The following is a 115343-nucleotide window of genomic DNA, read 5'->3' as shown; positions in this document are numbered from 1 at the left end:
AATACACTCATCGGAGGAAATTTTCGGCTATTCGATCCTGAGCTTCGCGTGATCCATCCTGAGACTCCAACAGATGCTTATAATTTTACGACGCCAGCCGTGATCATATGGTTTGGCGACGCTCCCCCCGAGCAGTCGATACCGCAGATCTTGCAAGGCCTGCAATTAGAATTGCCGCAGTCGGATTATACCACCACCCAAGTTCATTACCGCACCGTGCCGGATCGTTTCATGACGGTCAGCTATATGTTAATAGACTGACCATCATGAACAAAACCGTTTAGAACCCGGTGGAACTCGTCATTGCACCGCATCCTCAACGGCATTAGCGGTGCTTTTGACGTCCTTTCCGACGCCCCGCACAGTATTCGCACAGGACACCAAAGCTAACGAACTAATGATAAGAGCAATTGGAACAAATCGAGATAGTTTCATAACTGTTCTCCCAATTATAAACGTTGCAACAGGTCATTCCACGCAGATTATGTAGCCAGCTTTTTCGCACAATTTCCATTCAGCTGTCATTTATGAAATTAGTGCACTACGCGTGACCGGCAAGGGAGCTAGTGATCGTTCCCCCACAATCCCAACAATGCGAACAGTCTCAAAACGTAGACTTCGCCAGTAGGTTTCGAAAACACGGCGCAAGAGATCTGCTACCACGAGATATGGTGACAAGCCTCCCGTTTGATCTGCATACCGACCTGATAGCGACCTGAGCCCGGCATCCATATTCCGCACCTGATAACCCTCCCCGCAATATTCTCAAAAAAGGAAATGGTGCTCCGAAAATATCCACGCCTTATTGGGATAGCCAATATTGCCAGCCAATTATCGATCACCATTTACCGATCATCAGCGCTGAACAGTCCGCCCTTCAACTATGGCTAAAATGATGCCAGCGCTCATTTTTACGACCTCATCTATCCATTAAGCGACAGGCATTTAGCCGCACTAGGCAAAATATGCGTTCTATGCATCAATAGAGTTCTGTTCTGTTTGCGTCATAAATGCCCAATCAAAATTCAGGCATTTTATACTAAAACAGTCAGCAATAAATAGGTGGAACTAAGAGATTCCGTATTTGACGGATGTTGAGGTGATACCGGTGCGGGAACTGCAACGGATGCCTCAAAAATGGGAACGATCAGGCTATGCAGCAGGCTTCATCGGTACGGCGATCTATTGTTTTCTTTCTCGTTCAAAACTTTTCGATGATCGCATTTGCGACAGCAATCGAGCCTCTACGGCTTGCCAATCGGATGTTGGGTTATGAAGCCTACCGTTGGCGACTGGCATCTGTGGATGGTAAACCGGTAAAGGCGTCTAATGGCGTTGAATGTGCAGTTGACACTTCGCTAGAGCAAGAGCGCCGCCCCCGCCAACGGGAAGACTATCTTCCCATGATATTCGTTTGCTCAGGCGTCTATGTCGAAGAATTTCGCAACAAATCCGTGTTTGCTTGGCTGCGAGAGGAATATAATCGCGGCGTGGCCATTGGCGGTCTTTGTACCGGCGCACATATACTCGCAGCCGCTGGTTTACTATCCGGAAAACGCTGTGCGATTCATTGGGAAAATCTGCCCGGTTTTTCAGAAGCATTTCCTAAAGCGGAAGTTTATGCCGATCTTTTTGAGGTCGATAGCAATCTTTATACTTGCGCGGGCGGCACCGCCTCACTCGATATGCTGCTTAAATTGATCGGGGACGATTTTGATAGCAATCTCGTTAATCGTATCTGTGAACAGGCCCTGACGGATCGCGTACGCAATCCCCATGACAGGCAACGCCTTCCCCTGCGCGCTCGATTAGGCGTTCAAAACTCCAAGATACTGACCATCATAGAGATGATGGAAGCCAACCTATCTGAGCCAGAAGCTCTGACTACCGTTGCCAATAATATTGGACTTTCCCGCCGACAGGTTGAGCGCCTTTTCCGTCAGGAAATGGGCCGTTCACCCGCGCGCTATTATCTTGAAATCCGCCTCGATAGAGCTCGACATTTATTACTTCAATCGTCAATGCCTATAGTCGAAGTTGCCGTCGCTTGCGGATTTGTTTCTGCATCGCATTTTTCCAAATGCTACAGAGAATTATACGGCCGCTCTCCCCAACAGGAACGCGCAGAACGCAGAACTTTATCCGCTGCTTAACGCCTAGAGCTGCAAAGTTGAGGCGAGATAAACGTAAAAATATTAATGACTTATTTCTTCTCCATGAGATGAACATTCCCATTGTACCAACGGTGGTTATTCCACATCGGCGTTTATCTTGCTCATCTTGATCGAACAAGCACGACCGGTCGCCACATGCTCTGATTATGTCGTAAAAAGACAAATATCATTTCATTCCAGCACCTATGGTTTGATCAAATCAGGTCCTTAACCAAGGTCGCACAAATGGCAGAGTTTCCCAAAAAAGCAAAAGTCGTCATTATAGGTGTTGGAGGCATCGTCGGCGCCTCTGTCGTTCATCATCTGGTTGAACGAGGCTGGGATGATATTGTTGGTCTCGATAAATCCGGCATTCCAACAGATATCGGTTCAACCGCTCACGCATCTGATTTCTGCTATGCGACAAGCCATGATTATTTAACCTGCTGGACGTCTCTTTATTCCATCAACTTTTTTGAGAAAATGGGCCATTATGCTCGCATTGGCGGCATTGAAGTTGCACGCGTGGGTGACGATGCCCGGATGGACGAACTCAAACGCAAGGTCGTATCCGGCAAAGCCTTCGGTACCCGCGCACGAATGATGGACCCGGCTGAGGTCAAAGAAAAATTCCCACTGATTGAGGAAAGTCTGGTCCAAGGTGGGTTGTGGGACCCAGACGCCGGACTGGTAATACCGCGCTCGCAAACCGTGGCCGGTAAACTTATCGATCAAGCGGAAACCACCGGCAAATTAACCTGCTTTGCCAATACTCCCGCACAATCCCTTGTCATTGAAAATGGCCGCATCAAAGGTGTGGTTACCCATCGCGGAACGATTGAAGCAGATTATGTCGTCGTGTGCGCTGGTCTTTGGGGGCGCTTGATTGCTGAAATGGCGGGTGAAGATCTGCCAGTCATACCGATCGACCACCCGCTGACCTTTTTTGGTCCTTACAATGAATTTGAAGGCACGGGCAAAGAGATTGGCTGGCCTTTGCTCAGAGATCAGGGCAATTCAGCCTATATGCGCGACACCGGTGATCCAAAGACTGCCGAGGGCGGACAGATTGAATGGGGCTATTACGAAGAGAAAAACCCACGCCTCTGCCATCCTCGCAATCTTCAGGAAAAAGAGGAAGCTCGTCTATCCCCTTCCCAGCGAGATCTGGAAATGGAGCAGATCTTGGAACCGCTCGAACGTGCGATTGAACTGACGCCAATTCTGGGCGAGCTTGGCTATAATGAAGCGCATTCTTTCAACGGCTTTCTTCAGGTCTCGACCGATGGCGGGCCCTCAATTGGTGAAAGCCAGAAAGTACGCGGCCTTTGGTATGCGGTCGCAATCTGGGTCAAAGACGCACCGGGCATGGGCAAACTGCTTGCCGACTGGATGACGGACGGTCGCACAGCGATTGACCATAACGCAATCGACTATTCTCGTTTTTATCCGCATCAGCTTGAGGAACAATATATTGAAGACCGATGCACAGAAACGGCAATGAAAGTCTATAATCCAGCTGTGCATCCGCGCGAGCCATACGTGAAGGGCCGCAATATTCGCCGCTCTCCTTTTTATGAGCGGGAGAAAGAGTTGGGCGGATATTTCATGGAGCTAGGCGGTTGGGAACGCGCCCATGGCTATGCCGCGAATGAACACCTGCTCGAAAAATATGGTGATCGCATTCCAGTGCGTGAGAATGAATGGGACAATCGCCATTTCTGGCGGGTGTCCAATGCTGAACATCTGGCAATGTCAGAGGATTGTGGGATTATCAATCTATCGCATTTTGCAATATATGACATTGAAGGTCCGGACCATGTCGAGCTGATGGAATGGCTGTGCGCAGCCAGAATCGGCGGCGATGCTAATATTGGCAAAGGCATTTATACCCATTTCCTTGATGATGAAGGGATGGTTCGCGCCGATTTTACAGCTATCCGCATGGCTGATCGTATTCGCATGATCAATGGTGCGGACGCTGGCCCTCGTGACTATCATTATATGCGCCGCATGGCTGAGGATAAGGGATTTAATGTCACCATCACGGACGTGACAGAAAAATTTGTGACGATTGGTATTTGGGGGCCGAACGCTAGGGAAAACCTAAAGAAAGTCGTCGAGGACCCTGAAGGTTTAAACCCAGAAAACTTCCCCTTTGCTGCCATTAAACCGATCCGTATCGCTGATAAAGAGGTAACCGCCTTCCGCATTTCCTATGTCGGTGAACAAGGCTGGGAATTGCATATGCGCTATGAAGACGGGCTTGCTGTCTGGGATGCATTGCGCTCAACCGGTGTAATTGCGGTAGGCGTGGAAACTTACGCCAACTCAAGGCGAATGGAAAAAAGCTTACGCCTGCAAAATGCCGACCTGCGGACCGAATATAATCTTCTAGAAGCGGATCTCGCCCGACCAAAGGTCAAGGACGCTGATTTCCGGGGCAAGGCAAAACACCTTGAATATAGATCTCGTGAGCATCAGCCAGCCATGCTGTGCACTTTGGTTATGACGGATAATATCGATCAACATGGGGTGGCTCGCTATCCGGTGGGTATTCTGCCTGTGCTCAACCCTGAGACCGGTGAAACTTTGGTAGACGAATTAGGCCGCCGCTCCTACACTTCTTCCATCGCTTACGGCCCAACCATCGGCAAAAATATTGCCCTTGCCTATTTGCCTTGGGACTTCTGCCAAGAAGGTCGCAAACTCCAAATTGAATATTTTGGCGAAACATACCCGGTTGAAGTCGCAGCAATTGGCTACAAACCACTTTATGATCCGGAAAATCTAAAGCCACGCAGCTAAAAAAAAGCCCGAAGCGAACAGCTCGGGCTTTTACTATTTGTTTCATAGGCCAATAATTAGCCTTTGGTTTTCGCTGGCTTTACCCGATCGGTTAATTTCTCCATCTCTGGAAGATCGAGCACTAAATTGCTGAATGTTGAAGCCAAATGGACGCCTTCTTCGTGGAATCGTTCCACGATCTGAAAACGCAACTCATTTTTGATCCCGCCAGTGGAGGTGATATCTGCAACAAACGCATAGATATCGAAAACCAACACCATCTCCGACATATTCTGAAATGCCACAAACGGTTCTGGATTTTTCAGGATTGATGGATGCGCCGCGATGATTTCAGTAAGAATTTGATGCACCCGCCGCGGATCTTCCGTGTAACCCGTCTGCACATTAATTTCGATACGTCCCAGCTTGTTACGCAATGTCCAATTGCCGACATTGCCATTGATCAAACTGGAATTGGGCACAACAATCGATTGCTTTTGAAAGGTTTCAACCTCCGTCGCCCGTACGCTGATCTTCTTCACCGTACCGCTGACACCACCTGCTTCCACCCAGTCACCGACCTTGAAGGGTCTTTCTACGAGTAGAATAAGCCCAGACACAAAATTCTGAACGATATTCTGTAGGCCAAAACCGATACCAAGCGATAAACCACCCGCAATCAGCGCAAGACTGGAAAGGTTAAATCCAGCGGCAGAGACCGCTATCAACGCCGCAAGAACCAATCCGACATAACCAATGACCGTCCGGATCGAGTTACGAACCCCCACATCCACACGACCACGGGCAAGAACCTTACTATCCAACCATCTTTGGAACCAGCGGGTAAGCAGAAAGCCCAGTATAAAGAATACGATACCGGTTAGCAGCCCCACCATAGAGATCGAGATACCGCCGATCTGAAACCCGGTCATCAGGCGGTAAAACGTGTTTTTAAGTTCTACCCACTGGAAACCAAATTGCATAAGTACGAGCGGTATGCCGATCAACGCTACCGCTAAGTTGATCAACATGCCCAAAACAAGACCAAGTTGGTCCAGTGAACTATCGTCAAGATGGAAGCGTTTTTGTAAAAGCTTGCCGATCCGGCTGTTCGGAAAACCACTCTCTTCCGAAATGGCACGCCCGGTCAGCAGCCCTAAATAAATAACCACAAGAAATGCACCGGTTACCACGATCTGCTGTGAGATAAATCGGGCCAGACCGATAAAACCTAACGACGCTATTATTATCGGTATCAGACCAAGCGCAATCAGGAACAGTTTAAACCAATGCGGCCACGGCTTTCTGGCCTCGCCATCTTCCACTGGCTTCACGAATGCAATGGTCAAGACCAATAGTCCAATCAACCATGTCAAAATAAAGCTCTTTGCCATGGTCAGTGAAACGGGTGCTGCCTGCACTTGATTCACGATACTCAGAAATGAGTCTATCCCATTGATAACAGCTATAAAACTTATAAGCCCCACCAGCACAGCACCGGGCTTGGGAGCGATCGGCAAAAGCCGCCACGATGGCGCGGTTGGGCTAATGCACACGAATGCCAGCCTAGATATGAAAAATACAGTTCCGATCACGATAAAAAGGCTTCTTGCCAAAATCGCGATCTCATCTTCGATCACCCCAAAAAATTGAAAAAGCGAAAATGTGATGACTAAAAAACTAGCAACTGCGCCCGAAGGAATAGAAGTCGACCAAAAAGCTACCGACAAACGATTTAGATAAGGGGGCGCACCAATTTTAGGATCTCTCCAATAGAGCGGCCCAAGTAATCTGCGTGCCCACAACTCGATAAAGAGCGCTATTGAGCTTGCCAGCAAGGTTGCGATCAGGAAGGCTCCAAGTTTGTTCGCCATAACAAAGCGCCACCAGTCCTGTATCCGATGGCCCAACTCGGAAAGCTGGCTCTGAGCCGCCCTAACCATGTGAAAACCGAACGCATTGTCAAAACTGACCCGGCGCGAAAGCGTCGTCTTGAACAAATCACGCCGAAGATCGGAAATTTGCGTGCTCATTTTTTTCAATTCGAGCGACGCATCGTCGGATTCACTCAAAAGCGCACTGATCCCGGCTTTCTCTACGCTCAGTCGCGCGCGTTCATCCGCTACGATCGCCGATTCTTCGCCCTGTTCTTCAGCAGGAGCACCCAACTGTTCCAGGCGACTGTTTACCTCCGTCAGCCGCACCCGCAGCGATTGATTATTTTCTGCAAGTTTTTTCTCAAGAGCATCAAGCTGCAACCGGAAACCAGCGAGAATTTCGTCATTATTGATTGGCTGCTGTAGTTGCTCACGGATCAGCTGAACTTCCTGTTCCGCCTCCGTGAGATAGGTTTTATGTTGCTCTATCAAATTTAGCGCATCCGGCGTGGTGTCCGGAGCTTTTGCTAGAGATGTTCCACTTACTATGGCCGCGGCCATAACCAGAACGTAAAAGAAAGCTTGTAATCTAATAAAATAGCGCAATTTAAATTCGATCCGTTTTTCGCCCAGGATTCATATAGAACAAGTGGACGACGGGGAAAGCCTTTTTTCAAACGACAGTATTTCCTTGTTACCAATGGCACAAATGGTTAATGAGGATTCTCAAGAGTGTTATAGTTGCTCTCAAATGTGGCAATCATAAAGGAAGTCCGGGCATTTTGACCAACGGTACCGACACACGCGACCGGCAAACAAGCCGTAACCGGCAGCATGGTTTTATGCTGTTCGTGAGCTGTGTATTTTCTGTTATGGCCATTATGTTTGCCGTGGATTTTTCCACCATTGGCAATAATAACCCACCCCGTGGATCTGAGCATAAGGCTGATCACCAGATTAATGATAGATCTGGTTTGCCAACCCGCCAGCAAACAGCAATAACATCTCAAACCATTCGGGCTATCCTTACTGAAGCCAATTGGATGAAATGCCAGTCCGTCTATCCATCCGGAGGCGGCAAAGCCTTATTGGGTAAGCTGGCACAACTCGAATTAAACAATATTAGCCAAGCGCCAATCGCTCCGGCTGTCTATATTATGACCGGTTCACACCTGAGTCATACAAATGTTCGAGCACCCCCGCATGTCATTTGAACATGCAAATTGATTGGCCGGGACCAATCTTGAATCATTTTAGACAAACTGCGCCGTAAACTATTGATATAATAAAGGAATACGGCTCCCAATCTCCGGAATCTGGATTCATGCGCACTTCAAAATGGGTCGCTGTGCTTTATGGGCTGATTGTACTGATCGGCGTCATTATTGCTTTACCCAACTTTTTCACCCAAAAACAACTGGAGGCGATGCCGTCCTGGTTTCCTAAGCGTCAGGTAACATTGGGCCTCGACCTTCGCGGCGGCTCGTATTTGGTACTTGAGATCGACGCGGCCGCGCTCAAAAAAGAGCGCATGCGGTCTCTGCTTGATGACGCTCGCAGCAAGTTGCGCGCCGAGCGTATCCAGCCGCAATCAATTCGTGCAGTTGGTGATTCAATTATCGTCACCATCCCCGATGCTGAGCAGCGCACCAAAGCGGATGCAGCACTTCGCACTTTGATTTCGCAGGTTAATACCAGTGGCTTCGGCACTGCGATCAATGACATTGATGTCACGAGCAATGACAACCAGATCCGACTAAGTCTGACAGAAGCTGGATTTAACTATCGGCTTGATGCAGCTCTCCAGCAAAGCCTTGAGATCATTCGGCAACGCGTTGATCAGGTTGGTGTAGCCGAACCATCAATCCAGCGCGTAGGGTCCGATCGTATCGTCGTGCAGCTCCCCGGCCTTCAAAATCCAGCTGAATTACGCCAGCTCTTGGGCAGCACCGCGAAAATGAGCTTCCATATGGTAGCGGATGTAAATCCCAACGACACACCTCCTCCCGGCGTGTCTATTCTGGAAGATTCTAACGATCCGAACATCAAATATCCAATTGAGGATCAGGTTGCGCTTTCCGGTGAACGCCTGACCGATTCTCGTGCTGGTTTCGATCAGCGCACCAACGAACCAATCGTGTCTTTCCGTTTTGATAGCCTTGGTGCCCGTCAATTTGCTGATATCACGACCAAGAATGTCAATCGACCATTTGCGATTGTACTGGATGACAAAGTGCTTAGCGCTCCGGTTATTCGTGAACCTATTACTGGTGGGTCTGGGCAGATCAGCGGTAGCTTTACCGTGCAGGATACCGTTGTTCTCTCAGCACTCTTGCGCGCAGGCGCGCTTCCTGCTCCGCTGACAGTCATTGAAGAACGCACCGTCGGTCCTGATCTTGGTGGCGATGCGATCAAGATGGGGCTGATCACGGGTATAATCGGCTTTGCGCTTGTTGCCGCATTCATTTTTGTTCTCTACGGCTTTTGGGGCCTTATCGCCAATCTTGCGCTATTGCTCCATACTTTGCTCACCTTTTCAGCACTCAGCCTAATAGGCGCAACCCTCACACTCCCCGGTATTGCGGGTATTATCCTTGGTATCGGTATTGCTGTTGACGCAAATATTCTCATCAACGAACGCATAAGAGAAGAGACCCGAAAAGGTCTAGGTGCGATGCCTGCCTTGGATAAAGGTTTCCACGCGGCGTTCTCGACCATTGTGGATGCGAACGTAACCGCGATGATCTCTACCATATTGCTGTTCATGTTCGGCACTGGCCCGGTCCGTGGATTTGCGATTACCATGATGCTCGGCATTGCAATTTCTATGTTCACTTGTGTGACGCTTGTGCGCATGGTGATGGCGTGGAGTGTGCGGCGCCGCAAACTCAAAGTACTGCATATTGAGCCATTGCTGAAATTCGTTCCAGAAAAGACGAATATTAGCTTCATGAATGCCCGCTTCTACGGGATTGGTATTTCGATTGTTCTTTCAATCGCATCTATCTTCCTGTTCTTTAAGCCGGGCCTTAATTACGGCATCGACTTCAAGGGCGGTATTCAGGCTGAAATTGTCACCTCTCAGCCTGCAGATCTTGCACAACTGCGCCAGAAACTAGGCACTCTCAATTTGGGCGAAGTAGCTCTTCAAAGCGCTGGCAGCCCCAATCATGTTCTGATCCGAATTCAACGGCAGGACGGTGGTGAGGAAGCACAAAGCGTTGCAGTCGCAAAAATGCGCGATGCAGTCACCGAACTTGATCCCGGCGTAAAAATTGAACGCACCGAGGTGGTTGGCCCGAAAGTTTCAGGTGAACTGGCCCGTTCTGGTTTTATCGCTGTAGTTCTCGCTGCACTTGGTATGCTGCTATATCTCTGGTGGCGTTTTGAATGGTTTTTCGCGATGGGTGCCATTGTCACGCTCATACTCGATACAACCAAAATGGTCGGTTTTTTCGCTCTATTGCAGTTAGATTTCAACCTTACCGCTATTGCAGCCCTTCTGACGAGTATTGGCTACTCAGTGAATGACAAAGTGGTGGTTTACGACCGCATGCGTGAAAATCTGCGGCTTTATAAGTCCAAGTCGCTGCGTGAAATCATCGACATGAGTATCAATCAGGTGCTCGTGCGCTGTATTTACACATCGATCACTACATTCCTCTGCATGCTCCCTATGGCTGTCTGGGGCGGAAGTGCGGTGAACAACTTCGCGGTACCGATGCTTTTCGGCATTGTCGTCGCAACCTCTTCTTCGATCTTCATCGCAGCCCCAATCCTGCTCGTATTGGGCGATTGGTGGCAGCATCGCAAAGATGCTCAGAAAGACGCAGAAGAAGAAACCGCATTACAAAAATAACAAACAAGCCGGGCAGAATATTTCTGCCCGGCTTTAAGTTAACTCTCTTACCTTTCGAAACCCCATAGGCCTCGACCGAATGAATTTTTCCGGAGCATTGTGCAAGGGGTTCGACTAAATATGTCAAAGTGAAAGATTTCGTCATTAAAAAGCTTGCAGCCACGGCAAGAGATGCGAAATTATCAAACAAACGAATCCATTGAGTGGAATTCATGCATATGAAACAGATGAAGGTGCGGTGGCCAATTTATGAAAGCTAAGGATTTTTTCTGGCCCGTAATTGGCGTTTGCGCTGTCGCTATATCTGCCTGGCTTCTTTATCGCGAACTACGCAGTATTTCCCTCGATGACGTTATGGACAGCCTATATGCAATTCGTATGCATCAATGGGTTCTGGCCTCCGCTGCTGCTATTCTCGCCTACTCATCGCTTGCTGGCTATGATCGCATTGCATTGCTGCATTTGCGTCGAAAAATTTCGTGGCTTTTCATCGCGCTATGTTCGTTTACCACCTATGCGCTTTCCCATAATATCGGCGCATCGGTCGTTTCTGGAGCCGTTGTGCGCTATCGTGCCTATTCCTCGCAAGGATTGCCCGGTAGCCAGATTGCAGTACTCATTGCCTTCTGCTCTTTCACCTTTGTTTTAGGCGTCGTAATCACGTCAAGCTTGGTCTTGTTACTGGAGCCGCAAATTCTGATGCGGTTTAATGAGGAACTGACCTCCACCGTCGCCATCAGCATTGCTCTGGTCATGCTGGCTTTCATTTTGCTGTATATTTTTGGAAGCTGGCTGCAACTAAAGCCCCTGCAAATCGGCAAGTTTCGCTTGGAATATCCACGTCTGAATGTTGTTTGGCAGCAGCTTATTGTTGCGCCTTTGGAGTTGGTCGGCGCCGCCGGCATCATCTATTTTGCCCTGCCAGAAGCAGGCAATCCGGGCTTCATTATCATCCTTGGAATATTCTTAATCTCATTCTCTGCGGCGCTTATTTCTCATGCACCCGGCGGACTAGGCGTTTTGGAACTGATATTTTTAACCGGACTTCCGGATATGGATCAGGCCGATGTGCTGGCAGCGCTTATAGTCTTTCGCCTTCTTTATCTCCTAATACCTTTTGCTATCTCATTGGTAGTGGTGCTGGTATTTGAAAAATCGCAATTCGTCCTACGCTGGAACAATAAGGAGAAAAGCAAAAAGCCGGAGATTTAAACTCCAGCTTTGCAAATATGCGCCAATTGGACATATCAACCAATAGCGCTAATCAATTCATTCTTAAATCAAATTACCAAAAACCGCGATGCTGCCAGCACCAAAGAAAATTGTGCTGCCCACGTTCACCCCTGCTCCGGCGTCGATTTGCGATTTCTTCGGCGTTCAGCTTCATCTCATTCCAGGGCCGTGCCAAACAAGCGGTCACAGCCAGGAGCGCCTTTTTCGCCCTATCACACACCAACTTCAATTTCCGCATAACATCTTCCCGTAAGTATCAAATCACTCGATTCGATCTCGATATTTGCTAATGATGAATAATAGTTAATTTTTGTAAAGCTTTGGCGTGAAAGTCAATATCCGACATCTGCGATCATAGATTTCAGAGCGAAATATTTTGCGAGCTTCCGCCATCCCACAGGATTTCTTCACAGACCTCACGGTCAGGAGTTGGTCTGATCCGGATTGAGAACAGGTTTGATCCGAACTTTTTCCACATGGCGACCATTCATTGACTCAATCGTGAAATCAAAACCATCAGCTGTAAAATGTTCGCCACCATTAGGTATGTGGCCAAGATGCCATAAGACATACCCGGCAAGGGTTGTATAGCGATCACCTTCATCAACAAGATCACGCTCCAACAGCCCGCTCAGCCGACGAATATCAACAAAACCATCGACCAGATAACCGCCCTCGCCGTCAGCTTCGGCGACCGATGCTACTTCATCCTCATCAGGAAATTCGCCAGCGATTGCCTCCAAAACATCCGTAGGTGTTACAATACCTTCGAAGGAGCCATGCTCATCTACCACAACAGCAAGCTGAATCGTTGAGACACGAAGCTGTTCCATCACCCGAAGAACATTCGCATTCTCATGGACGACCAATGGCTGTTTGATAACCCCATCCCAATCTATTGACTTATTTTCGCTCATGAAAAGAAGCAGATCCTTAACCGGTGCAACCCCCACAAATTCATCGACTTGACGCCGCGCAACAATGACGCGCGAATGGGTTAAGTTGCGAATTGTTTGCTGAATCTCAGCTTCATCTTCATCCAAATCCAACCATTCTATTTCGTTGCGGGGAGACATGATGGAGCGTACGGGGCGCTCTGCAAGATCCAGAACACCGCGGATCATTTCCTTTTCTTCGGGCAAGAAAACGTCAGTAGCGGCCGTTTGTTGAGCAATAACGTCGACCGTATCTGAGAGCGGAAGATCATCTCGACCACCACCAAGCAACCGAAGCACCGCGCCAGCAGTACGCTCGCGCAAATCATAGGTAGTGATCATCTTTTCGCGGTTGCGACGCGCTGTCTGGTTCGCTGCTTCGATAAGTACCGAAAAGCCAATAGCAGCGTAGAGATAGCCCTTAGGAATATGGAACCCAAAGCCTTCCACGATAAGGCTGAAACCAATCATCATAAGAAAGCCAAGGCAGAGAATGACAACGGTTGGATGTTTGTTGACGAAATCCATCAATGGCTTGGACGCCAACATCATCACGCCAATCGCAATAATAACGGCGATCATCATCACCGGCAGATGCTGCACCATTCCCACAGCTGTGATTACACTATCGAGCGAGAACACAGCATCAAGAACCACAATCTGAACGATAACTTGCCAGAAAACTGCATGAACCATCCGCGATCTTTTGGGACCGTGATCCCCCTCAAGCCGCTCATGGAGTTCCATCGTCCCTTTGGCCAAAAGGAATAAACCTCCCGCCAGCATGATGATGTCTCGACCAGAGAAGGAAAGCCCAGCTAATGTTATCAGCGGCTCCGTTAGCGTGACGATCCAGGAAATTGACGCCAAGAGTAGGAGGCGCATCACCAGTGCGAGCGCGAGACCGATAATGCGTGCCCGATTTCGTTGATGAGGTGGCAGCTTATCAGCCAAAATTGCAATGAAAACCAGATTGTCGATCCCCAGAACAATTTCCAGAACCACCAGCGTAACTAGGCCAATCCAGGCATTAGGGTCGGCAATCCAGTCCATGGACCAATCCATGATAAGAGCTCCTATCGAACCAACGAAAAATGCCGATAGCGGAAAGCGCATGAGCTTACGCCAGCGCGCCTCACAGCTGCACAGCTATACAATGTAACTAGCGGAAAAAACCAATAATCAACCGCGCCCAATGCCCCTTTACCGGGCGTGGGACTTCGGGAAGACGAATCGTCAGAATTATCGTCGGGCATAATGCCGATCAATCCTTTTAAAAAGCCGCGGTGGCTTCGTCGTTCACAAAGAATAGAATGCCTACGATGACATATTGAACTTATTATTTACAGAGACATAAGTTTCGCGCAAGCCTTCTATTCAGCAGGCGAAATATCGACGCGCCGTTTGCGTATTCTCCGTGGGCGAGCCTTAAAGTAGCGTATTCCAATCACTGTCGCGATAACGGTCACGACCATGATGCCGACCCCGATCCAGAACATGTGATCACCGTTCAGCTTAGAAAAACTGCCAACCCCGCGTCCTGCAAGCCATCCCGGTAGAAACATCACTGGCGCCCAAACCATGGCCGATAGAACATTTGCCGTTTGGAAACGGGTTTGATCCATCGACATCATCCCTGCAACCATAGGTACTGTGCAGCGAATGGGACCAAAAAAACGCCCGACAAAGACCGCCATAAAACCATAACGACGGAACAATAGACGCGCCCGCGCAACACCACTGCGGTGTTTATTGAGCGGCCATTTATGAATTATGTTGCGCCCCACCCACCAGCCGAGGAAATAGGAAACAATATCACCAATCACGGCACCAATAATTGCACCAATAATAACAGGGATAGGCTCAATAATGCCTGCGCCGATCAATCCACCGATGACGATCATAATTGGCGTAGCCGGAATAAACATTCCGATAATTGCAAGCGATTCGCCAAAAGATATAATGCCTACAATTGGCCCGGCCCATGCCCGATGATCAGAAATAAACTGACCAACATCGCTGATGATACTTTCCATTCCGTCCTCAAATACCGCAAACCGGATTTCGATATAGGCCATCTGGACCTATTCATTTCCAAAAAGGAATCCGATGCATGTTCCCTGTTCAGCCGCATTAAGCGCGTTCAAACACATACAGTATGAAAATATGTTTAGCGAAAAATAATGACCGATCTGGTCAATTCTATGCTCATTATTGCAATAGCTACTGACTGGCGGCGATGCTTAGATCCTGACAAACTGAAATTCAGGGTGCCGAATCGCCGAGCACCGCAAACAATAACGGCTTCAAGTTGACTTCCGCCACCTTCTTGCAATCGAAAGCCTGATCGACAATTGACATTTTCAACGCAATTTCATCGCAATGACTGCGCGTTTGCCAACACAAAAAATACGTCTATATTTTTTGATTTTTTTACGATTGTAGACTGGACAGGCGGGCATAGGACCGGTATAGAACCGCTCACTTCGCTGGGCATAGTTCTTGGTCTAGTAAGTGGGTGATTAGCTCAGTCGGTAGAGCAGCTGACTCTTAATCAGCGGGTCACAGGTTCGATCCCTGTATCACCCACCAACATTTTCAATAAGATACGCTAAATAACGCTGTACCGAAAAATCCATTAAATGCCGCATCGATCAACAAACACGACGCGGCATTAGGAGTTCACGTCAAACGCTAAATCAGTCTCGCCACCACATCGCGCAATGATATTTGCCAATGCGGTGCCGACCAGTTGAAGACTTGCTGGAATTTGGCTGTCGACAAGCACGAGTTCGCCGGGCGTGCGGCCTTAGTCGGATAGTCGGCTGTCGTAATATCCGTAACAACCGCTGTCGGTCCGCCAAGTTGGTTACTTTCACGAAATATGGCGCGTGCAAAGTCGCTCCAGTTCGTGTCGCCCGTACCAGCTAGATGATAGACGCCCCAGACTGAAAAGTCTGATGCTGCCGCCAAATGGTCCGCCACCCGAATAATCGCATCAGCGATATCAAGCGCACTGGTCGGATTGCCCTTCTGGTCAGAAACAACCGAGACAGCATCCCGCGTTTCTGCAAGCTTCAACATCGTCTTGACGAAATTTTTGCCAAAGGGACTATAGACCCACGCCGTCCGTAAGATAATGTGCCGGGCATTGGCTTGCCCCACCAAACGCTCACCTTCAAGCTTGGAACGCCCATAGACGCTATGGGGACCGGTTGCATCCGTTTCGACATAAGCGCCGCCTGCGTCGCCTGCAAAAACATAATCCGTCGAGAGATGGATAACGGGAGCACCACAAGCTTTCGCCGCTTGGGCAACTGCTTCGGCACCAGCGGCATTCACCGCAAAGGCTAGCTCAGGCTCATCCTCAGCCAAATCCACCGCCGTATAAGCGGCAGCGGAGACAACCAGGTCGGGCTTGATTGCTTCAATCGCTCTATGAACCGTTTCGGGCTTTGTCAAATCCAGCTCGGGACGACTCAACGCAATCGCTTCCAGATCGGGACGTTGAGATACTTTCTCAACAAGGCTTCGGACAACCTGCCCTTCCCGTCCTGTGATAACGATTTTCATGCCTTCATCTCTTCAGCTGGCATGCTTCCTAGACGCTCACCAGAATAAGTACCGCTGCGGATCGGCTCCCACCACCACGCATTATCGAGATACCATTGAATGGTTTTTTCCAATCCGGTCTCGAAAGTTTCTTGCGGTTTCCAACCAAGTTCCCGTTCAATCTTGGAAGCGTCAATCGCATAGCGACGGTCATGACCGGGACGATCAGTGACAAACGTGATCAGTTCGCTATAACTCTTACCGTTTGCGCGAGGCCGTTTCTTATCGAGAATAGCACAAATCGTTTCAACCACATTAAGGTTGGTACGCTCCGCACGCCCGCCGATATTATAGCTTTCACCCAATTTGCCCTTCGCCGCAACCAATGCCAATGCACGGGCATGATCCTCAACATAGAGCCAGTCACGCACATTCGCCCCTGCCCCATAAATCGGTAACGGCTTTTCTTCGAGCGCATTTAGAATAACGAGCGGGATCAGTTTTTCCGGGAAATGGAATGGTCCATAATTATTGGAACAATTCGAAAGTACGACTGGTAACCCATAGGTTTCATACCATGCGCGAACCAGATGATCAGAAGCCGCCTTTGAAGCCGAATAAGGCGAGGACGGCTGATAAGGGGTTTCTTCTGTGAAGATACCGCTATCGAAAGGCAAATCGCCGAACACTTCATCCGTCGAAACATGGTGGAAACGAAAAGCCGATTTGCGCGGCTCAGACAGTTCTCGCCAATAAGTGAGCGCCGCATTGAGCAAGCGGAATGTGCCGACAATATTCGTTTCAATAAATGCGCCCGGACCGTCAATCGAACGGTCGACATGACTTTCAGCAGCCAGATGCATGATGACATCTATTTCGTTAGCGCGCAGAGCTTCCAAAACACAAGCATCATCGCATATATCAGCGTGTAGAAAGCTGTAGTTAGCGTGGTTTTCGATTTGGCGAAGAGAAGCTAGATTGCCCGCATAAGTCAACTTATCGAGATTAATAACATTGATCTTCGGATCGGCGGCCAAATGGCGGCATACTGCAGAACCAATGAAACCCGCACCGCCGGTAACAAGAATGTTCATATTATCCCTCAATCAAAAACTTGTGCATCAGCAAAAAGCGGCGCCTTCTGATCCTTGTCAGAGAGCTGGACGCCTGAAGATGGAAAGGGCCAATCAATACCAATAGCAGGATCGTCAAATCGGATCGAACGATCATGTTCAGGAGAGTAATAATCTGTCACCTTATAGATAACTTCCGTATTCTCCTCGAGCGTCATGAAGCCGTGCGCGAAGCCCTTGGGGACCAGAATCTGGTTCCACTTATCGGCTGAGACTTCCAAAGAAACCCACTTCCCGAAACTAGGCGAATTTTTGCGGATATCGACAGCGACATCGAGAATTGCGCCGCGTGTGACGCGAACCAATTTGTCCTGCGCAAACGGAGGTAACTGATAATGAAGCCCGCGTACAACGCCCTTGGCCGCCGAATAAGAATGATTATCTTGAACGAAAGTCAGATCGATACCGGCTTCGCCGAATGCTTTCGCATTATAGGTCTCAGAAAAAAAGCCCCGTTCATCACCAAATTTACGTGGGCTGATTTCAAAAACACCATCTAAACCCAAAGACCGGACTTCCATTTATTCTTTTCCTAGCTCATCAACACGGCGACGAAGATATGCAGCATATTCAGTCTTACCAAGCTTGGCCGCACGTTCAAGCACTGCTTCACTGTCCAACCAGCCTTTATCTAAACCAATCTCTTCTGGGCAAGCTATCTTGATGCCCTGACGTTTTTCAATGGTTCGAACAAATGACGATGCTTCGTGAAGACTGTCATGTGTTCCGGTATCGAGCCAAGCATATCCGCGCCCAAAACGCTGAACGTTCAGTTCGCCACGTTCAAGATAGACATTATTGACCGTGGTAATTTCAAGCTCACCGCGAGCAGATGGTTTAATCGAACTTGCAATATCGACAACTTGATTGTCGTAAAAATAAAGGCCCGTGACAGCCCAATGTGATTTGGGCTTTACCGGCTTTTCTTCAATCGATATTGCCTGCCCTGTTTTGTTATCAAACTCAACAACGCCATAGCGCTGAGGATCGTCTACACGATAAGCAAAAACAGTACCACCTTTCATAGGTTTCGCAGAGAGCTGCGATAGTTCTGAAAGCCCGTCACCAAAATAAATATTATCACCAAGAATCATGGCCACGCTATCATCGCCAATGAACTCTTTTCCGATTATAAATGCTTCAGCCAGCCCGTTCGGATGCGCTTGCTCGGCATATGAGAAATTCACGCCAAAGTCACGTCCATCACCGAGCAGCTTCTGGAATAAAGGCAAATCGTGAGGTGTCGAGATAATTAAAATGTCTTGAATATCCGCGAGCATAAGAACGCTCAGAGGATAGTAGATCATCGGCTTATCGTAGATTGGGAGAATTTGTTTGGAAACAGCGATCGTAAGAGGATAGAGGCGTGTACCACTACCGCCTGCCAAGATTATTCCCTTCATCCAACATTCCTTAAAAAATTTCCAGATGGTAACTATGCCTTTGCATTTTGACCAACATTTGGCGACAATTACGATACTCGAACTTGCAGTGAGATATTATTCAACTAGCTGAACTGCGAACCGATTGTAAACATAGAAACGCAAATATCAGGAGTTCTGCCCCCTTGTGCGCAAACAAGACTGACGATCTTATGACGCCTAAAGTGAGCGGCATAGTCGTCACCTATAATCCAGAACGAAATGCACTGGCAAAACTCCTCAGAGCCATCCAGTCTCAACTCGATCATCTGATCGTAGTAGACAACAGTTCGTCCGATGACTTGTCGGCCTGGCTACACTCTAATTGGAATCAGGTGGAATACATTCCACTCCATGACAATCTCGGCATTGAGAAAGCACAAAATGTCGGCATAAGTCGCGCGCAGGAGCGCAACTCCGAATATGTTTTATTGCTGGACCAAGACAGTATCCCCAGCCCCAATATGGTAAGCGCCTTGCTGAAGGCAATCGAAACAGCTCGCACGGCGGGCGCAAAGATCGCCTGTGCCGGACCAAGATATGACGATCCCAGACAACAAAATCCCGTGCCCTTTATACAAATCAAAAATTTCCGCATTCAACGCCAAAGATGTTCGACTGATACGCCCGTTGTCAACGTCGATTATCTGATCGCTTCGGGTTGCCTGATCCCTCTTGATGTCATCGAGGCCGTGGGAGCTATGCAGGAAGAGCTTTTCATTGATTATGTCGATATCGAATGGGGATTGCGTGCACAGCAACAAGGCTTTAAATCCCTAGGCGTTTGCGCTGCCTTCATGCAACATCAACTCGGGGACAAGCCTATCTATTTCAGAGGTCGATATATACCCGTTCATAGCCCATTGCGGCATTATTATCATTTTAGAAATGCCGTTTGGCTTTACCGTCAATCTTGGCTTCGTAATGACTGGAAGATTGTCGATGGGTTTCGCCTGCTAAGAAAATTTGCCTTCTACAGCTTGATGACCACTCCCCGGCTGGAACATGCAAAGATGATGTCGCTGGGAGTTCTCCACGGACTAAAAGGGCAGATGGGAAAATTCCACGCGAAAAGGGATAATAGGGCGTAAAATCAGAATGAGTATAACACTTTCCATCTGCATTGTTCTTTATAAGCCCAACTCGGAATCCCTGACTAAAACTCTCGATTCTCTTTTGCTGGCTGCCGAAAGACTTCCTTCTGATAACCGAATACAACTATACATTGTAGATAATTCACCAGAACTATCTATTGACAAAGACGGACATTCTGTTTTCTCGGCTATCCCCACAAAAATCATTCACGGGCAAGGTAACGTCGGTTTCGGCCGGGCCAACAACATTGTTTTAGCGAACGCTATCGGCAGATATCATCTTGTCTTAAATCCCGACGTGGAATTAGCACCTTCGGCACTACAGGAAGCTATCAAATTTATGGAGCAGGAGGCACAGTGCGGCCTGCTCACACCGTCTGCGACATATCCCGATGGTCGCAAACAATTTTTGTACAAACAATATCCCAGTCTGCTCGATCTCTTCTTGCGAGGGTTTGCACCCGGTCCTGTGCGAGACTTATTCCACAAACGACTTGAGAAATATGAAATGCGTCAATTCACCGGCGCAGCAGTTTACTGGGATCCGCCCGTCGTCAGTGGCTGCTTCATGTTTTTCCGGGGAGATGTTTTTTCTAGACTAAAAGGCTTCGACCCGCGGTATTTCCTCTATTTTGAGGATTTCGATATTTCACTCAGGGCGGGCCATATTTGCAGCATTGCCTATGTGCCAACAGTTGAGATCGTTCACGAAGGAGGAAACGCAGCCCGTAAAGGCCTCAAACATATTCAACTATTCCTGAAGTCCGCCGGAATATTTTTCCTTACGCACGGGTTAAAGGTGTGGTAAACACGACTACCACACCGTTTTCGGGGCACCACAACCGTACGTCGTTTCGTACTGCCCTATTTCTTTGACAAGTCCATATTGAAGTAAGCTCCGATCCACTGAGAAGGCCAGCGGTGAAGCGCAACCGCTTCTTTAAGCTGGCCTATAAATAATAGTATCAATGCTTTAGCCATTTCAAAGAAATCTGACCTAAAATACTATCTTAAAGCCATATCAATGGCCTGGTCCCTGTGCCCTTTGTCCCTATGCTCTTTCACAAGACGAACTAGATCACTGGCGTTGCAACTAGCGCAGATGCTAATATCCGCCTAGCGTAAACGTTTTCTATGCCGTTCGGGAAAGCAGATCCTTCCGCAGTGCTTCAATTCTTTCAGCACAACGTCGATAGTCTTCATCTTTGAGTCTGCTGTTTCTCTCAGTATCGCACATCAATGCTAATGTATGTGCCCTATCGGTAGCATGAATATAATCACCAATATATTTATTGACCTTTAAGCTTTGCCAATCGGCATTCTCGCGTGTCAGCAATTGCAGCATAAGGTAATAATCTTCCATATACTTATGATCGTCAAAATACGTCACGTTCGATACGTCCACTCGATCCAAATCTATAATGAAACTATGAATTGGCGCGTGATTATCTCTAACAAACTCGTCGTACGAATAACCGTATTCGTAAACTTTTGCCCTATCGATAAAGACCTGTCTTTTTGTCTCGTAGCGCGTAACATAGACACGACCGAATGAAACCGCTTTTCTTGTTTGACGCAACCGATCGATCAACCATTTATAAGCACTCGGAAAAATAAGGTCATCATAATCCAGAAACGCAGCATACCCCGTTTTCAAAGATTTTAGCGCTTCGCTGAGCATCTTAGAGCGCATATCAGATATTCCGTCAGGCGACGTAAATTCCATCACTGTTGGCTGAGAATACGACCCCCAACAGAATTCCGACAAAAGGTCGTTTAGTTCAGCGCGCCGATCTGCGGTCAGATCCTGAGTTGCTATGAGCGGGGAAACATTGCAACCAACCATCGCCAACAAGCAATAGAGCGCATTTCTGAGTTCGTTGAAATCCGCCAAATTGTGAATACGGATAATCGTATTCACCCTAGGGCGTTTGTTCACTTTGGTGGAGCTTGGCCATGTTACAAAACAACGTGCGTCTGTCCTCATTCGGATATTGGAAAATCCGTCATTTAAAACAGAGCTTGGAATGGCAATCATCGGAGATAGATACAGGTTATCCCAATTTGTAGACCCGTTTTCAGTGACTTCCGCAAACGGTCCATCCATACCGTAAGTATTTGGAATTACCGCCGAATTTGATTTTACCGCTGTTCGGAGCATCTTCTCAAGAGTCGTGATCGCAAAAAGACATGGCGCACGGAATTCGATCGTATAATCAGGTTTTCCTTCCAGTGGAACACACTTGCCGACCAGCTTTGATAGACCCGGCGCTGTGGTGGACACAGCCGCTTTTTCAAAGAGAGTTGATTTATTCAGACAGCCAACGAATTTTTCAAAAAGTACTGGATCTGCATCAAGTTTATCGATGACTATTTCGGGTATCGACAGGAGAACCTTTACGTCCGGCCCCAAAGCGGCTTCTTCATTGAAGAGACTAGAATACGGCGTACCTGTAAGCGCACGACCAACTGAATTCAGATAAGCGTAACCATGTCGGGTATCTGGTTCTAAATGAGCGCCTTCCGCCCATTCGTTCCACGCATTGACCAGAACGAAGCGTTCGTCGGTCGACAGATGTTTACGGCTATAATCGATCAAGTTTTCCAACCAACGCTGGAAAACGACCGGTGTGCCGCCATGCAGCATTATACCTTCCACGCCATAGCGAGGGGTATTATCCCACATCGGAACAATAGACCGGAAGTAGGTGTAGTCCTTTGGATCCTTTTGAGCGCTATAAAATTCCGCTACTTCGGGATAAGACAACACGCTGCCCTTCATGAGTAGATATTGCTTCAACCTATCCTTAATGTCGGGGACGCATCCATTCGTCCAGTCATGTAGGACACGTTCAACACCAGCATCCATCCCAAACTCACGCGGATCCGTTGCACCACGTGTGAGGACCGCGACCACGTAAGGTTCTTTGAGACCGGCGGCCTTGCAAGCTTCCCGCCAGATCGCAACATAGTCCTGCGCTGTTTCGATATGAGATGGGCGATATACGAATAATAATGGTCTCCCGTTGCTTTTAATATACCTTTCATCTTTAAAAAATGGGATCAAATAATCGATGAAAGCCTTTGCGTCTTGAGGGGAATAGCTTTGTCCAAGCAATATTTCGCTTTCATTTCCGTCCCAACGTCGAGTCCAATTCTCATTGGCCCAGCAAAAGCAAAAGCGCATCGGAATATCTTTATTCTCTAACAACATCCGCGCCGGTTCTTCAAGGATCATGCGTCCCCCGAACCAGTAGTGATAGAAAACCTGCCCATAGACCCCGGATTTGCGCATTTGCTCGGCCTGCTTGCGCAGAATATCCGGATTATCGAGCATATAGTATCCGCTATCCCTATGCGGGATATGTTGCTGATAATGGCCCTCAAACAACGGATTGGTAGCCCTGACCTTGGTCCACTCCGTGAAGCCTGTCCCATGCCATTCATCATTTTCAGGCGTTGGGTGGAACTGAGGCAAATAATAAGAAAGTACTTTTACGTCAGAGTTTTCCAGTTCGGCAGCGTAGTCTTTCTGGTTCTCAAAATATCGATAATCCTTGATGGAATCCGTTTGATACAAACGAATAAATTCACCATCCGACTGCTCAGCAAATGGGAGAATTAGCCGTTCTAAAGCGTGAGCTATGGTCCCGTCGCTCGGAATTGGCTCCACGGGGAAGTCATCAAACGACAAGGGAAGATTTAAAAACTCGCGCAAGGCAGAACCGCGAGCCCAAAACATAAATCCTTCAGGAAAGGCGATCTGCAAATTTTCATCAAACGAAAACTTTGCATATTTCTCTACCAAATCGCGAGCAATATCAAAATTATCGCCCCATCCATTTGGCGTTTTTACTATTCGCGTCGATTCCTGCGGAAAGACAATCTTAGCACGCTGTTTGAGCAGATTGAGAATCTGTCCGACAGTATAAGTATCATCATCTTTCTTACCAAGCAGTATATTGAATAATTCGTCAGACCAACTTGATAATGAAACGTTATGCGGGCTTTTCTTTGTATGAAAATGACCGATTACATCATATTGGGACAGTCTTTCTCCAAACTGCACAATCATTGGAGCTATATCGCGCCCCCTATTAGGAACTCTCTCAATATAGATATTGCGTAGATTTCCGAGATAAGAAACGCAGTCAGAATGAATTTCCTTGTGATCCTTAAATGTATTAATTGAAATGTATAAATCAAAAGGAACAGGAATATTTTTTAGCCGCTCCAGAATAGTTTCCAGCATATCGATATAGTGCAGATGGACATGAACCGCCAATTGCATGTCTTTATCCACCACCGGCGCCTTTTGGTGTGGATTAGGATCAAGATAATAAGGAACGATATTTAGCCTGCTGCTAGAGCTCGCCTGAGATTGATGTCTCACGGCCCGATCTTTATATCGGCGTATCCTCACCAATAGCCCGCGAATCCCCTCCCGCTGTAACACCCCATAGGCAATGCGCGAGGCGGACCTCATACCTCCCGCGCGCTCAATGAACTGCAAAGGAATAGACAAGATATTGGTCGAGCGCTTCAGTTCGCCTTGTGATAGGGCGGCCTTCTGTGCCGCTCCTCGCGCGCGAATGCGCGCTGGCAATTGTCCCGAAACTGTCCACCAAATAGCCTTTAATCCTCTACGGCCAAACCGGGACGCCCTCGGCATCCGTGACAGGATTGCTCGCAAAGGGGAGGTAAGCCTCCAGCTAGTGCTCGAGACTATCGTATTATACGAGTGTTCAACATTCTTACGCGCCAGAACTTCGTCATTCAATTGCTGTTGAAAACTCTGAGTTCTGCGTCGCTGCATTGTGACATCGTTCCGAGCTTGTTGCAATTCGCTAGCGAGCAAATTGAGTTCGACATCAAGCTGTTCGTTTTTGGCTTGCGCATCGGCCAGCTTATTATGGGCCCGCTCCATTTCATCAGTCAGTTGCGCCAGCTGAGACTGAGCCTCATCGACCTGCGCTTGAAGAAGCTTGGCCTGCTCTAATTCCTCGGTCAGCTGCACAATCCGAGTCCGAGCTTCATCGACCTGTGTCTGCAGAAGCTGGGCTTGCTGCTCAGCCGCGTGGACATGTTGCGCAAAGCCTTCCCTCGTTTGCGAAAGAAGCAGTCGGTTCACCAACGCCGATCCCCGCGAAGAAAAGAGTGATCGGATACGAGCTTCTGCCTCCGGCTGCTTTGCAAACTTGAAAAGGGCTTCCACCTCAGCAGGCTGTTTTGCTCCCACCGCAATCACCCCAAGCCCATGACTATGTCGAAAGGCTATTGAGGGAAACTCTGCGCTCAGTTCCTCCCACAACCTCCACACACCGAAGTCACTGCGGCGCACTTCGATATCATGAAACAGCACAAGCCCACGATCAGACATTGCCGATTTCCAGTGCTGAAAATCATGTCGAACTGCGTCATAGGTATGCGTCCCATCAATATGGAGCAAATCGATCGAATGATCAGCGAAATAAGGCCTTGCCTCATCAAAAGTCGCTCGCAGCAAGGTCGAAAAACTGGAATATCTGGGATTATGGTAGGCTTGAATTTCCTCAAACAGTCCCTCTTCACGGGCCATATGGACATCGCCTTGCCAAGTGTCGACGGCTGTCCCGGTCGCAGCAATCTGCAAAGCAGCCACCGCCTGACACATCGCACAATAGGAGTTTCCCCTATGCGTTCCCAATTCAACAAAGCGTTCTGGCTTTGCCACTTTCACGAGCCAGAATATGAAAGGAATATGGCCGACCCAGTGCTCAAATGGCACTAGCCGGTCCGGCGTCCAAAAAAACTCATCTCCAATATTCAAACTGCTGACAATATCAACAATGAGTTCGTTATCAGTATTATAGCTTTCTTTATCGATTACACTTTTGTTCTCAGACGTGACCTTCATAATTTGGTCCTTATGATATTATTGGAGGTGCGATGACGCTATACGCGCCATCGACCCGTTCTGAGTTTCAAATTTTTAAATATATTATCAGTATTGGTACGATAGAAAAAAAATTCAGCCAAAATAAGCAGGCAAGACTACATCAGGTGAACCGTCCATTCTTACACGTCCGTGTTCAAGCCAAATGATCCTATTACAGTTCTTCTTCAGCAAATCCTTTGAATGACTGGCTAAAACCAGAATCTTGGTGGATTCAACCAGATCGCGCATACGGTTATTTGCTCGCTCCTTAAAGTCTTCATCCCCTGTTGAAAGCCATTCATCCATAATAAGAATCTCAGGACTAACCGAGGTCGATGTTGCGAAGGCCAGTCGCAATTGCATCCCTGACGAATAGGTTCTGAACGGCATATCCAGAAATTCCCCTAACCCGGAAAACTCTGCAATTTGCTCGAATTTTTCTGCTATCTCTTTAGGATGCATACCCATCATTGCCGAGCGAAGCAGAATATTCTCCCGTCCCGTCGCATCCGGATCAATGCCAAGACTGATATTGATCAACGAAACGCAAGCGCCATGTATTAAAGCTGTCCCCTGCGTTGGTGTATAAATACCCGACAACACGCGAAGCAATGTCGTTTTGCCGGAACCGTTATGCCCGATCAGCCCGATACGGTCCCCTTCTTCAAATCTCAAGGACACATCGTCCAGTCCGCGGACGATGACTAAACTATCGGTTCGCCGCTCGATTCTGCCTCCGGTCGCAATATTCAGAACACGGTTTTTCAGCGAACGATTAGAAGAATTATATATCGGAAATTCGACACCGACATTAGATAATTGAATAAGAGTCATTTTTTACAGCCAATAAGCTACGCGCCAGCGATATCTGCCAAAGAACAGGATGGTAAATGTCCATCCAATAACGGCAAGTACGAGAAGATAGATCCAATTTACAGCTTCAGGCATTTCGCCAAACAGTGGCGCTCGCACGAGCTGAATGAAATGATAAAATGGATTCAGATCAATAAAAACTCGTGACACATGTTCTGGCAGAGTTTTAACCATCCACATTATCGGGGTCGCGTAAAACAAGACCTGAAGTATATTTGTAATGACTTGGGTCATATCGCGAAATCTTGCACACAATATCGCCAAGGTCAGCATCATCCACGCCAAATTCAAACTAATCAAAAGGAAACCGGGAATTGACCACAACACATTGAGGTTAAACCCCTGCCCCATAAATAACATCACAACCGGAAAAATCAGAATATTATGTCCGAAAATGATCACATTTCTCCACAAGGCCCGCAAAATATGCGTAAATAACGGCATTCGAACCTGAAGAATAATACCATCAGAGGCGCTGAAGGCAGTGCAACCGTCCGAAAGCGATGTGGATATAAATCCCCACGTGACCATACCAGCGCACAAATATGGTAGGAAGACACGCATATCAGCCCCAAAAAGGGTGCCGAAAATCATTCCCAACGCACCGATCAGTACGGCCATATTCAGCGTCAGCCAGAATGCCCCTACTCGCGATCTCCGGTATCGCTGCGCTACATCCTGCCACCCAAACACTAATGCCAGACGATATTTGACTAAAGCCTCTGAAACATCCCGGAGCGCAGCTCTAGGGCCAGAGTTCGGATGAGAAACCACGCTGGCCTCGCCTTGTGCATCATGTTGCAATTGAACGCTCATCGACGCCTCTGATTAAGAATACTGCTTTGCACGTTTTGAGCTCCATGAGAGATTTTCGAACACATCTTGCCTTCTTGACGAACTCAAGTTTTAGAGTCAACGGTGCAATATAGGACCTAATGCGGTAAATCTGCGACAATCTTTATCCCATTGCCGATATTTCTCACTATCATCACTGATATACGCCACTAAAAGGCGCACACATCAAAATCTTCAGGACGGTAAAAATGCGCATATTATGCTCAATAAATTGAGCGCAGCACAGATTAGACCGACCCGCAGTCTTGACTTGGCCGTAGCTCAATTCCGGGTTCCCATAATCGAAGATGCTCGTCGTTTGATAGTTGAGCCAGCTGTACCCCTCTCTGGCACCCTGCCTTAATCAAGAACGTGAACCCGTTAGGCTCCTCCCAACAGGCAATCGACGCCATTAAAAAAACTTTTCCACACTGCTGAGATTATGGACCTAATATCTGACCAGCCATAAATGCTTATTAGATCCGGTAAGAAAAGTCGACGAATCGGCACGTGCATAATCCGTGCTACAGTTAAGTGCACATTTGGCGAATCAAAAAACGAAGATTACCGCTTTGAGAAAGGTGAAGTAAGATCAATAAGGTCTTTACTTGATAAGGCGTTACTTGACCTAAATGATGCTGGCTGGGGCGCCTGGATTCGAACCAGGGAATGGCGGTACCAAAAACCGCTGCCTTACCGCTTGGCTACGCCCCAAATCAGTAAGCGAGCGGCTTATAACCATTCGCAGAGGAATGTGCAATCAACAAAAACAAATTTACAGTGGATTGTTGATAACTTGTCATAAAATCAATCGTTTCTGCGCATTTCAGACGTCATATTTAGCGCTTGGGCAAGCTATTTCATTCGAAATAGCGTTTTTGTAACCGCTTAAATTGATATTAAAGTTGTGGGGAACAAATTAGCCATAGCCGAAGATCAAGAGCCCGGCTAAGTATGAGGCATGACTAAGTCCCGTGGCTACATCCTCACCCTTCTCGCTGCAACCATTTTTGCTGCACAAGACGGCGTTTCCAAATATCTTGGTACGCATTATCCGCCCATATTTATTACGATGATTCGTTATTGGGTTTTCACAGCGTTTGTCATCTTTTTGGCTATGCGGTCAGGAGGGATTTTAAAGGTCGCTGCTACAACTCGACCTTTCCTTCAACTTTTTCGAGGCGCATTGCTCGCAACAGAAATTGTTATTTTCATTTACGGGCTCACTCTGGTCGGGCTCGCCATGGCCCAATCCATCATTCAAATCGCTCCCTTGCTCATCACAATGCTTTCCGTACCTTTCCTCGGAGAAAAGATCGGCTGGCGCCGCTGGAGCGCCATCGTTGCTGGATTTTTGGGCGTCTTATTAATTATCAACCCCACGGGAGCGTCATTTGATCTCAACCTGCTCTTACCATTAACTGCGGCGGTAATGTTTTCCATCTATTCGGTCGCAACCAGAGCAGTGAGCAAGACTGACTCATCCGTCACGAGTCTGTTCTATACGGCCGTTGGCGGTGTCCTTGTACTTACGGTCGCCGGGCTTTTTCAGATGGTACCAATTGCACCAAAGGACTGGATCTGGGTCGCGGCCCTTTGCGCTTGCGGTATTTCAAGTCACTTTTGCCTCATCAAAGCCTATGAAGTACTGGAAGCCTCGGAAGTGCAGCCCCTCACCTATCTGCAACTAGTTTTTGGTGCTTTCATCGCCACTTTCATCTTCCACGAAACGCTGACCTGGAACATTATTCTGGGCGCAATCATCGTGGTGGGCGCTGGCCTCTTCTCAATTTTCCGACAACGCGTCGTCGCGCAAAAGCAATCCTCTTCATGATGGGTTTACATTACAAAATATTAATTGGCCTATTCATATCGGGTTCATTTAATATGCCTAATATTACAGCACGTCTTCGGACGATAATTTTTGTAGCGTAATGGAGTTTAATAAACATGCGATCGAAAATCTTTGTTATTACCGCAATCACCACTTCTTTTCTTTCGATCTCGGCCTTTGCGCAAGACAATAGTGCAAATAACGTCGAAAACTCTGTAGAAAAGTCCGAGATTACACAAGATGAAGGGAAATTCGGAAAGAGAACTCCGATTGATCTTAACAAATACTCGCGAATGGATGAACTTAAATCTGCCGATACCAATGGCGATGGACAACTATCGCGTGAGGAGATTGAAGCTTTAGCCCTTCAGCGCATCGTAAAAAGAGCGGCCGATCGGATGGAGCGCCGTCTGGATATTAATGGCGATGGCAAAGTTACGCTCGATGAAATTCAGAAGCAGCGTGAAAAGGAATTCGCCGTTCTCGACCGCAACGAAGATGGCACGCTGGATCGTAAGGAACTTCGCGCTGCCGGTAAATTTCACGGCAAAGGCGATCAACATTCAAAAAGACATCACGCCAAGGGAAACTTTGAGCGTGGACACCATAAAGCACCCGCACAATAAGCTGATTATGGAAAGCTAGCTATGAAGGCCCCAATAAAGGGGCCTTTTTCTTCGCTATAATTCAGCGCAAAACCGATTTCGGATGCACGATAAGCTTACCTCCGACATCTAAAAGATGAGCATTGATACCATATACAGACCGTAGCAACTCTTCGCTCAGCACTTTTGTTGGCGGCCCGTCCGCAACTACCTTCCCCTGATCCAAAACAATCAGACGGGTACAATATCCCGCTGCTAAACTTAGCTCATGCATCGACGCGATCACGGTGCGCCCCTCGGCAGCAAGGGAAGCAAAAACCTCCATCAACCCAAGCTGATGAGCAGGATCAAGCCCAGCCACCGGTTCATCTGCTAGGATAATGGGCGTATTTTGCGCTAGAACACGCGCAATCAACACTCGCGCTTTCTCTCCCCCCGATAATTCGCTGACCACCCGATCACAAAAGCGAATCACATCCATACGCCGCATCGCGGCTTCAACGAGTTTAATATCCTCATCATCCTGGCCTTCAAACATGGGCTTTAAGGCCGCACGGGCAAAAGAAACTAAGGTTTTGACGGCCACTGGCCAAGCCACCTCCCGTTCCTGCGGAAGATAAGCCAAATGCCGCGCCTTTTCCTGATTAGTCATGTTTCGCAAATCACGATTCTCAAGCGAAAGCTGGCCATCACTGGCGATCAACCCCAAAATAGCCTTGAGCAAGCTTGTTTTGCCTGCGCCATTGGGACCGATCAGACCAATGAATTCGCCCGGTTCCGCTTCAAATGACACTCCGGAAAGAACCGTTCTGTGGCCAAAAGACAATTGAAGCCCGTTGACAGAAAGTAAGCTCATACGATCTGCCTCCGATACTTAATCACGAGCCCAAGAAAGAAAGGTGCCCCTATAAGCGCTGTCAGCACGCCGAGTTTCAAATCGTGTCCCGGCATTAAAATACGTACCAGAATATCAGCCGCCAACACCAAAACTGCGCCGCCCAAAGTGCTAGCCGCAAGCAGCCGCGATGGGCGTGCGCCGACCAGTGGTCGTAGAAGATGCGGCACGACCAACCCCACAAAGCCGATCGCGCCCGCAACGGCGGTCGATGCCCCGACACAAAAAGCCGTGCCTAAAATTGCGATTAGCTGGAAGCGAGAAAGATTTACCCCCATGCTCGCCGCAGCATCCGCCCCAAATGTAAGGCTGTCTAAAGCCCGGCCAAGCGAAAAAAGCATGGTCCATCCCAACAAAATAAACGGTGCAGCGAGATAGACATGCATCATAGACCGATCCGCGAGCGAACCGAGCATCCAGAAAACGATTTCCATTGCAGCGAATGGATTGGGCGATAAATTTAGCGCCAAGGAAGTCAATGCCCCTGCAAAACTTGTCACAGCAACGCCAGCTAAAATTACGGTAAGCGATCCAGAATACCGCCCTGCCAGAGCTTTCACCAATAACACCGAAACCAGCGCTCCGATGAGCGCAAATAACGGAAGTGCCAGCGGAAACAACAAGGAAAGCCCGCTATAAATTGCAATCACCGCTCCCAACGAGGCTGATGCACTAACTCCCAGCAAGCCGGGCTCGGCTAATGGATTGCGCAAATAGCCTTGCAATACCGCGCCTGAAAGCCCCAAAGAGCCGCCGATTAATAATGCCAGGAGCGCTCGCGGCAATCGGATATCGCGCATCACCACAACGAATGTGCCCCCTTCGCCGTTGAAAAGGGCCGTCATGCTTTCCGTTAGAGTTAGCTGTGCCGGACCGATCAAGAGTGATAGGGCGAAAAATACTGTTGTTAATGCTCCTAGCATTGCCAACAATGTTACATATCGAGCATTTTCACTCACGCGCCGCCCCTGCAAGCTGTTCGACTGCTTTCACGGTAAATGGCCCACCGCATACCGTCAGATTGTCATCGATGGAAACAATCCTGGCTTGATTTTCCAATGCGTGCATTGCCGGATGCTCAAAATTCTCAAATGCCAGCGCCGGGCCTCGCTCGCGCGAACTGCTTAGAATAATATCCGGTTTTTCCATGATCAGCATTTCCAGCGGCATTCGGGTTGATCCCCTGACACCTGCCCGTTCGGCGATGTTTTTCAAACCCGCCTGACGCACCACCGCGTCGATAAGTGTCCCCGGTCCGGATGTGTAACCATTCGCATAATAAAGCGCGACACTGAGATCGCTACTTGGTCGGTCAATTTCCGCAAGTGCCGCCTCCATAGATTCTATCTCTGCCTGCGCCCGTTCTGGTTGTCCCAGCAAATTACCCATCCGCGCGATCTGTAAACGAATATCCTCGAAATCCCGCGCTGGTTCGAACTCTTCTACCCTCACCCCCAGCTCATGCAATAGTTCAACCGTTGTTCGTGAAGAAAACGTGCTCGCCAGCACCAGATCAGGCTTCATAAGAATGACTTCTTCCACTTGCGCATCATTAAGAGGCAAGCGTGACGCCTGATCTGCCATAGTAGAAAGAAACGGATCAACGGCCATAAAAGAGACAGAGCGTAGCTGTGCCTCACTGGCCAGCAACATTGCCAGCTGATCGGTACACACATTAATAGAAACAACCCGCTGGGGAGTTGCTTGCGCATATGTAGCACTAGACCCAAAGAGGATCAGGGCCGCCGCAAGGCAGCCCCTTAACAGCTTTTTCTTAGACCGTTTATTCATTGCGCGGCCCAATTCAAAAATTCCGGGTAAGCCCAATGTTAAAGCTCCGCCCCGGCGCTATATAACCGGAGATGGTCTGGTATTTTTTATCAAACATATTCTCGACAGAAAATTTCAGCTGTGACTGCTTATCCAGTTGATAAAGCGCTACGAAATCCGCTGTGACATAATCTGCAAGCTTAATTGTATTAGCTGTATTGGTATAACGCGATCCGCCATAGTTGACGCGGGCAGTCAGATCGAGCTTCTCAACCGGCTGAAAATTGATCTCGCCGCTCATTTTGACCCGCTCCCGATAGGGAAGATCCGTGTCGGTATCCTTATCGAGCGGACGCTTGAGATCAATCATACCTTTCACACCCCAGCGATCATCAAACCGATGCGCAAGCGTCGCTTCAAGACCCGTTACTTCAGCGCGCGAAATATTATAGGGCCGACTCACACCATCCGAGCCTTTGGCGTTGATGATCGCATTTCGCAACCAATTTCGATAAACGGCCACGTCCAGTGTGGTTGCCGCGCTAAGCTGCCAGTTCATTCCAATCTCGAAAGACCGTGATTTTTCTGGCGCCAAGTTGGGATTTGCATATCCCGGATAATAAAGTTCGTTGAAAGTCGGAGCCCTAAATCCAGTACCGAAAGAAGTGCGTAACACCAAGTCTGGCAGGATTTCATAACTTCCGCCAAGATTATAAGTGACGACATCACCAAATTGCTCATTGTAATCATAGCGCACACCGCCATCAAAACGCAGAGCTTCGCCTTCCCATGAATATTGCGCAAAGGCAGCAGCAAGATCCCTGCTCGTCACGTCAAAATCGACAGACGAATTCAGCTTTTCGCGATAAACTTCACCGCCAAATGTCACACTATGCAATGCAGCTCCGCTTTGGATTTCCTTCGTGGTAGAAGCGAATATCCCAAAACGTTTCGTTTCAAAACGATCGACATCTGGCAGTGTTTTGCTGTAATCCCGCGCACTATCGATACCGCTGCTCAGTTCAATTGTCGTCGACCAATCAGCACTATGGTTAATTCGAGTTCCTAATTTTCCGGCAAAATTGGTGCTATAACTCTCATCCGTGGGATAGCCATCATATTCGGTATGATTTCGGCTGATCAGCCCATCTGCATATAATCTTCCCCACTCAAAATCTTTAGCCAAAGCTAGATTGAGCGATCCTTGCAGAAAACCATCATTGTCAGGGTGATGTCCCCAACTGTCTAAAGTCGTAAAATTATAGCCTTGAGTTCCAGTGATCGCGGCACCAATGGCAAATTCCACGCCATCAGCCGTTTTCCCTTGGATTGTCCCCGACGCATATCCTCCCCAAGGGTGAGTCACCCCAGTCGAAAAACTGCCGCACCAGGAACGTTCTTCGCAAGCGCCACCCTGTTTGGTGATAATATTGATAACACCACCAAGCGCATCAGAACCATATTGCGACGAATGAACGCCTTTGGCGATTTCGATACGTTCAATCGCACTTAATGGAATACCAAAAAGAGCAGTAGTGCCAGAACTAGCAGAAGCGGTACGCACCCCGTTCACCAAAACCAGCGTCTGCTGCGGCGACATACCCCGCATGTAGAGATTAGCACCCGAGCCCTGCCCGCCATAAGTTCCAAGGCTGATACCGCTAACGCGCTTGAGCAATGATTGCAGATCAGGCGCGGCTGATCGCTCTATTTCGTCTCTATCGATAACCGTTACCGATGATGTTGAATTCTGAAGCGAGGTCGCACGGCGCAGCGGCGTCACAACGATTGTATCAAGCACCACTCCGCTTTGTTGACCAGCGAAAGGCTGCGCCGACACCCTAACTGGCACTGTTGTGAGAACACTCACGATCAATAAAACAGAAAATTTAAAGCTTCGCATTTCCTCTCCTGCACGAGCTTATTCACCGCAGGTCAGAAATGGCTGTAGCCGTCTGCTCCGCGGTAACATTTATAAATGTCACCGCTACGGACGGCCGCGCCTGAACACACCCCGTGTCAGACATAGGTGACGAGATACGGCAGGTCTCCTGACTTCCGGGTCTTCATCTATCCTCCACCTTCCCGATAGTAACTATCAGTGGCTTTGATCGATTCACGATCATCAGAGGACGACTCTCCGGTCACAGTTGCGGGGGCAGTCACGGAGTCGATAGTGATCTCACCGTGTTCCCTTTTCATCCACATGAAGGTGGAACCGTTTCCTATAAAAACCGATAGCAAGCCCAGCTGGAATTAGCAACGTCTCTTAAAATGAAACCCCGAATTTGCATGCCGCGCGCCTTTTATCGGGCCATATCCCCTATTTTGCCCCTACTTTGCTCCACGACATTTACCCCAAGCCTGTTTGATATATTGAGATACCGATTTCATACGCGGATGGGTAAGGAAACTCTGGCGAAAAAGAATGCTACCTTTGACTTCTGGCACGGTTGCGTTGAATTCAAGCTGACGTTTGATCTCATCAACACCATCGCCCTCGGCCCAGCCTGGCTCCGATTGACTGGCGCTTCCGGCTCGATAAAGCGCCATACCAACATAAAGATCCGTCCCGGTTCCTCGCACTGTATCGGCCCACCATTTGACAATCGGACCATACGGAACTTGCTTGCGCCCGAACGACCAATAGACTTGCGGCGCGATATAATCGATCAGCCCATCCTTGATCCACCGGTGTGTGTCAGCGAAATCGCCATCATAATTTGTTTTTCCCGCTTGAGTTGGCGAGCCAAGCGGATCGTCGGCCATGTTCCGCCAAACGCCACCAGGACTAATGCCAAAACGAATATGCGGTTTTATCGAACGAATTTTTTCTGAAATACCTTGGACCAGCGCATAGGTATTATATCGCCGCCATTCATATCTGTCAGAAAAACGGGTGCCAAAACGAGCAAAGCTCTTCGCATCATTGAGCGGTGAGTTGGCCGTTTCATAATAGAAATAATCATCGAACTGGATGCCATCGACGTCGTATTTTTTCACAACCTCGGCAGTTATATCTGTAACCCATTCGCGCACCGCCGGAATCCCCGGATCAAGTACATATCGATTTGCCGATACTGCCACCCATTCTGGTCTGGTTTTGAAAATGCTGGGTGGTGAATCTTTAGCTGAGTTCTGCAAAGCTTTCGCGGTTGCCGCACTATCATCCATAGAAACACGATAAGGATTCAACCACGCATGCAGCTCCATACCGCGTTTTCGCGCTTCTTTTATGGCAAACTCAAGCGGATCAAATCCGGGATATTTGCCCAGTGTCCCGGTAAGATAAGAAGACCAAGGTAAAAATTCGGATTGGTAGAAAGCATCCGCACTGGGCGAAACCTGAAAAATAATCGCGTTAATTCCGTGCGATGCAGCGTTATCAAACATTCGCACCAATTCTTGTTTCTGACGCTTGGCGCGTTCCGCATCATCTTCGATAGTTCTTGATATTTCGGAAGGCCAGTCCAAATTGAGAACCGTCGCAACCCAGCTTGCTTGAAACGAATCACAATCCATGGGTTCTTACCTTCATCAAAATATTGCACTTTCGCGGAAAAAATGGCCTCAATCACGTCGTGAGGCCTTCAGAGCATAAACCAGCCTTCTAGGCGAGCCGTCCGACCTGCATATTTTGGATGACGTTGCGGATATCATATTCTGACAGATCTATAATAATCATCGCAGCCTCCATTAAGGGCGCATCCGCTCAAATGAAAAGACGCCCTTCGGCGACCTTCACCGTCCTGCCTCCAATACGTGCACCGGTCAATTTTTGCTTAGATATATCTAATTCGAGACGAATCCGCGATGGTCGCCCCATTTCCATGCCCTGCTCGATCCACCATTGCGAGCTGCCATCCAACGGCCTGTCATTTTGCTGAATAATCCCGGCAAATGCGGCCGCGGCAGAGCCCGTCGCTGGATCTTCATAAATATTCGATCCAGTAACAAACATCCTGGCATGATAATTACTGTCAAAAAGAATCGTATCCCGGCAATAGACATAGATCGGCAGCGGTCGCTCGCTCACATGCGGTAAGCTTTCACTGACATAAACTGGATCAATCGAAACTTTTGCCGCTGCAATGAGATTATGAACCGGGACGAGCAAATAGGGTGTGCCAGCGCTCCAAACTTCAGGCACGTGATTCTCAAACCCTATCTCATGCGCACCCAATCCTAGCGCCGCCGCTGCTTCTTCTTTTTCAATTTTAATAGACATTTTTTCAGGAAGGCGTGGCAGATCGAATTCACCAAAAGCCCCCTTTTCGCCCAAGATAACCCCGCAACGAACAATGCCTACTTTTTCTTCCAGAGTAACCAATCGGTCAGCATCATGGCCCGTCATGCGACGTTTTGCGAGAGAAACCGCAGTACCAATGGTCGGATGCCCAGCAAAAGGAAGCTCATAATCCGGCGTAAATATCCGCACCATAGCTTCGTGTACGGGGTTAGCCGGAGGAAAAACAAAAACCGTTTCTGAAAGATTAAACTCCCGCGCAATCGCCTGCATCTGAGAATCGTTTAAGCCTTCTCCGTCATGAACAACTGCCAGCGGGTTTCCGGCCAAGGGCCTATCGGCGAATACATCAAACACCTCATAGAACCGGCCAGGTGCACCAGCATCATTCATGTTTCACCTCTTCCTCGAAGCCGGTTTAATCTTGTCGGCATTTATCAGCATCTTCAACACATGCCCTCTCACAGTCAAACCGTATCAATCAGCATTATGAAAATGCCACTTCGCAAAAGCATGGATATAGGATGGAGATTTTTCGTCGAGATCATTTGATCCACTAATCGGAATTATTTGAGAAAGTTCTGACTGTTCCTGTTGCGCCAAATAATTTTCAATGCGCCCGACCAGTTCTGCCGTCGAAATATCAAAATAATATCGACGAAACAGCGCAATGCTCCGATTGACAGTCACAAGATAGGTCGAAGCTTCGGCTCGCGCTGCCGCAAGATCGATGCCCGTTTCTTCCAACACTTCGCGGCGCATATTCGTTTCGTAATTTACCTGCCCATCAAATATATCCGTGTCATCAATCGTGCCAGCAGGAAAATAGACCTTGCCGCCAAGAGCGCCGTGATTTGCTTGGCGTGCAGCGATCAAATGACCTTCTGCCGAAACCATCACGCCGGAGCCAAATATATGCCACGGTCGATCGACCGATTGATCCACCCGCCAAAACATCAATGTCGCAAAACTGCTACGCTGAAACTCCGCCGAGAACTTTCCATTTTCAATAATGGCACGGGGAGCCAGAAATATTTCACCGTCAAAGAGCGCTGGCTTAGCCGCAACCTGCTTTCGCCAATTCTCTTTAATTGCAATCTGGTTGCGCTCAGCATAGGCCAGCTTTCCCGGCACCACACGCACAGCCACCCTATTAACCGCGTAAACTTTATTTTCCTTCAATCCGTCCATTTTAGACTTTCGATTATCTTCCAATGTTTCACAAATCCGAAAAACAGCTTGTTAGCTTTTTGGAATTGTAATCACAAAAGGTTCATTGAGATCGCTATTGGACAATGATCACTGGCTTTTGGACGGTCCCACCCGGTGCGCGGATAACGGTCCACTTCCTGTCCGGGCGGAAAAATAGTGCGCCAAGGCTGTCCGCGCCGAATGATCTGCGGGACTGTATCTTTGTTTTTCTTAGCCAAAGATGGGGATGCTAAAATATAGTCGAGCTGGCACAGATGGCGCTCATTGGGACCGCGCGTATGATAAAGGGTCCACCGGTCCAACACCGGCCGGCGTTCAACAAAATTATATGCAAAACCGTCATTAAGCAGAATGTCGAGCGCACTGACTTCTTCGCGAGCGGGTGTGAATGTGTAACCGCTCAACGCATCGCCGCCGATGATCACTCGTTCCTGATAATCGTTGAAATCCCCGCAGATAAGCCAGCGCTTGCCTGCGGTGCGGCCCGCGCCAAATTTGTTCTCAATGATGCGGCGGATTGCACGTGCTTCCGCCTCACGCACCGGCAGTGATGCCGTCTTTCCATCCAGTCCGTTGCGTGCCCCGGTCATCGATTTGAGGTGTACTACGAATAAACTAAGCTCTTTGCCTGCGATCCGCAGATCAACCTCTAGGCAATCTCTCTTAAAGATCCGATGATGGGGCTCAATCCCAAGTTCGGCCAGCCCGGGTTCATATAATTGGAAATCACTATAGGTGATATGAGCGTTGCTAATAGCTTGGACCACCTCTATGGGTCGGCCATCCCGTGTTGTCTCTCGGGTCATCACCGCTACATCAATACCGCGGCCATCATTGCCTTCAATCAAATATTTATTGCGATAGCCATGGCCGATCATCTTAAACAAATAACCATATTCGAACGCATTTAGCGCCGCGAGATTGTCTACCTCCTGTAGACAGAGAATATCGGCGCCGCAATCGGCGATCGCAAGCGCTGTCATCTGCCGGGTGTCATCGGCAAAGGCTATCGCACGGGCTTGCTCCATCAATTGATATTGTGGCTCATCTCTGATCTCAAACAAGTTTAGCGTTCGGTCTCGACGTAATTCGTTGCGAAAGCCCGAATAATCGAATCGGCGCATCAGATTTTCGACATTGAAAGTGGCTAATCTAATCATTAGCCACAATCTCGCGGGTGGCGCTCCAATTGGCAAGAACTAGTTTTGAACTTTTCTCTGATAAGTTTGATCACGTGTTGACTACAGATTTGTGGCAACACTTCCTATATAGGTTGAGAAGGAGCCAGCACGAATGTGGAAAAAAACGGACCATTAGCAATCTGCACTTGCCTATTTGTGGGCATGTTTGCAGCGCATGCTTCGGCTGTGCAGTTGAATTCGACGCCCTATCTGCCGTCACTCCAATCACCATCGCCGACAATCCCCGGCGGTGACGCGAGAACCTATGGTCCCAAAGCAGGTTCCAGCAAATGTTATGGTTCGGTTGGCTGTAGTGACAGTGGAAATTACATCTCCAAAGAAGGTGTTCTGCGCTATAAAAGCGGTGAACCGCTGCAAGTCCGCCCTTCAAAGCGTTCACCCGCCACTAGATTCGGGCCAAGCAGCAACCACATCCGATGGTGTTCTGAGCGCTATCGCAGCTACCGTTCGACCGATAATACGTATCAACCTTATGTGGGACCGCGCACGAGCTGCAACTCGCCCTTTCAATAAAAGCCGGGCTAAACCCCGGCTTTTACATCAGACGAAATTTACTTATGCGTTCGAATCAAACGACCCAGACGCTTGATACCCTCATCAATCATTTCGTCATTTGCGCATGAATAGCTAAGACGAAGCGTATTGGCGCCGGTACCAACAGCAAAAAATGCTTTGCCGGGCACGAAAGCCACTTTTTCAGTATCAATGGAAGCCGCAAGCAAGCTGGCACCATCCATACCTTCTGGAAGGGTCACCCACACAAACATCCCGCCTTCTGGCTTCGTCCACTTAGTGCCCTCCGGCATATATTTGGCAAGGGCTTCCAGCATCTTGTCACGGCGATGCATATAGACCTTATGCAATTTAGCAATCTGCTGCTGGAAGAAATTCGCCGCAACGCGCTGAATGGCAAGTTGGTTGATAGTCGGCGAATGTAGATCTGCTGCCTGCTTAATAAGCACTAGTTTGCGAATAACATCCTGCGCTGCCACGACATAGCCCACACGCAGACCCGGAGCGAGTGTCTTTGAGAATGACCCGCAATAGATTGTTCGAGTCTTTTCAATATCACCACCGTGGCGCGCAATATCCAGCGCCAAAATTGGCGGAATAGCTTCTCCGTTAAAGCGTAAATACTGATATGCAGCATCTTCAATGATTGGCATATCAAGTTCATCTGCTTGGGCAAGCAATTTTTCACGACCAGCCAGATTGACGGTCTCCCCCGTCGGATTACTGAAATCCGGAGAAAGATAAGAGAATTTGACCTGGCCTCCGGCCTTTTCCGCTGCTTCCCTATAAGACTGCGGTGTCCGATTGCCATTCGGTGTCAGAATGTCATAGTTGGGCTCATAGGCATTGAAAGCCTGCAATGCACCAAGATAGGTGGGAGCCGTGACCAGCGCCGTATCATTGGGTGAAAGGAACAGCTTGCCCAGGTAATCAAGCGCCTGCTGCGAACCCGAAGTGATAAAGACATTGTCTTCCGTGCAGGGAATGCCAATCTTTGCCAGCTCCTCCACCAGCCAGCTCCGAAGCGGCTTATAGCCTTCAGATAACGAATATTGCAGCGCTGCATTCGCTTCTGAACCAGAGAGAATATCCTTGTACGCGCTCTGGAATTCCTCGTGCGGGAAAAGTGCGGGGTCAGGAATACCACCCGCAAATGAAATAATATCCGGGCGTTCAAGCAGCTTAAGCAGTTCACGAATTTCCGAAGCGCGCATGCGTTTCGAGCGCGTTGCAAATACACTTTCCCAGTCCAGCACGGGAAATCTCCTCAAACTTTATGACATAAGATGAAGCGATAGCGCAATTCCCGCTCCACGAGAACACCTCTTCCGATGCTTGTATGGAATAAAGATATTCGGAATTGTTCTAGAGCCTTTTTATCCAATTTTCAGGGGGAGCTATCCCCCTGAAGAACTCTCATTTAATAGAATGGTAGCGCTCACGAATTATGGTTTTCTCGTGAGCAAACCAAATTAGTTGCGGGCTTTGTCAACGAGCTTATTCTTGGCGATCCAAGGCATCATGCCACGCAGTTTTTCACCCACTTCTTCAATCTGGTGACTGTCGTTCATACGACGAATGCTCTTGAAGCGAGCTGCACCCGATTGCCATTCCTGCATCCACTCAGAGGTGAACTTGCCGGTCTGAATATCTTTCAGAACACGCTTCATCTCTTCCTTGGTTTCAGCAGTGATAATCCGTGGTCCGGTAGCGTATTCGCCCCATTCAGCGGTGTTCGAGATCGAGTAGTTCATGTTGGCGATGCCGCCTTCATAGATCAGGTCAACGATCAGCTTCACTTCGTGTAAGCACTCAAAATACGCCATTTCAGGTGCATAGCCCGCTTCGACCAGCGTTTCGAAGCCTGCGCGGATCAGCTCCACCAGACCACCGCAAAGAACTGCCTGCTCACCGAACAGGTCAGTTTCGCACTCTTCCTTAAAGGTGGTTTCAATAACGCCCGAACGACCGCCGCCAACACCCGAGGCATAAGACAGTGCGAGATCATGCGCATTACCCGAAGCATCCTGATGAATGGCGATAAGGCAAGGAACACCGCCGCCCTTCTGATATTCGCCACGAACCGTATGGCCAGGACCCTTTGGAGCGATCATAACAACGTCAATGGTCTTTTTCGGCTCGATAAGACCGAAATGAACGTTGAGACCATGTGCGAAAGCAATCGCAGCACCATCACGAAGATTGTCGTGGATATGGTCCTTATAGATGTCAGCCTGAAGTTCGTCGGGCGTCGCCATCATCATAAGATCGGCCCATTTAGCCGCATCAGCAACATTCATAACCTCAAAGCCATCTGCTTCGGCTTTAGCGATGGTGGCGGATCCTTCACGAAGAGCTACGCGAACATTCTTGGCGCCTGAATCTTTAAGGTTGAGCGCATGGGCACGGCCCTGGCTACCATAACCAACAATGACGACATTCTTGGATTTAATGAGGTTTACATCTGCATCGCTATCGTAATAAACGCGCATTCTTCAATTCCCTTCGTTGAGTTTACTCTGGCATCCTTATGTTCGCCAATTATTGTGCTCCATAGAGAGCGAAAAACTGTTTAGTGGCCCGCCGAGCGTCTCGAATTACCACCGCATCAGTCAATTCAAGCTGGTCGCCGAGCAGCAACCTTATCTGCATATCGCGGACCACAAGTCCGAAAAATGATCGAAATGCCTCATCAATATCGTCAAACGCTAAAAGCCCTGCTTCTTGTCCGATTTTTAATACAGGCTTAAGCCGTTCGGCCATCGCTACCGGGCCATTCGCCAACACAATGTTACCCAAAGCGGATTTGCCGGACGCTGAATGGCTGACCGCCAAACGATTAAGTGCAATGGACGTTGGACCAGAAAGAACCAGCAACCAATCGCGAGCGAAATGTTCAAGACTTGAGAACAGCGATTCCGCGTCTAGCTTCTGACGTGGAACAGGAACGACCCGAACTTTCGACGCCTGCCAGCGCACCATCGCTGTAAGCAATCCGTCGCGGTCACCAAACCATTTATAAAGGCTTTCTTTTGAACAATTGGCAGCGCGAGCGATCCCCGCCGTGGTCAGAGCTCGATCCCCTCCCTCGACAAGCAACCGCAAAGCCTGCTCCAGAACATCGTTCTGACGCGGCGAAAAAGCTGGCTGCTTTTGAGCCCGAATTTTCTCGCTTGTATCAGTCACCCCGCCTCCTTCTTGTACCGTACGGTACGGTTCTATTGAATAATCACAACTTTCGTTTTCGTCAAGAAGGATTTTGAGATTTATGAGATATTCATAACCGCGATTTTGCTCGTGCCCGGCTCCCCCCTAACCGACGGTAAAGTCTGTAATGTAGCTCCAAGATGATGATTGATCGGTCAGATATTAACTTGCGTGCCGATCTCGACAACGCGGCTGGTAGGAATATGGAAATATTCCGTCGCGTCAGTCGCTGTACGCGACAAGTTGATGAACAACCTATCCTGCCAGCGAGGCATTGATGACCGAGCAGCAACCTTCAGCGTGCGGCGCGAAAGAAAGAAAGACGTTCTCATCAAATCAAAGTTCCACCCCAGATGACGACACAATGAGAGCGACCGCGGAATGTTTGGCTGCTGCATATAGCCATAGGTTAACGTCACCTGCATAAAGCGCTCATTATATTGTGAGATACGCACACGATCAGAACTAGCCACCCTTGGACTGGATGCTGTTACGACTGTGAGTATCACATTATTTTCATGCAACACTTTGTAATGCTTCAGACTATGCATCAACGCCGTCGGCGCATTACTAGGATCACCCGTTAGAAAAACCGCAGTGCCTGGAACAATCACGGGCGGACTTTTCTGCATTTGGCTGATGATCATATCAAGCGGCACTTCCGCTTTGCGTGTCTTTTCAAAAAGCGCTCGCGATCCCCGCACCCAAGTCCACATAATGATAATGAGCACAAGCGCCAAGCCCATCGAGGCCCAACCTCCATCATGGATTTTAATTATATTGGCACTAAAAAACAGCAACTCAATCACGAGAAAGACACCAATAAGCGGCAGGGTTCGAACTACGCTCCATCCCCAGATCCGCGTCATGACGATATAAAGCAAAAAAGTCGTAACCAGCATATTACCGGTTACTGCGATGCCATAGGCGGCAGCTAGATTGTTGGATTTTTCAAAACCAAGCACAAGAATAATAACAATTGCCCCAAGAAGCATGTTGATACGTGGGATATAGATTTGGCCATGCAGCTTCTCGGACGTGTGGATGATTTCAAACCGGGGCAATATATTGAGCTGCACGGCCTGCCGGGCAACTGAAAAGGCTCCGCTAATAACCGCCTGACTGGCGATCACTGTTGCTGCTGTCGCCAAGAGCACCATCGGCCAAAGTGCAAAATCGGGCAACATCCGAAAAAACGGCAGCGCTGCGATCTGACCATGGGTGAGAACAAAAGCCGCCTGCCCATAATAATTCAGCAACAGGCACGGAAAAACCAGCCAGAGCCATGCCCTGACAATTGGTGTTCGACCAAAATGCCCCAAATCGGCATAAAGAGCTTCGGCCCCTGTCATTGCCAGAAAAACAGCGCCAATAGTTATAAAAGCCACACCGGGACTAACAGCCAAAAAGCGCGCTGCATAATAAGGATTGAGCGCGGCAAGCACCGTCGGATCATCAAAAATATGCCAAAGTCCAAAAGCACCAATGGCCAAAAACCACATTACCATAACCGGACCAAAAACCACAGCAACCTTTCCAGTGCCGTATTTTTGTACCGCGAAAAGTAGCACCAGAATGATGACCGTGATTGGAACCACCATCGGCGTCAACTGAGGCGCTACAATATGAAGTCCTTCAACCGCTGATAATACGGATATGGCCGGCGTAATGACCGCATCACCAAAAAACAGAGCAGCGCCAACAATGCCCATCGCAAGAATAATGACGGGACGACCTTTCAGAGCCGCCCGCACCAGCGCCATCATGGAAAGAATGCCGCCCTCGCCATTATTGTCGGCTCGCAACACAAACAGCACATATTTGATGGTCACAACCATCAGCAGCGCCCAGCTAATCAGCGATACAACGCCCAAAATATCGCTACGCTCAAGCACTCCGCCGACCGTCGCGGCATGCAGTGCCTCGCGAAAGGCATAAATCGGGCTGGTTCCAATATCGCCATAGACAACCCCGAGCGCGCCCAAAACAAGCATTTTCATACTTTCGCGGGGTTCATGACTATCATCATTAATAGGATAAAAGTCAGAGGCAATATCAGGGCGTGCACCCGCCCGCGCTGCAATCGAGGCTGACGCCTCATCTGCCTTTTTACGACCCATATATAAGACCTCAAAGATCTATTTGAAATATTTAAATATTTCCTGCAAGAATTTGAAAGTTAATTGCAAAAAATAACAATAATAAATACCCTCTCAATATTAAACAAAAATAGAGGGCAGAAGATAAGAATATCTATATTTTTTCGACCAGCAACAATTAACATTATAACATGCCTGCTACGCAAAGCATGCATAAAGAACATAACTAACGTTTCAATTATTCTGCCGCAAGCGCAGAAATGAAGCGGCTGACTGTAACGGGCATACCATACATCAGCGCATCCGCCGTTAATCCATGACCGATGGAAACCTCGCATAATTGCGGAATTCGTTTCACCAAGGCAGGCAAATTTTCAACGGTAAGATCATGTCCGGCATTCACCGCCAATCCAAGCCTCAGAGCTGCATCAGCGGCTTTGCCCAATCTGTCCAGTTCTCGATCCGCCGCGGCTGCATCATCAAAAGTTGCACCATAAGGCCCCGTATAAAGCTCGATCCGGTCCGCTCCTATGGCCTTTGCCTTCTCATATCCCAGCGGATCTGGATCAGCGAATAGTGAAACTCGCATTCCACCCGCTTTCAACCGAGCAATGATAGGCTCAAGAAAATCAGCCTTTGTCTCAAAATCCCAACCATGGTCGGAAGTAGCCTGAAGGGGATCATCAGGAACGAGTGTCACCTGTTCAGGCCGGTGCTTTTCAACCAGTTCAAGAAAGGCTTCGCTAGGAAAACCTTCAATGTTAAATTCGGCTTGAGGAAATTCTTTATCAATAAGCGCGCGAATATCGCCAAGATCGGAAAAACGAATATGACGCTGGTCCGGCCTGGGATGAACAGTAAGTCCGGTTGCACCGGCAGCAAGGGCAACGCGCCCAAGCCCGGTAACACTGGGCCAAGGAAGATCCCGACGGTTGCGCAACATAGCAACAGCATTCAGGTTCACGGACAATTTCGCAGGCATAAAGCGTCACTCCCAAATCACTTACATAACTTTATAGCGCCCGATTACTAAAAATGTCAGTGCTTTCCACATTCATCTTTAATCCAATTCCAAAATGCATGCTCATTTTGTCATTTCATACTATTTGCGCAACCATTGCGCGGCTATGGCGTTTTGTTTGTCCGGCCACAAACCGGAGGTAAATATGCGTAACGAGAATATCCCGGTCGTCCGTCGAATTCCTACAGACCGTGAAGATGTATTTGCATTTGCAATAGAAGGCCATCTTGATGACGCTTCGTTGGAAAATCTTTACGGCCTTTTGAATGCGGCCTATGCCGATCACGAAGAAATCGACCTGCTGATCCGGCTTTCAGGCTATGATGGCGTAGATTGGAGTTCTGCTTTTTCTCAAAGCATGGTCTCACTTCGAGAAAAATCACTCAGACAATTGCGTCGTTACGCCATCATAGGCGGACCAGTTTGGCTGCAAACCAGTGTAACCTTGCTACGGCCCTTCCTCACCATCGATATTCGCACATTCGAAATCGATGAAGAGGCAGAAGCGTGGCAATGGCTGGAAACTACGCCAATCGATCGGTAATTAGCGGACAATGGTGAGCTGCTCCGCCGCACGGGTAATCGCTGTATAAAGCCAACGCTCCCGCGTGTCGCGAAAAGCAAAGCTTTCATCAAAAAGAACGACATTGTCCCATTGCGAACCCTGTGCCTTGTGCACGGTCAGCGCATAACCATAATCAAAATCATCAAACCGCTTTTTCGTCTGCCACGGAATTTCCGCGTCAGGATTCTCAAACTGGGCCTTCAGCAGCTTGATCTTAGCAACTCCCCGATCCTCATCCTCAGGCGCAACCAAAAGATTAACGCCCGGCTTAACTGTCTCTTTTGAAGAAGTCATTACTTTCCATAAGGACCCATTCAACAGACCTTTTGCCGGATCGTTACGCAGACAAACAAGCTTGTCGCCGGCCTGCGGATATTCCGCATTAAAACCTTTCAGCTCCCGTAAGCGTTGATTATAGCGCTTACGTGTACGGTTGGTCCCAACCAAAACCTGATCCGCTGCAAGTACGAGTTCCTGCGTTACCTCATTGCGTGAAATTACGCGGGCACGACCTTCATCGCCATATTCCAGCGCCCGACCCTCACGCACATCCATAGCCATGCGAATGATCGGGTTATCCCGCGCCTGCCGGTGAATTTCTGTCAGCAGATAATCTGGCTCGTGCTCGGTAAAGAAACCGCCGCCAGAAATCGGCGGTAACTGACCCGGATCGCCAAGTACAAGAATCGGCGTACCAAAGGTCATCAAATCGCGCCCGAGCTGCTCATCTACCATTGAACATTCATCAACAACGATGAGCGCCGCCTTGGCTACAGGGCTCTGACGGTTCAACGAAAACGTCGGCGCGATTGATGTCTTGCCCGTAGCCTCGTCCTCAATGGCCTCTTCACCGCGCGGGCGGTATATCAGCGAATGTAGCGTACGAGCATTGCTCGCCCCTTTTGAACGCAGAACCTGTGCCGCTTTGCCCGTAAAGGCCGCGAATTGAACTTCGCCATCAACATGTTCTGCAAAATAACGCGCCAGCGTGGTCTTGCCTGTGCCAGCATAGCCAAACAACCTGAAGATAGGACTGCGCCCTTCCTTCAGCCATTTACCAACGGCTTTTAAAGCCTGATCTTGCTCCGGTGAAAATTGCATATCCTGTACAGACAGGATTCGGGCCATAAGAGCAAGAGCAGACGAGAACAAAATAGCACCATCGCTCCCGCCGCAACTAAAAAACCCCCATCAGAATTCAATCATATTACTGCAAGATAAACTCTCAAGTTCAAATATAATCATATATAAATATTGATTCACAATAAATTAATGCTGACTGTGCTTTACTTTTATAGAAAGGAGATAGGCCATGATGTTTTTCACGTTCGCCCTGCTTTCTATTGCATTATTATTATTACTGACAGAAAAGAAAACTGCATCTATTTTATGCATAATATTCTGCCTCATGTTTGCAATTAAAGAATTTCTCTGGGAGATCCACAGTCCGGATTATGGATATCGCATGCCTTGGATCCAGACAGAGCTACTCGATAATTCGTTGAAACTTTCGTCGATGAACAACGTATCAACACAGAATAGCGGGCAACAATTATGATAGATACTCATTTTAGAAATTTTTCTATTACACCTAAAACATCCGCCACTCTGCATCATATTTATATGCTCGGCATGCTGGCAGTCATCGCTGGGATTTTAACAGCAGCAATGCTGCTTCAATATGTGGACGGCCAGCTTCCCTGTCCGCTTTGCCTTTTGCAGCGCATGGCATTATTGGGCGTTTGTTTTGGCATTATGTTGCAATTGCGCTACGGCTTCTCTTATCGCCATATCGGCTTAAGCATGGTTTTCACTTTATTTCTGCTTATCGTTGCAGTTCGCCAAACCCTGCTAGATATTTATCCTCGGCCCGGACATGAATATATTGGCAGCGCCATTTTCGGCCTTCATATGCCAGTCTGGTCGGTACTGATCGCTGTCGCTTTGTTCTTTAGTTTCGCTATTCAACTGATAGCCTGGGGAAATAGCAGTAAATCAAAAATAAAGCCGACCAAACATTCACCGACGCTTAGATATCTTACCCCTTTGCTGTGCCTATATGTCATCGCAATCGGAGTGGTAAATTTTCTTTCGGTCGGCGTGCAGTGCGGCCTGGGACAATGCCATACCTATGGCTATGCCCTGCTAAAATAAGCTGCCAAGGGAACTGTGGAGCCTATGCGCTTTCATGCCATCATTGGCCATAGGCTCACAACCAGCAACAAAGCCATGCTAAGATTGAACCATTTAAGGCGTTTCGGATCAGATAGCCAGTTCCGCATGAGCATACCAAACCCGGCCCAGCTTGAAACGCTTGGTAAATTCACGATTGAATAGATAATGCTCACCAATAACAGTGATGTGAAATAATTCTCCGGGCTGGCATAAGTCGCAACACCAGTAACCGCCATCACCCAAGCTTTGGGATTGACCCATTGAAAGGCGGCAGCTTCACTAAAGCTCATGGGTCTTGATTTACCACCTTTGCTTTCGCCAATCGTGCGCGATGTCGCGATTTTCCACGCAAGATAGAGCATATAGCTGCCCCCAGCGAATTTTAGCGCAGTATAAAATACCGGCACAGTTTCGAGTAAAGCACCCAAACCTAAGCCCACGCCTAACAGAAGCGAAAAAAATCCGATCCCGATTCCCAGCATATGCGGAATTGTACGTCGAAATCCGAAATTCACTCCGGAAGCAAGCAACATCAAATTATTCGGGCCGGGTGTTATTGAAGAAACAAAAGCAAACACGACCAGCGCCGCAAAAATATCCAGCGACATTCAACATATGATCCAAATGATTAAGCCGATCCAGGCAAGTTGAATCGGCCCTGAACTTAAAGTCCTTGCGGTCCGCGGTTCATAGCTGCGACGCCGGTTCGGCAGACCTCGACCAAGCCAAGAGGCTTCATCAGATTGATGAACTGATCGATTTTTACTGTCTTACCGGTGAATTCGATGATGAAATGCTCAGTGGTCGCATCAACGATCTTCGCATTGAAAGCATCGGCAAGACGAAGAGTTTCGGCGCGTGCCTCGCCCTTGCCCGCAACTTTTATCAATGCAAGCTCCCGTTCGATAGGACGCTCATGCCCAAGCTCAATGGCTCGATGCGTCATATCCACAACCCGATGCACCGGAACAATCCGCTCAAGCTGATGTCGGATTTGATCCAACACGGTTGGCGTTCCCCGCGTTACAATCGTAATGCGTGACAAATGCCGCTCATGCTCGGTTTCAGAAACGGTAAGGCTTTCAATATTATATCCCCGCCCCGAAAACAGGCCAATCACTCTGGCGAGCACACCAGGCTCATTGTCAACCACAACTGATAGTGTGTGCGTTTCCGGAGTTTGGGTGTCGGCGGCGATGAAATAGGCCGAGCCGGATGCTAGATTTTGTGCGTTCATTGTATTTCTCCGGATCAAACGAGCGCGCGGCCCTTGGCGTCAATAGCATTTGCGACCGCTTCATCAGAAGCTTCATCGGGCAGCAGCATTTCATTATGCGCTTTACCGGATGGAATCATCGGGAAGCAATTGGCGAGATTGGCAACGCGGCAATCGAAGATTACAGGCTTATCCACCTCAATCATTTCCATGATAGCATCATCAAGATCTGCGGGCTTGTCACAGCGAATACCATGCGCGCCATAGGCTTCTGCAAGCTTGACGAAATCCGGCATTGCTTCCGTGTAAGAATGCGACAAACGATTGCCATGCAGCAATTGCTGCCACTGACGAACCATTCCCATATATTGATTGTTCAAGATGAATATCTTGATGGGGGCATTATACTGAATGGCAGCCGACATTTCCTGAATACACATCTGGATCGATGCGTCACCCGCAATATCAATAACCAGCGCTTCCGGATGCGCTATTTGAACGCCAAGAGCTGCTGGCAAACCATAGCCCATCGTTCCCAGCCCGCCGGAAGTCATCCAACGGTTCGGCGCTTCGAACTCTAAAAACTGTGCCGCCCACATCTGATGTTGGCCCACTTCCGTTGTGAAATAGGTATCACGCCCCTTCGTCAGCGCATTGAGCCTCTCCAAGGCATATTGCGGCATGATCACATCTTTATTGGGCTTATATGACAAAGATTTGCGTGCCCGCCAGCGATTGATCTGTTCCCACCATGCTTTGATTGCAGCCTTTTCCGGCTTCTTTTCAGCAGCACGGAACTGACGAACCAAATCTTCCAAAACATGAGCGACATCTCCGACAATCGGAACATCAACACAGACGTTTTTGTTGATCGAAGACGGATCAATATCAATGTGGATTTTGCGAGAATAAGGCGAAAACGCATCCAGACGTCCAGTGATGCGGTCGTCAAAACGCGCACCGATGCACAACATGACATCACAATCATGCATAGTCATATTGGCTTCGTAAGTACCGTGCATGCCAAGCATACCCAGCCAATTTTTACCCGACGCAGGATAAGCACCCAATCCCATCAAGGTTGAGGTAATTGGAAAATCACTGATTTCAACCAGATCCCGCAACAATTTGGTGGCAGCAGGCCCCGAATTGATAACGCCACCGCCCGTATAAATCACAGGCTTTTTGGCGGACAGCAGAAGTTTAACCGCTTCGGAAATTGCGCTTTTATCACCTTCAAGCGTCGGACGATAGCTGGTGCGCGGCGAGGTTTGCGGCGGCGTATAGATACCGGTCGCAAACTGAATATCCTTAGGGATATCAACCAAAACTGGGCCAGGCCGACCAGTCGATGCAATATGAAATGCCTCGTGCAAAATGCGCGAAAGATCGTCAATGTTCCGCACCAACCAATTGTGCTTGGTACACGGACGCGTGATCCCGACAGTGTCAGCTTCCTGAAAACCATCTGAGCCGATCAATGTGGTTGGCACCTGACCCGATATGCAGACAAGAGGAATCGAGTCCATCAATGCGTCTTGTAACGGTGTCACTGCATTGGTTGCGCCCGGTCCAGACGTAACCAGCATAACGCCAACTTTTCCAGTTGAGCGCGCATAACCTTCCGCGGCATGACCTGCGCCCTGTTCATGGCGAACCAGAATATGCTCAACCTTATCCTGCTGGAAAAGCTCGTCATAGATCGGCAGCACTGCTCCACCCGGATAGCCAAAAATATGCTCCACACCATGATCAATCATGGCTTGAACCACCATTTCCGCGCCAGTCATCTCGCGTTGCCCCGCGGACATCTTGCCCACTTCGCTTTTTGCTGCCGTCATCTTCGTTATTTCCCGTCTGCTTTTCTATTCAATGTCGCTAGCTATGATAACAAAAAAGGCCCCCGAGGGAGCCTGTCTTTCGCGCATGGGAGCTTTCGCCGGATGGTTACACCATCCTGCCCATGCGCGTACGTACCACAAGAATAAGAGCTGTTCTGTTCATGGTCGGCAGACTAATCACACTAAACCTTATCGTCAACGCATAAATGCGGCTAAAACGTTATTTTCTTAAACGCAGACCGACTTTTGTATAACTTTATTGCACTAAATCCTGTTAAACCCCGTGCACATCGGCTCCAGAGGCATAAGTTTTCCAACTATCATCCAATTGATTGCGAAACCACGTTGATTGACGTTTTGCATATTGTCTTGTTGCGATAACGGAAAGTTCTATTGCCTGATCCTTTGAGAGACGGCCTGAAAAATAATCTGTAATCTCACGCACGCCAATGGCTTTCATAGCAGGCAGAGAAGCATCAAGCTTGAGAGCCAATAAATTACGCACTTCATCAAGTGCACCATTTTCCCACATCAACTCGAAACGCTGGGCAATGCGCTTTCCAAGCCAAGCACGATCTGGCAGCAATATGATCTTGCGCGCACTAGTGGCATCAATAATGGGCCTGCCCTTTTCCTGTTGCCAATCCAGCAGTGACTTTCCGGTGCAATCCACCACTTCAAGCGCCCGAACAATGCGTTGACTATCAGTCGGGCGCAAAGTTTCTGCCATGGCTGGATCCCGCTCACTAAGAACAGCAAAAAGTGCCTGCGCACCTTCTTGATCCATGCGGTTACGCCAATATTGCCTCACCCCGGCCGTGACTGCTGGCATTTGTGACAACCCGCCCAACAAGGCGCGAAAATAAAGACCAGTTCCACCCACAAAGACCGGAACACGTCCAACAAGTTCTGGCCGTCTCAGCAGAGCCTCGACATCTTGCGCCCAGCGCCCAGTTGAATAGGAGACAGATGGCGAAACATGCCCGTAGAGATAATGTTCAGCACTCCGCAAATCATCGTCAGAAGGCCGAGCAGTCAAAAGATTCAACACATCATAAACCTGCATTGAATCCGCGTTGACAACAAAACCTCCGCTCGTCTTTGCCAAACGAAGTGCAAGTGCCGACTTGCCGCTAGCGGTCGGGCCAGCTATCAGGATCGCATCCTTTATTGCTCGCTCACTCATTGCAGGAACTGTTCCTCATGTCGCAATCCGTTTCGCTCATTGCCACTCTCATCGCCAATCCCGCCAAATCCGCCTTGATACCATCTTTAGGGATTAAAGCCTCTGCCTTGGTGAATGCAACCGGACTTTACTGGCTGGCAGACGGGATTGCCTGCGATATTCCCCTTCCCACAGGCATTTCTGAAGAAGAAGCTCTATCCTCACTGAAACAAATGCTTGATGGAGAACCGATTGACGTTGTCGTGCAGCCGCAAGACACAAGACGCAAGAAGATTCTCATCGCCGACATGGATTCAACCATGATCCAGCAAGAGTGCATCGACGAATTAGCCGAAGAAGCAGGACTGCGCGAACAAGTATCACTGATCACTGCACGGGCCATGAACGGTGAAATTGCTTTTGAACCCGCACTGCGTGAGCGTGTAGCACTGCTGAAAGGCTTGCCGCTTGGCGTGATTGATAAAGTTATTTCCACAAGAATTTCACTCATGCCCGGCGGTGTCGAACTGGTGCGTACCATGCGCAAACATGGCGCCTATACAGCACTTGTTTCCGGCGGCTTCACCTCCTTCACCCAACGCATCGCTGAAATGATCGGCTTTCAAGAAAATAGTGCGAATATATTGCACGATGATGGCGTTAACCTAACGGGTACCGTCGCCGAACCAATTTTGGGTCGCGAAGCCAAAGTCGAAAAACTGCTAGAAATTTCAGAGCGGCTCGGACTGACCCCAAATGATGCCATTGCGGTTGGGGATGGAGCAAATGATCTTGGCATGATCCAGCTAGCGGGAACCGGTGTGGCCTTGCATGCCAAGCCAGCTGTGGCAGCGCAAGCAAAAGTGCGGATTGATCATGGAGATCTGACAGCTCTTCTCTATATTCAGGGCTATCGCAAAGCCGATTTTGTCGAATGATCTATTTCACTGAATCAATTTAGCAACGAAATCCAGCAAACATTTAAAATCACAGGGAATATTGCGATTCCCTGTGATTATTTTCAATCAATTCGTATGGTTACGAAGCGCAGTTCTCCAGAGCGAGATGCCAGCATAAGCAGTGCATTTTTTCTGCCTTCACGACGAAGTGCATCAATCCGCTTTTTTACATCTTCTGATGACTTAACGATTGTCTGATCGATATCGACTATCACATCGCCGCTTTCGATCCGCTTTTCGTCGGCAGGAGAACCCGGCAATACATAAACCACTGCAACGCCTTCAACATCGTCGGCTATGCCAAATTCTGCGCGAAGATCATCATCCACCGCTGCCATACGCATTCCGAGCAAGGTTTCGGTGCCCTGAACATTTTGTTCGGTATCGGGTGCTGAATTTTGCTCCTGATCTTCATCACCTTCATCAAATTCAGGAACAGAATGCTCATCCGTCGCAGTTGCGTTACTTTCATCATCCACAAGACGACCAAGCGTAACTTTGACTGTTTTCTCCACCCCTTTACGGATAACAGTGATTTCTATCTCGGCTCCTACGGGGCTTTCAGCAACCAAACGCGGCAAATCCCGAGCTTTATCAATCGCCTTTCCATCGAAGCGAATAACGACATCCCCAGCTTCGAGCGCATTATTATCGACGCCGGAGTTTTCAATCAGCCCCGCAATCATCGCTCCCTTTGCTTCTTTAAGATCGAATGCCTGTGCCATATCTTCAGTAACGGGCTGAATGCGCACGCCGAGCCATCCGCGGCGAACCTCACCAAACTCCTTAAGCTGTTCAATAACGCTCACAGCCATTTCGGCAGGAATTGCAAAGCCAATCCCAATAGACCCGCCCGAAGGCGAGTAGATCGCCGTATTAATACCGATTACTTTTCCGTCCATATCAAAGAGCGGACCACCAGAATTGCCGCGGTTTATTGCAGCATCGGTCTGAATGAAATCATCATAAGGCCCGGAATTAATGTCGCGCTTACGTGCAGAAATAATCCCCGCTGTCACCGTACCGCCAAGTCCAAACGGATTACCAATAGCAAGTACCCAGTCCCCGATACGGGCTTTTTCCGAATCGCCAAATTCAACCTGCTTGAGCGGGTGTCCCTTCGGATCGACTTTAAGCAACGCAAGATCGGTTTTAATATCCTTACCAATGAGGGTCGCTTTTAGCTTTGAGCCATCAACAAAATTAACCTCAATCTCGTCAGCATCACTGATTACGTGATTATTGGTAACGATAATTCCGCTTGCTGCATCAATGACAAAACCAGAGCCAAGCGATTGAACCTTGCGGGATTCTCCCGAGGCGCTGCCGTCTTCATTATAAAACTCTTCAAAGAATTCCTGAAACGGCGATCCTTCCGGCACCTGTGGCACTTGTACCGGCCCTTCGTCGTCCTCTTCTTCTTTAATCGTCTGGGACGTGGAAATATTGACGACCGTATCAAGCAAGCTTTCTGCCAAATCTGCCACAGATGCGGGACCCTGTGGATGCGCTAAATTTGTCTGCGCCGCAGCTGAAATATCGAAGCTTAATGTGTCGGAATAATATATTGCCCCAAGAGCTACGGTGGCAAGTAACGCGCGAGCAAAACCCGACTTCAATGCACTAACCATATAGCTCCGCTCCAATCTGATTGCTGGTAAAACCGGACATCTGAATTGCTGTAAAATACGGCCTGTTTGCGGCCTTATCTTCCAGCATATCATTTTTCAGCAGAATAACGCTCTATCCACGAACGAGCCAGACAATACCAAAGCCAATAACAATTGCGGTAAGTCCTGCAATTCGTAACACATTTTCGGGGGCCTCACTGACATCCCGTGCAAGTTTTTTGGCAAAAAATGGAAAGCCGCCGTAGAGCAGCCCTTCGAATACGAAGAGAAGTCCTACGGCGGTGAGAAAATCGCTCATTGGCGATAATCCTATTGTTCTGGTGTAGCGAGTTCACCGCCCGCATCGCGGAAGAACCGGAAGAATTCCGAGTCGGGCGAAAGCACCAGCGTCGTGTCAGGCGTGTTAAGCGCCTCGCGATATGCACTCATGGAACGCTGGAATGCGAAGAATCCGGGATTTTTCGATGCAGCCTCGGCGAAGATCTCACTGCGCCGCGCCTCGCCCTCACCCCGCAGAACTTCTGCTTCCTTGCGTGCCTCAGCAAGCGTTTCTATCACCTGCCGGTCAGCAATAGCGCGAATACGCTGAGCCGCTTCACGGCCGCGAGCCCGCAAACGCTCAGCTTCGGCAAGACGTTCTGCCTTCATTCGATCATAGGTCTGCTGCGAAACTTCTGCCGTCAGATCGGTACGACGAATACGCACATCTTCGATCGTCAAGCCAAGCGAAGTTGCATCCGGACGCAACTGATCGCGCACTTCACGCATCATGTCGCCACGCTCTTCCGACAGAGCTGCTTCAAAACCGCGTTGACCGTAAACACTGCGCAAAGCAGCATCAAGACGCGTACGCAAACGCTGTTCTGCAAGAAGCGTGCTACCCGATACAGTCTGTCGGAATTTACGCGCATCGGTAATGCGATAAACGAGGAAAGCATCTACATCGTAGAATTTACCACCCGAAACCTGAACGCGAATATCATCAAGATCAAAACGCAGCAAACGATCGTCAATCATCTGCACCGTATCGGCTTCAAGAAAGCCAAATGGCAGTTTGAAATAGATGCCTGGTTCAGTTTTCACGTCAACGATCTGACCAAAGCGCAATACGATTGCCTGCTGGCGTTCATTGACAATGAAGATCGATGAGTAAATCAGAAGGAGTACAACGGCAATAATACCGCCAATGATTGGAAGTCTATTATGAGCCATTATTGGTTACCTCCGCCAGTGGTCGTCATTGCCGGAGCATTCGTTCCCGTGCGTGGTTGGTGGCGCATTAACTCGTTCAAAGGCAGATAAGGCACGACTTCCTTTCCTGGTTCCACGATAACCTTTTTGGTGCTTTTCAGCACATCTTCCATGGTTTCAAGGAACAGCCGGTTACGGGTAACTTCAGGCGCCTTCTCATACTCTGCGCGAACAGAGTCAAAACGCTGCGCCTCACCTTCAGCTTCCTGAACGACACGGTTTTTATAGGCCGCAGCTTCTTCACGAATCTGTGCCGCCTCACCGCGTGCCTGTCCAAGGCGCTGGTTAGAATACTGATTTGCCTCTTCCACGAAGCGATCTTCATCCTGTTCCGCACGCTGTACTTCATCAAAAGCATCAGCGACTTCACGCGGCGGAGCCGCATCTTCAATAGAGACCGCATTCACCTGTATGCCAGTCTGATAATTATCCAGCGTCGTCTGAATAATATCCCTGACGCTTTGCGCAATTGCGGCACGATTATCGCGGAAAATATCCTGTGCTGGTCGGCGACCAACAATCTCACGAATAGCGCTTTCCGAGATTTGCTGCACCATGGCATCCGGATTATCTACGTTGAAGAGATAGGCCCGTGGATCGGACACACGATAAAGCACAGAAAACTGGACGTTGACGATGTTTTGGTCACCGGTCAGCATCAGGCCCTGCGTGTCAGTTCTTGAGCCTTGGCCGCCAATATTAACCTGCTTTTCGACGATCTTCGCCTTTTCATAGGTTTCAATCGGCCACAAATGGAAATGCAATCCAGGCTCGGAAACCTCGGCTTTCGGCTTACCAAAACGAAGTTCTACAGCCAATTCATCCGGCTGTACGGTATAAATTGATTGGAAAAGCCAGAAGCCAAGAACGGCCGCACCAATTAAAAAATAGAAAGGGCGATTACTATTACCACCGCTTCCATTGCCACCGCCGGGAAACACTTTTTTAAGCCGGTCCTGACCTTTGCGGAGAATATCCTCCAGATCCGGTGGCGTGTTTTGACCTCCGCCGCGAGGCCCTTTCGGTCCTTGGCCCCAAGGGCCACCATTGTTATTATTGTCGCCGCCGCCGCCCCAAGGGCCGCCGCCGCCATTCTGATTACTCCAGGGCATCCTCACCTCTCGTCCGAAGACGGAAAGCTGGCCTACTCCCCGTCATCAATTAATATTTCCGTTTTATAAGCATCGCGAGAGTTGCTTTCAACGCAAGGCATCAATTTTAGTACAGATTAATTCGTCTCACGCCGCTCATAGAGCATATATCGTGTCGGGTGACTATCCTTTTCACCTGCAGCGACATCCTCGCTTGAAATAAGCCGCCACTCGCTCGAATCGATCTGCAGAAAAAACGTGTCCCCATCAATATTTGCCAGAACACGTGTTAAATGCAGTTTGTTGGCATAGGGAAGCGCCTGCTCATAGATTTTCCCGCCACCGATAATGCAAATTTCACCAACACCCAGATCATCCGCCATTAAACGTGCTTTGGCGATAGCTTCTTCCAACGAAAAAACGACACTCGCTCCCTCGGCAGTAAAACTTTTATCCTGTGTGAGAACGATATTTGGACGTCCGGGCAATGGCCTTCCGATCGATTGCCAAGTTTTACGCCCCATTATTATGGGTTTGCCAAGTGTGATTGATTTAAAACGCTTAAGATCCGTCGACAACCGCCAAGGCATGTCATTGTCGCGACCAATCACATTATTTTCTGATGCGGCAACAACGATTGAGATTGCTGTTTGTTCGTTAGACATGGTCATACCGCAATCGGAGCCTTGATTGTAGGATCGGCCTCATATCCTTGCAGTTCAAAATCTTCAAAACGAAAAGCAAAAAGATCCTTTACCTCTGGATTGATCCGCATGATTGGCAGTTTTTTAGGTGTCCGGGTTAACTGCAACCGTGCTTGCTCAAAATGATTGGAATATATGTGAGCATCACCCAACGTATGAATGAACTCGCCCGGCTTAAGCCCAGCTACTTGCGCAATCATCATGGTCAATAATGCATAAGAGGCAATATTGAACGGAACTCCGAGGAAGATATCCGCTGACCGCTGATAAAGCTGGCAGGATAATTTGCCTTTGGAAACATAAAACTGAAACAAGCAATGGCATGGTGGCAAAGCCATCTCATCAACCAGCGCAGGATTCCATGCCGAAACAATCAAACGTCGTGAGTTAGGATTGTCGCGTAACATATTCAAAAGATTCTGTATCTGGTCGATGTGCCTACCATCAGGCGCGGGCCATGATCGCCACTGATAACCATAAACCGGCCCCAGATCGCCATTCTCATCTGCCCACTCATCCCAGATCGAGACTCCATTATCTTTGAGATAGGCGATATTTGTATCGCCTTTCAAAAACCAAAGCAGCTCGTGAATGATGGAACGCAGATGCAGCTTTTTGGTGGTTAGTGCCGGAAACCCTTCGCCCAGATCAAAGCGCATCTGATAACCAAACACCGAACGAGTACCGGTTCCAGTCCTGTCATCACGGTCAACGCCCGTATCCAGCACATGCTGAAGAAGATCAAGATAGCTACGCATGGTTATTCCCGGTATCGATTCATTTAGGGGAGAAAACCCCAGCTGATAGCTGGGGTTCTTAACCGGCAATGGCCGACGGTGCAATTATGCACGTTGAATAGTCCAACACTATTAATAAATCAGAGATCGCCCAGTTTACCGAGCTGCTTTGCCACCAGATAGTAGAAAGTGACCCGGTGCTTATTGCGGTCACCTTTCATAACTTCAGCCACGTGGGATACAACTTCTTCTGCTTTCGCAGCATCGGAAACGCCGAGTTTCTTAGCAACCCATCCCTCACGTACGCGCTTCAATTCTTCCGGGTCGGATGCTGAGACGAGAGAGGAATCACGATTGCGTAATGCGATGCCGAGATGTTTGACAATCTTGTCCACAACAGCTTCATCAGCACCGGCATCATAACGACGAACGTCCGCGAGATAATCACTCATTAATCCACTCTCCTTCAATTAAGGGACTGCCCCGTTTAGCGTGCCCCGGCCGTACCTTCCCCTAGTCGACCGAGCGGTGACGAGGATTGACCAGCGCCAGCTGGCTGTCAATGATTAATACCCCCGCACTTGTCCTCAATAGTACGGACTGTAGTTGCTTAAATCGTATTTTTACCTCTTCCAATCGCATCAAAGGGCACCTATATAGGCAGTGCTAGCGCAAGCTGGCTATGGCGATAAATGGACGATGAAATAAGCCCATTGGACCCGGGGGCGGTACCCGGCGCCTCCACCCTAACGCAAGTCATGAAAGCGGCTTGCGTTGCGGTGGGGGCGAAACAGGATCGACAAGGGTGTAAAGATCGATCTTTCGCTCGGCATGATACCACCGTTATCGGGTCAATTGAGTAGTTGCAAATGACAACAAAGCTCAGGGTTACGCTCTCGCTGCCTAATGGCGGTGCGGGAAACCCACTCTAAGCCCTTAGGGTTAGCCCCCTAAGGCGGGGTTCGGAGGCACCTGGCAACAGAAGCCTCCACTTCTCCCTCAATTATGGTGTAACCGGTTTAATATTTGCTTTTTCACCGCTGACAAAGTCCAGCAGTGTTAGAAGATGCCATCATTGCACAGCCAGAAGCTACGCCCGCCATTGCGGCCCAGCTAGCACGTCTTGCCCTATCGGGCCATTTAGAAAATTAATGATCCAAATTTGGCCGCTCGTCATTATTGGGCGCTTATTCAGGCTGATATTCATAATGAGCGGCTAAAGGGTCACTCTATTACCGATGCCATTATTGAACAAAGCTCTATTAACGGCGTCCAAGCGTTCATGAGAGCATTTGGAAGATGTCAAACTGTGGCCAGATGAGGTCGGCCATTAAATTTTTTATAATATAATTGCCACTTCCGGTCAGAACCAACTTGACATTAACCTACGAATCCGTGGGATAAGCAAACCATGGTACAGGACCTTATCCGTTACGATATTCTCGCTCAGGAAGCGCTGCGCGGCGTCATTCGCAAAGTTCTTGTCGAAGTGGCGACGACCGGCCTACCGGGCAATCATCATTTTTTCATCACGTTCCTCACGGGAGCGCCTGGTGTAAGGATTTCATCGCGCTTAAAGGAAAAATATCCCGAGCAGATGACCATCGTGTTGCAACACCAATATTGGGACATGGTAGTCACTGACCAACTGTTTGAAGTTGGCCTGTCTTTTGGCGATATCCCTGAGAAGCTCACCATTCCTTTCTCGGCTATTCGTGGATTCTATGATCCATCGGTGAATTTCGAATTGGAATTCGATGTCACCGTACTTCAGCCAATAAGTGACAATGATGAAGGCGATGAAGTCGCGTCGATCGAATTGCTGCCTTCTGATGGAGCCGAAAATTCGCAAAAAAATAAGTCGACGAAGTCTGACAAAGACGGCTCTGTCGAAACAGAAGACGCTTCGACCGAAACTCCCAAAACCTCCGCAGATGTGGTGTCCTTGGACGCGTTTCGAAAGAAATAGTGCTGTTCATTGACCTATTTTCTGCGTGGACTACGGTGGTGCAATATGAGTGACATCATCAATCTTCGGCAGTTTAAAAAGAAGAAAATTCGCGCAGCTAAAGAGCAGCAAGCCGATCAAAACCGTATTCTTTTCGGGCGAACCAAAGTTGAAAAGGAGTTCGCCCGCAAAAAAGCTCAAAAAACCGAGCAGTTTCTTTCAAACAACCAGCTTGAACCTGGTGATAGAGAGGGTCAAAATAATTGACCTCTTCCGCCCGGTTGAAAAAACGCTCCGTTAGCATCCGCGGCCATGCGACGAGCTATACGCTTGAAGAGCCTTTTTACCAGATCATCCAAGACATCGCTCGCATGCGTGGATTATCTGTATCAGCTCTGATAAGCGAGATTGATGGACAGCGTGAGAAATCAATCAATCTTTCTTCAGCCCTTCGCCTTTATGCGTTGAACTGGGTTAAGTCCCAACTGGCTGATCAAGGCGAATAATATTTTTAACTGCTGATCCGCATCCCTCAGCCATTAAGCCTCAAGGTTCTATGCTAGGCGATAGCTGCTGTTGCTCTTCCAGATTGCGGATAAAATCCCCGATAGATTCCCCCAGCTGCTCGTTTTTTGTTGGATGCGCCGCATCATTTCGCGCTTTTGCTGCCGAACGACGCCGTTTCTCATCTTCCTTTATCCCACGCTCGCGCTCAGCGATCTCCGCTTGCAGCAGCTCAACCTGTCGCCGCAGATGCTGCTTTTCCATAATATTTGCCTGCATCGCTTCGACACGCTCTTGCTCGCGCTCCAGTGCGGATTGTGTCAGAAACTGAACTAGCGGTTCCTGATTAATTTCAATTCGAGGCTCGTTAATGCTCCCCATCAGCGTATAATTGATAAAGGGTTGAATGCCCTCGTTTTTGCCCGCCGATGAACGTTCATCATCTTTATAGGTAAAACTGCCACTTCCATTGACCGCAAGATGCGGAATATCCAACTGCAACTCACCCGCAAGCGCTGCCTTTGTACCATCCAAATCAAATGGCATCACTCGCACCACCCCGCCTACAATGTTAAAATCAAAGTTCGCCGCGCCCGCGCTAAACTCGCCTTTACCGCTTGCATTCTGCGCAATTTCCGCAAAATGCGCAGCATCGAGCGAGCTTGCGCCGTCAATTCTGTCCCCTAGCTGGTCGGCGGCGGTCAACATTGCATCAAACGCGTTTTGGTCCAGCCCCTTTACGACTAAATTTTCCACATCAACGCTACCCGAACCTGTAAGAGATGCCATTAGTTCCGCAACGTTCTTGCCCGCGCCATTCAGTGAGACCGTCGATTTAATTACACCTGTTAGAGGCGCGTTCCCTGTGGAAGGCTGGTAAATATTGGCAAGTTCTGCACCCTTCCACTTAAATTCGGAATTTACCAGCGCAGCCGAGTCCCGATTTTGCAGCGAAATATTTCCTATCAAATATCCGCCCGCCCAATTGCCAGTCATCTCATTAAGGCTAAGACTATCGATATTTTTGTTTAGCTGGGTTGAGAAACCCGATATCGTTCCAAAACCACCCATATCAACATCAGCCACATTCAATTTCATATTGATGAGTACGGGAAGTGATGGACGTGTAGCAAAGGGCGTAGTGGACCAAATCTGGTTTGAATCGGTCCTCATCTCGTTGAACGAATCCTGCCCCAGCATGATTGCTAAAACGCTGCTCATTTTCAAACTATCGAGCGTTGTTTCGCCTTTAATTTGCGGCAAACCGCTATCAGAAAAATTCGCCTCTATGCGAGCATTTACATCATCGCCGCCTAATTTGCCGCCAAAATTAGGCAAGCGAAGCAGTCCTTTCGCATATTGAAAATCGCTTGAAATATCAGCCGATAGGCCTTCTCCAAACCCCGGTAAAACATATCCCATCGTGGCGATAAAGGGTTGCAGGTCTAAAGCTTGAATTTGTGCCTTGCCACTCGCAGCGGCATCACCCCCCACGAGCGACAAAATTCCATCCGCAACCGCAGTCCCATCGGATGCAGTTAGTTTCAGTTGGGTGCGCATGCCTGCGCTTGGCGCTCCCTGCATGGTAACATCCGCGCTCAATTCTCCAGCAATCCCCAGCGGCAATGCGGGAAGCCCCAGCAAAGCGAGAACCTCTTCCCCATTTTTTGATGCTGCTGTCGCATTAAGCTGCATCTGCATGGGGTTGCTGTCGTCAAAGGCCCCGCTTGCCGTTCCCGCCAGATCAAGCTTCATAGTTCCGGTTTTTCCCGAAAGGCTAAAGGAAAACTCATCTCCCATTCGCGAAGCTTTATGGCTAGCATCAACGCGTGTGCTTTTCCCTTCCTTATTTTCCGCGCTTACCGGTGGCTCCAAATCATGACGCGGCGGCGCCTCACCTCGCGCGATAATGTTGATTTCGCTATCTTCAAACAGCCCCCGATAATTGTCGGCCCGTACCGCGAGCGAACGAAATACCGGCACTTCGGGATGCCGATGCGCCATCATCGTGATGAAGGGCTGAAGATCATTAGAAAGCAATGTCGCGTCCAACGTCGCCGACGGTATGGCCGCAAAAGGTTCGTAAGTACCCGTAGCTGTGAGCGTTACCCCCGCCACGTCACTGATCATCAGCCGATCAAAATCAAATCTTCCATTATTCAAGCGAACGGCCAGATCCACTTCCCCCGCCACTATGTCCTCATAATGGACCGGCCCAGATTTGAAATTCAACGCCAGAGATTGCCCCTCCAAATAGGAAACGCCTTGCTCACCTAAGAAAAAGCCAAGCAATGCCTGCAGCGCATCGCTTTCAATTTCGTCTCCTTCTAACTGAAGGGTAATTGCTGGCTCAGCATCTCCTGTTACCTGACGTAAAAATTGTCCCGTCAGGGTCGACTGGCCCAAACCAATCTCCAAATCGTCGATACGTTGTAGACCTTTTCGAAAATCGACCTTTCCAGAAAATCCGGCACCCGCAAGTTTGCGGATCGGCTCATCGACCGATTCATTTAACCATGATGCAAGACCTGATGGCTGCCTTGATGCCACCAGCATGTCGCCGACAAATCCAAATTCCTGCCCTACAACAAGCCTACCCTTGGCTTCAATTTTGGTGCGTCCCGGCAGATCAGCAGCAAATTGTCGAATGGACCACCCATTTCCGTCAGGTTCTGCGTGAATTGTAACCTCTCGCATAGTGGTTCCGCCCGCAACTATTGCAGGCAAACGCAAATCCACGCTTCCGGGCATATCCGGAATGGGCAATTGCTCAAGCATCTTTTGTACAAAGACCAGCCGATCCGAAAAGGGCTCAGAAGCGGCTGCCAGCTCGGCATTCAGGTTTTCAGCGGGTCCCCAATAAATCTGCTGGCCATCAGCACTGATTTGAAAATGCGGATTGTCACCAAAATCGATCAATGCCTTGCCATTGACCACATAGGGATTATCAGTTGGTCCCTGCTCCATGCGAAATTCGCTCGCATCAAACTTGTCTTTATCGGCGCTGAATTTCCCCGTCACCCGAACATCACTGAAAAATGGCTTTTCAGAAACCGGCTGCTGTTTATTATCTAGCAAATCTGCTGAACGAAGCGAAAAATCGCCAGAATAATGCAGCCGGCCATTATCCAATCGCATATCCCCGTCGGTCTCAAGCGTCGCGGGAATGTTTTCTGGCGAAAGGCGAATTCGAAAGCGCAAAGAACCGTCCGGTTTCAATTCTCCGCTGGTGATACCCAGCGCTATCGGGGTTCCGGCCAAATTTGCAGTACCATTGGCCTGCCAAGGACCCGAGAGCCGTGTAGCAGAAAGCACTGCATCAACGGCTTCTGCCGAATATATACGTCCGCTGGCTTCGTCGTGAATAGTTACCGAGCCATCATTGATCGAAAGTCGCTCGACTTTAATCTGCGCGGGATCAATCGGTGTTGATGGCCGAATAGCCCAGTCGACCATCCCATCTTTATCGATAAGAATATTTACGCGGGGCCGCTCAACGCGCATATCATAGATGAGCAATTGGCCCCGCAAAAATGGCATTAACTCCGCATCCATTGAGAATGCATCCACACTCATCGCTGGATGCGCCGTATCGGCTCCGACCCGCACGTTGGAAAACTGTAGCGACGGAAACGGCAGAAGCTGAACTCGGACATCCCCCAGAACCTCAACCGGCCGTCCGAGTATATGCCCTGCCTCACGCTCGAATTCGGCGCGATAGCCGCTCCAATCGACAAAAGGCGGCACTACCAACGCAGCGGTCAGCAGCAATACTAAAAGTCCGCCAATAAAGACGAATATGCGGCCCAAGGAAGAGCTCCAATGAATCAGTGTTGTTACAGCCAGTGATGAATCACGCCGTTTGCCCTAAGGCAACATAACGGCACTGGCTTGGCGACAACAAGATAAAAGACCGTTCCGCTAGCGTTTCACTACCAAGCTGAATCAATATCTCAATAATTTTAGTTAAATTATCGATTTGACTCATTAATTCGCTCGATGGCGCACACCTAGATCAAGTTTTTGCAAGCGCTAATTCACCCGGATCTTTCGATAAAAACTCGGCGATCGCCCTGACCACGAGATTATGATCTTCGCGTTGTGGCAAGCCTGAAACGATAATCGATCCGATAACGCCAGAATTTTTCACCCGAATAGGAAACCCTCCCCCCGCTAAAGCATAATCTGCGACATCCAGTGCTTTATGTGGGGCGAACATCTTATCCGCGCGTTCCTGTTCCAGAGCCAATCGGTAGGTAGAGGCGTGAAATCTCCGGACAACATTGAATTTACGGCGCAACCATTCCTGATTATCGAATGTTGCCCCTGCTGTTGCCGCATAAAAAAGCCGTCGATCCCAGAGCGAAATTTCAATTGCAATCGCCAAGCCTTCATTTTGCGCAAGTTCACGGATACGCCGCCCTATTGAAAACGCCGCATCCTCGTCGAATGCATAAAATATAAGTTCTTCTTCCTGCCGGATAATCTGTTTAATATCCTCATTTACAGACACGGAATTTCCTCCCCATATAAGTGATAGATCATGCAATCAGCTTGATTGATGACACACAAGCAGTTAGTTGAGCCATATGGCCCAGAAACCAAATATCGACATACCATTAAAAAATGCCTCCATTCCGGAATTTGTGGAAACCGCCGTATTCAAACGCGACGTGTTTTCAGAAACTCGGGCGGGCTATTTCGTAACTGATCCCAATACGCGCATCATTCGCCGTGTTGTGAGCGCAGCCCCTTGGTGGTCAAAACCATTGGCATGGATATTGGCGCGTCGAGAGATTCGCGGCCTTAAAAAAGTGCGCGGCATACAAGGCGTGCCGCAGCTACTTTATACAGACAAACATGGTCTTTATCGGTCATGGACCGAAGGAACGCCGCTCCATCTGGCGCGCCCAACGGATCCCAAATGGTACCGCAGCGCGCATCGCATATTGCGGGATATGCGGCGCTTAGGCATTACCCATAATGATTTGGCCAAGCCGCAAAACTGGCTCATGACACCGGAAGGCGAAGCAGCGGTAATCGATTTTCAGTTGGCAAGTGTTCACCATCGACGTGGCGCGCTATATCGGGTGATGGCATACGAAGATTTTCGTCATCTTATCAAACAAAAGCGTGCTTTCGCCAAACATCTGATGACACCAACAGAAAAGCGTATCTTGGCGCGGCGCTCTTTGCCCTCCCGCATCTGGTTGGCGACGGGTAAGAAAGTCTATAATTTCATCACACGCGGAATTTTCAACTGGTCGGATGGTGAAGGCACCGGAGACCGGATTGATAATGAAGGTCCGGCAATATTGGCTGCCCTCAAATCGGATCCCAATGTAACCGATGTCGCGTTGATGCTTTATTCACTCCCAGCCAAGGGTGTGGGCATTTATGCCTTTGTGGAAACACTCAATGCGGACGAAAAAAGCTTGCGTGCGCGCCTTAAGGGACAAAAGGTTGAGCTGATACAACCAGTGGCCCATCTGCCCCGCCGCGCTGATGGCACAATCCGCGATGATATATTACGTCTGATCGCCATGAACCAAATGACCGAGCTTGAAGACTTGCTTGATCGCGAGCCGGAAATGCGTGGATTGGTTGAAGCATTGGCGGCACATCGCCTCAATTTCACCGACCGTCGGGTCACACAGCTTGAATAATTCACCGGTTTCGCTGGTCTTTCCGCGGCGAATCACTACATTCGATAGATATGTCCGATTTCCCCGATGATATGCCGTTTTTCGGCGATGAAACACCGGCTGGCCGCCCTTCGGCAACTGGTGGCCTAGCCGCGCGTGCGATGGCAGCGCGCAACCAGCAACGTGGCGAGCCCGATTATTTGCAAGGGCTTAACCCAGAGCAAAGACAAGCAGTACTCACCACTGAAGGTCCGGTGCTTGTATTGGCAGGTGCCGGAACCGGAAAAACCCGCGTATTAACCACCCGCATTGCGCATATTTTATCAACTGGCCTAGCTTATCCTAGCCAAATTCTTGCCGTTACCTTTACCAATAAGGCTGCGCGCGAAATGAAAGAGCGTATCGGTCATCTGGTTGGCGGCGCAGTCGAAGGCATGCCATGGCTCGGTACGTTTCACTCAATCGGAGTGAAGCTACTTAGAAGACATGCCGAATTGGTAAATCTTACTTCCGATTTCACCATTCTTGATACCGATGATGTAATCCGTTTGATCAAACAACTCATCCAAGCCGAGGGTTTGGATGACAAGCGCTGGCCGGCCCGCAGCCTTGCGAATATGATTGACGGTTGGAAGAACAAAGGGTTTGCCCCTTCAGATATTCCAGAAGGCGATGCTCGTTCGTTCGGAAACGGGCGTGGACGTGAGCTTTATCAAGCCTATCAAGACCGGTTACGGACGTTGAACGCTTGTGACTTCGGCGATCTCCTGCTGCATCCAATCCGCATATTTCGAAATCACCCGGATATTTTGCGCGAATATCACGCTCGATTCCGCTATATTCTGGTGGACGAATATCAGGACACCAATACCGCGCAATATATGTGGCTAAGGCTGCTCGCACAGCGTCCCCAGCAACGAAGCGCTGCTCCCGGCGTCACGTCCGAGTTAGTGCGAGGCGATCTCCAAGCCAATAAGCATAGCGAAGCTGGCGTGAGCGAAAACAAAGTTAATCTCTGCTGCGTCGGCGATGACGATCAGTCCATTTATGGTTGGCGCGGCGCCGAAGTGGACAATATTCTGCGCTTCGACAAGGATTTTCCGGGCGCTGTGGTCATCAAGCTTGAGCGCAATTATCGTTCGACCGCGCATATTCTGGGTGCTGCTGCCCATCTTATCGCCCATAATGAAGGCCGGCTCGGCAAGACGCTTTTCACCGAAGCACCAAATCCTGAAGATCCGCGGGTGAAAGTTCATGCTGCCTGGGATTCAGAAGAAGAAGCACGTGCAGTTGGCGAAGCCATCGAACAAGCGCAGCGAAATGGCCACCTGCTCAACAATATGGCAATTCTCGTCCGCGCTTCGTTCCAGATGCGTGAATTTGAAGATCGCTTTGTTACACTTGGGCTTAATTACCGGGTCATTGGCGGCCCTCGCTTCTATGAGCGTCTCGAAATTCGTGATACCATGGCCTATCTCAGAGTGGTTGCTCAACCAGCCGATGATCTCGCCCTTGAGCGGATTATCAACACGCCAAAACGGGGCTTAGGCGAAGCAACTATCCGCCAGATACACGATTATGCGCGCGCACGCGATATTTCGATGTTTGCTGCCGCCTGCGACCTCGTAGTCACCGAAGAACTCAAACCCAAGCCGCGTTCTGCTCTGCGGGAAGTGGTTGAAAATTTCCGACGCTGGCAATCATTGCTTGAGACTACACCCCACACGGAATTGGCCGAAATCATCTTAGATGAATCCGGCTATACGGAAATGTGGCAGAATGATAAGTCAGCAGAAGCGCCAGGCCGCCTTGAAAACCTCAAAGAACTCATCCGCTCCATGGAAGAATATGAGAGCCTTCGAGGATTCCTTGAACATGTTGCTCTCGTCATGGATGCCGAAAAGAATGAGGACATGGATGCGGTCAATATTATGACGCTCCATTCCGCTAAGGGGCTTGAGTTCGAGACAGTGTTTTTACCTGGTTGGGAAGAAGGGCTTTTCCCCCACCAGCGCGCACTTGATGAAGGTGGTCGTTCTGGCTTGGAAGAAGAACGCCGCTTAGCCTATGTTGGTCTCACCCGCGCCAAGAAAAACCTTCATATTTGGTTTGTTTCCAACCGTCGTATTCACGGCTTGTGGCAATCAACTATTCCCTCGCGCTTTCTGGAAGAACTACCGGAAACCCATGTGGAAGTCGCGGAAATGGAAGGTAATTTCGGCAATTATGGTGGCGGCTACGGCCAGTCACGCTTTGATAAGACAGATCCGTTCCAGAATTCTTATTCGACACCCGGCTGGCAACGCGCCCAGCAAAACCGTTCCGACGCCACGCGCAACAATTGGGGTTCGCGCTCAGGCAGCCGTGTCGAACGGATTGGCTATGGCGAAACAGATTCGGGCTTTGGCGCTGGCCGTGGATCAATAAAAGGGCGCACCATTGATGGCGAGCTTATTGCCAAATCAGTGACGGAAAAAGCGTCAGAATTCAAAAATGGCGATCGCGTATTCCACATCAAATTTGGCAATGGCACGGTGTCGGGGGTAGATGGCAACAAGCTGACAATCGACTTCGACAAAGCCGGCCAAAAACGCGTACTCGATAGTTTTGTTAAATCCGTGTAGGTCGTGTAGGTCGCTTATTGCGGCCTACCATTCTCCCAGGTTACATCGCCTTTAAACAGCGGTACTGTAGACAGCGATGTCTTGGCCGAACCATCCTGCACCTGCGATGCATGGGCCAGATAAAGCAAAGTATCGTTCTTTTGGTCATAAATGCGTGTGATGACCAATTTCTTCCAGATCAAGCTCGTGCGATCTGAAAAAACCCTCTCGCCACCCTTGCCCAACTTTATATCACCAATGGTAATAGGGCCGGTTTGCTCGCATGAAATAGAGGCATTAGACGGATCTTCAAACCAGCCGCCCTTTTGCAGGCGGTCAATGATTCCGCGTGAAAACGACGCCAGATGACAGGTTACGCCCTGCACTTTCGGATCTGCGACTGCATCAATAACAATATCATTGCCTACCCAGTCGACCCCTACCTTACCGACCTCTTCAGCGACGGTGGTTGCGCCCGTGCCGATCAACATCACAGATGCGATCAACCATCCTTTTAAAGCCCTATGCTTAAACATGCAGTTTCTCCAGCAATCTGCCGATAAATTGGAGAAACCCGCCAAACTTTACAAGGCCATTGAACTCAAAGAGTTATTTCATCCGCCCCATTTTTCTAAAAAAGCCTCAATATCAAGGCTCTGAATATCCGGAATGACTTCATAAATTCGCTCTATCGGCCAATCCCACCAATTAAGCGCCAATAATCTCTCAATGATTTGATCGTCAAATCGCTTTCGCAAAACTTTTGCCGGGACACCAGCGACAATATGGTAGGGCGGCACATCCTTGCTCACGACCGCACCTGCGCCCACCACTGCGCCATGACCAATCGTGACCCCAGGCAAAATAACCGCGCCATGCCCAAGCCAAACATCGTTGCCAATCACAACGCGTTTTGCCTGCCGTCGTTTTCTAAAATCACCGTCTAGTCCGATATGGCGAAAATATTCATTAGGGCGATAGCTCACTTTGTGGGTTGTTAAACGCTCCACCGGATGTTCCAGCGCATTGATCCTCACATTCGCTGCAATAGAACAAAATTTGCCAATTTCCGCATAGATCCCCTCCCCGTTCCGCTCAAAATAGGTAAAATCTCCTGCCTCAACCTCACGCAAGATCACACGCTCACCAACTTCTACATAACGACCAAGCTTAGTGGATTTGAGTTGTGCGCTTGGATGAATGCGCGGTTGACTATTCCTGAAGAGAAGATCTTCATCCTGCGTCATTTCAAAACTTTCTGAAGTTTTTGCGCTTTGCTACAGTGATAAAATCGTTTCTATACTGTAGCGCTGGCAAACCGGGCTCCATATGCTATCAAAGGCAAGGGCCAAAAATCGAAACAGAAATTTGGCTGAACCGGCGAATAAAAACAAGCAGTTAGAATGCAATTGCACTAAGAATGCTCAATTGAGCGCTATCGGATCATAGTTCAGCCCGCCTTAGTGCCAATTATTGGTGCAAAATAGACCGAGGTTATCTAAGCATGCAAAAGTTTTTGCCCATCATCATTGTGGCTTTCGTGGTTGCCATTATCGGTGCCGCTGGCTTCAATCTTATCCGTGACCGTCAAGCCGCACACCAGCCCTTTGGTGGTTCTTTCAATCTGGTCTCGATGGATGGCGCACCTTTCACCGAGAAAGAACTGCGTGCAGCGCCGGCTGCTGTTTTTTTTGGCTTCACCCATTGCCCAGATGTCTGCCCGACCACGCTTTTTGAAATGGACGGTTGGTTAAAACAGCTTGGCCCGGAAGCTGAAAATATCAAAGCCTATTTCGTCTCTGTAGATCCCGAGCGCGACACACAGGAAATTATGAACACCTATGTAAGCAATGTTTCAGACCGGATTATCGGTGTTACGGGCAGCCCGGAAGCGATTGATGAGATGGTAAAATCCTACCATATCTACGCCAAAAAAGTTCCGACCGAAGATGGCGGATATACAGTTGACCACACTGCTTCGATATTTCTTCTCGATGAAGGCGGCAAATTCCGCGGTACAATAGCCTATGGTGAAAACCCAGAAACGGCTGTGCAGAAATTGAAGAATCTGGCCAAAGGCCGCGCGAACGGATAAGCACTTTATTCCACTGATCAGAAAGCTTTATCCTATGCCACAATCACGATTGTTCTTTTCAACCGACAAGACGGAAGCAGAACGCATTTTCGATATATTAGAACGTGCATTGGAAGATGACGGTCTACCGATTGCGCTTACCGAACTAGATGAAGATCGCCAGATTTTTGAAGTCTCTATCTATGCAGATGGCAGCGTTGAAGAGCTGGCAAAGCGCGTTGACGCGCTAGTGGGGCCTGGCAAGTTTGAAGTGGAAGAGCTGCCGGATATTGATTGGGTTACCCATTCTCTGGAGGGCCTAAAACCGGTGCGAGCTGGAAACTTTTTTGTCCACGGTTCTCACGATCGTGACAAAATCGCATCCGGTGAAATTCCCATCCTGATCGATGCCGGTCAGGCATTTGGCACAGGACACCATGGAACCACCGCCGGTTGCCTTGAAATGATCGAAGAAATTGTCAATTCCGAACATCCAACCAATGCGCTGGATTTAGGAACAGGCAGCGCTGTTCTTGCCATTGCAATCGCCAAACTCGCACCAATTCCTGTTCTCGCTACAGATATTGACCCTATCGCAATTACCGTTGCGGCAGAAAACACAGTGCTAAATGGGGTGAGCGAGCATGTTATTACGGCGACTGCGGAAGGCTTTAACCATCCGATTTTTCGCTCTTACACACCCTTTGATCTGATCGTGGCAAATATCCTTGCCAATCCTTTGATAGAATTGGCACCTGCGCTCAAATCTCACCTCGCCCCTAATGGTTCAATCATCCTCTCGGGCATTTTGGATACCCAGCATGATGCTGTTGTCGCGGCCTATCAGGCGCAAGGGCTAAAGCATATAAAAACCCTTCATCGTGAAAACTGGGTAACAATACACTTAAAATAATTTCACTGAATCTAGGTGATCCATGGCCTTTCAGACTTTTGACGTTACTTCTGATCCCTCCAATGGCGCACCCCGCGTCGCGCGGCTGCGTGAGAAATTGGCAGAACAGAAACTTGATGGCTTTCTGGTTCCTCGCGCGGACGAGCATCAGGGCGAATATGTTGCACCGCGGGCGCAGCGGCTGGGCTGGTTAACCGGATTTACCGGATCTGCCGGGGCTGCGCTAATCTTGAAGGATGATGCCTATATTTTCATTGATGGGCGTTACGAATTACAGGTCCGAGATCAGACTGACCCTGAAATCTTCACCTACGAAAACCTCGTTACTAATCCGCCAGCCAAATGGCTTGAAAAACACGGTGCTGGCTTAATTATTGGCTTTGACCCTTGGCTGCATACTATCGCTGAGGCGCAAGCGCTGCGAAATGCGCTGACCAAACATGGCGGCCAACTCGTGCCGGTTGCACATAATCTCGTAGATATGATTTGGGCTGACCAGCCAGACGCACCTTTAGCGCCAGTCACTATACAGCCTGCACGTTATTCGGGTCGCGAAGCAACAGAAAAGCTCCGGCAAATACAGGCAACCGTAGCTGAAAGCGGTGCAGACGCCACGGTGGTGACGGATCCATCATCTATTGCATGGATTTTCAATATTCGCGGCAAGGATGTTTCCAATACCCCCCTGCCTTTAAGCTTCGGGATTATCCCATCCGAAGGCGAACCGGAACTCTTTATTGATGAGCGTAAGCTAGCCATCGAACCCCGCGCTTATCTGACCCAACTAGCCAAAATCTCCCCGCCTTCTTCTCTTGAAGAAGCGCTTCAGACACGTGCACAAAACAAACAATCCATTCTGCTTGATCCGGCGCTTGCCGCCGAACAGCTTCGGCTGATCGTCGACGCAGCTGGTGGAACCATCATTGAAGGCAAAGATCCTGCTCGCCTTCCTCGGGCAATCAAAAATGAGGCAGAACTTGCAGGTTCTCGCGCCGCCCACGAACGCGATGGCGTTGCTATGGTCAATTTTCTAAGCTGGCTTGACGCGCAGCAGCCCGGAACGATTGACGAAATTTCGGCAGCAAAAAAGCTAGAGGAATGCCGCACTAAAACGGGTATCGACTTTCAAATGCCGCTTGAAGATCTATCCTTTGATACGATCTCAGGCGCTGGCCCCAATGGCGCCATCATTCACTACCGTGTCAATACTCAGACCAACCGCGTCTTGAACGATGGCGAACTTTATCTGGTTGATTCCGGCGCACAATTCCGTGATGGCACCACCGATATTACCCGAACAATAGCTGTCGGCACGATTCTGCCAGAGACCAGACGCGCATTTACGCTGGTTTTAAAAGGTATGATTGCCATTTCCACGGCACGTTTTCCTCAAGGCACTCGCGGACAAGATATTGATGTGCTCGCCCGTATCGCATTGTGGAAACATGGTCTCGACTATGGCCACGGAACCGGCCATGGCGTGGGCTCTTATCTTTCCGTGCATGAAGGCCCACAAAACATATCCAAACGCGGCGTACAGGAACTTTTGCCGGGTATGATCCTGTCAAACGAGCCGGGCTATTATAAGCCGGGTTCCTTTGGAATTCGCATCGAAAATCTGATTGTCGTCCAAGAGGCAGAAACCCCACAGGGCGGTGATTTACCGGTAATGAGTTTTGAAACGCTGACCTTCTGCCCTATTGATCGCCGCTTGATCGACAAATCATTACTGACGGAGGAAGAGCTCAACTGGCTCCACGACTATCATTTGAGCGTCAGAGAAAAACTATCAGAGCATCTGGATGAAGCTGCGCTGAAATGGTTGCAAGCAGCAACCGAACCGCTCTGATCAGGCCGGGAAAAAATGGCGCAGGGCAATCAGCAGCGCTGCGCCAGCGAAAAACATAGTCATCACACTCGCTCGTAATGCCACCAATATGCAGAATGCGAGCACAAGCAGTTCCCGCCATCCCTGATCAGAAGCTGGCGCGGCGACAATCGCAGTCAAAACGGCAGCGGGCACTGCATTGAGTGCGGCATCAACACGATAGTGAACACGTGGAAATCGTGAAAGAATCAGATGCCCACCAACGCGGGTTAAATAGGTTAAAACGGCGCCAGCCAAAATGACCCAATAGAGTGTGGACATGATCTCACGCTTCTTCCATTGCCGGTTTGGCGATAATTGCCGCTAACAAAATCCCTCCGGAAGCGCCCAACATGACATGCCATGGCGAGCCTACAAACTTATAGGCTGCAATCGCGCAAATTGTGCTGGCTATCACAACCGGAACCCAGTTTTTCCGATGCCTAAAACTCATCACCATGCCTAGGAAGTAAATTGGAAGCAAAAAATCCAGCCCTATCGCATAGGGATTGGTGACCAAATTGCCAAATAGCGCCCCAATCAGGCTTTGCGTCACCCAGCACACATACATGCTCAGTCCAAGGCCCATATACCACGGAAAGGTGATTTTGAGACCCGCTTCGCTGCGCATTTCGACTTCTGCATATTGAGGATCAATCAATACAAAAAATGCAGCAGCCTTCTGAACAATATTAAAATGCTTAATACGGCGACCCACCGCAGCAGAATAAAGCACGTTGCGAAAATTAACCGCAAAAATCGAAAGCACGATCATCCACGGAGCAATATGTTTGCCGAATAAATCGAGACCGACGAGCTGGCTTGCGCCGGCATAGATCGTAGCGCTCATAAATACCGCTTCGCCGATCGACAAACCACTATCGACTGCCACTGCACCAAATAACAAGCCAAAGGGTGTACTGGCGATAACGATCGGAACCGCCTTTTTTGCACCCATCAAAAATTCAGTTAATGTTGAAGTCGGCACTGGCCGGAATGACTGACCCACAGATTCGCTCCTTGAACAGGGGAATCATTAGGAAATTCTTGTCTAAGTTGGAACTGCCCCGGCAGAATTATTTCAAAGTTCTAGCAATAGCAAAATTGATCTTCACCCTCTTTCGGATTGAAAATTTGCTTTCTGCCCTTTCGGCCATGGGCATTTTCCCTCGCGCTCGGTAGAGATCAACTGGCTTAAGGCAAGTTACCTTTATCCATTGGCTAAAAGAGGCATCTCCCCTCTCCCACCAGAGTAAACCACGCGTCTTCGTCGATCACTTCAATGCCAAGTTCAGTCGCTCTGGCTAATTTGGAGCCAGCGCCCGGACCTGCCACGACCAAATCAGTCTTTTTCGAAACGGAACCCGCAGTTTTAGCACCATAACGTTCTGCCATGGCCTTGGCTTCATCTCGCGACATGCGTTCAAGACTACCGGTAAATACAATTGTCTTGCCTTCAACCGGCGAACCGGTCGCCGCGCGAACTTCCTCATCAAGGGGGCTAACTTCAGCAAGCAGCGCTGCCAAAGCTTCACGATTATGCGGCTCATCATAAAAATCTATGACGGCCTTGGCGACAATCGCTCCGATCCCCTCGACCGAGGTAAGCTCCTGCCAGGCTTCATTACCCTTGTCTGCACGATTACCCTCCATCGGAGCGCGCGCCTCAAGGGCCGCGCGTTCAAAAGCAGAATAGGAACGATAAGCTCGGGCTAGACGTTTGGCATTAACTTCACCCACATGTCGAATTCCCAAAGCAAAGAGAAAACGGCTCAGGCTGATTTCACGTCGACCATTGATCGCCTCATAAAGGTTGCGCACAGAGGTAGCGCCAAAGCCCTCAATATTTTCAAGCTTTCTAAGCGAGCGCGCTTGTCGCTTTTGCAATGTAAAAATATCGGCTGGCGATTTAATCCGCAAATTCTCATCATCGGCATGAAAAAACAACTCAACCTGCTTTTCCCCCAACCCTTCAATGTCAAAAGCATTGCGCGAAACAAAGTGGCGAATACGCTCAACCGCCTGTGCCGGACAGGTCAACCCACCGGTGCAGCGATAAACCGCTTCGCCTTCCTCGCGCACGGCATGGCTATTACAGACCGGACATTGATGCGGAAAGACGAAAGGCACTGCATCCTGCGGCCGCTTCTCCATCACCACATCAACGATCTGAGGAATAACATCTCCAGCACGCTGCACGATGACCGTATCGCCGATGCGAATATCACGCCCTTCACGGATTGGTTCACCCTTAACACCAATCCCTTTTATGTAATCTTCATTATGCAAAGTGGCGTTGGTAACCACCACGCCACCCACAGTTATCGGTGTGAGGCGCGCCACCGGCGTTAACGCTCCCGTACGCCCAACTTGAATATCAATGCCGCGCAGTGTGGTAGTTGCCTGTTCAGCAGGAAATTTATGCGCAATTGCCCAGCGCGGACTGCGCGAACGAAAACCCAGTCTGTTCTGGAGCTCTAATTGGTCAACCTTATAAACAACCCCATCAATATCATATTCTAGATTGGGGCGCTCTAGACCAATGACACGGTAGTGTTCAACCAGACCTTCGACAGTTGAGAATCGCTTCATTAACGGATTGATCGGAAATCCCCAAGACCCGAAAAGCTCTACCATTCCTATCTGGGTATCGCATGGCATGTCCGACATTTCGCCCCAAGCATAGGCGAAAAATCTCAGCTTTCTTTTCGCAGTCACATTAGGATCAAGCTGACGCAAAGACCCTGCCGCCGTATTGCGCGGATTGACATAGGTTTGCTTGCCCTCCGCTTCCATCTGCTCATTAAGCGCGAGGAAATCGGATTTTGTCATATAAATCTCGCCGCGAACTTCCACGACCGACGGAGCATCGGCAGGTAATCTCTGCGGAATTTCAGAAATCGTGCGGATATTAGCGGTGACATTTTCGCCGGTTGTGCCATCGCCTCGAGTAGCCGCACTAACCAAAGCGCCGTTTTGATATCGCAGCGAAATCGACAGCCCGTCAATTTTTGGCTCTGCGGTAAAACCTATCGATCCATCCGGTAACTTGCCGAGAAAGCGATAGACACTGCCGACGAAGTCCCTCACATCTTCGTCGGAAAACGCGTTGTCAAGCGACAGCATTGGGCGAGCATGCCTAACAGGCGGAAATTTTGCAGAAGCTTTACTACCTGGCTTATCAATCCGCTTCAAAAATTTAGCATACTCGGTTTTTAAGCCAGCAAATGCTCTCGCCACCCCAACAAGTGCATCATATTCAGCATCCGTGTATTTCGGATCGTCCAGCTCGAAATAAGCTTTTTTTGCCAGTTCAATCTCTTGTGTAATAATTTCGAGATATTCATCCAGCTTGCCAACAATTTTAGTGTAAAAATGTTGTACTAATTTTTTCTTCACTTCACGTGAATATTTCTGAAATCTCTTGTGCCCCACTTCATATAAAGAGTCCACAAAGGCAGGGCTAGAATCATTAAGCGCGGCCAAAATTGATGCCTTATGAGCTTGAGGCTCTAAAATCAGCCAGTCATCTGCAATGAGATTGATTTTTTGTTGATGAGTAAGCTCGTCATAATCGAGACGACCACTTTTCTTGAAAAAATCTCGCTGATCTTTCATAATCAATACTCATAATATTTTATTCACCAGAGCCAATAAGCTCATACGGCTGATTCTACGCGACCAAAGAACAGGAACTACTTCAAACTTACTCTTGAAGCAAACGCTCTGCCGCCGCTCTCGCCTCCTGAGTGATACTAGCGCCAGCCAACATACGGGCGATTTCTTCCTGCCGTTCATCAAAACTCATAACACGAACAGAAGTCGCCATACGCTCATCATTCGTGCCCGATTTTGAAATAAGAAAATGCGTTGTCGCACGCGCTGCGACCTGCGGCGCATGTGTAACGGAAAGCACCTGCACACGTGATGAAAGCCGCGCAAGCCTTTGACCAATGGCATCTGCCACTGCTCCGCCGACGCCGGTGTCGATTTCATCGAAAACCAAAGTGGGTGCCGAGCCACGATCAGCCAGCGCAACTTTAAGCGCTAGAAGAAAACGCGAAAGCTCACCACCCGAGGCTACCTTCATCATCGGACCCGCTCGCGTGCCTGGATTTGTGCGAACCCAATATTCAACCGTATCTATGCCTTCGGCTGTGCGTGTTTCGGGGTCCACGGTCATCTGCACGATGAATTCAGCTCTTTCTAGCTTCAATGATGGCAATTCATCCATCACCGCATGTTTTAAATGCTCTGCGGCTTCCTTTCTGCGATCCGAAAGGTCCCGCGCCGCCAAATCATAAGCATCCCGAGTTTGAACCGCATGTTTTTCTAACTGAGCCAGTTTTTCTGCCCCAGCATCAAGATCAACCAGATCTGCATCCATCTTATCGCGAAGTGCGGGCAGCCCCTCAACCGTGACTGAATATTTGCGAGCTGCCGCACGCAGTGCAAAAAGACGCTCTTCAACCTGCTCAAGTATGCGTGGATCAAAATCAATCTCTCGCATTGCGTGATCAATAGCATCCTGCGCGTGGCCAAGATTATCGAGCGCTGCATCAATTGATTCAATGACCGGATCAAGAAGATGCGGAGCTTCCTGAGCCTTACGCTCAAGTCGACGCACCAAACTGGCCAATGACGGAATGGGCGATGCGTGACCGCTTAATAACTCGCCTGCTTCATTGACGTCCCCGGCAATTTTTTCCGATTTCATCATCGTAGTGCGGCGTTCGGCGAGTTCGTCTTCCTCTCCCGGCTGCGGATCTAATTTGGTTAGCTCTTCGACCGCAGCACGCAGATAATCCCCTTCCCGCTCCGCGGCTTCAACTTTCGCACGCTGACGATTAAGGGCATTCTCTGCGTCACGCCAAGCCTTATAAAGCTCACGAACCTTATCGGCCTGGCCATCCAGCCCCCCAAACGCATCAAGCAGAGAACGATGAATATTGGTATCAACCAGAGCGCGATCGTCGTGCTGTCCGTGGATTTCGACAAGCCGGCGGCCCAGTTCACGCAAAAGCGCTACACTTGCCGCCTGATCATTGATGAAAACCCGCGTACGACCATCACCCATCTGAATGCGGCGTAAAATAATATCGCCATCATCGTCAAATCCGTTATCACGAAGGAAAATCCGTGCCGGATGCTGCAAAGGCAAATCAAAGACTGCTGTCACCTGCCCCTGATCTGCACCATGCCGTACCAATCCGGCATCACCGCGTGCGCCCAGTGCAAGTGACAGCGAATCCAACAATATGGATTTGCCAGCACCTGTCTCGCCGGTAAGCACCGACAGCCCCGCATTGAACTCAATGTCGAGCCTTTCAATCAGAACAATATCGCGGATCGACAGGTGCGATAGCATGTCTTTATCGCTTAAGAGCCGCCGCCCGTAATGAGCGCTGAGGCTTTGGCCAGCCAAGAGTTTTGATTATCCCGCGGTTCAAGTCCTCCCGATTGAAGCAAGCGATAGGAATCTTTGTACCAGCGGCTTTCAGGATAGTTTTTGCCCAATACTGACGCCGCCATCTGCGCTTCCGATGTTAAACCAAGCGCATAATAGGCCTCCACAAGTCGGGCTAGAGCTTCTTCCACTTGCCTTGTGTTAGAATATTCTTCGACAACCAACCGGAAACGCTTGATTGCAGCCAAATATTCCTTGCGCTCAAGATAATAACGACCAATCTGCATTTCTTTGCCGGCTAGCTGATCGCGCGCAAAGCGAATTTTGGTCTTAGCATCCTCGACATATTCAGAATCAGGGAAGCGATCGACAACCTCTTGCATTGCCGCAATAGCACGGCGGCTTGCTGCTTGATCCCGGGTGATGTCTGGAATCTGCCGGAAATAGCTCAGCCCAATGATATAATAAGAATAGGCAGCTTCTGGCGAGGTTGGATAAAGTGTGTTGTAACGCCTCGCCATATTGATCGCTTCTTCATAATTACCTTGCCGGTAATTCGTGAAAGCGCCCATAACAAGCGCCTTACGCGCCCATTCTGTATAAGGGTGCTGTCGATCAATCGCCTCAAACTTCTTCGCAGCTTCAGCCAGACGACCCGCTTCCAGATTAGCCAAGCCTTCATTATAAAGCTTGTCGGCTGGGTCAAGCGTTTCGACATACTTGCTCAGATCGATATCGTCGTTTTTGCTAGCGCATCCGGCAAGGGGCATAAAAATGGCGACAGCACTGCTAAGCAGCGCAATTTTCGCATTTACCGGGAATTTCGAACTCGTCATGCGGACTCCGGCCATCTGGCAGCATTTTCTTTGTCTGGATCGGCGTGCAATTTCAAAATCAACGCTTTCACCCTACTTCAATACATCAGCATCAGCGTCAAGGTAAACATAGCTGAGATTGTTTTGATCCTCCATAAACCATATGCAGGCAAAATCGGCAATCGTCTAACCAATCAATCCGCTGAATTTGCTTCATATAAGAAAGTCGGGAACAAAATTCCCTATTTCAGAAGCGTAGCTACTCTCAATCTTTACAAAGCGAAATTCGGCAACAAACCTGATTATCCGTCAACAACCGGTGATTTTGAAGCAAATTCCCTCTTCTATTTAAACAAGTTCAAAATTTGATTCGTCCGACAAAAGCGCTTTCACTGCTTCTGAATTAAGCCGGTGCCCCCCTCGCCACGACCGGAAACAACCAATAAATGGCATCCCGGCAAGCGCCGTATCACCAATTGCATCTAACGTCTTGTGGCGAACAAATTCATCTTTGAAGCGCAAACCCGCCGGATTGATCACGCTATGATCATCGGCAATCACGATCGAATTTTCCAGCGAAGAACCCAAAGCCAACCCAGCAGCCCATAGACTTTCAACATCTTTCATGAAGCCAAACGTACGGGCAGTAGAAATTTCTTTTCTAAACCGCTCCTCATCTAAGTCTTGCGCATATTTTTGCTGACCAATCAGCGGACTATCAAATTCGATTCCGATTTCAAACCGCATTGTTTCATGAGGCGTAAACTCTGCCCAGGCATTTTTACCCTCAACACGGACCGGTTTGCGTATCTTTATAAAACGTTTTTTCGCTGGCTGCTCAACCACACCCGCTGCATCGAGCCCCTGAAGAAACTGCGCAGAAGTTCCGTCTAATATCGGGATTTCCGGGCCATCCACTTCAATTTTAAGATTATCAAGCCCCAATGCCGCCACCGCTGCCATCAAGTGCTCAATCGTATTGATCCTAAATTCTGTAGGCCCAAGCGCTGTACACAAATCTGTTGCACCAATTTCTGCAACATGCGCACGGAGCCAAGGGCTGGCTTTGACATCTGAACGTCTGAACAAAATACCGCTATCAGCATCAGCGGGAGAAAAACGAACAGTCGCGGCCTTACCACTGTGAACGCCAAAACCTTCCAAGGTAAACGACCGACCAATTGTTTTCTGATGTGCTCGCAAGTTTCGTTCCATTCAATATCAGTCTGCGTAAATCCACGACGATGAATCGAGTTGTCTCTCTGATAACAGCACAGATATGGCGAAAATAGGCGAGACGACCAAAATTCATTCAAATAAAAATGCCGCGGTTTTATCCGCGGCATTTTTTAAGTCAGCGAAAGCCTATTAGTTAGACTGGCGACGCAGGAATGCGGGAATTTCCAGCTGGTCATCTTCCGAAGCTGCACGAGGCTGTGGGCGGCCCTGATCGTCCAGCTGTCCGCGACGCGGTGCATAGATTGAGCTGTCCTGCGACTGCGGGCGGCGCGGCTCTGCCGGACGCAAAGACGGCTCACGCTGCTGCGCAGGCTCCAGACGAGCTGCTGGCTGCTCTTCTTCACGACGTGACAAACCATGGGTCAGACGACGTAGAAGGCTCATCGGTCCACGCTCTTCCTGAACGGGCTGCTGCGGTGCCGGACGACGAGCATTAATTTCTGCCTGAGCTACCGGCGGAAAATCCGAAACTGCTGGCATACGTGGTGCCGGGCGCGGTTGTGGAGCCGGTTCGGCGTGCACCTGCTGCGGCTGCTCGTAAGCCTGGGGCTGGATCGCCTGAGCGGTGGCCTGATTGTGAGCGACTTGTGGCTGCTGCATCACAGGACGAACAACCGGGCGTTCGAAACTCTCTGCAGCCGGCGCCTGAAAGATGCGGCTCTGCGGACGGAAATCAGATTCCGACGAAGCAACTGTCGTGGTTGGAGCTGCCGGAGCGGAAGCTTCAACTGACGCTTGCTGCGGAGCCGGTGCAGCCGGACGTGGCTGTTCCGCAACCGGCGGGCGCAATGCGCCATGCGGAGGCATCGGCTTAGCTTGTGCTGCTGGCTTTACTGGCTGACGAAATTCCAGCGGCTCAGGTGCCGCATCTCCAATCTGCTTATCAATACCGGTTGCAACCACGGACACACGGATAACGCCTTCAAGTCCTTCATCGAAGGTTGCGCCGAGAATGATATTTGCTTCCGGATCAACTTCTTCACGGATACGAGTTGCCGCTTCGTCAACTTCGAACAGCGTCATATCACGTCCGCCAGTGATCGAGATCAACAGCCCGCGTGCACCGCGCATTGAAGTTTCATCAAGCAGCGGATTGGCGATTGCAGCTTCTGCAGCGGCCATTGCACGACCTTCGCCGGAAGCCTCGCCTGTGCCCATCATTGCCTTGCCCATTTCGCGCATAACGGAGCGAACGTCAGCAAAGTCCAGATTGATCAGACCTTCCTTGACCATCAAATCGGTGATGCAAGCAACGCCGGAATAAAGAACCTGATCCGCCATAGCAAATGCATCAGCGAAAGTCGTCTTATCATTGGCGATGCGGAAGAGGTTTTGATTCGGAATAACGATCAGCGTATCGACATTTTTCTGCAGTTCTTCGATACCCATATCCGCAGTTTTCATGCGGCGAACGCCTTCAAAATGGAAAGGCTTGGTCACCACACCTACGGTGAGGATACCGCGTTCACGTGCAGCACGCGCCACAACCGGGGCTGCGCCGGTGCCTGTACCGCCACCCATTCCGGCGGTAACAAAGCACATATGTGTGCTGGTCAGATGATCAACGATTTCGTCTATGCATTCTTCAGCGGCTGCCCGTCCAACTTCTGGCTGGGAACCCGCTCCAAGGCCCTCAGTCACTGCTGCGCCGAGCTGAATGATGCGTTCAGCCTTCGACATGGTCAGCGCCTGAGCGTCAGTATTAGCGACCACAAAATCAACGCCGCGCAAACCAGCATTGATCATATTGTTGACCGCGTTACCGCCGCCGCCGCCCACACCGAAAACGGTGATACGAGGCTTCAGCTCGGTAATGTCCGGCTTTTGCAGATTAATGGTCATGGTTCTCGTTCCTCTTAAGCCTCTCCACCGCTTCGCCGCCGCGGTGCTCATTAGTTATTACCCTGATATTTCGCCCTAAAATACGCATATGGGCTATTCAGTGTGTGTACTCAAAAACTCTCTCTCAGCCATTGGCTGACACGCTGGATACGCCCTCCTGTCCCGGTCAATAGACCGGAGGAAGCTGCTCTGATCGACCGCTCCTCTATCCCCGCCACCTGTGGATAGATCAACAAGCCGACAGCAGCAGAAAAAGCCGCCCCCTTGGCCGCCTCGGGCAGGCCCGCAATACCAAGCGGTCGCCCGATACGAACATTCCTTGCAAGAATCCGTCGTCCCGCTTCTGGCATCCCCGGAAGCAGACTTGCACCGCCGGTAAGCACGACGCGCTTGCCTACGATATGACCCAATCCTGACTGGTTCAGTCGATCACGAACCAGTTCAAGTGTTTCCTCCACTCTTGCTCGGATAATCCGCGTCAATACCGAGCGCGGATATTGATTTGGCACATCACGATCATCATCGCCGATTGCCGGAACGCTGATCAGATCACGATCATCCGCTGCACTGGGCAAAGCAGAGCCAAACATAACTTTCAGCCGTTCCGCATCCTCCATTCTGGTGGAGAAGCCGCGCGCGATATCCATCGTGACGTGGTTGCCACCGATAGCGATTGCATCGGCGTGAATAAATTTGCCTTCCGAAAAGACCGAAATTGTTGTTGTGCCACCACCCATATCAATACAGGCCGCACCCATTTCCGCTTCATCGCCAACCAACGCGGCCAGACCGCTGGCATAGGGCGTGGCAACCATGGCTTCAACCGAAAGATGACAACGGTTAACACAGAGCTCCAAATTGCGAAGAGGTGCGCTATCTGCGGTCAGCACATGCATATCAACACCGAGCTTATCGCCAAGCATACCCATCGGGTCACGTATTCCGCGCTCGCCATCCAGCGTATAGCCAACAGGCAGCGAGTGAACGAGATGACGCTCCGCGGCTAAAGCCTGCTTAGCACCGGCTGCAAGCACACGACGAATATCACTCTGCTCAACCTCATGTCCGCCCAGATTGACGCTTGCGGAAAATGCTTCGCTTTTAAGGCGACCGGCTGAAATATTCACAATCAAACTCTCGACTGTGAGACCGGCCATACGTTCTGCCGCATCAACTGCCAAGCGGATGGATTGTTCAGCCGCATCCAGATCAATGATTACGCCCGACTTCACACCACGCGAACGCTGAAAGCCAATTCCCAAGACCTCCATGCGATGCGTACGTCCGGGCAGCAATGTGCCCCCTTCATGCGGCCGTAAGCGCGCTATAATGCACGAAACCTTGCTTGACCCGACATCAAGAACGGTAAGCAAGCGCACCTTGCGCCCTGCTGCCCCACCTCGAACCGATCCTCTTCCGCCCAGAATACTCATACGCGTTTCCCCATAAGGGCCAAGGTTTTCTTACGCTCCGTCAGAAAGTTCTTACGTTGCTCCATACCGCTCCCGGTTAGCTGCACAGTGAGTTGCCCTTCAATGCGCATATCCACCGAAGCAATATCTCTGGATAAAAGGTTTTTCTCCCGATCAAGACGATAAATTTCGCCCAAAGCCCTCATTGGCTCCTGTTCCGGCAGCATAATCCGAACGCCATTTTCCAACAGAATATCCCAGCGACGGTCGGAAACTCGGATATATGCGCGGGCACGCTCAGCAAGGGAAGGATAGGCCGCGACCTCCTCAACGAAACCCTTAACGCGTTTAGCCGCCCCCTCGCCCACCACCAAAGGCAGAGCATCAAAATGACCTGGGCGGAACGGCACGATCACATCGCCCGCAGCATCAATGAGCGCTAGCTCCTTTTCATGCTGCCAGACTGCAAATGCCTCGCGCTCTTTTAGAGAAATCAAAAGCGTTCCAGGATAGACTTTACGCACTTCTACGGTCTCCACCCATGGAAGCTCGGCAATCATTTTGCGAGCGGACTCAGCACTCATTCCGATGAGCGATGTTTCCCCGTCGAGCCCCAGCTGACCTAGAATATCGATATCAGAAGTCTGATGGTTGCCGACTACTTTTACATTTTCGATAGCAAAGCCTAAGGTCGACGCCGTAGCCTTGACCATATCCTGAGAGTGGCCGCCGATGACCATCCCGTAAATTCCGGTCGCACCCAGAAAACCCAGCATACCGATAGTGCCGGCAAAGCGTGGAATATGGACATTTCCATGCAACAGACGGACAGCAAAGCGGAATGGTTTCCGCAGATAGCGCGGCAAGACAAGGGCTGCACCCGACGCATCTCGCATCATGCTTCCCCTTCTACCATCATATCTGCCCTTCAACGCAAACAAGACGCGTCCTCCACCATCCAACTCAATAAATCACCAAAAGAAATGCCTGCTGCCTTTGCAATATCAGGCACCAAAGAGGTTGGAGTCATTCCCGGCTGAGTGTTCACTTCCAGCCAGATAACTTCGCCTTCACCCGATTTAGAATCATCAAAACGAAAGTCTGACCGGCTTACGCCCCGGCACCCGATTGCTTGATGAGCCATAAGGGCCATTGTTTGTATTTTTTGGTAAATATTTGGTGAAATTTTCGCCGGACATTCATGTCTTGATGCGCCAGCGACATATTTTGAATCATAATCATAAAATTGATGCCCGACAGGAATGATCTCGCAAACATCCATCGCACGATCACCCATGACAGCACAGGTTAGCTCGCGTCCGGCCACATAGCGCTCGACCATAACTTCGTCGCCATATTTCCAGTCTGCCGTCCCAAGAACCTGCGAAGGATGCGCCTGACCTTCCTTGACGATCACCACACCAAAACTTGAACCCTCCCGAACGGGCTTCACCACGTAAGGAGGCTCCATCGGATGCTCAGAACCAATATCAAAACGATTCATGATCATTGATTGTGCGACAGTGACACCGGCGGCGGCCGCAACCTTCTTTGCGCGCCCCTTATCCATCGCCAGCGCAGAAGCCATGACACCAGAATGCGTATAGGGAATTTGAAGATATTCCAAAACGCCTTGAATTGCCCCGTCTTCACCGAAGGGTCCATGCAGCGCATTGAACGCAACATCTGGCCTCAGCTCAGCCAGCCGAGATGCGACATCACGATCCACATCAACACGGCTAACACGATAGCCAAGTTCTTCGAGCGCAGCTGCACACGCATTTCCAGACGAGAGACTGACCGGGCGCTCCGAAGAGAACCCTCCCATCAAAACGGCAACATGCTTTCCAGCCATGTCAGTCATCCCCTCTGCGCATCCCCTGCGCTAGCTAATAAATCGGGAGCCCGGCGACACGGGTCGCAGACACCCACAACAGGAAAATCCCTGCCGAATCAAATCACTGTACGGTTAACCATAAAGAATCAGAGGATTGATTCCGTGGCAAGTCCCCTTAGAGGGAAAGAAGCCCGACCGAGGCCTTTCTGAAGCTGAAAAAGCTCGAAATATCAGAGGGAAGCCCCGGCCTGTTAAAATTATACTTCTAACAAAAATTCTTCGACTTTTTCGCCAGGCTTAAACAAGCCGAGTCGCCTGATTTCCCATTCAAGTCGAATGCCGGAATTTTTATAAACTTTAGCGCGAACCGTTTCGCCAAGCATTTCCAGATCAAAACCGGTCGCATCGCCGGTGTTAATCATGAAATTACAATGCAATTCTGACATCTGCGCGCCACCGATTTTCAATCCACGGCAGCCAGCTTTATCCACTTCTTTCCAAGCGGAACTACCTTCAGGATTCTTGAACGTAGACCCTCCCGTGCGCTCGCGCACTGGTTGTACTGACTCACGATGCTCCTGAACGTCATCCATCGCTTTTTTGATCTCTTCGCGATCTCCCACGGAGCCCTCAAAAAGCACAGAAGTGAAAATAAGATCGGGCGCTGCTGCGGAATGCCGATAGGCGTAGCCCATATCATCATTTGAAAGAATATGAACGCGACCCTGACGATCCAGCGCTCTCACCTCTTTGACCCGCTCACGGGTTTCCACCCCATTCGCCCCGGCATTCATGCGCAATGCGCCGCCAATACCACCGGGAATACCATGATAAAAATGAAACCCTGCAATGCCCGCATCCAGCGCAGCAGCCGCCACCCGCTTATCAGGCACTGCCGTACCGGCCCTTAATTCGGTTTCAGAAACTTGCTCTACCTCGCCAAATCCCCTCGCGGAAAGACGCACAACAAACCCTGGAATTCCGCCATCACGGACCAAAAGATTTGATCCGACACCTACAACCATAACGGGAATTTCTTCTGGAAGAGCTTCAAGAAAAACAGACAAATCTTCTTCGTCTGCTGGCTGAAACAGAACCTGTGCTGGACCACCAACCCGGAACCAAGTGATCTTGTCCATTCCAGCATCGGGCATCATTTTGCCCCGAACCGCTGAAAATCTACCGTCCAGTTTTTTTAAAAGTGCTTCGCCACTTTCCATCAATTTTTATCCTGATTGCCAGAATGCTTCGACAGCTCTTGAGGCAGTGCATACGCCCATTGAGTAATATTTCCGGCCCCAAGACACACTACAAAGTCACCAGGCTGGGCAATAGAAGCCACAAGAGGCGCGATCAATTCCGGCCCACTTACATGCCGCGCATCGCGATGTCCGGCTGTTTTAATGCGTGAAACAAGCGTTTCTGAATTCACCCCTTCGATCTCATCCTCACCGGCCGTATAGACGGGAGTTACGATAATCGTATCGGCATCATTAAAGCAGGCTGCAAATTCATCAAAAAGACTATGCAACCGCGTGTATCGATGAGGCTGGACAATACCAATCACGCGGCCCGCAGTCGCCTCACGTGCAGCTTTCAGCACAGCGCGGATCTCGACTGGATGATGCCCATAATCGTCAAACACTTCCACGCCGTTCCACGAGCCCGTATGGGTGAAACGGCGCTTAACGCCGCCAAAAGCACCCAAACCACGACGAATATCTTCCGCCGACAGCCCTAGCTCATGAGCTACGGCAATTGCCGCCGTCGCATTGGAAACATTGTGCAAACCCGGCATCGGCAACCGAAGATCTTTAATCTCGACCGAAGCTCCTTTGCGTGAGCGGATCAATACGTCAAAGACACTCACCGCCCCATCCATGCGATGATTCAGAAAACGCACATCAGCCTGAGGATTATTGCCATAGGTGACAATACGCCTGTCTTCAATCCGGCTAACGAGCGCCTGAACTTCCGGATGATCAAGGCACATGACACCGAAGCCATAGAAGGGCACATTCTCTACAAATTGACGAAATGCGGCCCGAACATTTTCAAAACTACCATAGTGATCAAGATGCTCGGGATCGATGTTGGTAATCACCGCAATATCAGCAGGCAATTTCAGGAAAGTGCCGTCGCTTTCGTCAGCCTCTACAACCATCCAGTCACCTTCGCCCATACGAGCATTGGTGCCATAGGCATTGATAATGCCGCCATTGATAACAGTCGGGTCCAGATGCCCAGCATCCAGCAGTGCCGCGACCATAGAGGTGGTGGTGGTTTTGCCATGCGTGCCACCAATGGCGATGGCATGACGAAAACGCATCAGCTCTGCCAGCATTTCTGCGCGGCGAACCACCGGCAGCAAGCGTTCATGCGCCGCGACCAGTTCCGCATTGGTTTTCTTGATCGCGGTGGAGACAACCACAACCTCGGCTTCGCCAAGGTTTTCCGCCTTGTGGCCGACAAAGACATTAATTCCCAATTCGCGCAGTCTTTGTACATTGGCGCTGTCTGATTGATCCGAGCCTTGAACTTTATAACCAAGATTATGCAGAACCTCGGCAATACCGCTCATCCCAATGCCGCCAATCCCGACAAAATGGACAAGCCCGATATTCAGCGGCATTTTCATGGCCGGTTACCTCTTTTGAATTCTTGAACAGATTTGCCTGCTGCAATACCCTCTGCCAGATCAGCAAGCAACTGGGCTGCATTGGGCTTGCCAACGCTTTTGGCTGCACGCGCCATAATTTCCAGCCTCTCTGGCTCATTCATGGCAGCAAGAATAATTTCCGCCAGCCTTTCCGGAGAAAGGTCACGCTGAGATACAACCTGACAACCGCCGACACTTGCAAGCGCCGCAGCATTTGCTGCCTGATCATGATCAAGCGCATGAGGAAAAGGCACCAAAAGCGCCCCACGACCAATTACGGATATTTCGGATACAGTCGATGCACCTGAACGTGAAATTACGAAATGCGCATTTGCAATTCGGGCTGGCATATCATTAAAAAACGGCGACACCTCTGCCGGCACAGCAAGTTTCTCATAGGCAGAGCGGAGCGCCACTTCATCTTCCTTGCGAGACTGCTGCGTTATAAAAAGCCGCGCTCTTTCAGCCGGATCTAGCAACGCTATTGCCTGCGGCAGCGCATGGGAAAAATATTGCGCGCCCTGACTGCCTCCAAAAATCAAAAGCCTAAATTCTTCACCTTGCTTTGCTGGCTTATATGGAACCTGTGCAGCCTCCAACACTGGCGGGCGCACTGGATTACCGGTCGAGACTGTCTTTGATGCGTAGCTCTCCTGATTTTGCGGCAGAAAACCGCCAGCAATAGCTTTAACTCGTCCGGCGAGCCCCTTATTCGCGCGCCCCATCACCGCATTTTGTTCATGAATGAGTGTAGGGATTCCCATATTGCTGGCTGCATAAAGTGGCGGAAGCGTCGGATAACCGCCAAATCCAACAACAAGCTTGGGCTTCAATTTGCGAAACAATTTGCGCGAATCGAGATTACCCTGCCAAAGCGCATAAAATGTCTTGGCCAATGCAATCGGGTTGCGACCAGAAATTGTCGCCGAGCGAATAACGTGAATATGCTCGGGAGAAAACGAACCGGCAAAGCGCTGAGCGCGCGCATCGGTTGCCAGATGAACATCCCAACCACGGTTTTTAAGCTCATATGCAAGCGCTTCCGCCGGGAAAAGATGACCTCCGGTCCCCCCGGCTGCCAATACGATTATACCTTTACTCATCAAATCCTCACAAAGCCGGCATGCGTTCGCCAAAGCTGACCGTATGCATCATACGCGCTTCCGGCCTGCGACGGGTGAGTGCCAACAAAATACCCATAGTAGTGGCAATCGCGACTAGTGACGAACCACCATAAGAAATAAAAGGCAGCGTCATGCCCTTTGCGGGCATCAGATGCAGATTAACCGCCATATTAATAATCGACTGAAAACCAAAAAGAATAACAATTCCGGAAATGGCGAGACGTGTAAACGGATCACGCTCGCGCATGGCGATGATCAAACCACGAACCACAATGAAGGCAAACAAAAGCATAATTAATATACACAACACTACACCATATTCTTCGGCAGCGACCGAGAAAATGAAATCCGTGTGACTGTCCGGGATAATTCGTTTAACCGTTCCTTCGCCCGGACCTTGCCCAAACCAGCCACCGCGCAGAATGGCTTCACGCCCCATATCCACCTGAAAAGTATCGCCTTCACCGGTCAGAAACCGGTTCACACGTCCGGCGACGTGATCAAAAAACATATATGCGCCGAGGCCTCCCACCACGGCCAAGCCACCGAGCATGATAATCCAGATCATTGGCAAGCCAGCGAGGAAGAACATAGCCCCCCAAGTGCCCGCAGTTAGAATAGTTTGGCCCAAATCCGGCTGAAGCACGAGAAGGCCCGCAACCACTGCAAATAAAAACATACCCAACAAGTTACCGGGCATATCACCGCCGCGCTCGCGCTCTGAAAACAGCCAAGCACAAATGACAACGAAGGCGGGCTTCATAAATTCGGAGGGCTGAATAGAAATGCCCATTATGTTCACCCAACGCCGGGCACCTTTGATTTCAACCCCGAAAAACAAAGCTGCCACCATCAGGGCTAAAGAAACACACAATAAAACAAAGGCAAAACGTCTAATATGTCGAGGCGACAGGAATGAAACTCCGATCATAACCCCAACAGCAGGGACCATGAAAAAAATCTGCCGTTCAACGAAATGAAAACTATCCAATCCGATGCGTAGTGCCACAGCAGGACTAGCAGCAAAAGATAGCAAAACGCCAAGCCCCATCAGTGCCAGACAGGCAAAGAGGAAATAACGATCAACTGTCCACCACCAATTAGCAACAGGACCACGATCAACGCGACTTACCATCAGCTTTTCCCTCCTGCGGGTTCAGTACCCGGAAGACCGAGAACGGCACTTCGAAACGCGTCACCGCGCTTTTCAAAATTCGGGAACTGGTCAAAGCTTGCACAAGCTGGCGACAGCAAAACAACCGGCTCAGACGAAGCATCCATTTCAGCATCCCGCGCGGCATGATCAACCGCCACGGCTAATGTATCGGAAATTTCATAAGGAACCGTATCACCCAGAGTAGCAGCAAACTGTGGTGCGGCCTCTCCTATTAGATAGGCTTTTGCAATCCGCGGAAAGAACTGCTCCAGCGAAGCGATCCCACCCGATTTGGGAACTCCGCCAGCAATCCAGTAAATATTTTTCGCAAAAGAAGAGAGTGCTGGCGCTGTGGCCTCCGCATTCGTCGCTTTGGAATCATTAACAAATAAGACTTTGCCGCGATAACCCACTTGTTCCATACGATGGGCAAGGCCGGGAAAACTCTTTAGTCCTGCTCGGATCTCATCCAAGCTCAGCCCGACAGAAAGACACGCAATAATCGCCGCCAATGCATTTTGTGCATTATGTGCCCCTCGCAGCGAACCAATGCCCGCAAGCGAGGCCAACTCTTCAACCTCGCCATTCCATGCGCGATAAAGCCTGCCACCTTCAGCAAAACAGCCATTTTCAAGACGCTGTTCTTTGGAAATCGGAATTACATTCATTCCGTCGGCGGCCAGCTTTGATGCAATAGATGCGCAATAAGAATCATCCACTCCGATAATTGCGTTCCGGCTACGTGCAACCAGTCTGGATTTTATGGAAGCGTAATTTTCCATCGTTCCGTGCCGATCAAGATGATCCGGGGTAAGATTTAAGAGAATACCGGCCGAAGGGTTCAGAGAAGGCGCGAGATCGATTTGATAGGAAGAACACTCAACCACATAAAAGCGATTTGAAGCTAGCGGCTCAAGAGACAACACCGCCGTGCCAATATTTCCCCCCAATTGCACGTCACGCCCGGAGGTTTGAATAATATGTGCAATCAGCGCGGTAGTCGTGGATTTGCCATTGGTACCGGTAATTGCAATGAACGCGCAGTCAGGCGCGACGAGATTACGCTCCCGCGCAAAAAGCTCCATATCTCCGATTATTTCAACGCCTGCATCACGCGCAAGCTCTACGCTCCAATGCGGCTTGGGATGGGTCAGCGGAACTCCCGGAGAAAGTACCAAAGCCCCAAATTGTGTCCAATCTGCCAAACGCAGATCATCGGTTGAGATGCCTTCATTCTGCGCACGTGCAACACTTGCTGGATTATCATCCCAGCCTATCACATTTGCGCCACCAGCAATGAGCGCCTGTGCTGTGGCAATACCCGACCCGCCCAGTCCGAATAGAGCTACCGTCTTATCTTTGAGCACCGTTGTCGGGATCATAATCTGCCTGTTATCTCAGTTTAAGGGTTGAAAGACCGATCATGGCGAGAATGATGGCCACGATCCAGAAGCGAATAACCACCTGACTTTCCGTCCAGCCCTTCTTTTCGAAATGGTGATGAATAGGCGCCATCAGAAAAACGCGTTTCCCGGTCAGTTTGAACGATGCCACCTGAATGATAACCGAGAGCGCCTCAACAACAAATAAACCGCCAATAATGGCAAGAACAATCTCGTGTTTGGTCGCCACTGCAACGGCACCGAGCATACCACCAAGAGCCAGCGAACCGGTGTCACCCATAAAGATGGCTGCTGGCGGTGCGTTAAACCATAAAAAGCCCAGCCCTGCCCCGATGACAGCGCCAAGAACCACAGCCAATTCACCTGTGCCGGGAACGAAATGGATCTGCAAATAATCAGCAAATATCGCATTACCGGATAGATATGCGATAAATCCGAATGAAGCCGCAGCCACCATCACCGGGACAATTGCCAATCCATCAAGCCCGTCTGTGAGATTGACCGCATTGCCAGCACCGACCATGACGAAGGCCGCAAAGGGGATGAAAAACCAGCCCAAATTGACCACAAATTGCTTTACGAATGGAAATGTCAGCGATGAAGAGAATGGCTCCTGTCCCGTTCGCATAATAATGAATGCGGCCAAACCAGCGATCAGAAATTCTATACCTAAACGCATTTTGCCGGAAAAACCTTTATCCGACTGCTTGGTGACTTTGAGATAATCATCATAAAAACCGATTGCCCCAAATCCCACTGTGACAATGAGCACAACCCAGACATAGACGCTCGACAGATTAGCCCAAAGCAAGCAAGAACCGAGTATCCCCGTCATAATCATTAGCCCGCCCATTGTCGGCGTACCGGCTTTTTTAAAGTGGGTTTGAGGGCCATCAGCCCGGATCGGCTGTCCTTTGCCCTGTCTTGATCGCAAAGCATTGATGATGGCTGGCCCAAAAAGGAACACCACAAGCGCGGATGTGATCATTGCTCCGCCCGTGCGGAACGTGATGTAGCGGAACACGTTAAGCGGTGTTACATGTTCGGCAAATATTGTCAGAAGCATCAACATGCGGAAGAAATTCCTTCAAATGCGCCTATTCGGCAGGCGTTGCCGGCGGGAAACGGCCCAAAAGAGCTTTCACAATGCGCGAAAAGCCAATGCCCTGTGACGATTTGATCATAATCACATCACCTGGGCGGATCGCTCTTACGACCAGCGGCAATAATTCACTGGTGCTCTGCCTGTACTCAACATGAATTTCAACCGGTAATGCATCTTTAAGCACTGACATTTCACGCCCACCGATGAAAAGCACATTGACTTCTGCATCAACGATGGGGCGAGCCAGATCGGCATGCAGCTTGCCCGACTGACGCCCAAGCTCCAGCATATCGCCCAAAACCGCAATGCGTCGGCCACGTGGTGCAACCGGGGGCGTTGCCTGAAGCAAGGTGAGCGAAGCCCGCATCGAAGCGGGATTGGCGTTATAGCTCTCGTCAATCAGCGTGAAGGAGCCACCATCCGGATGCTCCAGTTCATGTCTTGCACCTCGACCATTTTCGGCCGTTAATGAACCCATTTGAAGTGCGACCTTAGCAATATCCGCACCCGCCAGATGTGCAGCGCCAAGAACAGCAAGCATGTTCTGCACAATATGTCGGCCGGGAATGCCCACTTTAACAGCGGCTTCTTCATCACCGATTTTAGTCGTGATACATGAACAATCAGGATGCAGCTTGACATCTCGCAGCCGATAATCGGCCTGCGCATTCGATCCAAACGAATGAATATGTTCAACGCCAGCCTTTTGGGCCAATTCTTCTAGCTGCCGATAGCGCTTGTCATCGCGATTTAAAAGCGCATAACCGCCTGGCACAATGCCTTCAAAGATTTCGGCTTTAGCGGTTGCGATCTCTTCCAAATTGGCAAAATGACCCAGATGCGCGGGCGCAATCAAGGTAATCAGCGCAATATGAGGACGCACCATTTTCACCAAAGGACGAATTTCGTCATGGTGATTCATACCGATTTCAAAGATACCATATTCAGTATCTTCCGGCATTCGCGCCAAGGTAAGCGGCACCCCCCAATGATTGTTGAACGAAGCTGCGGAAGCATGCACTTTCCCAACTTCGGAGAGAACATGACGCAATGCTTCCTTAGTGGTGGTTTTGCCCACAGATCCTGTTACCGCAATAATCTGCGCCTTTGTCCGCGCTCGCGACGCTATCCCTAGCTTCACGAGAGCTTCCAACACATCATCCACAACGATCATTGGAACTTTTAGATTTCCCAGCGCGGGAAGACGGGATTCATTGACCACCAAAAGCCCTGCCCCCGCCGCCATTGCAGCGGTTGCAAAATCATGGCCATCAAACTGATCGCCCTTAATGGCAAAAAACGCTTCGCCTTCATTGAGCGTGCGGCTGTCAATGGAAATACCGGTAACCCCTGCGGGAAGATGCCCAAGGGGTCGGCCTTCCATGGCTTCAACCATATCGGCAGCCGACCATAGCCAATTGTTCATTCTTCACGCTCCCCGCGACGCGCAGCCAGCGCCGCCGCAACCTCGACATGATCTGAAAACGGCAAAGTGACGTCACCCACGGTCTGGCCTTCCTCATGGCCTTTACCAGCAACAACCAGCGTATCCCCGGTCCGCATCATCGACACCGCTTGAATGATTGCTGCACGGCGATCTGCAATTTCTTTTGCTTCGGGCGCTGCGGCCATAATTTCAGAACGTATCTGCTCGGGAGATTCAGAACGAGGATTGTCATCCGTAACGATCACGACATCGGCAAGTCGATTAGCGATTTCGCCCATAATCGGACGTTTACCTTTATCGCGATCGCCCCCGCAACCAAAAACAACGATGATACGTCCGGTTGTAAACGGTCTAACTGAAGTGAGCACATTCTCAAGCGCATCGGGCTTATGCGCGTAATCGACATATACCGGAGCGCCTTCTTCTGTTGCACCCACCAGTTCCAGCCGACCGGGCGCACCCTTTAGCCGTTCAAGGGCCTTTATGGCAGCCGCCGCTGGCACACCGGTAACCATGGCAAGCCCGGCAGCAACCAAAGCGTTGGCCACCTGAAAATCTCCCGCAAGCGGAAGTTCAAACTCATAGATCTCATCATCAATACGAACTTCGACATGCTGCCTAAAGCGCTCATGCTCTACCCGCTTAAGAGAGATAAAATCGCCCTTGCGCCCAACGGTTTTGACATCACACCCGGCTGCTTTGGCTGCTTCGATGGCCTGTGCGGAATATTGATCATCCGCATAGATGATGGCGGGTGCTTTATGCGGAAGCAAACTATCAAAAAGGCGCATTTTGGCAGCAAGATATTCTTCTATCGTTGCGTGATAATCCATGTGATCACGCCCCAAATTTGTGAAAGCACCCGCAACCAATCGCACACCATCCAGACGACGTTGATCTAAACCGTGAGAAGATGCTTCCATCGCGGCATGGGTCACGCCCTCATCAGCCAATTCGGCCAAAACACGATGCAGTTCCACCGGATCTGGTGTCGTAAGTGCGTTATAATCGCTCCGTGTCGGTGAAAAAACACCGGTGGTGCCAATATTTGCGGCTGGAAAGCCTGCATAGGCCCAGATCTGGCGCATGAAAGATGCCACAGATGTTTTGCCGCTGGTGCCGGTCACTGCAACCATCACTTCTGGCTGTTTGGCATAAAATTGCGCGGATGCAAGTGCCAGCGCGTGCCGGGGATCCTCGACATGTAAAACAGGCACTTCTGTTTTTTGTATCTGCGCGCTCTTGCCTGCTATGATAGCCACGGCTCCGCGAGCAACCGCATCGTCCACGAAGGCGGCCCCATCTGCTTTGACACCTTTAAGAGCTGCAAAAAGAAAACCGCGCTCGACCTTACGGGAATCTGACGTAATGCCGGTAACCTCGGTTTCACCAGAGCCGCCAGCAGTCAGGTCTTTAAAAAGTGCGATTTCCTTTAGTTTCATTGTCACACCAAATCCGTATGGTTGCGCTTTAACCCCACAAAAGTGGCATTAAGCGAATGGTTTTCAATTTATCAACGACACTTTTGCCGGTGCTGCTTCTTCCACAAAATCAGGCGTTACACCAAGGAACGAAGCAGATCGCCGTATGATTTCTGCGACCATCGGGGCAGCATTGAGGCCAGCAGTCGCACTAAGTTTGCCTTCCTCAGGTTTTGGCTCGTCAATAATCGACAATACGACATATCGTGGATTATCCATTGGGAAGGCCGCAAGGAAGGCATTAAAACGAACATCCTTTGAGTAGCGCCCGTTAACAACCTTTTCTGCGGTACCCGTTTTGCCACCAACCCGATACCCCTCGACTTGAGCTCGCCGTCCCGACCCGGTCTGCCCGTTAAAGCGATAAAGATATCGCATATCAGCCGATACTTTGGGAGAAATCACTTGCTTGGCAAATTCTTGCGCTTGGGCCTCGCTACGTTTTAAAAATGTGGGCGGAATAAGCTTGCCGCCATTCATCAAAGCCACTGTGCCGACCGCCGCTTGCAATGGTGTGGTCATCATCCCGTGACCAAATGAAATGGTCAATGAATGCACCTTCCTCCAAACTCGTGGTTCGACAGGACGCGCCACTTCGGGAAGCTCAGTTTCCATTCTATCCAGCAAGCCCATTCTTTTGAGGAATTCGCGATGGCCTTCTATACCGATCGCATCGGCCTCCCGGCCAGAGCCAATATTGGATGAGTAGACAAAAACTTCAGCAAGTGTCAGCACCCGTGACTTACCGTAATAGTCACGAATAGTCTGTCTGCCGATAACAAGTGGTCGCGAGGCGTCAAATTTAGATTCCAGATTAAACTTCCCAGAATCGAGCGCCATGGCAGTTGTGAAGCTCTTGATGATCGAGCCTAATTCATAAGTACCTGCAGTCATACGATTGAGCCGGTCTTTTTCCAGTGCATTCACTGGATTATTCGGGTCATAATCTGGAACCGAAGACATCGCGACAACTTCGCCTGTGTGCACATCCAGTATGACAGCGCCCGCAGCAATTGCACGATAACGTTCGATTGCATTGACCAAAACATCCCGCACAATATGCTGCACGCGAATATCGATCGAAAGTTTTACCGGCTCCAGAGACTGACCTGTCGCCAAGCCAACGGCGCGAAGATCACTCAGCCCTTGCGAATCGATATATTTTTCCATTCCCGCAATGCCTTGGTTGTCGATATTAACAAGACCAAGGATGTGGGATGCAGTAGGTCCACCCGGATAAAACCGGCGCTTTTCGGTGCGAAAACCAATACCGGGGACGCCAAGCGCCATGATCTGGCTTTGCTGTTTGGGTGTCAGACCCCGCTTGATCCAGACAAATCCGGCACCGCTTTTAAGACGCCGATAAGTGGTTTCCCAGTCGAGATCAGGAATGACAGTTGAAAGCAACTCAATGGTTTCATCCGGATCGACTATATTGCGCGGCTCGGCATAGAGAGACGCGGTTTTGATATCAGTGGCAAGGATCTGTCCATTGCGGTCCAGAATATCGGGACGCGAGGCGAGTTCGTGAACCCTTGGCCCGCCATATTCTTGTTCTTCCCCGCCCACAACACCAAAATAGATAAGTTTACCGCCAATCGCGCCATAGGCGGCAACGAAACAAGCCACAGCCATCCACAAACGGTTTCGCGCCCGGTTTCCATGTTTTTTGCGAAAGCCATCAAACGCCATTTTGCCGGACGGTATTTCACCGCCGGCAAGCGCGCTATCATTTTTCAAACCTTTTGATCTCTTATTAAACAATCCGAGCTTCAGCCGCATGATCAGTGCCTCGCTCCATCTATGCTGCCCGTACTCATCGAATCTGTTCCAAGAACACCGCTCGCTAGCAACTCATCGCTGCCAGAGATAAGCATTTGAATATCGTCGGGTTGGCGTTCGGGAATTTCGTCTATCCCAGCTGCATATTGTTCCGGCTCAGTCGGTGCAAGCTGTAGTTCTTCGTCATAAACTCCCACCAGTGCCTGAAGTCGGCCTGGTTGCGTCATCAAAGCCCAATCCGCCCGCAAAAGCGTGATCGTATCCCTTTCTGAATCAATCTGGCGCTTGAGCTTGGCAATTACTGCCATCTGCCGCTCGGCATCATATTTAATCGTATAGGTAACCGCTGCTGCCATCAGCATCGCCGCTATCAAAATGAGTTCAAAAGTACGTGGCACTGTTCAACTCCGGGCAAGATCATCTGTATTGGGCAATTTGGGCAGCCCGAACAATGAAAGGTCGTTTTCGAGAGGCGAATTTTCAGTTCTTATGCCGGCACGCAATTTGGCCGAGCGCGCCCGAGGATTGCGCTCTTCCTCTTCCGCCGAAGGACCAACCGCCCCCTTAACAGCTGGAAGAAAACTCGGAAGTCGCGCCTGCATTTCCGGCATATGACGCGAACCAGCACTGCCCCCAGCGCGATCTGCAAAAAAACGTTTGACCATGCGATCTTCTAGTGAGTGGAATGTCACAACAACAAGGCGTCCACCGGGTTTGAGAACGCGTTCTGCCGCAAGCAAAGCGCGCGCAAGTTCACCCAACTCATCATTTACATAGACACGCAGAGCCTGAAACACGCGCGTAGCTGGGTGTATCCGGTCTTTCGGGTGTCGCCCAACCAGCTCTTCAATCGCTTTCGCCAGTTCAAGCGTCCGGGTGAATGGCTGCACCGCTCGGCGCTTGTCAATCATCCGGGCAATTCTGCCTGCGTGGCGCTCCTCGCCAAGAAAATTGAATATACGCGCAAGATCTCCGGTTTTCAGGTGATTGACAACATCGGCCGCGCTTGGACCTTTTGCCGACATGCGCATATCAAGCGGTCCATCTTTCTGAAAAGAAAAACCGCGCTCTGCCTCATCGATTTGCATCGACGAAACACCGATATCCAACACAACGCCGTCCACCTTTCCGCCATCACCGCAGATGCTCTCCACAGCATCATCAAGAGCAGAAAAGCGGCTTTCAACCAAATTAAGTCGGCCTGTATAGAGCCTCTCCATCGCGCGCCCGGCCGCAATGGCGTTGGGATCGCGATCAATAGCAATGACATTCGCACCCGCTTCGAGAATATGGCGTGTGTAACCACCCGCACCGAAAGTTCCGTCAACAATCAGTTTTCCGGGCTCAGCCTTCAACGCGTCAAGCACTTCCGTCATCAGCACCGGAATGTGACGAAGCTGAGCCTCTCCGGCTTGAGATTGGTCTCCGCCGAGGCTAGCCATCATTCCGATCCTTTCCCGGGAACCTTCCCGCTATCCTGAAATTGCGCATAGATTCCCGCCGATTGTCGACACAAAGGAATCGATCAATCCGTTATCGGATATTAAGCTTAATGATCCGTTATTTCTGCAAACCAAAACCAGCAATTGACCGTTTCCGCCAAGTGATCAGCACCACGGCGTTTATTTCAAATTACTGCTTTTGTTTAAAAATTAAATGTCAGCCGGTCTGTAAGCCGGGTTCTGTATGGCCGGATTTCCATCCGACGTGGTAGCCATTCATCTGGGACGGATGTCGCCACCCGCCTCTTGCAACCCACCCGGACGGCTGATCTGGAAATCGATTGTCAGCCCTTTCGGACTAACGCGCCGTCCCTATTCGGTCTTGCTCCCGGTGGGGTTTACCGTGCCGCCAATGTTACCACCGGCGCGGTGGGCTCTTACCCCACCTTTTCACCCTTACCCCGTCATCCCTGTCCTTGTTCGATGCATTGCAGATATGCGCATCGCAAGAATACGGAAGACGGGGCGGTTTGTTTTCTGTGGCACTTTCCCTGGGGTCGCCCCCGCCGGGCGTTACCCGGCACCGTATTTCCCTGGAGCCCGGACTTTCCTCACCTGCCGCCTTTCGGCACTGGACAAGCGCGGCTACCCGACCGACTGACCGTGCGTGTATAGCATGAACCATGTCGGTTAAAACCCGGATTGTAAAAGTTTTTGCGCAGCAAAAAAGCCAGCAGCAAACTTGCTACCGGCTTTTCTTCACATTTACCAACACAATGCATTCGTCAGAATGGCATTAAAATGAACGCATATAGGCTTTCACCTTGTTGCAATAATTCGCAGAAGTGGGGTTCATCCTTTTTGCGCCATGGCCCGCATTGTATTTCAGGATCGTGCCGCAGGTGCTTCCGCCGCCCAACTTATGTGCCATTGCCAAATATTTCATACCATATTGGATATTGGTTGAAGGCTCGTAAAGTCCTTTGGCAGAACCCGAATAGCCCAAACCGCGTGCGGTTGAGAGCTTGATCTGCATCAGGCCGATTTCGCCAGCCTTACCGCGAACATCGGGGCGATAATTGCTTTCATGACGCACGACCGCATGAGCAAGAGCCGTTGGAACACCATAGCTCTTTGCATATTGCTCGATCAGATTGGAGTAAGGACGCCCATCTGTTCCAGACTTTTGCTTAAGGTTGTTTTTAGCCGCCTTAGCACCCTTCTTCTTCGTAGCAGTTTTCTTCGTTGATTTCTCAACCTGTTTGGCTTTTACGCCCTTTTGACCCTCTTTAGCCTTCTTAGCCGACCGGGCTTGGAGAAGATCGCTAAGATTAGTTGGTTCATTAACTGGAGCACTAGATGCAATGCTCGGCACAAAACTACTCATTGCGCCAACAAGAGCGCACACAACAACAAATTTTGACTTCATAACCTACCGTCTTGACCGTCTTTAGGACATCGCCAGTCTTGGGGGAAGCGATGTCGCTGTGGCGCTGTTTTTTGAGCGCGCCTTTTTGATTTACAGCTCAATTCCGGCAGGAAAGATTTTCCCAGCCGTGACAAAATTGAGCTAAGATTGCAGTTCCCTCCGGCAAAATTGTTGCCTCTTTTTGTGGGGAATGGCGGTTCATTTGCAGGCTGAATGCAGCCGAAGATTGGTAAGAAAAATCAATTAGTCTTGCAGAATGTAACAAAAACGGCTCACGCAGCTATCAATTTCTTGACAAACTTGCCGCACAACTTACGATTGATGCCACATCAAACTATTGAATTAAAAGTTGGAATCCCACTTGGTGTCAGCGCCGTATTTTTTTGAAAATGCCTGTTCAGCTAGTAACATTTTGCAGCGAAGAAAGTAGCCTGTAGAGGGTATCAATAGTTGATACATCAGCGACACCGTCCAATTTTTGAGGCCGAAAGTGGCGCTGAAAGGCTTTTACGACCGTTTCGGTCGCTTCATCAAAGACACCATTGATCTCAATTTCATATCCATAAAGCGCCAGCATGGATTGAAGCGCTTCAATCGGCTGACCCTGCTCACCGCGCGCGAAAAAACGCCCGCTCCGAATTGGAGTTGGTTCGACATAATGACCAATCCCCGCCTCGTAAAGTTTCTTCCAAGGAAAATTATGCCCGGGATCTGTTTTGCGTGTTGGCGCAATATCCGAATGCGCCAGAACATTTTCAGGCGGGATCGAATGGCGCTGGCAAATATTTCTGCAGAGTTCTATCACCGATTCAAGCTGTGGCTCTTTAAATGGCGGATAGTCATCCAACTCACCGGGATTAACAATCTCAATGCCGATCGACGCCGAATTGAGGTCTCTTTCGCCTTTCCAGAAGCTTTGCCCGGCATGCCAAGCACGCGCTTTCTCAGAAACCATTTGCACCACGTCGCCATTCTCATGAACGAGATAGTGCGCCGAAACTTCCCGTTCAGGAGATTTTAAAATATCCAGAGCTTCCTGTGCCGTTGCCACCCCGGTATAGTGCAAAATGAGAAATATCGGGGTTTTCCCGTCCCGTCTCGGACCAAAATTGGGAGACGGTTCTAGCGCAGCCTTGCTATAATCCGCCTTATCTAAGGCAAGCTCAGCGACGATCCCGTCGATAGAATTTATTTCGTCACTCATGCTACCGCCTCTAACTGTTTTGATACGGCTGCCCAGGCACTATTAATGGAAGCAAGACGTGCATTGGCAATGGTTATAAATTCCAGCGGCAAACCTTCGGCAATCAAACGATCAGGATGATGCTCTTTGACCAAGGCACGATAACGTTTCCGAGCATCTTCAAATGACGCCCCTCTGGGCAATCCTAGGATTGCATACGGGTCGGCTTCCCCGCCTTTGACATGGCGCAAAGAAATTTGCTCAAAAACACTCTCATCAAATCCGAATATTTGGGCTACTTTCGCAAGAAACGCCATTTCCTTATCATGCACATACCCATCAGCAGTGGCGATATGGAAAAGTCCATCCAGAATATCTTCCAGCAAATGGCAATCGGTTTTCCCATCGCTGCAAAGCCCTGCAAGCTGACGAGCATAGCTTTCAAAGCCCGCCACATCTTGTTTAGCGAGATCATAAAGCCGGGCCACATGCGCGCGCTCTTCCGGCGGCACCGAGAAAATTTTGTGAAAGGCGCGAATTTCCTCTTGGGTCACAATCCCATCCGCTTTGGCCATTTTTGCCGAAAGGGCGATCATAGCGATCGAAAAAGCCACCTGTTTCCGAGTTTCTGCATCACCTTCAAAAACTGTTTGAATGGCCTCGATCACGCTAGAAATAGCGTTCAGCGTTACCGAAGTAACGAACTCACCAATGCGGGTCCAAATCGACATGATTAGGTTTTATAGCAATCCGAACTATCTGCAATCCCACAATAACTTGTTGGCAAAGCTCTTATAAACATCGGCTAGGGTATTTTGCGCGCTTCTAATGATTTCTGAGCGGATTTAGCGGCTGCATCAGCCGCTTCCTCCGCTTGTAATTCTGACTGCCCGACGGCTAGGGCAGCATCTTTGGCATGCTTTCGTGCGCGCTCCACGATGGCTGCTTGCTCCTCAGCATCGACCACGCCCGCCTTATCGCGCAAAGTCTGAAGTAAATCAGCGCCAACTTCTGCTCCGGTCCCGGTCTCAGTCTCAGTCTCGGCCCCGGTCTCGGCTTGAGTGGCATCAACTGCACTATCCCGCTTCGCATTCTCGCTCTGCGAGACAGAATCGGGCTCGGACACCTGCTCTTCGGGTTTGCTACACGCAGCAACCCCAATCAAAAAAACTGCAGCAATCGGAAAAAGGAAATGGCGGCTCATAATCAATGCTATAACCGAAGTCGCGCATCGTTTGAATAGCAATGCTCACCTAACCCACTTTTTTACGAGATGCCCGAAAAACTCTTATTAAGCTGTAAAACTCTTATTAAGCTATGGTAAATAAATGGTGGCCCGGTTAACCAGACCACCATTGAGAGTTTCGTGGTTATGCCGCTGCCATTTAATTTGCCGGCGCAGTTCCGGTATCAGGCGTAGCGGGCGTTGCTGGGGGCGTAGTGTTACCGTCCGCTGGTGCTTCCGGAGTGGTTGCGGGTGGCGTTGCATTGTCGGAAGAATTGTCGTTGCAGCCAGCTATAGCTAAAAATGACAGGGCCGCGATCGACGTGATTAAAATCTTTTTCATTGATGGCTCTCCTTCCATAAAGTCAACTTACACATGTCAACAGCGTGAACCACACCTCGCCCATTACTCTGCCCCTATCGGGTGCCGAGCCTGTTCTCATTGCTAACATCACTCACAAAACGGCGACTGCACGAAAAAGTTCGCTCAATTAGTCTTACGCAGCGTAACAAGCTGCAACTCTCCGGATCGGTAAGATCGCCAACCTCCAAGTAACGACCGACGGCGGCCTGCCCTCACCAATTTTTAGCCCCCAACTAATGACGAGCTGCGGCGGATAGCGTAACCCTTGTCGAAGAAATGATTCGCGACATCGGGAACTGTCTATGAACGCTCTGGCCAACCGTATTTTTACTGCCCTTGGCATTCTGCTTTTTTCCGGCTGCACGACAGTCGATTATGACTTTTCCGACGTGAAAAAATCCTCAAGCACTCTACAGCAAATTGCGCGGCCTAGTGGTCGAGTGAATGCGCCACGCTTTGGTGATCGCAAACCATATGAATGGACCGGTCGTACCCCTTGGCATTATCCGATCCACGGCACCGACGTTTCAAAATATCAAACGAAAATAGATTGGGATGCTGTGCGCAAAAGCGGAATTTCATTTGCCTTCATTAAGGCGACGGAAGGCGGGGATCGTTTTGACGAACGTTTCAACGAGCATTGGAATGGCGCCAAAGCAGCTGGAATTCCTCGCAGTGCCTATCATTTCTATTATTTTTGCCGTCCCGCAATTGAGCAAGCTCGTTGGTATATTCAACACGTTCCGCGCGATCCGCATGCGTTACCTCCGGTTCTGGATATGGAATGGAATGCGCATTCTCCGACCTGCAAATTAAGACCAGACCCAGCAATCGTGCGCAAAGAAATGCGCGTCTTTTTGCAAGCAATCGAAAAACATTACGGAAAGCGCCCGATCATTTATACCACCGTCGATTTTTTCGACGAGAATGATCTGCGGCAGTTTTCAAATTACCCGTTTTGGCTGCGTTCAACCGCCGGACACCCGGAGGAGAAATACGGACCCCATCCTTGGACTTTTTGGCAATATACCGGCACCGGTATCATACCGGGCATTAAAGGCGACGCAGATATCAATGTCTTTGCGGGCGATACGAAATCATGGAAAAAATGGCTACAACAGAATAATGTTCGCTAATCTTTTGAATGGCGAACAACTAGAGATTGCCGTTAATATTGTTTAGGCTAAGTTGTGATTTGTACCGTTTGTAGAGAGAGGATCGAGAATATTTGCGCCGTCTTGTTGGATTCCATTTTAATCGCTTTTCGGCGTGATCGAATACTATGATATCCACATTCATTGTCGTGCTTCCCGTTTTTGCGCTGATCTTCTCGGGCTGGGGAGCTTTCAAGCTAAAAATTCTCGGCAAACATGCAATCACTGAGCTCAACCGGTTTGTGGTCTATCTGGCTTTGCCAACGCTACTATTTGACATTACTGCAAACTCCCATAGCAGCGAACTCTGGCAACCTGACTTTATAGCGGCCTATAGCATCAGCAGTGTGATCGCTTTTTCTCTTCCGTTTCTTATCCAGTTTCGCCGAAATCTACCTCTCGCTGACAAAGCCATTGGCGGTCTAAATGCCGCCTATCCCAATTCGGGCTATATGGGCATACCTTTATCGATCATCGCATTCGGCTCTGATGTTCTTCCCACCACCATTATTTCTATGATCGTAACCCTTTGTGTTACCTTCGGGGTTGCGATTATTCTTATTGAAATAGGTACACAAAAGGCTGCGAACCCACTTGAATTTACTTGGAAAGTCACCCGATCTTTGATCCGCAATCCGCTGATGGTAGCGCCAACCCTAGGCGGAATAATTGCATATTTAGGCTGGACTTTGCCTGCGCCAATAGAAACTTTTCTGAAATTATTAGGCGGCGCGGCTGCACCCTGCGCATTGGTTGCGCTGGGCCTATTTCTCGCCGTACCACGGAAAATGCAACGCGAAGATACCGCTGAAATCGGCTTTCTCGTCTTCACCAAACTTATTATTCATCCATTGGTAACATGGATTGTCGCGGTTTATTTTTTCAACTTGCCATTGCTTATTGCACAAAATGCAGCCCTGCTTGCCGCATTACCTGCCGGGACCGGACCCTTTATGTTAGCAGAGCATTATGGCCGCTCGCCTGGGATAACTTCAAACGTAATCCTCTATTCCACCGCCCTATCGGTGATCACTCTCTCGGGCCTGCTGGCTCTAATGTAAAGTGATTCTGCTTGCCGCAATGGTGCTCTAAAATGGCAAATTCGCGTCTTTTTATTAAAAGTGAACAAAATTTTTTTTCGTTGCTTATCAAGCACTTAGATAGTTACTGGATAGTTTTTTCCACATTCAAGCCATATTAAAGAGTGAAATTTTCTTTTGTTTTACGCATTTTGCTATTAGATTCCATCGTCTACCAACGTGCGCCCCAATCAGGGGGAGTGCATAAAAGGAGACAGACCAATGGGACTGACGCGATCTTTGAATGTCCTCATGATCTGTGTGGCATTTGTATTTATTGCAGCGTTGATAGCGGGAATGATTCCTTGACGACGAAACCGGTCATTAGCGGTTTCTCCGAGCTTAAAAAACACAAGCCCCGGTTTAATACCGGGGCTTTTCTTTAGGCTGCTTGGGTTATGCCGGGTCGTATCCCTAACATATGGCATATCGCAAAAGGCAGATCCGCCCTGTTCATCGTGTAAAAATGAAAATCCTGAACCCCGCGCTCAATCAAATCCATCACCTGCTCAGCCGCAATGGCTGCTGCAACCAATTGATGCGTCTGTGGGTCATTGTCTAGCCCCTCAAAACGTTCTGCCAGCCATGACGGAATATGGGTGGCTGAGCGTGCGCAGAAATTCCGCACCTGCTTGAAATTATGCACCGGCAGCATACCGGGCACGATCGGAATATAAATTCCCGCACGTCGAACCCGCTCTACATAGCGCTCATAAAGATCATTTTCGAAAAAAAATTGGGTAATCGCACGGGTTGCGCCATTATCGACCTTGCGTTTGAGCATATCAATATCGGTGGCGAAATCGGGGCTTTCCGGATGCTTTTCCGGATAGGCAGAAACCGAAATATCAAAAGCGCCAATCTTGCGTAAGCCGCCCACCAAATCGGCCCCGTTCTGATACCCGCCCGGCGTCGGCACATATTGAGAGCCCGGCCCACTAGCAGGATCACCACGCAGAGCCACAAAGTGATTAACGCCCAAATCCGCAAATTCGCGAGCAACGACATCAACCTCTTCACGCGTCGCATCGACACAGGTCAGATGTGCTGCTGCCTGAATATCCGTTTCCTTTAGAATACGAGCAACTGTGCGAATTGTCCGTTCACGTGTTGAGCCGCCTGCCCCATAGGTAACCGAGACAAATTCCGGCTTCAGCGGCGCGAGCCGTGTGACCGTTTCCCAAAGGCGCTGCTCCATTTCTTCCGTTTTGGGCGGGAAGAATTCGAACGATACCCGGGTGGTCTTGCCGACATCTGGCCGGCGGGAAAGACCGTTAAAGCCCATTAAACTGTCTCCGTCATGCTTGTATTACGGGCCGTCGGCTCAGCAATGAGCAGACGCGGATCGCGTGCAAGCCAAAGCTTGACTGTCAAACCCTCGTCTTCATTGGCAGCCTTCGGACCCAATTCCATCGTTTTTTCCGGCGTGAGCCCCGCCTCTTTCATCCAGCCTCGGATTTGTTCATCGCTGAATCCGAGGCGTAAATGGGCGTGCTCTTCACGCAAAAATTCCAACCGATGCGGTGCAAAATCTACAATCAACATTCGCCCATTGGGCCGGAGAGCTCTTGCAGCCTCGCGGATCGCAGCTTGCGGATCATCAAGAAAATGCAGAACCTGATGAATTGTCACCAAATCAAAACTATCGCGCTCAACAGGCAGCGCATAAACATCACCTAATCTCACTTGCGCATTGCTGACCGCTGCGATATCCAAATTAGCACGGGCTACGGCCAGCATATCGCGGTTAATATCGATACCCAAGCCACGCACATAAAGCGGCGAAAACATTTCCAACAGGCGACCCGTGCCTGTGCCAACATCGAGCATGGATTGGAACGGTTGTGCGCCGACAATCGATCTGAGCGCTTCCTCTACGTCGGTTTCAGAGACATGCAGTTTACGAATTTCATCCCAACTGCGAGCATTCGCGCTGAAATAGGCCGCCGCCATTTCCTGTCGACTTATCTTGACCTGAGAAAGCCGCTCCATGTCGCGATCAATTTTTGAATCGCTCACATCAAGACGCGCTAGTAATTTTCGGGCCAATTCGCCCAGCTGACCATGGTCTGAAAGCCGAAAAAATGCCCAAGCACCTTCCTGATAACGGTCAATGAGCCCCGCTTCGGCCAAAAGTTTTAAATGACGCGAAACCCGAGGCTGTGACTGACCGAGAATTGTAGTCAAATCAGAGACTGTAAGATCACCCCGCGCCAAAAGTGCAAGAATGCGCAGACGGCTTGGCTCCGCAACAGCCTTCAATACGTCTACCATCTGTTCCAGGTGCAAGCTCAACCAAGCCTCCGTCCGCTAAAGATATAAAGATATGTTTATATGAATTCACTTCCATTCACAAGTGGTTTCATGACACGATGACGTATGTGGGAATCAAGTATAGTCTTGCAAAGAAAAGCGAGCAGATATGAGCGCAAGCACAAACCGCCAGAAGGCTGTGGCCAAATCATTAACTTTACTGTTGCCAGCGGTGCCCTATTCGGATTCCGAACCAATCCGAGCAGCAGCGCTTGCCCGCCATATGAGAACGCTTCCCGCATCCATTGCTGTATGGCTTGCCGCTGTTGCGCATATCCGCCACACCTATACGGATTATGATGCGTTGCGGGATGATGGATACGATAAAGATTCTGCGCGTTTTTTTGTTGTGGATGCAATTAACGCCAAACTGACAGAATGGCGCGCCACACGTCTGCTTACTGCCGACGACACTGACTCTGAAGACCTATAATCAATGACATCCACCGGACCAACCCGACGAAAAAGGCCGGTGCGAACACCGGCCTTAATTTAATTTATCTGGTTAGCGGCTTATAGGTCACCCGCTTCGGGTTGACACTATCTGGTCCGAGACGGCGGATTTTATCCGCTTCATAATCTTCAAAATTTCCTTCGAACCATTCGACATGACTATCGCCCTCAAAAGCGAGAATATGCGTTGCCAGCCTATCGAGGAACATGCGGTCGTGACTGATGATAACAGCGCAACCAGCAAAATTCTCAAGTGCATCTTCGAGTGCGGCCAGCGTTTCCGTATCAAGGTCGTTGGTTGGTTCGTCAAGCAGAAGAACGTTACCGCCGGATTTCAACATTTTGGCGAGGTGAACGCGATTGCGCTGTCCGCCGGAAAGATTTCCGACTTTCTGCTGTTGATCACCGCCCTTAAAGTTGAATGCACCGCAATAGGCACGTGAATTCATCTCGTGTTTGCCGAGCTTGATAACGTCACTGCCACCCGAGATTTCTTCCCAAACTGTCTTGTTTGGATCAAGCGCGTCGCGGCTTTGGTCCACATAAGAAAGCTGGACTGTATCTCCAATGCGAACAGTTCCTGAATCCGGCTGTTCCTGCCCGGTCAGCATTTTAAACAGCGTCGATTTACCGGCACCGTTGGGGCCAATCACGCCGACAATGCCACCAGCGGGCAGCTTGAAACTCAGATCGTCGATCAAAAGCCGATCACCAAAACCCTTGGACAGATTTTCCACTTCGATAACCATCTGCCCAAGTCGTTCACCGACCGGAATAATAATCTGAGCTTCACCGGGCCTGCGATCTTCAGCACTTTTGACAAGCTCGTCATAAGCCCTGATACGGGCTTTCGATTTAGCCTGGCGCGCCTTGGGGCTGGCAGAAATCCACTCACGCTCGCGCGAAAGCGCCTTTTGACGTGCCGCTTCTTCGCGTCCCTCCTGCTCCATCCGCTTATACTTGGCTTCCAAATAAGCGGAATAATTGCCCTCGTAAGGAATGCCACGACCGCGATCGAGTTCGAGAATCCAGCCTGTGACATTATCCAAGAAGTAGCGATCGTGAGTAATGATCAGAACGGAACCAGGATATTCACGCAGATGCTTTTCCAGCCACGCAGTGGTTTCTGCATCAAGGTGGTTGGTCGGCTCGTCAAGCAGCAGCAAATCTGGTTTGGAAAGCAAAAGCTTGCAGAGAGCGACCCGGCGCTTCTCACCGCCCGAAAGCTTGGTTACGTCTGCATCGCTGGGAGGGCAGCGCAACGCTTCCATTGCCATTTCGACCTGGCTTTCCAGATCCCATAGGTTCTGGCTGTCGATGATATCCTGTAATTTCGCACCTTCATCGGCAGTCTCATCAGAATAATTCATCATGAGCTCGTTATAGCGGTCGAGAATAGCCTTCTTTTCGGCCACACCTTCCATAACGTTGCCCAACACGTCTTTCGTTGGATCAAGCTCAGGCTCCTGCGGCAGATACCCGCAAGTAGCCCCTTCTGCGAGCCAGGCCTCGCCGGTAAATTCCTTATCCAGACCTGCCATAATTTTAAGGATCGTCGACTTACCGGCGCCATTAGGCCCCAATATGCCGATTTTCGCGTCGGGATAAAACGACAGATGGATGTTTTCTAGGATCTTTTTATTGCCGTAAGCCTTGTTCAGGCCGGACATATGATAAATGAACTGGCGAGCCATAAAGCGCGTCGTCTCCACAAGTTGAAAAGCGCGGCGGCAATTGCCTCACCGCAAAGATTGCTGCAGCGTATTTAGGGCAAATACAGCAAGGAAGCAAACAACATCGCACTGCTAAAAAGCTTCAATCCTCAGCTTGCTTCACTACCAGAAAAAATTATAAAACCGGGCGCGGATATTTCCGTCACCCGGTTTCCCCTCTGGCCGAGATCCGCTCTTTCGACGGATCGCCTCCTAGTTGTACCTAAGACCGAATTCGTTTTCCCTATTCAAACAATCAGGGCAGTTTCACTTCCCCGATAAATGGTAGATTTGCGCAGCTTTCCACGGTTTTCAAGCACTATTTGCTTAAATTTTACGTTTGCTGAAAATTTGATCGCTAAGTGCTTGAAACGCCTTTTCAAGCGCCACTTACAATCTCTGTTTGACTAATTCATCGTCATATTTCAGTTACAACCTATGGCCTTTCAATCCATTCACCATTTACCCGTCTCTGGTTCGGCAAGCATCCCGTTTAGACGGGCGCTCTCAAGCGAGCCGAAAGCCGCTGTGCAAATTTTACATGGACTTGCCGAATATTCAGGCCGTTACGAAAGATTTGCCTCCGCGCTAAGCAAAAACGGCTATCACACCTATGTACAAGACCTTCGCGGTCACGGAACGAATATCACAGCCGATGCGCCTCAAGGATGTTTCGCAGCGCAAAAAGGCAATGAAAGGGTGATCTCGGATGTGTTGGTTCTTAACCAGCACATTCGCCAGCAACATTTCGGCCTACCCCTCGTCCTCTTTGGACATTCAATGGGCGGTCTGATCGCGTTTAACTTTGCCCTCGCCCACTCAGCAGCAATCGACGCCCTCGCGGTGTGGAACACGAATTTTGGCAGTTCTATCGAAAATTCGCTCGCTTTGGCATATTTATATAGTGAGCGGATGCTCAAAGGGTCAGATGTTCCAAGCACATTGCTACCGCGCTTGACCTTCCGAGCTTGGAGCGCAGAAATCAAAGACCAGCAAACACAATTCGATTGGCTTTCGCGTGATTCTGCCGCCGTAGCGGCATATATTGCAGATCCCCTCTGCGGTTTTGATGCGAGTGTCGGCCTTTGGATTGATATTTTCAAAATGATGAACCGCGCAAAAGCAAAATCAAACTATTCTTCCATGAAAAAACAACTGCCCATTAATCTAGTGGGCGGCGGGCAGGACCCGGCAACCAATGGGGGGATGGCGGTTCGCAACTTTGCCAGTGAGCTCAGTTCAGCAGGATTTAAAAATATCAGCACAATGATTTATGATCAAAACCGCCATGAGAGCTTGCATGAGCTGAATTACGAGAAAGTCACAAAGAATTTTCTTGAATGGCTAGAAGATATGCTTCCGTCTGCACCCTTCTCCGGTTAGAAGCTCAGACAAAGCGTTTGGCACCTTGAATTTAAGAGTGCCTTGGCTTTTATGAAGAATAAATGTTATGGCCCCGCCTTGCGCGCCACGGACCCTCATAATGATGTTACGTGGTCTGTTATGTGGGCACTGCAAGGAATGAGGAAGCTCCGCGTGGAAACACCTATGATTTCTGTGGTCATCCCCTGCCGCAATGAAGCTGATAATCTTGCCTTTTTGCTAGACGAGGTTGACGCGGCCATGAAAGACCATGCCTATGAGGTCATCGTAGTCGATGATGGCTCCACCGATCAGACCGGTGAAGTGCTTCAAGCTCGCATTGCACAGGGCAAACCCTTGCGTCATATTCGCCATGACCGATCATCTGGCCAAAGCGCGGCGGTTCGTTCAGGCGTTTTTGCGGCGCGGGGACAGATCGTTGTAACAATGGACGGGGACGGTCAGAACGACCCCATCTATTTACCCATTCTGGCCGATAGCTTGCTGAAAGCTGGCCCGGCCTATGGCATCGCCGCTGGGCAGCGTCTCAAGCGCACTGACACAAAATTGAAACAATTATCCTCACGCTTCGCCAATAATCTGCGCGGCATGATCCTCAAAGATAAAACCCGTGATTCCGGCTGCGGGCTGAAAGCGGTTCACACAGATCTCTTCCGACAATTGCCATTCTTCGACGGCTGGCATCGTTATTTGCCTGCCTTGGTTATTCGTGAAGGCTATGATGTATTGTATGTCGACGTTGTTGACCGGGAACGTCGGCATGGAAAATCCAATTACGGCATAGTTGATCGCGGCTTGCGCGGTATTCTTGATCTTTATGGCGTGTGGTGGCTGCGCAAACGGCGCAAAGTCGTCCCGACCGTGACGGAGATCACGAATGACTGAGCTATTTAATGGCCTCTCGCAATGGTTATATGAAGTTTTCGTTGCTCAATGGGATGGCTGGATTATCTTGGGCTTCGTTGCACAAGCTTGTTTCACCATGCGCTTCGTTGTGCAATGGGTGGCTTCCGAACGCGCCAAACGCAGCGTCATACCGATTGCTTTCTGGTTCTTTTCGCTTTTTGGCGGCGTCCTGCTGCTGGTTTACGCTATCCAACGAAAAGACCCTGTCTTTATTGCAGGACAAGGTCTAGGTGTCGTGGTCTATATCCGAAATCTTTGGCTTATCGCGAATGAGAGAAAGCAGCTAAAGGCAGAAAATAAGCCCGAAGCATCACTTTAAGTGAATTTGCGGCCAACAGAGCGATAATCCAATCCTGTTCCGGCAATATCTTCCGGCTTATAAACGTTTCTCAGATCGATCAATATATTGCCGTCCATCGCCTCAGCCAGTTTGTGAAGATTAAGCGCGCGGAACGCATTCCATTCCGTGAGCAAGGCCACAACACACGCGCCCTGCGCAGCCTCATAAGCAGAATTGCACCAAATCACTTTCGGAAGCACAGGCTTGGCCATCTCCATGGCCTCGGGATCATATGCCCTTACTTCCAGACCGGCCTTTTCAAGCTCGATGATAATATCGATCGCAGGCGATTCTCGTATATCGTCCGTATTGGGTTTAAATGCCACACCCAGCACCGCCACGCACTTAGCATTACTCGCGCGCGCAGCCTCCACAATACGTTCAGCCATTGCCCTTTTGCGCTTCTCATTCACTTCGATCACTTCTTCGATCAGTGTTTGTCGGGCACCATAACGTTTGCCGGTAGCGGCTAGCGCACGCGTATCCTTGG

99 protein-coding genes, 2 tRNA genes, 2 other RNA genes, 3 pseudogenes and 1 riboswitch (2 of these 107 running past the window's edge) are annotated in these 115343 nt (G+C 49.6%); of the genes and pseudogenes, 32 read left to right on the top strand and 74 right to left on the bottom strand.

Translation table 11 applies throughout. The features are described from left to right. Positions 1–261, top strand: partial view of an ArnT family glycosyltransferase gene (locus C7374_RS04715; protein ID WP_210205069.1) — the 3' portion only. The gene continues 1227 nt to the left of window position 1, outside the view; 261 of the gene's 1488 nt are visible here — the last part of the coding sequence; its start codon lies off the left edge, out of view; its stop codon occupies positions 259–261. A 39-nt stretch (positions 262–300) separates the two neighbouring features. Here the strand turns inward: C7374_RS04715 and C7374_RS16520 are convergent, their stop codons facing one another. After that, entirely contained in the window at positions 301–435 is a 135-nt protein-coding gene (locus C7374_RS16520; RefSeq protein ID WP_111574456.1) for an entericidin A/B family lipoprotein, read from the bottom strand. 719 nt (positions 436–1154) lie between these two features. Here C7374_RS16520 and C7374_RS04705 point away from each other — a divergent pair. Together C7374_RS04705 and C7374_RS04700 are read left to right on the top strand one after the other, a co-directional pair. Continuing rightward, positions 1155–2153 carry a GlxA family transcriptional regulator gene (locus tag C7374_RS04705; RefSeq protein WP_111574455.1) on the top strand — a complete coding sequence of 333 codons (999 nt, stop codon included), beginning with the start codon at positions 1155–1157 and terminating at the stop codon, positions 2151–2153. A gap of 246 nt (positions 2154–2399) precedes the next feature. Further along, positions 2400–4961 carry a GcvT family protein gene (locus tag C7374_RS04700; RefSeq protein ID WP_111574454.1) on the top strand — a complete coding sequence of 854 codons (2562 nt, stop codon included), beginning with the start codon at positions 2400–2402 and terminating at the stop codon, positions 4959–4961. 68 nt (positions 4962–5029) lie between these two features. Here C7374_RS04700 and C7374_RS04695 read toward each other — a convergent pair. After that, positions 5030–7378 (bottom strand): annotated as a pseudogene (locus C7374_RS04695) (mechanosensitive ion channel domain-containing protein); the annotation flags it as partial. A 221-nt stretch (positions 7379–7599) separates the two neighbouring features. Between C7374_RS04695 and C7374_RS04690 the strand changes: the two are divergent. The 3 genes from C7374_RS04690 (at position 7600) to C7374_RS04680 (ending at position 11888) form a co-directional block, all read left to right on the top strand. Then, positions 7600–8031: a hypothetical protein gene (locus C7374_RS04690; protein ID WP_146612708.1), complete on the top strand. Its 432-nt coding sequence runs from the start codon at positions 7600–7602 to the stop codon at positions 8029–8031. Between the two features lie 110 nt (positions 8032–8141). Continuing rightward, positions 8142–10676 (top strand): protein translocase subunit SecD, encoded by a 2535-nt coding sequence (gene secD, locus C7374_RS04685; protein WP_111574452.1) that lies wholly within the window; start codon positions 8142–8144, stop codon positions 10674–10676. Between the two features lie 249 nt (positions 10677–10925). Next, positions 10926–11888, top strand: a complete 963-nt coding sequence (locus C7374_RS04680) for a lysylphosphatidylglycerol synthase domain-containing protein (protein WP_111574451.1) — start codon at positions 10926–10928, stop codon at positions 11886–11888. 73 nt (positions 11889–11961) lie between these two features. On the opposite strand, the gene C7374_RS16355 is transcribed toward C7374_RS04680, so the two are convergent. From C7374_RS16355 to C7374_RS04665, 3 genes are all read right to left on the bottom strand, one after another. Beyond that, positions 11962–12147, bottom strand: a complete 186-nt coding sequence (locus C7374_RS16355) for a hypothetical protein (RefSeq protein WP_111574450.1) — start codon at positions 12145–12147, stop codon at positions 11962–11964. Positions 12148–12331: 184 nt separating this feature from the next. Next, positions 12332–13909 carry a TerC family protein gene (locus C7374_RS04670; protein WP_111574644.1) on the bottom strand — a complete coding sequence of 526 codons (1578 nt, stop codon included), beginning with the start codon at positions 13907–13909 and terminating at the stop codon, positions 12332–12334. Between the two features lie 308 nt (positions 13910–14217). Further along, entirely contained in the window at positions 14218–14880 is a 663-nt protein-coding gene (locus C7374_RS04665; protein ID WP_111574643.1) for a DedA family protein, read from the bottom strand. 480 nt (positions 14881–15360) lie between these two features. On the opposite strand from C7374_RS04665, the gene C7374_RS04660 reads away from it, so the two are divergent. Further along, a tRNA-Lys gene (locus C7374_RS04660) sits at positions 15361–15436 on the top strand. A gap of 102 nt (positions 15437–15538) precedes the next feature. Here the strand turns inward: C7374_RS04660 and rfbD are convergent. Genes rfbD through rfbA form a run of 4 tightly spaced genes read right to left on the bottom strand, consistent with a single transcriptional unit; the run spans position 15539 to position 18932 of the window. After that, positions 15539–16417, bottom strand: a complete 879-nt coding sequence (gene rfbD / locus C7374_RS04655) for a dTDP-4-dehydrorhamnose reductase (RefSeq protein WP_111574449.1) — start codon at positions 16415–16417, stop codon at positions 15539–15541. Further along, positions 16414–17490 (bottom strand): dTDP-glucose 4,6-dehydratase, encoded by a 1077-nt coding sequence (gene rfbB / locus C7374_RS04650; protein ID WP_111574448.1) that lies wholly within the window; start codon positions 17488–17490, stop codon positions 16414–16416. The genes rfbD and rfbB overlap by 4 nt, the downstream gene beginning before the upstream one ends. 8 nt (positions 17491–17498) lie before the next feature. Further along, positions 17499–18050: a dTDP-4-dehydrorhamnose 3,5-epimerase gene (gene rfbC, locus C7374_RS04645; protein WP_111574447.1), complete on the bottom strand. Its 552-nt coding sequence runs from the start codon at positions 18048–18050 to the stop codon at positions 17499–17501. Beyond that, positions 18051–18932, bottom strand: a complete 882-nt coding sequence (gene rfbA, locus C7374_RS04640; RefSeq protein WP_111574446.1) for a glucose-1-phosphate thymidylyltransferase RfbA — start codon at positions 18930–18932, stop codon at positions 18051–18053. A gap of 191 nt (positions 18933–19123) precedes the next feature. On the opposite strand from rfbA, the gene C7374_RS04635 reads away from it, so the two are divergent. Together C7374_RS04635 and C7374_RS04630 are read left to right on the top strand one after the other, a co-directional pair. Then, a complete protein-coding gene (locus C7374_RS04635) occupies positions 19124–20041 on the top strand; it encodes a glycosyltransferase family 2 protein (protein WP_111574445.1) in 918 nt (305 codons plus the stop codon). A gap of 7 nt (positions 20042–20048) precedes the next feature. Beyond that, complete coding sequence (locus C7374_RS04630) at positions 20049–20852, top strand: glycosyltransferase family 2 protein (protein ID WP_111574444.1); 804 nt, start codon at positions 20049–20051, stop codon at positions 20850–20852. Positions 20853–21176: 324 nt separating this feature from the next. On the opposite strand, the gene C7374_RS04625 is transcribed toward C7374_RS04630, so the two are convergent. Further along, positions 21177–24650 (bottom strand): glycoside hydrolase family 99-like domain-containing protein, encoded by a 3474-nt coding sequence (locus C7374_RS04625; protein WP_245412581.1) that lies wholly within the window; start codon positions 24648–24650, stop codon positions 21177–21179. 135 nt (positions 24651–24785) lie between these two features. Here C7374_RS04625 and C7374_RS16350 point away from each other — a divergent pair, with 135 nt between their 5' ends. Next, positions 24786–25043, top strand: a complete 258-nt coding sequence (locus tag C7374_RS16350; protein WP_245412580.1) for a hypothetical protein — start codon at positions 24786–24788, stop codon at positions 25041–25043. 357 nt (positions 25044–25400) lie between these two features. Here the strand turns inward: C7374_RS16350 and C7374_RS16570 are convergent. The 4 genes and pseudogenes from C7374_RS16570 to C7374_RS04610 all read right to left on the bottom strand — a co-directional run. Beyond that, positions 25401–25940: pseudogene (locus C7374_RS16570) on the bottom strand (class I SAM-dependent methyltransferase); the annotation flags it as partial. A gap of 114 nt (positions 25941–26054) precedes the next feature. Continuing rightward, positions 26055–26795 carry an ABC transporter ATP-binding protein gene (locus C7374_RS04620; protein WP_111574442.1) on the bottom strand — a complete coding sequence of 247 codons (741 nt, stop codon included), beginning with the start codon at positions 26793–26795 and terminating at the stop codon, positions 26055–26057. Positions 26796–26798: 3 nt separating this feature from the next. Continuing rightward, entirely contained in the window at positions 26799–27650 is an 852-nt protein-coding gene (locus tag C7374_RS04615; protein WP_111574441.1) for an ABC transporter permease, read from the bottom strand. A gap of 657 nt (positions 27651–28307) precedes the next feature. Continuing rightward, positions 28308–28382: transfer RNA gene (locus C7374_RS04610), tRNA-Gln, on the bottom strand. Positions 28383–28629: 247 nt separating this feature from the next. On the opposite strand from C7374_RS04610, the gene C7374_RS04605 reads away from it, so the two are divergent. Continuing rightward, on the top strand, positions 28630–29502 hold the full coding sequence (locus tag C7374_RS04605; RefSeq protein ID WP_111574440.1) for a DMT family transporter: 873 nt from the start codon (positions 28630–28632) through the stop codon (positions 29500–29502). Between the two features lie 116 nt (positions 29503–29618). Continuing rightward, on the top strand, positions 29619–30128 hold the full coding sequence (locus C7374_RS04600; RefSeq protein ID WP_111574439.1) for an EF-hand domain-containing protein: 510 nt from the start codon (positions 29619–29621) through the stop codon (positions 30126–30128). A gap of 61 nt (positions 30129–30189) precedes the next feature. Here the strand turns inward: C7374_RS04600 and C7374_RS04595 are convergent, their stop codons facing one another. The 8 genes from C7374_RS04595 to C7374_RS04560 form a co-directional block, all read right to left on the bottom strand. Next, the gene (locus tag C7374_RS04595) at positions 30190–30963 is read right to left on the bottom strand and encodes an ABC transporter ATP-binding protein (RefSeq protein WP_111574438.1); all 774 of its coding nucleotides are present in this window, start codon (positions 30961–30963) and stop codon (positions 30190–30192) included. Then, positions 30960–31961, bottom strand: coding sequence for a FecCD family ABC transporter permease (locus tag C7374_RS04590; protein ID WP_374850128.1), 1002 nt, complete (start codon positions 31959–31961; stop codon positions 30960–30962). Before C7374_RS04590 ends, C7374_RS04595 begins: the two co-directional genes overlap by 4 nt. Beyond that, entirely contained in the window at positions 31954–32793 is an 840-nt protein-coding gene (locus C7374_RS04585) for an ABC transporter substrate-binding protein (protein WP_111574642.1), read from the bottom strand. Before C7374_RS04585 ends, C7374_RS04590 begins: the two co-directional genes overlap by 8 nt. Before the next feature lie 13 nt (positions 32794–32806). After that, positions 32807–34675, bottom strand: coding sequence for a TonB-dependent receptor domain-containing protein (locus tag C7374_RS04580; RefSeq protein ID WP_111574436.1), 1869 nt, complete (start codon positions 34673–34675; stop codon positions 32807–32809). A 121-nt stretch (positions 34676–34796) separates the two neighbouring features. Beyond that, a riboswitch (cobalamin riboswitch) is annotated at positions 34797–35010 on the bottom strand. A gap of 96 nt (positions 35011–35106) precedes the next feature. Beyond that, entirely contained in the window at positions 35107–36294 is a 1188-nt protein-coding gene (locus C7374_RS04575; protein ID WP_111574435.1) for a glycoside hydrolase family 10-like protein, read from the bottom strand. A gap of 190 nt (positions 36295–36484) precedes the next feature. Then, positions 36485–37411 (bottom strand): PhzF family phenazine biosynthesis protein, encoded by a 927-nt coding sequence (locus tag C7374_RS04570; RefSeq protein ID WP_111574434.1) that lies wholly within the window; start codon positions 37409–37411, stop codon positions 36485–36487. A gap of 84 nt (positions 37412–37495) precedes the next feature. After that, positions 37496–38209, bottom strand: a complete 714-nt coding sequence (locus tag C7374_RS04565) for an NUDIX hydrolase (RefSeq protein ID WP_111574433.1) — start codon at positions 38207–38209, stop codon at positions 37496–37498. Positions 38210–38280: 71 nt separating this feature from the next. Continuing rightward, entirely contained in the window at positions 38281–39390 is a 1110-nt protein-coding gene (locus tag C7374_RS04560; protein WP_111574432.1) for an endonuclease/exonuclease/phosphatase family protein, read from the bottom strand. 183 nt (positions 39391–39573) lie between these two features. Between C7374_RS04560 and C7374_RS04555 the strand changes: the two genes are divergently transcribed. Further along, a complete protein-coding gene (locus C7374_RS04555; RefSeq protein ID WP_111574641.1) occupies positions 39574–39945 on the top strand; it encodes a BA14K family protein in 372 nt (123 codons plus the stop codon). A 38-nt stretch (positions 39946–39983) separates the two neighbouring features. On the opposite strand, the gene C7374_RS04550 is transcribed toward C7374_RS04555, so the two are convergent. The 5 genes from C7374_RS04550 to C7374_RS04530 form a co-directional block, all read right to left on the bottom strand. Beyond that, on the bottom strand, positions 39984–41201 hold the full coding sequence (locus tag C7374_RS04550; protein ID WP_111574431.1) for an aminotransferase-like domain-containing protein: 1218 nt from the start codon (positions 41199–41201) through the stop codon (positions 39984–39986). 216 nt (positions 41202–41417) lie between these two features. Continuing rightward, entirely contained in the window at positions 41418–42437 is a 1020-nt protein-coding gene (gene ilvC, locus C7374_RS04545; protein WP_111574430.1) for a ketol-acid reductoisomerase, read from the bottom strand. Positions 42438–42486: 49 nt separating this feature from the next. After that, on the bottom strand, positions 42487–43131 hold the full coding sequence (locus C7374_RS04540; RefSeq protein ID WP_111574429.1) for a TetR/AcrR family transcriptional regulator: 645 nt from the start codon (positions 43129–43131) through the stop codon (positions 42487–42489). A gap of 176 nt (positions 43132–43307) precedes the next feature. Further along, positions 43308–45272, bottom strand: a complete 1965-nt coding sequence (locus C7374_RS04535) for a potassium transporter Kup (RefSeq protein WP_111574428.1) — start codon at positions 45270–45272, stop codon at positions 43308–43310. Positions 45273–45489: 217 nt separating this feature from the next. Next, a complete protein-coding gene (locus tag C7374_RS04530) occupies positions 45490–46233 on the bottom strand; it encodes a pyridoxine 5'-phosphate synthase (protein WP_111574427.1) in 744 nt (247 codons plus the stop codon). A gap of 184 nt (positions 46234–46417) precedes the next feature. Between C7374_RS04530 and C7374_RS04525 the strand changes: the two genes are divergently transcribed. Continuing rightward, positions 46418–46816, top strand: coding sequence for a SpoIIAA family protein (locus C7374_RS04525; RefSeq protein ID WP_111574426.1), 399 nt, complete (start codon positions 46418–46420; stop codon positions 46814–46816). Here the strand turns inward: C7374_RS04525 and C7374_RS04520 are convergent, their stop codons facing one another. Beyond that, positions 46817–47938: an ATP-dependent DNA helicase gene (locus tag C7374_RS04520; RefSeq protein ID WP_111574640.1), complete on the bottom strand. Its 1122-nt coding sequence runs from the start codon at positions 47936–47938 to the stop codon at positions 46817–46819. Positions 47939–48460: 522 nt separating this feature from the next. On the opposite strand from C7374_RS04520, the gene C7374_RS04510 reads away from it, so the two are divergent. Beyond that, the gene (locus tag C7374_RS04510) at positions 48461–48991 is read left to right on the top strand and encodes a disulfide bond formation protein B (RefSeq protein WP_374850192.1); all 531 of its coding nucleotides are present in this window, start codon (positions 48461–48463) and stop codon (positions 48989–48991) included. Positions 48992–49023: 32 nt separating this feature from the next. Here C7374_RS04510 and C7374_RS04505 read toward each other — a convergent pair whose 3' ends face one another. From C7374_RS04505 to miaA, 4 genes are all read right to left on the bottom strand, one after another. Continuing rightward, positions 49024–49620, bottom strand: coding sequence for a LysE family translocator (locus C7374_RS04505; RefSeq protein ID WP_111574424.1), 597 nt, complete (start codon positions 49618–49620; stop codon positions 49024–49026). Between the two features lie 56 nt (positions 49621–49676). Continuing rightward, entirely contained in the window at positions 49677–50249 is a 573-nt protein-coding gene (gene ilvN / locus C7374_RS04500) for an acetolactate synthase small subunit (RefSeq protein WP_111574423.1), read from the bottom strand. Between the two features lie 14 nt (positions 50250–50263). After that, positions 50264–52069 (bottom strand): acetolactate synthase 3 large subunit, encoded by a 1806-nt coding sequence (locus tag C7374_RS04495; protein ID WP_111574422.1) that lies wholly within the window; start codon positions 52067–52069, stop codon positions 50264–50266. A gap of 274 nt (positions 52070–52343) precedes the next feature. Further along, entirely contained in the window at positions 52344–53255 is a 912-nt protein-coding gene (gene miaA, locus C7374_RS04485) for a tRNA (adenosine(37)-N6)-dimethylallyltransferase MiaA (protein ID WP_111574421.1), read from the bottom strand. 17 nt (positions 53256–53272) lie between these two features. On the opposite strand from miaA, the gene serB reads away from it, so the two are divergent. Beyond that, a complete protein-coding gene (serB, locus tag C7374_RS04480; RefSeq protein ID WP_111574420.1) occupies positions 53273–54172 on the top strand; it encodes a phosphoserine phosphatase SerB in 900 nt (299 codons plus the stop codon). An 83-nt stretch (positions 54173–54255) separates the two neighbouring features. Here serB and C7374_RS04475 read toward each other — a convergent pair whose 3' ends face one another. From C7374_RS04475 to C7374_RS04445, 7 genes are all read right to left on the bottom strand, one after another. Next, positions 54256–55824, bottom strand: a complete 1569-nt coding sequence (locus tag C7374_RS04475) for a Do family serine endopeptidase (protein WP_111574419.1) — start codon at positions 55822–55824, stop codon at positions 54256–54258. A 112-nt stretch (positions 55825–55936) separates the two neighbouring features. Next, positions 55937–56122 (bottom strand): DUF2065 domain-containing protein, encoded by a 186-nt coding sequence (locus C7374_RS04470; protein WP_111574418.1) that lies wholly within the window; start codon positions 56120–56122, stop codon positions 55937–55939. 11 nt (positions 56123–56133) lie between these two features. Then, positions 56134–57036 carry a protease modulator HflC gene (gene hflC / locus C7374_RS04465; protein WP_111574417.1) on the bottom strand — a complete coding sequence of 301 codons (903 nt, stop codon included), beginning with the start codon at positions 57034–57036 and terminating at the stop codon, positions 56134–56136. Next, positions 57036–58187 (bottom strand): FtsH protease activity modulator HflK, encoded by a 1152-nt coding sequence (gene hflK, locus C7374_RS04460; RefSeq protein WP_111574416.1) that lies wholly within the window; start codon positions 58185–58187, stop codon positions 57036–57038. Before hflK ends, hflC begins: the two co-directional genes overlap by 1 nt. Before the next feature lie 116 nt (positions 58188–58303). Further along, positions 58304–58831, bottom strand: a complete 528-nt coding sequence (locus C7374_RS04455) for a dihydrofolate reductase (RefSeq protein ID WP_111574415.1) — start codon at positions 58829–58831, stop codon at positions 58304–58306. 2 nt (positions 58832–58833) lie between these two features. Beyond that, positions 58834–59628 carry a thymidylate synthase gene (locus C7374_RS04450; RefSeq protein WP_111574414.1) on the bottom strand — a complete coding sequence of 265 codons (795 nt, stop codon included), beginning with the start codon at positions 59626–59628 and terminating at the stop codon, positions 58834–58836. A 119-nt stretch (positions 59629–59747) separates the two neighbouring features. After that, on the bottom strand, positions 59748–60059 hold the full coding sequence (locus tag C7374_RS04445; RefSeq protein ID WP_111574413.1) for a DUF2853 family protein: 312 nt from the start codon (positions 60057–60059) through the stop codon (positions 59748–59750). 174 nt (positions 60060–60233) lie between these two features. On the opposite strand from C7374_RS04445, the gene ssrA reads away from it, so the two are divergent. From ssrA to C7374_RS04425, 5 genes and pseudogenes are all read left to right on the top strand, one after another. After that, positions 60234–60600: a transfer-messenger RNA gene (gene ssrA, locus C7374_RS04440) on the top strand. A 93-nt stretch (positions 60601–60693) separates the two neighbouring features. Further along, positions 60694–60928 (top strand): annotated as a pseudogene (locus C7374_RS15880) (TetR/AcrR family transcriptional regulator C-terminal domain-containing protein); the annotation flags it as partial. A 90-nt stretch (positions 60929–61018) separates the two neighbouring features. Then, positions 61019–61576, top strand: a complete 558-nt coding sequence (locus C7374_RS04435) for an SspB family protein (protein WP_111574412.1) — start codon at positions 61019–61021, stop codon at positions 61574–61576. A 45-nt stretch (positions 61577–61621) separates the two neighbouring features. Further along, positions 61622–61822 carry a DUF4169 family protein gene (locus C7374_RS04430; protein WP_111574411.1) on the top strand — a complete coding sequence of 67 codons (201 nt, stop codon included), beginning with the start codon at positions 61622–61624 and terminating at the stop codon, positions 61820–61822. Further along, positions 61819–62061, top strand: coding sequence for a ribbon-helix-helix domain-containing protein (locus C7374_RS04425; RefSeq protein ID WP_111574410.1), 243 nt, complete (start codon positions 61819–61821; stop codon positions 62059–62061). The genes C7374_RS04430 and C7374_RS04425 overlap by 4 nt, the downstream gene beginning before the upstream one ends. Before the next feature lie 40 nt (positions 62062–62101). Here the strand turns inward: C7374_RS04425 and C7374_RS04420 are convergent, their stop codons facing one another. Both C7374_RS04420 and C7374_RS04415 read right to left on the bottom strand, forming a co-directional pair. Further along, positions 62102–65869: an AsmA family protein gene (locus C7374_RS04420; protein WP_111574409.1), complete on the bottom strand. Its 3768-nt coding sequence runs from the start codon at positions 65867–65869 to the stop codon at positions 62102–62104. Positions 65870–66074: 205 nt separating this feature from the next. After that, positions 66075–66572 (bottom strand): heme-degrading domain-containing protein, encoded by a 498-nt coding sequence (locus C7374_RS04415; protein WP_111574408.1) that lies wholly within the window; start codon positions 66570–66572, stop codon positions 66075–66077. A gap of 76 nt (positions 66573–66648) precedes the next feature. Here C7374_RS04415 and C7374_RS04410 point away from each other — a divergent pair, with 76 nt between their 5' ends. Both C7374_RS04410 and C7374_RS04405 read left to right on the top strand, forming a co-directional pair. Continuing rightward, positions 66649–67725, top strand: coding sequence for a serine/threonine protein kinase (locus tag C7374_RS04410; RefSeq protein WP_111574407.1), 1077 nt, complete (start codon positions 66649–66651; stop codon positions 67723–67725). Positions 67726–67775: 50 nt separating this feature from the next. Further along, a complete protein-coding gene (locus tag C7374_RS04405; protein WP_111574406.1) occupies positions 67776–70328 on the top strand; it encodes an ATP-dependent helicase in 2553 nt (850 codons plus the stop codon). A 14-nt stretch (positions 70329–70342) separates the two neighbouring features. On the opposite strand, the gene C7374_RS04400 is transcribed toward C7374_RS04405, so the two are convergent. After that, positions 70343–70798: a CreA family protein gene (locus tag C7374_RS04400; protein ID WP_210205076.1), complete on the bottom strand. Its 456-nt coding sequence runs from the start codon at positions 70796–70798 to the stop codon at positions 70343–70345. Between the two features lie 123 nt (positions 70799–70921). Then, a complete protein-coding gene (locus C7374_RS04395) occupies positions 70922–71554 on the bottom strand; it encodes a DapH/DapD/GlmU-related protein (protein ID WP_111574404.1) in 633 nt (210 codons plus the stop codon). A gap of 257 nt (positions 71555–71811) precedes the next feature. Here C7374_RS04395 and C7374_RS04390 point away from each other — a divergent pair, with 257 nt between their 5' ends. Genes C7374_RS04390 through C7374_RS04380 form a run of 3 tightly spaced genes read left to right on the top strand, consistent with a single transcriptional unit; the run spans position 71812 to position 75143 of the window. Then, positions 71812–72402, top strand: a complete 591-nt coding sequence (locus C7374_RS04390; protein WP_111574403.1) for an SCO family protein — start codon at positions 71812–71814, stop codon at positions 72400–72402. Positions 72403–72436: 34 nt separating this feature from the next. After that, the gene (locus C7374_RS04385) at positions 72437–73294 is read left to right on the top strand and encodes a 50S ribosomal protein L11 methyltransferase (RefSeq protein WP_111574402.1); all 858 of its coding nucleotides are present in this window, start codon (positions 72437–72439) and stop codon (positions 73292–73294) included. A gap of 22 nt (positions 73295–73316) precedes the next feature. After that, complete coding sequence (locus C7374_RS04380; RefSeq protein ID WP_111574401.1) at positions 73317–75143, top strand: aminopeptidase P family protein; 1827 nt, start codon at positions 73317–73319, stop codon at positions 75141–75143. On the opposite strand, the gene C7374_RS04375 is transcribed toward C7374_RS04380, so the two are convergent. From C7374_RS04375 to C7374_RS04235, 27 genes are all read right to left on the bottom strand, one after another. Continuing rightward, entirely contained in the window at positions 75144–75443 is a 300-nt protein-coding gene (locus C7374_RS04375; protein WP_111574400.1) for an AzlD family protein, read from the bottom strand. A gap of 4 nt (positions 75444–75447) precedes the next feature. Continuing rightward, positions 75448–76119: an AzlC family ABC transporter permease gene (locus tag C7374_RS04370; protein WP_210205075.1), complete on the bottom strand. Its 672-nt coding sequence runs from the start codon at positions 76117–76119 to the stop codon at positions 75448–75450. A 263-nt stretch (positions 76120–76382) separates the two neighbouring features. Further along, a complete protein-coding gene (ligA, locus tag C7374_RS04360; RefSeq protein WP_245412578.1) occupies positions 76383–78779 on the bottom strand; it encodes an NAD-dependent DNA ligase LigA in 2397 nt (798 codons plus the stop codon). Positions 78780–78867: 88 nt separating this feature from the next. Then, entirely contained in the window at positions 78868–80529 is a 1662-nt protein-coding gene (recN, locus tag C7374_RS04355) for a DNA repair protein RecN (RefSeq protein WP_111574397.1), read from the bottom strand. A gap of 11 nt (positions 80530–80540) precedes the next feature. Next, on the bottom strand, positions 80541–81404 hold the full coding sequence (locus C7374_RS04350) for an outer membrane protein assembly factor BamD (RefSeq protein ID WP_111574637.1): 864 nt from the start codon (positions 81402–81404) through the stop codon (positions 80541–80543). A 327-nt stretch (positions 81405–81731) separates the two neighbouring features. Continuing rightward, entirely contained in the window at positions 81732–82586 is an 855-nt protein-coding gene (gene lpxC, locus C7374_RS04340; protein WP_111574636.1) for a UDP-3-O-acyl-N-acetylglucosamine deacetylase, read from the bottom strand. Between the two features lie 165 nt (positions 82587–82751). After that, on the bottom strand, positions 82752–84464 hold the full coding sequence (gene ftsZ / locus C7374_RS04335; RefSeq protein ID WP_111574395.1) for a cell division protein FtsZ: 1713 nt from the start codon (positions 84462–84464) through the stop codon (positions 82752–82754). 110 nt (positions 84465–84574) lie between these two features. Next, positions 84575–85897 carry a cell division protein FtsA gene (gene ftsA, locus C7374_RS04330; protein WP_111574394.1) on the bottom strand — a complete coding sequence of 441 codons (1323 nt, stop codon included), beginning with the start codon at positions 85895–85897 and terminating at the stop codon, positions 84575–84577. Continuing rightward, the gene (locus tag C7374_RS04325) at positions 85894–86817 is read right to left on the bottom strand and encodes a cell division protein FtsQ/DivIB (RefSeq protein ID WP_111574393.1); all 924 of its coding nucleotides are present in this window, start codon (positions 86815–86817) and stop codon (positions 85894–85896) included. The genes ftsA and C7374_RS04325 overlap by 4 nt, the downstream gene beginning before the upstream one ends. Beyond that, positions 86805–87731: a D-alanine--D-alanine ligase gene (locus C7374_RS04320; protein WP_111574392.1), complete on the bottom strand. Its 927-nt coding sequence runs from the start codon at positions 87729–87731 to the stop codon at positions 86805–86807. The genes C7374_RS04325 and C7374_RS04320 overlap by 13 nt, the downstream gene beginning before the upstream one ends. Before the next feature lie 239 nt (positions 87732–87970). Continuing rightward, positions 87971–88933 (bottom strand): UDP-N-acetylmuramate dehydrogenase, encoded by a 963-nt coding sequence (gene murB, locus C7374_RS04315; protein ID WP_111574391.1) that lies wholly within the window; start codon positions 88931–88933, stop codon positions 87971–87973. Next, the gene (gene murC, locus C7374_RS04310) at positions 88933–90351 is read right to left on the bottom strand and encodes a UDP-N-acetylmuramate--L-alanine ligase (RefSeq protein ID WP_111574390.1); all 1419 of its coding nucleotides are present in this window, start codon (positions 90349–90351) and stop codon (positions 88933–88935) included. The genes murB and murC overlap by 1 nt, the downstream gene beginning before the upstream one ends. Then, a complete protein-coding gene (gene murG / locus C7374_RS04305; protein ID WP_111574389.1) occupies positions 90348–91475 on the bottom strand; it encodes an undecaprenyldiphospho-muramoylpentapeptide beta-N-acetylglucosaminyltransferase in 1128 nt (375 codons plus the stop codon). The genes murC and murG overlap by 4 nt, the downstream gene beginning before the upstream one ends. Before the next feature lie 7 nt (positions 91476–91482). Then, complete coding sequence (gene ftsW / locus C7374_RS04300) at positions 91483–92631, bottom strand: putative lipid II flippase FtsW (RefSeq protein WP_111574388.1); 1149 nt, start codon at positions 92629–92631, stop codon at positions 91483–91485. Continuing rightward, positions 92631–94034 carry a UDP-N-acetylmuramoyl-L-alanine--D-glutamate ligase gene (gene murD / locus C7374_RS04295; RefSeq protein WP_111574387.1) on the bottom strand — a complete coding sequence of 468 codons (1404 nt, stop codon included), beginning with the start codon at positions 94032–94034 and terminating at the stop codon, positions 92631–92633. Before murD ends, ftsW begins: the two co-directional genes overlap by 1 nt. A 10-nt stretch (positions 94035–94044) precedes the next feature. Then, positions 94045–95127 (bottom strand): phospho-N-acetylmuramoyl-pentapeptide-transferase, encoded by a 1083-nt coding sequence (gene mraY, locus C7374_RS04290; protein WP_111574386.1) that lies wholly within the window; start codon positions 95125–95127, stop codon positions 94045–94047. 25 nt (positions 95128–95152) lie between these two features. After that, a complete protein-coding gene (locus C7374_RS04285; RefSeq protein ID WP_111574385.1) occupies positions 95153–96586 on the bottom strand; it encodes a UDP-N-acetylmuramoylalanyl-D-glutamyl-2,6-diaminopimelate--D-alanyl-D-alanine ligase in 1434 nt (477 codons plus the stop codon). Then, positions 96583–98055 carry a UDP-N-acetylmuramoyl-L-alanyl-D-glutamate--2,6-diaminopimelate ligase gene (locus C7374_RS04280; RefSeq protein ID WP_111574384.1) on the bottom strand — a complete coding sequence of 491 codons (1473 nt, stop codon included), beginning with the start codon at positions 98053–98055 and terminating at the stop codon, positions 96583–96585. Before C7374_RS04280 ends, C7374_RS04285 begins: the two co-directional genes overlap by 4 nt. A gap of 57 nt (positions 98056–98112) precedes the next feature. Continuing rightward, positions 98113–99864: a peptidoglycan D,D-transpeptidase FtsI family protein gene (locus C7374_RS04275; protein WP_374850189.1), complete on the bottom strand. Its 1752-nt coding sequence runs from the start codon at positions 99862–99864 to the stop codon at positions 98113–98115. 8 nt (positions 99865–99872) lie between these two features. Continuing rightward, positions 99873–100268, bottom strand: coding sequence for a cell division protein FtsL (ftsL, locus tag C7374_RS04270; protein WP_111574382.1), 396 nt, complete (start codon positions 100266–100268; stop codon positions 99873–99875). A 3-nt stretch (positions 100269–100271) separates the two neighbouring features. After that, positions 100272–101315, bottom strand: coding sequence for a 16S rRNA (cytosine(1402)-N(4))-methyltransferase RsmH (rsmH, locus tag C7374_RS04265; RefSeq protein ID WP_210205068.1), 1044 nt, complete (start codon positions 101313–101315; stop codon positions 100272–100274). A 210-nt stretch (positions 101316–101525) separates the two neighbouring features. Then, positions 101526–101973, bottom strand: an RNA gene (gene rnpB, locus C7374_RS04260) — RNase P RNA component class A. Between the two features lie 135 nt (positions 101974–102108). Further along, positions 102109–102741 carry a lytic transglycosylase domain-containing protein gene (locus C7374_RS04255; RefSeq protein ID WP_111574381.1) on the bottom strand — a complete coding sequence of 211 codons (633 nt, stop codon included), beginning with the start codon at positions 102739–102741 and terminating at the stop codon, positions 102109–102111. 397 nt (positions 102742–103138) lie between these two features. Further along, positions 103139–103945, bottom strand: a complete 807-nt coding sequence (locus tag C7374_RS04250) for an N-acetylmuramoyl-L-alanine amidase (RefSeq protein ID WP_111574380.1) — start codon at positions 103943–103945, stop codon at positions 103139–103141. Then, positions 103942–104655, bottom strand: coding sequence for a J domain-containing protein (locus C7374_RS04245; RefSeq protein ID WP_111574379.1), 714 nt, complete (start codon positions 104653–104655; stop codon positions 103942–103944). The genes C7374_RS04250 and C7374_RS04245 overlap by 4 nt, the downstream gene beginning before the upstream one ends. A gap of 74 nt (positions 104656–104729) precedes the next feature. Further along, positions 104730–105128, bottom strand: a complete 399-nt coding sequence (locus C7374_RS04240) for a hypothetical protein (protein ID WP_245412577.1) — start codon at positions 105126–105128, stop codon at positions 104730–104732. A gap of 181 nt (positions 105129–105309) precedes the next feature. Further along, positions 105310–105492, bottom strand: coding sequence for a hypothetical protein (locus C7374_RS04235; protein WP_111574377.1), 183 nt, complete (start codon positions 105490–105492; stop codon positions 105310–105312). Between the two features lie 323 nt (positions 105493–105815). Here C7374_RS04235 and C7374_RS04230 point away from each other — a divergent pair, with 323 nt between their 5' ends. Further along, positions 105816–106649, top strand: a complete 834-nt coding sequence (locus tag C7374_RS04230) for a glycoside hydrolase family 25 protein (RefSeq protein WP_111574376.1) — start codon at positions 105816–105818, stop codon at positions 106647–106649. A gap of 146 nt (positions 106650–106795) precedes the next feature. Beyond that, positions 106796–107728 (top strand): AEC family transporter, encoded by a 933-nt coding sequence (locus tag C7374_RS04225; protein WP_111574375.1) that lies wholly within the window; start codon positions 106796–106798, stop codon positions 107726–107728. Between the two features lie 400 nt (positions 107729–108128). Here the strand turns inward: C7374_RS04225 and metF are convergent, their stop codons facing one another. After that, entirely contained in the window at positions 108129–109031 is a 903-nt protein-coding gene (gene metF, locus C7374_RS04220) for a methylenetetrahydrofolate reductase [NAD(P)H] (RefSeq protein ID WP_111574374.1), read from the bottom strand. After that, positions 109031–110020: an ArsR/SmtB family transcription factor gene (locus C7374_RS04215; RefSeq protein WP_111574373.1), complete on the bottom strand. Its 990-nt coding sequence runs from the start codon at positions 110018–110020 to the stop codon at positions 109031–109033. The genes metF and C7374_RS04215 overlap by 1 nt, the downstream gene beginning before the upstream one ends. A gap of 148 nt (positions 110021–110168) precedes the next feature. On the opposite strand from C7374_RS04215, the gene C7374_RS04210 reads away from it, so the two are divergent. After that, positions 110169–110492, top strand: a complete 324-nt coding sequence (locus tag C7374_RS04210; protein ID WP_111574372.1) for a DUF2293 domain-containing protein — start codon at positions 110169–110171, stop codon at positions 110490–110492. A gap of 64 nt (positions 110493–110556) precedes the next feature. Here the strand turns inward: C7374_RS04210 and ettA are convergent, their stop codons facing one another. Then, positions 110557–112206, bottom strand: a complete 1650-nt coding sequence (gene ettA, locus C7374_RS04205) for an energy-dependent translational throttle protein EttA (RefSeq protein WP_111574371.1) — start codon at positions 112204–112206, stop codon at positions 110557–110559. Positions 112207–112662: 456 nt separating this feature from the next. On the opposite strand from ettA, the gene C7374_RS04200 reads away from it, so the two are divergent. The 3 genes from C7374_RS04200 to C7374_RS04190 all read left to right on the top strand — a co-directional run bounded on the left by C7374_RS04200 (position 112663) and on the right by C7374_RS04190 (position 114832). After that, positions 112663–113607: an alpha/beta fold hydrolase gene (locus tag C7374_RS04200; protein WP_111574370.1), complete on the top strand. Its 945-nt coding sequence runs from the start codon at positions 112663–112665 to the stop codon at positions 113605–113607. A gap of 153 nt (positions 113608–113760) precedes the next feature. Next, positions 113761–114492 carry a glycosyltransferase family 2 protein gene (locus C7374_RS04195; RefSeq protein WP_210205067.1) on the top strand — a complete coding sequence of 244 codons (732 nt, stop codon included), beginning with the start codon at positions 113761–113763 and terminating at the stop codon, positions 114490–114492. Beyond that, positions 114485–114832, top strand: a complete 348-nt coding sequence (locus C7374_RS04190) for a lipid-A-disaccharide synthase N-terminal domain-containing protein (protein WP_111574368.1) — start codon at positions 114485–114487, stop codon at positions 114830–114832. The genes C7374_RS04195 and C7374_RS04190 overlap by 8 nt, the downstream gene beginning before the upstream one ends. Here C7374_RS04190 and C7374_RS04185 read toward each other — a convergent pair. Then, positions 114829–115343 carry the end of a UDP-glucose dehydrogenase family protein gene (locus C7374_RS04185; protein WP_111574367.1) on the bottom strand. 793 nt of this gene lie beyond the right edge of the window, so only the last 515 of its 1308 coding nucleotides appear in the window; its start codon lies beyond the right edge, outside the window; the stop codon is at positions 114829–114831. The two genes, C7374_RS04190 and C7374_RS04185, sit on opposite strands and share 4 nt — an antisense overlap.

It is taken from the genome of Falsochrobactrum ovis (assembly GCF_003259955.1).
Taxonomy (GTDB): domain Bacteria; phylum Pseudomonadota; class Alphaproteobacteria; order Rhizobiales; family Rhizobiaceae; genus Brucella; species Brucella ovis_A.
This window is presented reverse-complemented; position numbering and strand designations above follow the sequence as displayed.

Excerpts from the sequence above, each read along its gene's own strand:
- C7374_RS04505 (WP_111574424.1), bottom strand. The coding sequence starts at position 49,620 with ATGTCGCTGGATATTTTTGCGGCGCTGGTCGTGTTTGCTTTTGTTTCT.
- C7374_RS04245 (WP_111574379.1), bottom strand. The coding sequence starts at position 104,655 with ATGTCGATTTGGACCCGCATTGGTGAGTTCGTTACTTCGGTAACGCTG.
- C7374_RS04700 (WP_111574454.1), top strand. The coding sequence starts at position 2,400 with ATGGCAGAGTTTCCCAAAAAAGCAAAAGTCGTCATTATAGGTGTTGGA.
- C7374_RS04570 (WP_111574434.1), bottom strand. The coding sequence starts at position 37,411 with ATGAATGATGCTGGTGCACCTGGCCGGTTCTATGAGGTGTTTGATGTA.
- miaA (WP_111574421.1), bottom strand. The coding sequence starts at position 53,255 with ATGAGTGAGCGAGCAATAAAGGATGCGATCCTGATAGCTGGCCCGACC.
- C7374_RS04250 (WP_111574380.1), bottom strand. The coding sequence starts at position 103,945 with ATGAGTGACGAAATAAATTCTATCGACGGGATCGTCGCTGAGCTTGCC.
- secD (WP_111574452.1), top strand. The coding sequence starts at position 8,142 with ATGCGCACTTCAAAATGGGTCGCTGTGCTTTATGGGCTGATTGTACTG.
- C7374_RS04455 (WP_111574415.1), bottom strand. The coding sequence starts at position 58,831 with ATGTCTAACGAACAAACAGCAATCTCAATCGTTGTTGCCGCATCAGAA.
- recN (WP_111574397.1), bottom strand. The coding sequence starts at position 80,529 with ATGCTATCGCACCTGTCGATCCGCGATATTGTTCTGATTGAAAGGCTC.
- hflC (WP_111574417.1), bottom strand. The coding sequence starts at position 57,036 with ATGGCTCATAATAGACTTCCAATCATTGGCGGTATTATTGCCGTTGTA.
- rsmH (WP_210205068.1), bottom strand. The coding sequence starts at position 101,315 with ATGATGGCTAGCCTCGGCGGAGACCAATCTCAAGCCGGAGAGGCTCAG.
- C7374_RS04230 (WP_111574376.1), top strand. The coding sequence starts at position 105,816 with ATGAACGCTCTGGCCAACCGTATTTTTACTGCCCTTGGCATTCTGCTT.
- ilvN (WP_111574423.1), bottom strand. The coding sequence starts at position 50,249 with ATGAACGCACAAAATCTAGCATCCGGCTCGGCCTATTTCATCGCCGCC.
- C7374_RS04585 (WP_111574642.1), bottom strand. The coding sequence starts at position 32,793 with ATGAATAAACGGTCTAAGAAAAAGCTGTTAAGGGGCTGCCTTGCGGCG.
- C7374_RS04390 (WP_111574403.1), top strand. The coding sequence starts at position 71,812 with ATGCAAAAGTTTTTGCCCATCATCATTGTGGCTTTCGTGGTTGCCATT.
- C7374_RS04225 (WP_111574375.1), top strand. The coding sequence starts at position 106,796 with ATGATATCCACATTCATTGTCGTGCTTCCCGTTTTTGCGCTGATCTTC.
- C7374_RS04430 (WP_111574411.1), top strand. The coding sequence starts at position 61,622 with ATGAGTGACATCATCAATCTTCGGCAGTTTAAAAAGAAGAAAATTCGC.
- C7374_RS04520 (WP_111574640.1), bottom strand. The coding sequence starts at position 47,938 with ATGCAATTTTCACCGGAGCAAGATCAGGCTTTAAAAGCCGTTGGTAAA.
- C7374_RS04560 (WP_111574432.1), bottom strand. The coding sequence starts at position 39,390 with ATGATTAGATTAGCCACTTTCAATGTCGAAAATCTGATGCGCCGATTC.
- C7374_RS16355 (WP_111574450.1), bottom strand. The coding sequence starts at position 12,147 with ATGCGGAAATTGAAGTTGGTGTGTGATAGGGCGAAAAAGGCGCTCCTG.
- murD (WP_111574387.1), bottom strand. The coding sequence starts at position 94,034 with ATGATCCCGACAACGGTGCTCAAAGATAAGACGGTAGCTCTATTCGGA.
- rfbB (WP_111574448.1), bottom strand. The coding sequence starts at position 17,490 with ATGAACATTCTTGTTACCGGCGGTGCGGGTTTCATTGGTTCTGCAGTA.
- C7374_RS04405 (WP_111574406.1), top strand. The coding sequence starts at position 67,776 with ATGTCCGATTTCCCCGATGATATGCCGTTTTTCGGCGATGAAACACCG.
- C7374_RS04630 (WP_111574444.1), top strand. The coding sequence starts at position 20,049 with ATGAGTATAACACTTTCCATCTGCATTGTTCTTTATAAGCCCAACTCG.
- hflK (WP_111574416.1), bottom strand. The coding sequence starts at position 58,187 with ATGCCCTGGAGTAATCAGAATGGCGGCGGCGGCCCTTGGGGCGGCGGC.
- mraY (WP_111574386.1), bottom strand. The coding sequence starts at position 95,127 with ATGTTGATGCTTCTGACAATATTTGCCGAACATGTAACACCGCTTAAC.
- C7374_RS04255 (WP_111574381.1), bottom strand. The coding sequence starts at position 102,741 with ATGAAGTCAAAATTTGTTGTTGTGTGCGCTCTTGTTGGCGCAATGAGT.
- C7374_RS04705 (WP_111574455.1), top strand. The coding sequence starts at position 1,155 with ATGCAGCAGGCTTCATCGGTACGGCGATCTATTGTTTTCTTTCTCGTT.
- C7374_RS04320 (WP_111574392.1), bottom strand. The coding sequence starts at position 87,731 with ATGGCTGGAAAGCATGTTGCCGTTTTGATGGGAGGGTTCTCTTCGGAG.
- ftsA (WP_111574394.1), bottom strand. The coding sequence starts at position 85,897 with ATGAGTATTCTGGGCGGAAGAGGATCGGTTCGAGGTGGGGCAGCAGGG.
- C7374_RS04525 (WP_111574426.1), top strand. The coding sequence starts at position 46,418 with ATGCGTAACGAGAATATCCCGGTCGTCCGTCGAATTCCTACAGACCGT.
- C7374_RS04370 (WP_210205075.1), bottom strand. The coding sequence starts at position 76,119 with ATGGGTGCAAAAAAGGCGGTTCCGATCGTTATCGCCAGTACACCCTTT.
- C7374_RS04385 (WP_111574402.1), top strand. The coding sequence starts at position 72,437 with ATGCCACAATCACGATTGTTCTTTTCAACCGACAAGACGGAAGCAGAA.
- serB (WP_111574420.1), top strand. The coding sequence starts at position 53,273 with ATGTCGCAATCCGTTTCGCTCATTGCCACTCTCATCGCCAATCCCGCC.
- murC (WP_111574390.1), bottom strand. The coding sequence starts at position 90,351 with ATGAAAATGCCGCTGAATATCGGGCTTGTCCATTTTGTCGGGATTGGC.
- C7374_RS04200 (WP_111574370.1), top strand. The coding sequence starts at position 112,663 with ATGGCCTTTCAATCCATTCACCATTTACCCGTCTCTGGTTCGGCAAGC.
- C7374_RS04410 (WP_111574407.1), top strand. The coding sequence starts at position 66,649 with ATGGCCCAGAAACCAAATATCGACATACCATTAAAAAATGCCTCCATT.
- C7374_RS04495 (WP_111574422.1), bottom strand. The coding sequence starts at position 52,069 with ATGACGGCAGCAAAAAGCGAAGTGGGCAAGATGTCCGCGGGGCAACGC.
- C7374_RS04380 (WP_111574401.1), top strand. The coding sequence starts at position 73,317 with ATGGCCTTTCAGACTTTTGACGTTACTTCTGATCCCTCCAATGGCGCA.
- C7374_RS04395 (WP_111574404.1), bottom strand. The coding sequence starts at position 71,554 with ATGACGCAGGATGAAGATCTTCTCTTCAGGAATAGTCAACCGCGCATT.
- murG (WP_111574389.1), bottom strand. The coding sequence starts at position 91,475 with ATGAGTAAAGGTATAATCGTATTGGCAGCCGGGGGGACCGGAGGTCAT.
- C7374_RS04350 (WP_111574637.1), bottom strand. The coding sequence starts at position 81,404 with ATGACGAGTTCGAAATTCCCGGTAAATGCGAAAATTGCGCTGCTTAGC.
- ftsZ (WP_111574395.1), bottom strand. The coding sequence starts at position 84,464 with ATGACCATTAATCTGCAAAAGCCGGACATTACCGAGCTGAAGCCTCGT.
- C7374_RS04620 (WP_111574442.1), bottom strand. The coding sequence starts at position 26,795 with ATGACTCTTATTCAATTATCTAATGTCGGTGTCGAATTTCCGATATAT.
- C7374_RS04240 (WP_245412577.1), bottom strand. The coding sequence starts at position 105,128 with ATGAGCCGCCATTTCCTTTTTCCGATTGCTGCAGTTTTTTTGATTGGG.
- murB (WP_111574391.1), bottom strand. The coding sequence starts at position 88,933 with ATGGAAAGTGGCGAAGCACTTTTAAAAAAACTGGACGGTAGATTTTCA.
- C7374_RS04555 (WP_111574641.1), top strand. The coding sequence starts at position 39,574 with ATGTTTGCAGCGCATGCTTCGGCTGTGCAGTTGAATTCGACGCCCTAT.
- C7374_RS04595 (WP_111574438.1), bottom strand. The coding sequence starts at position 30,963 with ATGAGCTTACTTTCTGTCAACGGGCTTCAATTGTCTTTTGGCCACAGA.
- C7374_RS04510 (WP_374850192.1), top strand. The coding sequence starts at position 48,461 with ATGCTCGGCATGCTGGCAGTCATCGCTGGGATTTTAACAGCAGCAATG.
- C7374_RS04235 (WP_111574377.1), bottom strand. The coding sequence starts at position 105,492 with ATGAAAAAGATTTTAATCACGTCGATCGCGGCCCTGTCATTTTTAGCT.
- C7374_RS04535 (WP_111574428.1), bottom strand. The coding sequence starts at position 45,272 with ATGGGTCGTAAAAAGGCAGATGAGGCGTCAGCCTCGATTGCAGCGCGG.
- C7374_RS04475 (WP_111574419.1), bottom strand. The coding sequence starts at position 55,824 with ATGGTTAGTGCATTGAAGTCGGGTTTTGCTCGCGCGTTACTTGCCACC.
- C7374_RS04665 (WP_111574643.1), bottom strand. The coding sequence starts at position 14,880 with ATGGAAAGTATCATCAGCGATGTTGGTCAGTTTATTTCTGATCATCGG.
- C7374_RS04565 (WP_111574433.1), bottom strand. The coding sequence starts at position 38,209 with ATGGACGGATTGAAGGAAAATAAAGTTTACGCGGTTAATAGGGTGGCT.
- metF (WP_111574374.1), bottom strand. The coding sequence starts at position 109,031 with ATGGGCTTTAACGGTCTTTCCCGCCGGCCAGATGTCGGCAAGACCACC.
- rfbC (WP_111574447.1), bottom strand. The coding sequence starts at position 18,050 with ATGGAAGTCCGGTCTTTGGGTTTAGATGGTGTTTTTGAAATCAGCCCA.
- C7374_RS04375 (WP_111574400.1), bottom strand. The coding sequence starts at position 75,443 with ATGTCCACACTCTATTGGGTCATTTTGGCTGGCGCCGTTTTAACCTAT.
- C7374_RS04635 (WP_111574445.1), top strand. The coding sequence starts at position 19,124 with ATGACGCCTAAAGTGAGCGGCATAGTCGTCACCTATAATCCAGAACGA.
- C7374_RS04400 (WP_210205076.1), bottom strand. The coding sequence starts at position 70,798 with ATGTTGATCGGCACGGGCGCAACCACCGTCGCTGAAGAGGTCGGTAAG.
- C7374_RS04285 (WP_111574385.1), bottom strand. The coding sequence starts at position 96,586 with ATGAACAATTGGCTATGGTCGGCTGCCGATATGGTTGAAGCCATGGAA.
- ftsW (WP_111574388.1), bottom strand. The coding sequence starts at position 92,631 with ATGGTAAGTCGCGTTGATCGTGGTCCTGTTGCTAATTGGTGGTGGACA.
- C7374_RS04435 (WP_111574412.1), top strand. The coding sequence starts at position 61,019 with ATGGTACAGGACCTTATCCGTTACGATATTCTCGCTCAGGAAGCGCTG.
- C7374_RS04445 (WP_111574413.1), bottom strand. The coding sequence starts at position 60,059 with ATGAGTGATTATCTCGCGGACGTTCGTCGTTATGATGCCGGTGCTGAT.
- C7374_RS04580 (WP_111574436.1), bottom strand. The coding sequence starts at position 34,675 with ATGCGAAGCTTTAAATTTTCTGTTTTATTGATCGTGAGTGTTCTCACA.
- rfbA (WP_111574446.1), bottom strand. The coding sequence starts at position 18,932 with ATGAAGGGAATAATCTTGGCAGGCGGTAGTGGTACACGCCTCTATCCT.
- C7374_RS04600 (WP_111574439.1), top strand. The coding sequence starts at position 29,619 with ATGCGATCGAAAATCTTTGTTATTACCGCAATCACCACTTCTTTTCTT.
- ettA (WP_111574371.1), bottom strand. The coding sequence starts at position 112,206 with ATGGCTCGCCAGTTCATTTATCATATGTCCGGCCTGAACAAGGCTTAC.
- ilvC (WP_111574430.1), bottom strand. The coding sequence starts at position 42,437 with ATGCGCGTTTATTACGATAGCGATGCAGATGTAAACCTCATTAAATCC.
- rfbD (WP_111574449.1), bottom strand. The coding sequence starts at position 16,417 with ATGAAAATCGTTATCACAGGACGGGAAGGGCAGGTTGTCCGAAGCCTT.
- C7374_RS04210 (WP_111574372.1), top strand. The coding sequence starts at position 110,169 with ATGAGCGCAAGCACAAACCGCCAGAAGGCTGTGGCCAAATCATTAACT.
- ligA (WP_245412578.1), bottom strand. The coding sequence starts at position 78,779 with ATGAAAGATCAGCGAGATTTTTTCAAGAAAAGTGGTCGTCTCGATTAT.
- C7374_RS04575 (WP_111574435.1), bottom strand. The coding sequence starts at position 36,294 with ATGGATTGTGATTCGTTTCAAGCAAGCTGGGTTGCGACGGTTCTCAAT.
- C7374_RS04670 (WP_111574644.1), bottom strand. The coding sequence starts at position 13,909 with ATGGATTGGTCCATGGACTGGATTGCCGACCCTAATGCCTGGATTGGC.
- C7374_RS04215 (WP_111574373.1), bottom strand. The coding sequence starts at position 110,020 with ATGGTAGACGTATTGAAGGCTGTTGCGGAGCCAAGCCGTCTGCGCATT.
- C7374_RS16520 (WP_111574456.1), bottom strand. The coding sequence starts at position 435 with ATGAAACTATCTCGATTTGTTCCAATTGCTCTTATCATTAGTTCGTTA.
- C7374_RS04530 (WP_111574427.1), bottom strand. The coding sequence starts at position 46,233 with ATGCCTGCGAAATTGTCCGTGAACCTGAATGCTGTTGCTATGTTGCGC.
- C7374_RS04680 (WP_111574451.1), top strand. The coding sequence starts at position 10,926 with ATGAAAGCTAAGGATTTTTTCTGGCCCGTAATTGGCGTTTGCGCTGTC.
- C7374_RS04450 (WP_111574414.1), bottom strand. The coding sequence starts at position 59,628 with ATGCGTAGCTATCTTGATCTTCTTCAGCATGTGCTGGATACGGGCGTT.
- C7374_RS04190 (WP_111574368.1), top strand. The coding sequence starts at position 114,485 with ATGACTGAGCTATTTAATGGCCTCTCGCAATGGTTATATGAAGTTTTC.
- C7374_RS04615 (WP_111574441.1), bottom strand. The coding sequence starts at position 27,650 with ATGAGCGTTCAATTGCAACATGATGCACAAGGCGAGGCCAGCGTGGTT.
- C7374_RS04470 (WP_111574418.1), bottom strand. The coding sequence starts at position 56,122 with ATGAGCGATTTTCTCACCGCCGTAGGACTTCTCTTCGTATTCGAAGGG.
- C7374_RS04605 (WP_111574440.1), top strand. The coding sequence starts at position 28,630 with ATGACTAAGTCCCGTGGCTACATCCTCACCCTTCTCGCTGCAACCATT.